The organism is Dysgonomonas sp. GY617, assembly GCF_015233815.1.
In the GTDB taxonomy this organism is placed as follows: Bacteria; Bacteroidota; Bacteroidia; order Bacteroidales; family Dysgonomonadaceae; genus Dysgonomonas_A.
Map to the genome: position 1 here is coordinate 1 of NZ_JADCLR010000026.1, position 115,343 is coordinate 115,343.

General features: G+C 35.8%; 93 protein-coding genes, 2 tRNA genes and 2 pseudogenes (1 of these 97 running past the window's edge). 54 read left to right on the plus strand and 43 right to left on the minus strand.

Annotated elements, in window-relative coordinates; genetic code table 11:
* The 7 genes from IR022_RS14740 to IR022_RS14770 form a co-directional block, all read left to right on the plus strand.
* Positions 1 to 225: T9SS type A sorting domain-containing protein (locus IR022_RS14740; RefSeq protein ID WP_194203402.1), on the plus strand; the 225-nt coding region annotated here is incomplete at its 5' end.
* Positions 226 to 233: 8 nt separating this feature from the next.
* Positions 234 to 3,659: a hypothetical protein gene (locus tag IR022_RS14745; RefSeq protein WP_194204305.1), complete on the plus strand. Its 3,426-nt coding sequence runs from the start codon at positions 234 to 236 to the stop codon at positions 3,657 to 3,659.
* Positions 3,660 to 3,670: 11 nt separating this feature from the next.
* On the plus strand, positions 3,671 to 4,561 hold the full coding sequence (locus IR022_RS14750; RefSeq protein WP_194204306.1) for a hypothetical protein: 891 nt from the start codon (positions 3,671 to 3,673) through the stop codon (positions 4,559 to 4,561).
* Between the two features lie 5 nt (positions 4,562 to 4,566).
* Complete coding sequence (locus IR022_RS14755; RefSeq protein ID WP_194204307.1) at positions 4,567 to 5,622, plus strand: DUF6443 domain-containing protein; 1,056 nt, start codon at positions 4,567 to 4,569, stop codon at positions 5,620 to 5,622.
* Positions 5,556 to 6,578, plus strand: a complete 1,023-nt coding sequence (locus tag IR022_RS14760) for an RHS repeat domain-containing protein (protein WP_194204308.1) — start codon at positions 5,556 to 5,558, stop codon at positions 6,576 to 6,578. The genes IR022_RS14755 and IR022_RS14760 overlap by 67 nt, the downstream gene beginning before the upstream one ends.
* A gap of 186 nt (positions 6,579 to 6,764) precedes the next feature.
* Positions 6,765 to 8,033 carry an RHS repeat domain-containing protein gene (locus IR022_RS14765; protein WP_194204309.1) on the plus strand — a complete coding sequence of 423 codons (1,269 nt, stop codon included), beginning with the start codon at positions 6,765 to 6,767 and terminating at the stop codon, positions 8,031 to 8,033.
* A 5-nt stretch (positions 8,034 to 8,038) separates the two neighbouring features.
* The gene (locus IR022_RS14770) at positions 8,039 to 8,389 is read left to right on the plus strand and encodes a hypothetical protein (RefSeq protein ID WP_194204310.1); all 351 of its coding nucleotides are present in this window, start codon (positions 8,039 to 8,041) and stop codon (positions 8,387 to 8,389) included.
* 251 nt (positions 8,390 to 8,640) lie between these two features.
* Here the strand turns inward: IR022_RS14770 and IR022_RS14775 are convergent, their stop codons facing one another.
* Entirely contained in the window at positions 8,641 to 9,036 is a 396-nt protein-coding gene (locus IR022_RS14775; protein WP_194204311.1) for a hypothetical protein, read from the minus strand.
* A gap of 53 nt (positions 9,037 to 9,089) precedes the next feature.
* Between IR022_RS14775 and IR022_RS14780 the strand changes: the two genes are divergently transcribed.
* Positions 9,090 to 9,983 carry an ATP-binding cassette domain-containing protein gene (locus tag IR022_RS14780; protein ID WP_317174087.1) on the plus strand — a complete coding sequence of 298 codons (894 nt, stop codon included), beginning with the start codon at positions 9,090 to 9,092 and terminating at the stop codon, positions 9,981 to 9,983.
* A gap of 284 nt (positions 9,984 to 10,267) precedes the next feature.
* Here the strand turns inward: IR022_RS14780 and IR022_RS20395 are convergent.
* Positions 10,268 to 10,770: pseudogene (locus tag IR022_RS20395) on the minus strand (phosphatase PAP2 family protein).
* 860 nt (positions 10,771 to 11,630) lie between these two features.
* Between IR022_RS20395 and IR022_RS14790 the strand changes: the two are divergent.
* From IR022_RS14790 to IR022_RS14820, 7 genes are all read left to right on the plus strand, one after another.
* Complete coding sequence (locus IR022_RS14790; protein ID WP_194204313.1) at positions 11,631 to 12,479, plus strand: helix-turn-helix domain-containing protein; 849 nt, start codon at positions 11,631 to 11,633, stop codon at positions 12,477 to 12,479.
* A gap of 361 nt (positions 12,480 to 12,840) precedes the next feature.
* Entirely contained in the window at positions 12,841 to 13,452 is a 612-nt protein-coding gene (locus tag IR022_RS14795) for a DUF3575 domain-containing protein (RefSeq protein WP_194204314.1), read from the plus strand.
* Between the two features lie 55 nt (positions 13,453 to 13,507).
* Positions 13,508 to 14,641, plus strand: a complete 1,134-nt coding sequence (locus IR022_RS14800; protein ID WP_194204315.1) for a hypothetical protein — start codon at positions 13,508 to 13,510, stop codon at positions 14,639 to 14,641.
* A gap of 118 nt (positions 14,642 to 14,759) precedes the next feature.
* Entirely contained in the window at positions 14,760 to 15,647 is an 888-nt protein-coding gene (locus IR022_RS14805) for a FimB/Mfa2 family fimbrial subunit (protein WP_194204316.1), read from the plus strand.
* 69 nt (positions 15,648 to 15,716) lie between these two features.
* A complete protein-coding gene (locus tag IR022_RS14810) occupies positions 15,717 to 18,104 on the plus strand; it encodes a BACON domain-containing protein (RefSeq protein ID WP_194204317.1) in 2,388 nt (795 codons plus the stop codon).
* Positions 18,105 to 18,109: 5 nt separating this feature from the next.
* Positions 18,110 to 19,234: a clostripain-related cysteine peptidase gene (locus IR022_RS14815; protein WP_194204318.1), complete on the plus strand. Its 1,125-nt coding sequence runs from the start codon at positions 18,110 to 18,112 to the stop codon at positions 19,232 to 19,234.
* Between the two features lie 111 nt (positions 19,235 to 19,345).
* The gene (locus tag IR022_RS14820; RefSeq protein ID WP_194204319.1) at positions 19,346 to 19,789 is read left to right on the plus strand and encodes a GNAT family N-acetyltransferase; all 444 of its coding nucleotides are present in this window, start codon (positions 19,346 to 19,348) and stop codon (positions 19,787 to 19,789) included.
* A 66-nt stretch (positions 19,790 to 19,855) separates the two neighbouring features.
* On the opposite strand, the gene IR022_RS14825 is transcribed toward IR022_RS14820, so the two are convergent.
* A complete protein-coding gene (locus IR022_RS14825) occupies positions 19,856 to 20,587 on the minus strand; it encodes a YggS family pyridoxal phosphate-dependent enzyme (RefSeq protein ID WP_194204320.1) in 732 nt (243 codons plus the stop codon).
* 78 nt (positions 20,588 to 20,665) lie between these two features.
* On the opposite strand from IR022_RS14825, the gene IR022_RS14830 reads away from it, so the two are divergent.
* Positions 20,666 to 22,084 (plus strand): PLP-dependent aminotransferase family protein, encoded by a 1,419-nt coding sequence (locus tag IR022_RS14830; protein WP_194204321.1) that lies wholly within the window; start codon positions 20,666 to 20,668, stop codon positions 22,082 to 22,084.
* 49 nt (positions 22,085 to 22,133) lie between these two features.
* On the opposite strand, the gene IR022_RS14835 is transcribed toward IR022_RS14830, so the two are convergent.
* Positions 22,134 to 23,144 carry a GlxA family transcriptional regulator gene (locus IR022_RS14835; protein ID WP_194204322.1) on the minus strand — a complete coding sequence of 337 codons (1,011 nt, stop codon included), beginning with the start codon at positions 23,142 to 23,144 and terminating at the stop codon, positions 22,134 to 22,136.
* A gap of 161 nt (positions 23,145 to 23,305) precedes the next feature.
* On the opposite strand from IR022_RS14835, the gene gap reads away from it, so the two are divergent.
* Positions 23,306 to 24,316, plus strand: coding sequence for a type I glyceraldehyde-3-phosphate dehydrogenase (gene gap / locus IR022_RS14840; RefSeq protein ID WP_194204323.1), 1,011 nt, complete (start codon positions 23,306 to 23,308; stop codon positions 24,314 to 24,316).
* Positions 24,317 to 24,443: 127 nt separating this feature from the next.
* Here gap and IR022_RS14845 read toward each other — a convergent pair whose 3' ends face one another.
* The 9 genes from IR022_RS14845 to IR022_RS14885 all read right to left on the minus strand — a co-directional run bounded on the left by IR022_RS14845 (position 24,444) and on the right by IR022_RS14885 (position 33,902).
* Complete coding sequence (locus IR022_RS14845; protein WP_194204324.1) at positions 24,444 to 25,160, minus strand: DKNYY domain-containing protein; 717 nt, start codon at positions 25,158 to 25,160, stop codon at positions 24,444 to 24,446.
* A 142-nt stretch (positions 25,161 to 25,302) separates the two neighbouring features.
* A tRNA-Ser gene (locus IR022_RS14850) sits at positions 25,303 to 25,390 on the minus strand.
* A 148-nt stretch (positions 25,391 to 25,538) separates the two neighbouring features.
* Positions 25,539 to 26,429, minus strand: a complete 891-nt coding sequence (locus IR022_RS14855) for an endonuclease/exonuclease/phosphatase family protein (RefSeq protein ID WP_194204325.1) — start codon at positions 26,427 to 26,429, stop codon at positions 25,539 to 25,541.
* 34 nt (positions 26,430 to 26,463) lie between these two features.
* Entirely contained in the window at positions 26,464 to 29,352 is a 2,889-nt protein-coding gene (locus IR022_RS14860; RefSeq protein WP_194204326.1) for a PD-(D/E)XK nuclease family protein, read from the minus strand.
* Positions 29,353 to 29,447: 95 nt separating this feature from the next.
* Positions 29,448 to 30,416, minus strand: a complete 969-nt coding sequence (locus tag IR022_RS14865; RefSeq protein WP_194204327.1) for a phospholipase A — start codon at positions 30,414 to 30,416, stop codon at positions 29,448 to 29,450.
* A gap of 83 nt (positions 30,417 to 30,499) precedes the next feature.
* A complete protein-coding gene (locus tag IR022_RS14870) occupies positions 30,500 to 30,991 on the minus strand; it encodes a YkgJ family cysteine cluster protein (protein ID WP_194204328.1) in 492 nt (163 codons plus the stop codon).
* Positions 30,975 to 32,030 (minus strand): asparaginase, encoded by a 1,056-nt coding sequence (locus IR022_RS14875; protein WP_050711229.1) that lies wholly within the window; start codon positions 32,028 to 32,030, stop codon positions 30,975 to 30,977. The genes IR022_RS14870 and IR022_RS14875 overlap by 17 nt, the downstream gene beginning before the upstream one ends.
* 364 nt (positions 32,031 to 32,394) lie before the next feature.
* Positions 32,395 to 33,429 carry a UDP-glucose 4-epimerase GalE gene (gene galE / locus IR022_RS14880; protein ID WP_194204329.1) on the minus strand — a complete coding sequence of 345 codons (1,035 nt, stop codon included), beginning with the start codon at positions 33,427 to 33,429 and terminating at the stop codon, positions 32,395 to 32,397.
* A 20-nt stretch (positions 33,430 to 33,449) separates the two neighbouring features.
* Positions 33,450 to 33,902, minus strand: coding sequence for a GNAT family N-acetyltransferase (locus tag IR022_RS14885; RefSeq protein WP_194204330.1), 453 nt, complete (start codon positions 33,900 to 33,902; stop codon positions 33,450 to 33,452).
* Positions 33,903 to 34,317: 415 nt separating this feature from the next.
* Between IR022_RS14885 and rnpA the strand changes: the two genes are divergently transcribed.
* Both rnpA and yidD read left to right on the plus strand, forming a co-directional pair.
* Complete coding sequence (rnpA, locus tag IR022_RS14890; protein WP_194204331.1) at positions 34,318 to 34,749, plus strand: ribonuclease P protein component; 432 nt, start codon at positions 34,318 to 34,320, stop codon at positions 34,747 to 34,749.
* Complete coding sequence (gene yidD / locus IR022_RS14895) at positions 34,742 to 34,963, plus strand: membrane protein insertion efficiency factor YidD (RefSeq protein WP_221406882.1); 222 nt, start codon at positions 34,742 to 34,744, stop codon at positions 34,961 to 34,963. Before rnpA ends, yidD begins: the two co-directional genes overlap by 8 nt.
* Positions 34,964 to 34,965: 2 nt before the next feature.
* Here yidD and IR022_RS14900 read toward each other — a convergent pair whose 3' ends face one another.
* Both IR022_RS14900 and IR022_RS14905 read right to left on the minus strand, forming a co-directional pair.
* On the minus strand, positions 34,966 to 36,021 hold the full coding sequence (locus tag IR022_RS14900; RefSeq protein ID WP_194204332.1) for a winged helix DNA-binding domain-containing protein: 1,056 nt from the start codon (positions 36,019 to 36,021) through the stop codon (positions 34,966 to 34,968).
* Positions 36,022 to 36,073: 52 nt separating this feature from the next.
* Positions 36,074 to 36,736: a B3/4 domain-containing protein gene (locus tag IR022_RS14905; protein ID WP_194204333.1), complete on the minus strand. Its 663-nt coding sequence runs from the start codon at positions 36,734 to 36,736 to the stop codon at positions 36,074 to 36,076.
* Between the two features lie 231 nt (positions 36,737 to 36,967).
* On the opposite strand from IR022_RS14905, the gene IR022_RS14910 reads away from it, so the two are divergent.
* The 9 genes from IR022_RS14910 (at position 36,968) to nifJ (ending at position 50,386) form a co-directional block, all read left to right on the plus strand.
* A complete protein-coding gene (locus IR022_RS14910) occupies positions 36,968 to 37,648 on the plus strand; it encodes a TatD family hydrolase (protein ID WP_082204222.1) in 681 nt (226 codons plus the stop codon).
* Between the two features lie 237 nt (positions 37,649 to 37,885).
* A complete protein-coding gene (locus IR022_RS14915; RefSeq protein ID WP_194204334.1) occupies positions 37,886 to 38,662 on the plus strand; it encodes a hypothetical protein in 777 nt (258 codons plus the stop codon).
* Positions 38,663 to 38,951: 289 nt separating this feature from the next.
* Positions 38,952 to 40,394 (plus strand): ATP-binding cassette domain-containing protein, encoded by a 1,443-nt coding sequence (locus IR022_RS14920; protein WP_194204335.1) that lies wholly within the window; start codon positions 38,952 to 38,954, stop codon positions 40,392 to 40,394.
* 82 nt (positions 40,395 to 40,476) lie between these two features.
* Positions 40,477 to 40,908, plus strand: coding sequence for a DUF2147 domain-containing protein (locus IR022_RS14925; protein WP_194204336.1), 432 nt, complete (start codon positions 40,477 to 40,479; stop codon positions 40,906 to 40,908).
* Positions 40,909 to 41,063: 155 nt separating this feature from the next.
* The gene (locus tag IR022_RS14930; protein WP_194204337.1) at positions 41,064 to 42,149 is read left to right on the plus strand and encodes a linear amide C-N hydrolase; all 1,086 of its coding nucleotides are present in this window, start codon (positions 41,064 to 41,066) and stop codon (positions 42,147 to 42,149) included.
* Between the two features lie 216 nt (positions 42,150 to 42,365).
* Complete coding sequence (locus IR022_RS14935; protein WP_194204338.1) at positions 42,366 to 44,381, plus strand: putative porin; 2,016 nt, start codon at positions 42,366 to 42,368, stop codon at positions 44,379 to 44,381.
* Positions 44,382 to 44,395: 14 nt separating this feature from the next.
* Positions 44,396 to 45,211 (plus strand): transporter substrate-binding domain-containing protein, encoded by an 816-nt coding sequence (locus IR022_RS14940; protein ID WP_194204339.1) that lies wholly within the window; start codon positions 44,396 to 44,398, stop codon positions 45,209 to 45,211.
* A gap of 264 nt (positions 45,212 to 45,475) precedes the next feature.
* Positions 45,476 to 46,666 (plus strand): AAA family ATPase, encoded by a 1,191-nt coding sequence (locus tag IR022_RS14945; RefSeq protein WP_185099984.1) that lies wholly within the window; start codon positions 45,476 to 45,478, stop codon positions 46,664 to 46,666.
* Between the two features lie 147 nt (positions 46,667 to 46,813).
* Positions 46,814 to 50,386 carry a pyruvate:ferredoxin (flavodoxin) oxidoreductase gene (gene nifJ / locus IR022_RS14950; RefSeq protein ID WP_194204340.1) on the plus strand — a complete coding sequence of 1,191 codons (3,573 nt, stop codon included), beginning with the start codon at positions 46,814 to 46,816 and terminating at the stop codon, positions 50,384 to 50,386.
* Positions 50,387 to 50,600: 214 nt separating this feature from the next.
* Here the strand turns inward: nifJ and IR022_RS14955 are convergent, their stop codons facing one another.
* Both IR022_RS14955 and IR022_RS14960 read right to left on the minus strand, forming a co-directional pair.
* Positions 50,601 to 50,909: a hypothetical protein gene (locus tag IR022_RS14955; RefSeq protein WP_194204341.1), complete on the minus strand. Its 309-nt coding sequence runs from the start codon at positions 50,907 to 50,909 to the stop codon at positions 50,601 to 50,603.
* A complete protein-coding gene (locus IR022_RS14960) occupies positions 50,906 to 53,428 on the minus strand; it encodes a T9SS type A sorting domain-containing protein (RefSeq protein ID WP_194204342.1) in 2,523 nt (840 codons plus the stop codon). Before IR022_RS14960 ends, IR022_RS14955 begins: the two co-directional genes overlap by 4 nt.
* Positions 53,429 to 54,645: 1,217 nt before the next feature.
* Between IR022_RS14960 and IR022_RS14965 the strand changes: the two genes are divergently transcribed.
* The 12 genes from IR022_RS14965 to IR022_RS15020 all read left to right on the plus strand — a co-directional run bounded on the left by IR022_RS14965 (position 54,646) and on the right by IR022_RS15020 (position 63,170).
* On the plus strand, positions 54,646 to 55,053 hold the full coding sequence (locus tag IR022_RS14965) for a DUF1493 family protein (RefSeq protein WP_050711245.1): 408 nt from the start codon (positions 54,646 to 54,648) through the stop codon (positions 55,051 to 55,053).
* An 80-nt stretch (positions 55,054 to 55,133) separates the two neighbouring features.
* Positions 55,134 to 56,102, plus strand: a complete 969-nt coding sequence (locus tag IR022_RS14970) for a polyprenyl synthetase family protein (protein WP_050711257.1) — start codon at positions 55,134 to 55,136, stop codon at positions 56,100 to 56,102.
* Between the two features lie 109 nt (positions 56,103 to 56,211).
* Positions 56,212 to 56,985, plus strand: a complete 774-nt coding sequence (locus IR022_RS14975) for a TatD family hydrolase (RefSeq protein ID WP_194204343.1) — start codon at positions 56,212 to 56,214, stop codon at positions 56,983 to 56,985.
* A gap of 49 nt (positions 56,986 to 57,034) precedes the next feature.
* Positions 57,035 to 57,121 (plus strand) — tRNA-Ser (locus tag IR022_RS14980).
* A gap of 273 nt (positions 57,122 to 57,394) precedes the next feature.
* Positions 57,395 to 58,426, plus strand: coding sequence for a 23S rRNA pseudouridine(2604) synthase RluF (gene rluF / locus IR022_RS14985; RefSeq protein WP_194204344.1), 1,032 nt, complete (start codon positions 57,395 to 57,397; stop codon positions 58,424 to 58,426).
* A gap of 217 nt (positions 58,427 to 58,643) precedes the next feature.
* Positions 58,644 to 59,669, plus strand: a complete 1,026-nt coding sequence (locus tag IR022_RS14990) for a LacI family DNA-binding transcriptional regulator (RefSeq protein WP_050711248.1) — start codon at positions 58,644 to 58,646, stop codon at positions 59,667 to 59,669.
* 134 nt (positions 59,670 to 59,803) lie between these two features.
* On the plus strand, positions 59,804 to 61,117 hold the full coding sequence (locus IR022_RS14995; protein WP_194204345.1) for an MFS transporter: 1,314 nt from the start codon (positions 59,804 to 59,806) through the stop codon (positions 61,115 to 61,117).
* Positions 61,118 to 61,312: 195 nt separating this feature from the next.
* The gene (gene tssD, locus IR022_RS15000; RefSeq protein WP_194204346.1) at positions 61,313 to 61,714 is read left to right on the plus strand and encodes a type VI secretion system tube protein TssD; all 402 of its coding nucleotides are present in this window, start codon (positions 61,313 to 61,315) and stop codon (positions 61,712 to 61,714) included.
* A gap of 4 nt (positions 61,715 to 61,718) precedes the next feature.
* Positions 61,719 to 62,129 (plus strand): type VI secretion system tube protein TssD, encoded by a 411-nt coding sequence (gene tssD / locus IR022_RS15005; protein WP_050711251.1) that lies wholly within the window; start codon positions 61,719 to 61,721, stop codon positions 62,127 to 62,129.
* A gap of 3 nt (positions 62,130 to 62,132) precedes the next feature.
* On the plus strand, positions 62,133 to 62,375 hold the full coding sequence (locus tag IR022_RS15010) for a hypothetical protein (RefSeq protein WP_194204347.1): 243 nt from the start codon (positions 62,133 to 62,135) through the stop codon (positions 62,373 to 62,375).
* A gap of 5 nt (positions 62,376 to 62,380) precedes the next feature.
* A complete protein-coding gene (locus IR022_RS15015) occupies positions 62,381 to 62,842 on the plus strand; it encodes a hypothetical protein (RefSeq protein ID WP_194204348.1) in 462 nt (153 codons plus the stop codon).
* Between the two features lie 10 nt (positions 62,843 to 62,852).
* Entirely contained in the window at positions 62,853 to 63,170 is a 318-nt protein-coding gene (locus tag IR022_RS15020; protein ID WP_194204349.1) for a hypothetical protein, read from the plus strand.
* A 267-nt stretch (positions 63,171 to 63,437) separates the two neighbouring features.
* Here the strand turns inward: IR022_RS15020 and IR022_RS15025 are convergent, their stop codons facing one another.
* On the minus strand, positions 63,438 to 63,962 hold the full coding sequence (locus tag IR022_RS15025; protein WP_050711254.1) for an NAD(P)H-dependent oxidoreductase: 525 nt from the start codon (positions 63,960 to 63,962) through the stop codon (positions 63,438 to 63,440).
* A 154-nt stretch (positions 63,963 to 64,116) separates the two neighbouring features.
* On the opposite strand from IR022_RS15025, the gene IR022_RS15030 reads away from it, so the two are divergent.
* Complete coding sequence (locus IR022_RS15030; protein WP_373419318.1) at positions 64,117 to 64,476, plus strand: winged helix-turn-helix transcriptional regulator; 360 nt, start codon at positions 64,117 to 64,119, stop codon at positions 64,474 to 64,476.
* A 63-nt stretch (positions 64,477 to 64,539) separates the two neighbouring features.
* On the opposite strand, the gene IR022_RS15035 is transcribed toward IR022_RS15030, so the two are convergent.
* From IR022_RS15035 to IR022_RS15070, 8 genes are all read right to left on the minus strand, one after another.
* Complete coding sequence (locus IR022_RS15035) at positions 64,540 to 66,729, minus strand: glycoside hydrolase family 97 protein (RefSeq protein WP_194204350.1); 2,190 nt, start codon at positions 66,727 to 66,729, stop codon at positions 64,540 to 64,542.
* A gap of 386 nt (positions 66,730 to 67,115) precedes the next feature.
* Positions 67,116 to 68,255, minus strand: coding sequence for an acyltransferase (locus tag IR022_RS15040; RefSeq protein ID WP_194204351.1), 1,140 nt, complete (start codon positions 68,253 to 68,255; stop codon positions 67,116 to 67,118).
* Positions 68,256 to 68,314: 59 nt separating this feature from the next.
* Positions 68,315 to 70,411, minus strand: coding sequence for a glycoside hydrolase family 97 protein (locus IR022_RS15045; protein ID WP_194204352.1), 2,097 nt, complete (start codon positions 70,409 to 70,411; stop codon positions 68,315 to 68,317).
* A 228-nt stretch (positions 70,412 to 70,639) separates the two neighbouring features.
* Positions 70,640 to 72,736, minus strand: coding sequence for a glycoside hydrolase family 97 protein (locus IR022_RS15050; protein ID WP_194204353.1), 2,097 nt, complete (start codon positions 72,734 to 72,736; stop codon positions 70,640 to 70,642).
* A 175-nt stretch (positions 72,737 to 72,911) separates the two neighbouring features.
* Positions 72,912 to 75,647 (minus strand): alpha-amylase family glycosyl hydrolase, encoded by a 2,736-nt coding sequence (locus IR022_RS15055; protein WP_194204354.1) that lies wholly within the window; start codon positions 75,645 to 75,647, stop codon positions 72,912 to 72,914.
* Between the two features lie 112 nt (positions 75,648 to 75,759).
* The gene (locus IR022_RS15060) at positions 75,760 to 76,908 is read right to left on the minus strand and encodes a SusF/SusE family outer membrane protein (RefSeq protein WP_194204355.1); all 1,149 of its coding nucleotides are present in this window, start codon (positions 76,906 to 76,908) and stop codon (positions 75,760 to 75,762) included.
* A 30-nt stretch (positions 76,909 to 76,938) separates the two neighbouring features.
* On the minus strand, positions 76,939 to 78,498 hold the full coding sequence (locus IR022_RS15065; RefSeq protein WP_050709473.1) for a RagB/SusD family nutrient uptake outer membrane protein: 1,560 nt from the start codon (positions 78,496 to 78,498) through the stop codon (positions 76,939 to 76,941).
* A 13-nt stretch (positions 78,499 to 78,511) separates the two neighbouring features.
* Positions 78,512 to 81,556 carry a SusC/RagA family TonB-linked outer membrane protein gene (locus IR022_RS15070; protein WP_194204356.1) on the minus strand — a complete coding sequence of 1,015 codons (3,045 nt, stop codon included), beginning with the start codon at positions 81,554 to 81,556 and terminating at the stop codon, positions 78,512 to 78,514.
* A 505-nt stretch (positions 81,557 to 82,061) separates the two neighbouring features.
* Between IR022_RS15070 and IR022_RS15075 the strand changes: the two genes are divergently transcribed.
* Complete coding sequence (locus tag IR022_RS15075; protein WP_242053279.1) at positions 82,062 to 84,317, plus strand: GH92 family glycosyl hydrolase; 2,256 nt, start codon at positions 82,062 to 82,064, stop codon at positions 84,315 to 84,317.
* Positions 84,318 to 84,492: 175 nt separating this feature from the next.
* Here IR022_RS15075 and IR022_RS15080 read toward each other — a convergent pair whose 3' ends face one another.
* Together IR022_RS15080 and IR022_RS15085 are read right to left on the minus strand one after the other, a co-directional pair.
* Positions 84,493 to 84,729 carry a YecH family metal-binding protein gene (locus IR022_RS15080; protein WP_050709476.1) on the minus strand — a complete coding sequence of 79 codons (237 nt, stop codon included), beginning with the start codon at positions 84,727 to 84,729 and terminating at the stop codon, positions 84,493 to 84,495.
* Between the two features lie 595 nt (positions 84,730 to 85,324).
* On the minus strand, positions 85,325 to 85,486 hold the full coding sequence (locus IR022_RS15085) for a hypothetical protein (RefSeq protein WP_194204358.1): 162 nt from the start codon (positions 85,484 to 85,486) through the stop codon (positions 85,325 to 85,327).
* A gap of 379 nt (positions 85,487 to 85,865) precedes the next feature.
* Between IR022_RS15085 and IR022_RS15090 the strand changes: the two genes are divergently transcribed.
* A complete protein-coding gene (locus tag IR022_RS15090) occupies positions 85,866 to 86,414 on the plus strand; it encodes a hypothetical protein (RefSeq protein ID WP_194204359.1) in 549 nt (182 codons plus the stop codon).
* A gap of 162 nt (positions 86,415 to 86,576) precedes the next feature.
* On the opposite strand, the gene IR022_RS15095 is transcribed toward IR022_RS15090, so the two are convergent.
* Positions 86,577 to 87,545, minus strand: coding sequence for a YihY/virulence factor BrkB family protein (locus IR022_RS15095; protein ID WP_194204360.1), 969 nt, complete (start codon positions 87,543 to 87,545; stop codon positions 86,577 to 86,579).
* A 206-nt stretch (positions 87,546 to 87,751) separates the two neighbouring features.
* Between IR022_RS15095 and IR022_RS15100 the strand changes: the two genes are divergently transcribed.
* Together IR022_RS15100 and IR022_RS15105 are read left to right on the plus strand one after the other, a co-directional pair.
* Positions 87,752 to 88,048, plus strand: a complete 297-nt coding sequence (locus tag IR022_RS15100; RefSeq protein ID WP_194204361.1) for a hypothetical protein — start codon at positions 87,752 to 87,754, stop codon at positions 88,046 to 88,048.
* 49 nt (positions 88,049 to 88,097) lie between these two features.
* Positions 88,098 to 88,394, plus strand: coding sequence for a hypothetical protein (locus IR022_RS15105; protein WP_194204362.1), 297 nt, complete (start codon positions 88,098 to 88,100; stop codon positions 88,392 to 88,394).
* 224 nt (positions 88,395 to 88,618) lie between these two features.
* Here the strand turns inward: IR022_RS15105 and IR022_RS15110 are convergent, their stop codons facing one another.
* Positions 88,619 to 89,398 carry a hypothetical protein gene (locus IR022_RS15110; RefSeq protein ID WP_194204363.1) on the minus strand — a complete coding sequence of 260 codons (780 nt, stop codon included), beginning with the start codon at positions 89,396 to 89,398 and terminating at the stop codon, positions 88,619 to 88,621.
* Positions 89,399 to 90,005: 607 nt separating this feature from the next.
* A complete protein-coding gene (locus IR022_RS15115) occupies positions 90,006 to 90,239 on the minus strand; it encodes a hypothetical protein (RefSeq protein WP_194204364.1) in 234 nt (77 codons plus the stop codon).
* A gap of 62 nt (positions 90,240 to 90,301) precedes the next feature.
* Here IR022_RS15115 and IR022_RS15120 point away from each other — a divergent pair, with 62 nt between their 5' ends.
* Positions 90,302 to 90,682 carry an ASCH domain-containing protein gene (locus tag IR022_RS15120; RefSeq protein WP_194204365.1) on the plus strand — a complete coding sequence of 127 codons (381 nt, stop codon included), beginning with the start codon at positions 90,302 to 90,304 and terminating at the stop codon, positions 90,680 to 90,682.
* Between the two features lie 298 nt (positions 90,683 to 90,980).
* On the opposite strand, the gene tyrS is transcribed toward IR022_RS15120, so the two are convergent.
* Complete coding sequence (gene tyrS, locus IR022_RS15125; protein WP_194204366.1) at positions 90,981 to 92,273, minus strand: tyrosine--tRNA ligase; 1,293 nt, start codon at positions 92,271 to 92,273, stop codon at positions 90,981 to 90,983.
* 682 nt (positions 92,274 to 92,955) lie between these two features.
* On the opposite strand from tyrS, the gene IR022_RS15130 reads away from it, so the two are divergent.
* Both IR022_RS15130 and IR022_RS15135 read left to right on the plus strand, forming a co-directional pair.
* A complete protein-coding gene (locus IR022_RS15130) occupies positions 92,956 to 93,699 on the plus strand; it encodes a hypothetical protein (RefSeq protein ID WP_194204367.1) in 744 nt (247 codons plus the stop codon).
* A 6-nt stretch (positions 93,700 to 93,705) separates the two neighbouring features.
* Entirely contained in the window at positions 93,706 to 94,482 is a 777-nt protein-coding gene (locus IR022_RS15135; protein WP_194204368.1) for a hypothetical protein, read from the plus strand.
* A 74-nt stretch (positions 94,483 to 94,556) separates the two neighbouring features.
* On the opposite strand, the gene rplI is transcribed toward IR022_RS15135, so the two are convergent.
* Genes rplI through rpsF form a run of 3 tightly spaced genes read right to left on the minus strand, consistent with a single transcriptional unit; the run spans position 94,557 to position 95,640 of the window.
* Complete coding sequence (gene rplI, locus IR022_RS15140) at positions 94,557 to 95,000, minus strand: 50S ribosomal protein L9 (RefSeq protein ID WP_050709486.1); 444 nt, start codon at positions 94,998 to 95,000, stop codon at positions 94,557 to 94,559.
* A 23-nt stretch (positions 95,001 to 95,023) separates the two neighbouring features.
* Positions 95,024 to 95,293: a 30S ribosomal protein S18 gene (gene rpsR / locus IR022_RS15145; RefSeq protein WP_194204381.1), complete on the minus strand. Its 270-nt coding sequence runs from the start codon at positions 95,291 to 95,293 to the stop codon at positions 95,024 to 95,026.
* Positions 95,293 to 95,640: a 30S ribosomal protein S6 gene (gene rpsF, locus IR022_RS15150; RefSeq protein WP_050709488.1), complete on the minus strand. Its 348-nt coding sequence runs from the start codon at positions 95,638 to 95,640 to the stop codon at positions 95,293 to 95,295. Before rpsF ends, rpsR begins: the two co-directional genes overlap by 1 nt.
* Before the next feature lie 164 nt (positions 95,641 to 95,804).
* On the opposite strand from rpsF, the gene IR022_RS15155 reads away from it, so the two are divergent.
* Entirely contained in the window at positions 95,805 to 96,269 is a 465-nt protein-coding gene (locus tag IR022_RS15155; RefSeq protein ID WP_050709489.1) for a MarR family winged helix-turn-helix transcriptional regulator, read from the plus strand.
* Between the two features lie 87 nt (positions 96,270 to 96,356).
* Here the strand turns inward: IR022_RS15155 and trxA are convergent, their stop codons facing one another.
* Complete coding sequence (gene trxA, locus IR022_RS15160; protein WP_082204110.1) at positions 96,357 to 96,743, minus strand: thioredoxin; 387 nt, start codon at positions 96,741 to 96,743, stop codon at positions 96,357 to 96,359.
* A 109-nt stretch (positions 96,744 to 96,852) separates the two neighbouring features.
* Positions 96,853 to 97,386, minus strand: a complete 534-nt coding sequence (locus tag IR022_RS15165) for an RNA polymerase sigma factor (RefSeq protein WP_050709490.1) — start codon at positions 97,384 to 97,386, stop codon at positions 96,853 to 96,855.
* Positions 97,387 to 97,747: 361 nt separating this feature from the next.
* Between IR022_RS15165 and htpG the strand changes: the two genes are divergently transcribed.
* The 5 genes from htpG to IR022_RS15190 all read left to right on the plus strand — a co-directional run bounded on the left by htpG (position 97,748) and on the right by IR022_RS15190 (position 105,533).
* Positions 97,748 to 99,649: a molecular chaperone HtpG gene (htpG, locus tag IR022_RS15170; protein ID WP_194204369.1), complete on the plus strand. Its 1,902-nt coding sequence runs from the start codon at positions 97,748 to 97,750 to the stop codon at positions 99,647 to 99,649.
* 546 nt (positions 99,650 to 100,195) lie between these two features.
* Positions 100,196 to 102,214, plus strand: a complete 2,019-nt coding sequence (locus IR022_RS15175; RefSeq protein ID WP_194204370.1) for a protein-disulfide reductase DsbD family protein — start codon at positions 100,196 to 100,198, stop codon at positions 102,212 to 102,214.
* Between the two features lie 71 nt (positions 102,215 to 102,285).
* Positions 102,286 to 103,071: a nucleoside triphosphate pyrophosphohydrolase gene (gene mazG, locus IR022_RS15180; RefSeq protein WP_050709493.1), complete on the plus strand. Its 786-nt coding sequence runs from the start codon at positions 102,286 to 102,288 to the stop codon at positions 103,069 to 103,071.
* 104 nt (positions 103,072 to 103,175) lie between these two features.
* Positions 103,176 to 103,670, plus strand: coding sequence for a dihydrofolate reductase (locus IR022_RS15185; protein ID WP_194204371.1), 495 nt, complete (start codon positions 103,176 to 103,178; stop codon positions 103,668 to 103,670).
* A 414-nt stretch (positions 103,671 to 104,084) separates the two neighbouring features.
* Positions 104,085 to 105,533: a hypothetical protein gene (locus tag IR022_RS15190; protein ID WP_194204372.1), complete on the plus strand. Its 1,449-nt coding sequence runs from the start codon at positions 104,085 to 104,087 to the stop codon at positions 105,531 to 105,533.
* A 46-nt stretch (positions 105,534 to 105,579) separates the two neighbouring features.
* On the opposite strand, the gene IR022_RS15195 is transcribed toward IR022_RS15190, so the two are convergent.
* The 6 genes and pseudogenes from IR022_RS15195 to IR022_RS15225 all read right to left on the minus strand — a co-directional run.
* Positions 105,580 to 106,815: a DUF5009 domain-containing protein gene (locus IR022_RS15195; RefSeq protein ID WP_199330320.1), complete on the minus strand. Its 1,236-nt coding sequence runs from the start codon at positions 106,813 to 106,815 to the stop codon at positions 105,580 to 105,582.
* Positions 106,816 to 106,857: 42 nt separating this feature from the next.
* On the minus strand, positions 106,858 to 107,670 hold the full coding sequence (locus IR022_RS15200; RefSeq protein WP_050709497.1) for a ThuA domain-containing protein: 813 nt from the start codon (positions 107,668 to 107,670) through the stop codon (positions 106,858 to 106,860).
* Between the two features lie 21 nt (positions 107,671 to 107,691).
* A pseudogene (locus IR022_RS20095) lies at positions 107,692 to 109,489 on the minus strand (glycosyl hydrolase family 18 protein).
* Between the two features lie 136 nt (positions 109,490 to 109,625).
* A complete protein-coding gene (locus IR022_RS15215) occupies positions 109,626 to 111,839 on the minus strand; it encodes a glycoside hydrolase family 3 C-terminal domain-containing protein (RefSeq protein ID WP_194204375.1) in 2,214 nt (737 codons plus the stop codon).
* Between the two features lie 59 nt (positions 111,840 to 111,898).
* A complete protein-coding gene (locus IR022_RS15220) occupies positions 111,899 to 113,155 on the minus strand; it encodes a glycoside hydrolase family 5 protein (RefSeq protein ID WP_194204376.1) in 1,257 nt (418 codons plus the stop codon).
* Positions 113,156 to 113,193: 38 nt separating this feature from the next.
* Positions 113,194 to 115,343 carry the 3' portion of an alginate lyase family protein gene (locus tag IR022_RS15225; RefSeq protein WP_194204377.1) on the minus strand. The gene runs 169 nt beyond the window's last position, so only the last 2,150 of its 2,319 coding nucleotides appear in the window; its start codon lies off the right edge, out of view; it ends in the stop codon at positions 113,194 to 113,196.

Genomic DNA, 115,343 nt, shown 5'->3' on the forward strand with positions numbered 1-115,343 from the left:
GTAGAATCTCAATTGACTCTAGAATATTATCTGGAAAATACAACAACGGTCAATATTAGCTTGTATTCAATGGATGGTAAGTTGGTAAAGAATCAGTCTATTGGCAAACTAGATAAAGGTATACATACGGAGTATATGGATTGTAGTAGCCTTGTTAAAGGGACGTATATTCTAAGAATTGAGGCTAATAACAAATCAACTTCTGATAAAATTATTAAAAAGTGAAAAATAATATGAAGAAAATAATAACTATAGTTGCACTCTTTTTTTTAATAACGAGTTATGTAAGAGCACAAATAACTGAAGTTGAAATTGCTAAAATTATCCCTCCTTCCCCCAATGCACAAACATTCCTGAAATATGGAGACTTTCCTATTTCTTATTTTACAGGTATCCCCAATATAAATATACCTATTTATCAGATTCAACTACAGGACTTCAATTTTCCTATCTCTCTTTCTTATAATGCTTCAGGCATACAAGTAAATGAAGATGCAAGCAGAACAGGTCTTGGTTGGGTTCTTAATACAGGAGGTCTTATAAGCCGAACTATTGTTGGAGGAGATGATTTTGGAGATCCTGATCGATACCCTTATTTAAACAGTGACCTCTGGGACTACAGAATGCACTCAAACCAAGTAACATACCCTGTAATACATGGTTGCTCATGGAACTTTACAGGACCTACAAGTTCATTGACACAATGGTTGTTCGGAAAAGATAACCATGATCTGGCTCCAGATATATTTAATTATAACTTTAATGGATATTCTGGTTCGTTTTCTTTTACACATAACGGATCAATCTACAAACAATCCTCTGATAATTTGGTGATAAAATCAAAAAAAGGAACAGAAAAAGATGGATTTAATTGGGAGATTATCACCCCTGATGGAGCTACTTATACTTTTAACCAGAGAGAATATCATCATACACAAAACCATTTTGCACCTATTAGTAATAAACAGATCTCGACTTGGTATTTATCAGAGATAAAAACAATTAACGGAAACAAGATCGAGTTTAAATATGATGTTCAAAAAACATATTCATTTTCAATATCAGGAATTAGTCAAGAATATGGCTATAAAGAAGGAGAGGGCTATGCTTTACGTACTTCACAACCATATAACGATGGAACTTTTTATGATATTGTGACATTATCAGATATTACATTTCCTAATGGATTAGTCTCTTTTTCCTATAGTAATGAAAGAAAAGATCAATCTTATGAACCTAAGTTGGATGCTCTAACCGTGAAATCTTCTTCAAATAATGAAACTGTAAAACATGTTGAATTCAAGTATGACTATTTTCAGTCAAATGCTTTAGGAAACGAAGTTGTTAGTATAGAAAGGATAAAATACATTATAGGAGATTTGACTGGGCATCCTTTTTATAAAGCAATTTCCGATGATTGGAATAAATTTAGGCTAAAATTGAAAGGTATTGAGATTGGAACGGACAAAAAAGAGAAATATGAGTTTAAATACAATGAAAAAGATTTACCAACAAAGTTATCAACTGCCAGAGACCATTGGGGATACTATAACGGAAAATCCAACATACATTTAATTCCCAATCAGAAATTTAATAACCCCTTGCGTTCAACTACAACTATTGAAGGTGGACTTTCAGATAGGCCTGCAAACCGTGAAGTAGATCCAAATTATAGCCAAGCCTTTGTTCTGACCGAGATAATGTACCCGACAGGAGGAAAAACGACCTTTGAATACGAATCCAACCGTTATAATACTGCTAAATTCGATGGGGATCCTCTTCGCCAAAACTATATGTATGAACAAAAAAAAGTAAGTATCATTGGTACTCCAGAATATCGTGCACCTATGTATGGGCCTTTTGCTAAAGAATTTTTTTCTATTTCTTCGGCAGACTGCACAGCAAATGGGGCAGTTACAGTAGGCTTTACTAAGCGAATTATCTTTGCAACGAATAGATCCGGCTTACCTTCATCAAAAAATATTATAATGAGGGTCAAAAATATTGATACAGGAAAAATTATTCATGAATCAAATGACGATCATAGCTTCTATTCTTTTTATGACAATGATTTAAATAAAAAAGAAATATCAATAACAATACGCAATCTTATATTAGTTCCTGGAAACTATGAATTAGAGGTTTCTGGAGATCTAAGGGAGTATTTGGATAGCTTCTATCTAGAGTTAACTTGGCTGACAGGACCTGAGACATATGTCAAAAATAATCCGATATCTTATGCAGGAGGTTTAAGAATACACAGAATGGCATCAAGTAGTAATGGTCAAATACTAGAAACTAAATCGTATGAATATGATTTTAATAATTCTATACTAACCACAAACTATCCAAGATATTGGAATATCAACTTCTCTGGAAAAGCAAGAACTCCATTTATATCATCTTCTGGGTTAAGGAGTCACAAAACACCTGTGGGCTATGGAATTGTTACTGTTCTCCAAGGAAATAACTACGGAGATAATGGTAGTAGTGTTTACAAGTACCAAATTAAACCAGATAAGCATTTGGACTATTCATATCGGGCTCCAGGCTATACAAACTTACCCACAAATTATACCGTACCCTTCGATCATGCACCTGTAGGTTCGGCTCCATTAACTTTTAGTTATATCCAAAACGGTGCATTATTAGAGGAAAAACACTCTAAGAAAGAAAACAACAGTTATTCAATAATCAAACAAGTCAATTATGACTACGAAACAGATGATGATGCTATCTTATGGGGGATTGTAATTCCCTCAGGAACAGGTCAGAATAATTCTGGTAATTTTGAGAATTTTGTATGTCAAGAAACTAATAAAACAAGTCCCCTATCAGCTTATTTATATCCAGCGATTAATCCTCAATGGATAAGACTGACGAAAAAGACAGAACAAGAAATAACAGGAAATAATATTGTTGAAATTGAAACAAGTTATGAGTATAACCAAACAAATAAACAAATAAGAAAACAAGAAATTTCGGATAGCAACAACAAGAATGTAATAATGAAATATTTGTACCCAGCAGATATACCTACTAATATATCTACTGAATTAAAAAACAACAATTTAGTAAATACGATCTTGGAATTAAAGAAGGAAACCAATGGAAAACTACAACAAATAACCTATGATTATAAGTTATTTGGAACAATACCTAGACTTTCTGAGACAAAAACTAACACGTCGAAAGAGCAATCTCTAGAAGTCCGCGTGAGTCATCAAAGTTACGACAGTTATGGTAATCCACTTTATCTAGTAAAAGACGATATTACAAGAACCGTTTACCTTTGGTCATATAATGGCCAACATCCTATTGCTGAAATCAAGAATATGAGTTATACTTATGAAGAAATAGAGGCCATCATTAAATCTGTGTTTTCAGTGGCAAGTATTGATGCATTGTCAAAATTGATATCACCTAATGAGACAAAACTTAAAGACGGAACTCTACAAAACTCCTTACCCAATGCTCTAGTAACCACCTATACTTACAAGCCTTTAGTTGGTATTTTAACAATGACTGATCCCAGAGAAGTCACTACTCTTTATGAGTACGACACTTTCGGAAGATTAAAAGCAACTTATATCCAAGAAAAAAGTAGCACCATTAAGAAACTTCTTCAATCTTACGATTACCATTATCAAAATCAATAAAAGAAGAAAAAATGAAAAGATATAGTATAATATTATTATTTAGTATAGTTTTAATACTAAATGTCTATTCTCAAACGCCTAATGCAGGAAGTTTCTATGTTGCCGGAGATGAGAACACCTATTATCCAGTTGCATTTGTCGATGCAGGCTGGAATAATAATGAAGCTACTCTGTTAAAACTCGGGAGATCTGATGTACATACAGATAAAAGTTGGAATGGGTCGCTGATTGCCACATTTGAATTTCATACAGCAAGATGGGGACATGGATCAAGTTTTGTAAATGCTGATATAGCACAACACCATCCTGCTTCGAAACACTTTATAGGTGGATGGAAAGATGCTACACTAACAACTAGCGCCTCTCATTTAATTATTTGGCTGAGAGGGGCAGCCACTTATCATTATCGATCAAACTACCCCCAAACCCCACAACTTACCAGTAGTAGCTTAACCCTAAGCGGAATAACCTATAATCCTAAAACCGGAATCGATAGTTATGTCAATCTTGGAGGTTTAAGCCTATCAGGTGGTATAAAAGTAAACTCTACCATAGTGCCCAGTAGCTTTGCAGGTGACGTTGGCATCGGCACCGAGAGTCCTCAAGCAAAACTTGATGTCAGAGGCGTGATTTCAGCCACGGAAGTTAAAGTACAGGTATTAACTGGTGCTGATCATGTTTTCCATGAGTCTTATGATTTAAAACCCTTATCGGAAGTAGAAGACTTTATTACAGAAAATAAACACCTACCGGAAATCCCCTCCGAAAAGCAAATGCAAGAAGAAGGACTCAGCATCAATGAATTTCAAATCAAACTACTTCAAAAGATCGAAGAGCTCACTCTCTATACCATAGAGCTTAGAAAAGAAGTAGATCAACTTAAGACAAAAAGTAAAAACTAATCACAATGAGGAAACCATTATTATATATACTGCTCCTTTGTAGCACCATTGGTCTGCAAGCACAAAAAGATGTTATTGAGTACAAAACGGCTCCCTCTACAGCAAAAAATGAAGCCTGTAAAGGTTTTATTCTACAGCCAGGCTTTACTTTTAAAGCTACAAGTACAAGTAGTATGACCTTTAGTATCAACACTGCCGCCTGTAGCGTGTCCGAAACTAAAACATCTATTTCATCCAATCAGAACTATATCGTCACCTTGACCCCTCTTGGACAAACTAAGGCTGTTTCTTATAATGATAAGACTATTACGGTGGACCGAACGATAGAAGGTGATGTAAATGTCTTAACCCAGATTCAGTACTTCGATGGACTTGGCCGCCCTGTCCAAACTGTCGATATGGGTGCGACTCCATCTAAAAAAGATATGCTCCATTTACTAGAATACGATACCTTCGGTAGAGAAAGTAAATCCTGGCTACCTTTAAACAGTAGTGTTGGTACTGGTGAGTATCGAAATCCGGCAGATATCATAAGTCGAGCTAACTCTGAGTACAAAGACAGCCGAGCCTTCAGTGAACCTGAATATGAAGCTTCCCCTTTAAACCGTGTAATAAAACAGTATGGACCCGGAGATGCTTGGAAAAGCAATCCTGTTACTACTGGCTATTTGACTAATAATAGTACCTATCCTTGTATTATGTATAGCGTAGGAGGTACCAAAGATGCTCCTACACTGATAAAAGGAAGTAATTATGCAGACGGGCAGCTCTATGTTACCGAGATGAAAGACGAAGAGGGTAATACCTCTTACACATTCAAAGACAAGCTGGAACAAGTAGTCCTTACTCGTCAGATGAATGGAACAGACAAACTGGATACTTACTATGTCTATGACGATTTTGGTAATCTTACTTTTGTTCTTCCTCCACTGGCATCCACTGCTGCTGAATTGAATCTGTATGGCTACCAATACATCTATGACAAGCGTAACCGTTGCCCAAGAAGAAACTACCAGGAGCTGATTGGATTTTGTATGTATATGATAAAGCAGACCGTTTGATATTTACCCAAGATGGAGAACAACGTGCCAAAAGCGAATGGATGTTTTCCATTCCCGATGCTTTTGGACGAATAGTGCTAACTGGGACCTGTAAAAACGCAATAACAAATCTTGCTTTTTTAGAGAATATAGTAGTTAATGCTAAGATGAATTTAGCTAACGTAACTAATAAATATTACGATATTACCGGAATAAGTCTTACTACTGCAACTATATTGTCTGCTAATTATTATGATAACTATGAGTTCAAAATAAAAGATGATTTTACGAAACTCAATTATGTTGCTCAAAGTGGATATGGAACACAATATGTTAATAGTAAAGGATTGTTAACCGGGAGCATGACAGCTATATTGGACGGCTCTGGTAAATATTTATATACCTCCTTGTATTATGATTATAAAGGAAATGTTATTCAGAGTAAATCAACTAACCACATAGATGGGGTGGAGAGTGAATATATAGCCTATACCTTTGCTGGAAGTCCTACAAAAAGACTGCATACTCATACTGCTAATGGAAAAACAACCCAAACAGAACTGTATACTTATGCTTATGATCACGCAGGGCGAATGACTTCTACCAAGCATAAACTCAACAATGGGTCAGAAATACTTCTGGCACAGAACTCATATGATGAGTTGGGGAGGTTAACTACCTCTACAGCTAATAATCAGGCTGGTCTCAAAACAACTTATGTCTATAATATTCGCTCTTGGGTTAATAGTATAACCAATACTCATTTTATAGAGAACCTCACCTATAAACTCAGTGGGAATATAGCTACTCAGGAATGGAAACAAGCTAATAAAACTAGAAAGTACACCTTTGACTATGATAACTTGTCAAGGATAAAATCGGTAACTTATACTAACCCTGACCCCAATTTCTCTAAGGAGAAGTTTGCGGAGAATATGACTTACGATAAACATGGGAATATCAAAACCATAAAATGAGAGGGACTTACAGGTGAAGCTGCTTACGGGACTATTGACGATCTGACATTTGATTACACTGGTACTGGTAATCAGTTAAGATATATTACTGATCTTGGACCAAATGTAAACCTGGCTACTTCCGCAGATTTTAAAGACTATAGTAAGGTGACTACAGCGGAGTATACTTTTAATAAAAATGGGGCGATGACTAAAGATCTAAATAAGGGTATTTCCTCTATTACTTACAATAGCCTGAATCTTCCAATACAAATGGATATCAAAAACCCTGTAGCTGAGGCTAGGAATGACTATACTTACACTGTCACGGGAACAAAACTGAAGGTGATCAAGAAATGGAATCCTAATTATTCGACTACGCCTCTGATTGGAACAACTATTAATCCTTCTTTATTGACTTTAAGTGAAACGACTGATTATGTTGGTAATAAAATTTATGAAAATGGGGTCTTAAAGAGAATATTAACTGATAATGGATATATTGAAGAAAATACTTACTATTTTTACATTAAGGATCATTTGGGTAATAATAGGATTGTGGCTAATGCTTCGGCTGGTCTTATACAGAGTACTCAGTATTATCCCTTCGGTATGGCATTTGCTGAAGGTACAACAACGGAGCAGGGGAAGCAGCCATACAAGTATAATGGAAAGGAACTGGATCAATCGCATGGGCTTAATCAGTATGATTATAGTGCCAGGTATTATGATCCCGCGTATGGCAGGTTTACGACTCAAGATCCACTCAGTGAGAAGTTCTACAACTGGTCGCCATACGTATACTGCATGAACAATCCGGTGAAATTAGTTGATAAAGACGGGAAGCGTCCGGATTTTCCTCCAGGAGCTTTTGGTCAGCCGGATAATATTAAAGCATCTGCTATTCAGCAGAAAGTGGAACCTATGATGGTCGAAGCAGCTAGGCCAGCTGCTATGAGTACAAATTATGGAGCATCAGGTAGTTATTTGTATGGTGGCGGAGTATCACAATCTCAGACTGTTCTATTAAAAGGACAAGATAATGGTACTGGCAATATTTATAATAAGACAAATTTAGGGTCAGGAACACCAGGAGCAGATTTTAGTGTTGGACTTGAGTTTACTTTTTTGCAAGGAGATTCCTTTTTGTTTAATGCACAGTCCTTAGAGGGAGCCTCTAAAGACCAAACAGTTACAGCTGGAGGTGGCGGAGTGGTCATTAGTCTCACCAAAAGTACCGCTACTACACCTGAAGGAGGGGAAGTAAAATCTTATGGAATCAAAATTGGTGTTGGCACTAGTGGAATAGGCTATAGTGTTACCGATGGAAATTCAACACAGATAGCAGGTGCACAGGGTTCTAAAGAAAAAGAAAAACAAAAAGATCAGTACAAGGAACAACAAGCGGAAAAACAAAAACAACAGAATAGCCAAACGATGGTTAGTAGTTTTTGGAATTGGATGACAAATAATTGACGTCAATGAAAATAAAATTTAAGTATATATCCTATATCGCAGGTATATTAGCATCTATTTTCTTTTACTTCTATTTGGACAGAGATCAAGAAAAAACGAAAGTTCAAGAAAATATCGAATATCCCTTTATAAACAAAAATAGTTATGATTATCAAGGGGTAATAACAAAACGCTCTATCAGTGGAGTTTATAAAGGTGCATATTTATTTGATCTATCCAATGGTCAGAAGTTCTCTACCTCAGGTTTTAGTTTTCTCAAAGTTGGAGATTCTATCCATAGACCAGCTAATGCAGATATAATATATTTATATATAGATAGAGAATTAGATTCTATACCATTACATAGAGATAGATAGCCCCGGATGCCTCCTCGGTTTCCACACGATTTTACTGTCTGGAAAATGATCTATAATATAAAAATCCAGTAGGTTAAATTGAATTGCCCCCTAAAAGTTATGCATAACTTTAGGGGGCATTTTTAGAAAATATCGTTTTAAAGAAAAATTATCATCTGTATTTGCTTCAAATAATAACTCCCGTAGGTTAATGACCTTGCGGGAGTTTTGTATTATAGGATAACAATAGTTTTACACGTTAAATAGCTCATTCAATCCTCTTCTAACATCGCTTTTATCTCCTCCTCTATCTTCGGATATTCATCGGTCTTGTCATATAATACTTGCCTTAATTCGTTGTATTTATCGCCATAAAATTGAATCTCCGCCTGATCTTTCCTATGTCTTCTCCAAACAAACAAGAAAAACACCAATAGAATACAAAACGCACTAGCACCGATTATAAAAACAAAAAGAACATCAGCTCTGAATGCACGGGCTTGGTTATCCATCTGTACCAGATAGAACTTCTTATCCGCCTCCAATAAAGCAGGAGCATCCCTTTGCTTGTCTATCTTTCCTTGGGTAGCTTTCTCCAGTTTACTATACTCCAGAGCCTTTTTGTAATCCCCCATTTGCTCAAAATAATCAATCAAGGCAGAATACATAACCTTAAGAGTATAAGTATATTTTAAAAGGAGTTTCTCTAGTCTTAACAGACATAACACTTCACAATCTCCAAAACGTATCAGTAGAAATCCCTCTGCAGATAATGACAGTGATAACAGGAGTTGCAGGATCAGGGAAAAGCTCCTTGATTCAAGCATTAATAAAAAAATATGCTGATATTATACTTATAGGTCAAAGTGGTTTGCGTGGATCAAAGAGATCAAATACGGCAACATATACAGGCATTATGGATATGATCAGAGATTTATTTGCAAAGGCAAACAATGTAAGAGCATCTTTATTCAGCACGAATTCCGATGGGGCTTGTACCGAATGCAAAGGTCTGGGTATTATCTCAACCGATCTCGCTTTTATGGATACTGTAGAAATAGAGTGCGAACTTTGCAGAGGTAGCGGTTATAAACAGAATGTATTGGAATATAAATTGCGAGAGAAAACTATTGTTGATATTATGTCCTTTACTCTAGCAGAGTCTAAAGATTTCTTTTCTGAAACCGAAATACACTCAGTCTTAGATCGGCTATGTAATGTCGGATTAGGCTATTTAACAATAGGTCAATCTTTAAATACACTATCGGGAGGCGAACGCCAACGCCTAAAGCTTGCAAATGAATTGGGTAAAAAAGGTCAAATTTATGTGTTTGATGAACCAACCACAGGTTTACACGGATCCGATACATCAAAACTGCTAAAGCTTTTTAATAAATTGGCAAAAGAAAGCAATACAGTGATCATTGTTGAGCATAATCTGGATGTTATCAGCCAAGCGGACTGGATTATTGATATGGGAGTGGGAGCAGGACGTAATGGTGGGAAAATTATATTTGAAGGTCATCCTAATAAGCTAATAGAAGATAAGGTTTCGCTAACCGGTAAATATTTAAAAAGATATATAGATGGCGGAATCACATCTATTGCAACTTAATGAATCCCCCTCTCATAAGAAAACAAAAGGTATTTGATCAGAGTAAGAATTATATAAATCGATAATTTATGTAGGATAAATCAACACTTTAACATCTACTTTTCGATAATATCAGAAAGATTATCATACTGGTTATTAAACTCTTTTTCTTTATTCTACGAAAGAATCTGATATAACAATTTTAGGCTGAGTTTGTCGTACAATTTTTATAGAATAGTCTTGTGCAAAGCTGAATGAGACACAAGAGAAAAACAATAAAAAAACAATGTAGCGTGTTTCATTTCTTATTTATTTAAAATATTATTTGTTAGAATTACAATCTTATCGCTGAAGAGAGTAAAAAGAAAAACATATGTGATAACTGTATCTGTGAGTATTTTCGTACGGTGTTGCGAATAGATACACACATTCTGCCCTTTGGCTATTCGTTTGATATATAGAATATAAAATTGATACACCAATATCCCGATGACTATTCCCGAAATAGCTCCTGCAACAACATCCGATATAAAATGGACTCCGAGATATACACGAGAATAAGACAAATAAATGCCCACAGAGAAATTACACATCTGTAAATTTTATTTCTAAACAGCAAGCTGGTCAGTGTGGCAAAACCAAAAGAATTAGTCGCATGTCCCGATATAAAACCATACTTACCCCCAACATAGCCATATAAAGTTCTTACATCATTCATAAAATCAGGATGATGCGTCGAGCGAAGTCTACTAAATAAAGGTTTGCAGATATAAGATGAAAATTGATCACAAAAAACAAATAGAAGCACTATTGTAATTAAAACAGGCAACCATTCTTGCCATCTTTTTTTTATAAACCAGTGAGAGTAAAAAGAAAAGAATTAAAGGAATCCATATAACCGAACCTGAAAAAAGCCACATCACATTATCCCAAAAGTTGGTATGGGAGCCGTTTATTAGGAAAAACAAATTACGTTCGCATGGTAATATTATTTCGAGCATCACTTTCTTATATGATAGCTTTGCTCAAAAGTAAAAGCCAATTTCGTAGACATTTTGAATTTTACAATATCTGCTGTATTATTTTACATCAAAATTTCAATAAAGTTCAACTGATACAATTGATAATAGTTAAGGTTTACATCGTTCGATAATAAGAAGCTCTCTGTTATTATCTTACTGTCATTATCAGTAGGTTCATAATTGCACCTACTTTTACTTTTATTTCTTATCCTCATATAATTATAGAGGCACTCCGATAATGAATATATAATATATCAAGCTTCACTTAAGACAATATCTAGCACCTAAAAACAAAGAATAAACACCTACTTTATTCTTTAATCTCTTATCCAATTTCTCGGCATAATGCTATGGTTGAACTCTATATAGTATCAGCGAATCTCTCCTTCTTCAATAATATCTATCTTACAAAAAAACATATCTACAAGAACAATAGGGTGTTACAGTCTGTTATAACAAAGCAGTGGTATTAGGGAGTTTGCAGAATAGGCATCGCCACTACCCTTATTGAGTAATACCTTCGCTTAAATCCTCATACAAAACACATAATAAATAAAGAAAATCAGTTCGATCAGAATTGACAGATCTGTTAGGTCTGAAATTTACATGTTTGCAAAAGTAGAAATACAGAATCAGTTAACACGGTATGAGAACTTTACATTTAGAAAAAGGATCTTTCCTCCTCAACAATGGAGCAGGTGATGATCTTATTATAGAATATATAGAGCTGATAGAGAATAGTACATGGACTCTTTCAGATAAATACAGTACAATGATTTTTGTAATGAATGGAGAGTTATTGTTCTCCTTCAATGAATATAAAAATCAATTAATTGGTGAAGGAAAAGCCCTAATGATTCCCACTAGTTATAAATTTTCGGCTGTAACAAAACAAAACTGCACACTAATTACTATAAAGATTCCTGAGAGTATTCATTTTGATAGAAGCTTTGCTCTGGAATCCCTTCTCTCTACAAAGAGCAGTGAGTATACATATAATCTTTCTTATTTAGATATTAATGAAATGCTGTGGATGTATTTAATAAACTTGCAGTCATATTTGACGAAAGGGATACAATGTGCCCATTTATTGGAACTTAAGATCAAAGAATTATTTTTCATCTTTCAAACTTTCTATTCTAAAGAGAAACTTCTCGACTTCTTCTATCTTCATTTATCAACAGATATATCTTTTAGAGACTTAGTTTATAAGAACTATTCAAAAGCCAAAACGGCTCAAGAGCTGGCTTTTCTCATGAATTATAGCTCATCAGGTTTCCACAAACACTTTAAAAAAGTCTTTGGTATGCCTGCTTATCAATGGATACTCGAAAAACGATCTAAAATTATTTTGTATGAAATAAGCAAAAGTAAAAAATCGTTTAAGGAAATAAGTGAAGAATATGGCTTTAATTCCCCTGCCCACTTTAATGATTTCTGCAAAAACAAATTAGGTTCTTCCCCAGGAACTATCAGAAAAGAATCTATAAAATGAATTAAGGTAAAAATATAGTAAGAAAATATAAAAATCTATAACATCAGAGGGATATTTTTAAAATATATTTGCCAATGTTCAAGAAGAAGGTAGTAAAATTAGTTTTATAAAAGGTTACAGAAACTAAAGTAGTTGAACAAATTAGATATAGCACAAAGTTCTGTCATATTCTAAAATATGTTATCTGATATAGAATAAAAAAGGGTTATCTATATCCTCACTCAAATCCAACAAATTTTCAAGATACACAAAAGTATAAATAGATCAGAATTAAATGGTCTGACAAGCACGTTATGGGTATATCTCTAAGAGAAAGGAACTCTTAATAGATTAATAAAGGTATTACAAAACTTAATGCATCATGGCTAAACGATTAGGTATAATCTGGGTTCTGTGCTTTTTAATGATAAATCAAACTTTACAAGCACAAGAAATTTCTATAAGCGATAAACAATACGCCACTCCTTCTTTTGCGATAAAATCAAATCTGCTCTATCTCGCAACTACCAGCATCAATTTGGGTGGCGAATTTAAAGTTTCCCCTCAATATACCCTAGACCTTTCGATCAATTATAACCCTTGGTCTTTCTCTAATAATAAAAAGTTTAAACATATATTGATTCAACCTGAATTGCGTTATTGGTTGAGCTCGCCTTACAGCGAACATTTTCTCGGATTTCACACTCTATATGCCCATTACAATTTGGGTGGTGTAAAATTGCCATTTGGCATTTTTCCCTCTTTACGAAACAATCGCTACCAAGGTAATCTATATGGTGCGGGGCTAGCTTACGGCTATCAATGGAACTTAGCAAAACAATGGAATCTCGAAACTTCTATTGGCTTAGGATATGTGTACATGAACTATAAACGCTATAATTGCCAAACGTGTGGCAACCTTATAGAAAGTAGTCACAGCCACTATTTTGGGGTTACAAAAGCAGGAATTTCTATTATCTATTTATTAAAATAAAGAGAGAATATTTTCTATAAGATCCATATTTATGAACATCTAATTTTAAATTACAATGAAAAAAAATTTCAACTTTTTAATGATTATCGTCATATTGATTACAGGCTTTGTTAGCTGTAATAATGACAATGAGGCCTCTCCCAATGAGTCGATCAATCCTAAAAGTGTAACTGTAAAAGTTAAGATAGGAGAAACAACAACTTACTCGGAAGGAGCAACTGCAGTAGGTGTTACTCCTGATCTAACTGATTTGAAGCTATTCTTTACTGATGGCACAAATATCTTAGACACAAGAGCAGCAACGGTGAGTTCTATTACTACGATTTCGGGCCAAACGTTTACTAATGTTCCCGGAGCTGCAACAAAAATTATAGTTGTAGGTAATGCCACAGTTCTAGCCTCTCCTACTCTACCCACAACTGGTACCGAAGCGGCACTAAAAGCGGCTATGATAGAAATTTCAAAACAAACTCATCCTAGAACTGCCGTAAATCTACAAGGAGAAGGTCTTATATCTGTTACAGCAGGAGTCTATACTGCTGCTTTGGATATATATCCAGCTGTATCGCATATTGAAATTGCTCAGGTTATAGCCAAAACAAGTGGAAATGGAGCACAATATCCCTTAACAGCATTTAAACTTACCGCAATTTATATTAATAACACTTATACAAAGCTAGGAATGGATAGGTCAACTCTTCCTACAGGTGTTGATATTTTAAATTATGGACAAAATGCTACACAATGGACTGCTTCGTATCCTGCCAGATTCTGTGACTTACCTGTAGGTCCAGCTACAGAATTAGGAGGTACTACAACAACAAAAGCTCCTACAACTGCCGGTCAGAAATGGGGATATTTTGTAGTATCGCCTCTTGCTAACAAGGGAACTACAATTGATGCAGCAGTACAGAGCTCCGTTCCTCATATTATATTGAAAATAGAAAATGCAGTAACTTCTGTATCGGGTGTTGTTCTACCTTCTCCTGCCTATATTACAGTACGAAGTTTGAAAAATGGAGCCACAGCTCTTACCGCATTAGATCCGGGTAAAGTATATAGCATTGCATCAATAGATATAGCAGGCGAAAACTTATCAGCGAAACCCGAGACTGCAGCAAAAGCAGATATAAATGTTACCGTAACTGTACACCCTTGGACTGATGTAACTGTTACACCTGATCTGTAATAGATAAAGATTCAAAAAAATCGGTTATTCAAAAATGCACATATCAAGCAGTATTTGAGGCTTAATAGTCTCAATACTGCGAAATATGCCAAAAGACAAATCTTTAAATATAGATACAATGAAACTGCTTAAAACTCTGTTTGTATTTCTGATAGCAGTATTATTTGGTGGATGTATTGACGAGGATACTAGTGATTGCCCACCAACTGAAAACTTCTCTTTAAGGTTTAATTATATAAATTTTGGGGAATATATAAACCGTGTCAATATAGGGATATTCGACCGTAGCGGTAGATGCATACAAGTAAGGCAGTTAGAAAAATCTGATTTGAATAATTCTCAAGGTATCACACTCTCACTAGATACAGGAAAATATACAGCTATATGCTGGGCCAATTCATTTGACAAAACCCGTATAAAAGGCTTAACCGTGGGATCTCTTATGTCAGATGGAGAAGTTTATCATACTAACTATGGAACTAATATTCCTATTAACAATAACGATTCCCTATATTATGGTTCACTCAATTTCTCTGTATTACCAGGAAATAATATTACCGACACACTTTACTTTAAACCTGCACATATAAGACTTAATGTGTATATAAAAGGATTAGAAATGCTTTCTCTGAAATCTTATGCAGCTAATGATCCCGCTATACGCATCAATAACCTATTGCCTCTCTATGATTTTAAGAGGCAACCAAAAGGAGCACCCGTAAGTTATTATCCATCGATAAGTGACTATACTGCAGAGATAATACATATTAAATGCGATGTATTGTACTTTAGTCTGAACGATAAAATAACAGTAGATATTCTGGAGAATACTATCTCGAATAAAGTATTATGGACTGTAGACCTTATTAAATTCACTCGTGACAATGGTATATCTATCGATGATAACCATCAGATCAATATTCCTCTGCAAGTTACTTTTTTAGACGGAAAGATTACCGTTTCATTGGCTCCATGGGGCAACAACCCTGTAGATCCTGACCTCTAACATTCTTGATTATATATAATCCGCAGAAAGACAAATAAATTTTGAAACAATCAATATATAAGTAGCAAAATGAAAATATATAGATTATACATTTACCCGATTTTTATTTTGAGCTTCATCCCGATGCTGTTTTTCAGTTCATGTGTAGTTGACGATCAAGATAATGAAATAATAGATACAACAGGTAATGCCAATGTCACCTTTACGCTTCAAATGCCAGGACAAGTTGAAGGAGGAAAAACCTATGCTTTGAATGAATCTAACGAAAATGAAGTAAAAACTATCGAAATATTGGCTTTTGACACCAATGGTGCTTATCAGTACATAGCTTATAGTGATGTGATTACAAACAATGGAGCATCAGATAAGAAAAAATTCACGGTTAAACTAGTAAAAGGCACATCCGATCTTGTAATATTGGCTAATGCCCGATCTATTGTTACCAGCAGCTATCCCACAGGTATTCCATTAAATACACCCAAAGCAACCGTATTGAGTAGTCTAAAGATGGATAACGCCAGTAAATGGATTACCAATACATCCTTACCAACCTACAAAGCTATTCCGATGTGGGGAAAGACCGGAAATCTCACTATTAATGAGAGTACTACAATTAACGATATTAAAATGATACGTATGCTAGCTAAAGTAGACGTAGCTCTATCAACTGGCGTTGCTAAAGCCAACTTTCAATTAAAAAGTGTTAGCCTTTATAACTATAACAACAAAGGATCCTTGATACCAACAGGAGTCGGAACCTGGGACGATACCAATAATAAAGCATTATTACCCAATGTGCCAATTGATGCTACTAAGACTTTAGGCCCATTAGTGTATGAAAATGCCGAAATTACGACTGTCAATGTCTCATCTATAAGTGAAATATATACTTTTGAAGCAATTAAAGGCACTTCTGCAAATTCGTCACAAAACACCTGCTTGGTAATAGGAGGTGTTTACATTCCAGATAACACAACATACTATTACCGTATTGATTTCTCAAATACTGTAAGCAATGTTACAACCTATCTCGATTTACTACGTAATTATAGTTACAAAGTTAATATAACTAACATAAGTGGCCCCGGCTTTACCAGTGCTACAAGTGCCTTCAATGCAGGACCTGTAAATATAACAGCCAATATATCTGCTTGGAACGATGGAGGGTTATCAGATATAAGCTTCAATGGGCAATATGCACTTGGTGTAAGCGAAAGCAACATTACATTATCTAAAGAGCAAACCTACTCAGGTATAACTGTGAGTACTAGCTACACAGGAGCAACTCCACGATGGACAGCAGTTAGCTCAGATAGTTGGTTGACCTTATCATCAGCATCCTCAGCAATCGAAAAATCAGTTCTTCTATATACAGCTTCAGAAAATACGACAGGATTAAGCCGTTCGGCAACCATAACTATCACAGCTGGCTTAATCGTGAAAACCATTTATGTAGTTCAAGGGACGGATAGTTATCCTCTTTCCGTTGCTAGTGAGTCTAATTCTTATATTGTCGCCCCACATAGTCTGGGAGTAATGCTACCGGTTAGTCGTGCCAATGCCGACCTAACAACACGCATAGGAGCAAGCGATGCCTTTACCGGTAACTTAATCTGGACCGACAATATAAACGGTCTTAGTCTAAACTCTCCAATCCATCGAATTCTTCGGGTAGGCACAGGTAATTCAGGCAAAATAATTGCGGTACCAGGAACTGTTGAAGGTAATGCTCTTATTAGCGCAGAAGTAGGAACAGATGCCACCAAGATAAAATGGACCTGGCATATCTGGGTTACCAATTACACAACACCTACAGGTATTGCAATAGGCACCTTTTTAAATCGAAATATGGGAGCTTTGAGCGGTACACAAACAACTCTTAGAAGTGAATGGGAAAAAACAGTAGGATTAGTATATCAGTTTGGACGTAGCAACCCTATGCCTTCAACCTTAGGAAATGTATATGGAGCAAGTGGAATAACCCCTCTTTCTGTTTCGACTACAACTACCAATACCCTAGCTTCTGCAATACAGAACCCATTAAATATGATGACATCGGGATGGACAGGATCAGCGGCTGGTAACTCATGGAACACTTTATTAGGGGCAAAAACAGTATATGATCCTTGTCCTGTAGGATGGCGAGTACCGAAAGTTTTAGCTTGGGCATCACTCCTACTTTCAAACTTCCCCGTAAGTGGTACATGGACCGATCCGAATGCCACAGGAGGAAGATCTAACGCTTCTATTGGAGGTTTCTACCCTGGAGCCGGATACCGCATAGATACCTCTATTAATTTAGTAGGAGCTGCCGGATTCTATTGGGGTGCTCTCGCTTCAGCTACTGTGGGTTATTCCTCTGGTCTCGTTTTTGGACCTGCAACTCTTGAAACCAATTATAATCTCAATTATAATGTTGCAATCTCAGTTCGATGTGTCTCTGAAACATCATTATAACAAATATGAGGATAAAGTTGAACATAAAAATAAGTTTTATCATACTTTTAGGCTTGGTAATGCTAAGCTGTGAAAAAGATGCAGCAACAGAGCCTATCAAGAATATTAATCATGTTCTTCTTGTATATATGGGAGGTGATAATAGTTTATCAGAAGAAACATATCAGAAGATTGAAGCATTGAAAAAAGCATACCAACCTAGTGAAACCAATAGGTTGGTTATCTATAGTGATCCTTCTGACGATACGCCCAGATTAATTGAGATAGTTAAAGAAAATACTCTGAATGTAGAGAAAAGCATAAGAGTATATCCCGAAGAGAATTCTGCCAGCGCAATTGTTTTTTCTAACATTCTGAAAGAGGTAAAAGAATTATATCCAACAACTTCATATGGTCTCATATTATTTTCTCATGCCTCGGGCTGGTTACCTTACAAGACATTATTACGACCCCGATCAATAGTATCTGATCAACAAGACGAAATGGATCTAATAGATTTTGCGACAGCGTTACCCGATCACTGTTTTGATTATATCATTTTCGAAGCATGCTTTATGTCAGGAATAGAAGTTGCCTACGAACTACGTGATAAAACAGATTATATACTTGCTTCTTCTGCTGAAATATTATCGCCCGGGTTTACAAACACTTATTCCGAAAATATTAATTATTTGTTCGAATCGCCAGCTAATCTGTCCAAATTTGCAGATAAAGCATTTACATACTTTAATAATCAATCGAACTCTGATAGATCGGCTACTTTCTCGATCATTAACACCAATAAATTGAATAGTTTAACTGAATGGATAAAACTCAATTGTGATTTTCAGAAAACAACAGTTCTTACCACAATTCAACATTTTGATCGCTATAAGTATCATCTTTTTTTCGACTTTGAAGATTATTACTCTCAATTATTAAATACTAAGGAACAAAAAGAAGAGCTCAAGCACCTTATAGAAGAATGTGTTATATGGAAACAGGCTACACCTAATTTTATGCTCGAATATCAGGGCTTTCCAATCAAGAAACATTCTGGTTTAACTACATATATACCTCAAGCAGATTTCCCATATCTAAATGAATCCTATAAAAAGACTAAATGGGGACATAAAATATTTAATAAATAAACTAATTCAACCTGCAACTGGACTAGCTATATATTTGTTTTTTGGCATACCAAACTCACAAGAGGTTACTCTAATTTTGTCATTCAATTCACTAAACCAGTTATATTACTTATGAAACAAATTGAAATCGCAACATTAGAACACTTAAATGAGTTTGCAGAATTATTCGATAGTTATCGTGTATTTTACGAACAACCATCCGATTTAGAAAGAGGTAAATCTTTTCTAAAAGAACGTATTACGAACAAAGAAACAGTTACCTTCTTGATAAAGAAGGATAATAAACATGTAGGCTTCGCTCAGTTATATTCCTTATATCACTACAAAACGTTGAAGCGTCAATGGCTTTTGAGTGATTTATTCGTTGACCCTGCTTATCGAGGATCGGGTCTCGCAATAAATCTCATCGACCAATGCAAACAGTATTGCATCGAAACTGATGCTTGTGGACTATTGCTGGAAACTCAAAAGACAAACAAAATAGGTAACAGCTTATATCCTAAATGCGGTTTTGAATTAGATAGCGAGCACAATTACTATAATTGGTGGAACTAATTATAAAAAACAGAAAGCAGTAAGAACATGTCTTATGGCTTTCTGTTAATAAAAATAGGTTCAATATTACTTACCTATCTGTTCATTCCAATAAAAGCTATCGGGGTATATACGCGATCCAAAAACGGATGTTCCTACACGAAGCATTGTAGAACCTTCTTCTATAGCAGCTTCAAAATCGCCACTCATACCCATTGATAATACATCCATAGCAACGTTATCGATGTTTTGAGAGATCGTTTGTTGCTGTATTGCTTTTAGTAAGCGAAAGCATTTTCTTACAGATTCATTATCAGAACTTAGAATGCCGATAGTCATCAAGCCTTTTATATTTAGTGTGTTATATTGAGCTATATTTTTAATTAAAGCTATTGCCTCATCAGGTGCAACACCAAATTTACTATCTTCAAAAGAAGTGTTTACTTGTATCAGAATATCCATCGATCGACCTTCATATTGTAGACGTTGATCAAGCTTTTGAGCTAAATCGAGTCTGTCAACAGATTGAATGCAGGAAGCATATTTCAGAACATCTTTTATTTTATTGGTTTGTAGATGACCTATAAAATGGCGTTCTACGGAACAGTCTCTTAGCTCAGGATCTTTATCTCGGAGCTCCTGAATTTTATTTTCGCCAATTAATGATTCTCCACAGTCCAAAGCAATCTTTATTTTATCAGGAGTAACGGTTTTAGTGGCTAGTAACAACCTTACATCACTTTCGTCTCTGCCTGAAGACTTACATACGGCTTTTATACGGCTATGGATATATGCTAGATTTTCTACTATAGTATTCATAATTATTCTTTTTCTATAAAAATACATACAAGATGGTCTATATTTGTATACCACTTGTAATTAAATAAGATATACCAGATGCTTCGACCTTGGACTTTTCAAATACAATTCGAAAGAGATTCGAAGAAAGCAATTTACCTGCAAATTACAGATTATATTATTGATCTGATAAAAAATGGAACACTTAAATCGGGAGATATCTTACCTAGCAGCAGGTTACTCGCATTAGATTTAGGAATAAACCGAAACACAGTAATCAAAGCTTTAGACATCTTGATTTCGGAAGGATGGCTATATAGCGAAGAACGCAAAGGCTTGTTTGTCTCTGCCAATCTCCCAGCGAAAGAGAGGTCTAGATACAAAAAAGATATACAAAAATCGATTTTACAAAATCAAGAGAAAGAATCGGTCATAATATTCGACAGTGGACTACCCGATACACAGATAGCTCCTATGCGCGAATTAGCTAGTGCTTATAGACAGATATTCAACCGCAAGGCTCGAATAAATCCAATGCTCAACAGAAGCGAGTTTGGAGCACTTCGTTTTAGAGAGTCTGTCTCTAGAATGCTGAATCAAACAAGAGGAATGCATACTGACTATTCGGAGATATGCATTACCCGAGGTAGTCAAATGGCGTTGTTCTTGATAGCACATGCTTTATTGAATAAAGGTGATTTAATTCTGGTCGAGAATCCGGGTTATGGACCTGCATGGGAAACTTTTCGACATGCAGGAGCAGAGCTTATTCCAATTTCGGTGGATGAGAAAGGGATTGATGTCGAAGAAATTGAGAGAACTGCATCTACTCAACAAATAAAAGCTGTATATATAACTCCTCATCATCAATATCCGACTACTGTTATTATGAGTCTAGATAGGCGTCTGCGATTGATAGAGCTATCTAACTTATACGGATTCACAATTATAGAAGATGATTACGACTGCGATTTTCATTTCGGTCTTCGTCCCATAGCACCCCTATCCTCTTTAGACGGTGCTAATGATACAATATATATAGGAACCTTTAGTAAAATGATATCTGAAAGCCTAAGGGTAGGATATCTTGTTGCGAATAATAATATTATACAAGAAGTAGGCAACCTCAGGCGCATAATCGATTTGCAAGGTGACAACATTATGGAACAGGCTATTTTAGAACTAATAGAGTCGGGTGTTATCAAAAAGCATATTCGAAAAGCATCTAAATATTACTTGAATAAACGTAACTACTTTATTTCTTTAATTAGCAAATACCTCTCCGATAAAGTTACCTATAAAGAACCAGAGGGAGGTTTAGCATTTTGGTTGAAACTGAGAAACAAGCAGGACATAAATAAACTTAATCAAGCCCTCAAGCTTAGAGGTGTCAGTATAATTCCTTGGACAAATTATTCTTTCGATAATAAAATAGATGGAATCCGCTTAGGTTATGCATCACTATCAGAGAGTCAGTTAGAAAAGGGTATTGAAATATTAAGTAAGGTGATTAGATAAACTGATCTATCGTAAATACTTTATCATAAAATAATAATACCCTCTCCTATCATGAGGCACTCATAAAAGAGGATTGAAAACTCTTCCGATATTGAGCTGGTGAAACCTCTAAGAGACTTATAAACTGGCGACGCAGATTTTCAGCCGTTTTTAATCCACAATAAAAAGCTATTTCATCTAACGAAAGTTCCGTCTCTATCAGATGCTGACAAGCATTATCAAGCCTCAACTTATTTATATACTTTGCAGGGGTAACCCTCAATTCGCGAACAAAAACCCGTGCAAAATTACGAGGACTCATCGCAACATGTTCAGCAAGCTTTTCTACAGTAAGATCTTCTTTGAGATGTCCGAGTATCCATTCACACACTTTTCTTATAGTTGGATTTCCTATACTTTTACAATCTAAATATGTACTAAACTGCGACTGATTTCCGGGACGACTCAAATAAAAAACCATCCATCGAGCAACATTCAAAGCAAAGGACTGTCCAAAATCTTCTTCTATCAAAGCCAAAGCTAAATCCATACCCGAAGTAATCCCCGCAGCTGTGTATATATTGCCATCTTTTATAAAGATGCGTGCTATCTGAACATCTACTGAAGGATACATTTGTGCAAATTCTTCGTTTTTAGACCAGTGAGCAGTAGCTTTTTTTCCATCAAGAAATCCTGCTTCTGCCAAGATAAAGGCACCTGAACATACCGAACATATCCGACGAATAACTTTTTCTTGTTCCTTCAACCATTCCACCATCTTATTTTTAAGATTCGGGTCAAGGTGTCGGGCTAATCCTGTAATTATTAAGGTATCTATAGGATAGTCTATTTCAGTATAGCAACCCTCGGTCAATATAGATAATCCGGAGGATGTAGTAATTAATTTTTCCGTCTCCATAGATACAACATGCGTCTTATAAATGAAATCCACTTTATTTCGGACGAGATCAAACTGTTCAATAGCTTTAGAGAATACATCCAAAGGACCTGCTGTAGTGAGCAATGTAGAATTGGGAGGAACGAGCAACACTACATGTCTTATTTTTAATTGCTTACTCATACTTTCTTTATTTTGATATTTAAAAGTAGATATTATTTATCAGAACAAACCCGAAATGGCAGGAATTGTGCATTTTTTGTCATTTCAGACAACAGTATTATAATGTACCTTTGTAATACAAAAGATATCAAAAATATTTTATCACTTAAAACCAATTCATTATGAAAGCAATTAAAGTAGGTATTAATGGTTTTGGACGTATTGGACGTTTAGTTTTTAGAGCCGCACAAAGCAGAAGCGATATACAAATAGTTGGAATAAATGACTTACTAGATGTTGAGTACATTGCTTATATGCTCAAATACGACACTATTCATGGACAATTTGACGGAACCATTGAAACAAAAGACGGAAAGCTTATTGTAAATGACAATACAATTCGCATTACAGCGGAGAAAGATCCAGCTAATTTGAAATGGAATGAGATAGAAGCCGAATATATAGTAGAATCAACAGGATTATTCTTAACAAAAGAGAAAGCACAAGCACATATTACCGCAGGAGCTAAATACGTGGTTCTATCCGGTCCCTCTAAAGACGATACCCCGATGTTTGTTCCAGGTGTGAATGATGATAAATATACAAAAGGAACACAAATTATATCGAATGCATCATGCACAACAAACTGCTTGGCATTGATTGCAAAGGTATTGAATGATAATTTTGGCATAGCTGAAGCATTAATGACCACTGTGCATTCTACAACAGCTACTCAAAAGACAGTAGATGGCCCATCGATGAAAGATTGGAGAGGTGGAAGAGCTGCTTCGGGCAATATTATTCCTTCTACAACGGGTGCTGCAAAGGCAGTAGGAAAAGTAATTCCCGAATTGAATGGAAAAGTAACAGGTATGTCTTTCCGAGTTCCTACTCTTGATGTCTCTGTTGTAGATTTAACTGCTCGATTAGCTAAAGAAACAACCTATGAAGAAATATGTAAGGTTATGAAAAAAGCTTCCGAAGGTTCATTAAAAGGTTATCTCGCGTATACTGATGAGGATGTAGTATCGTCAGATATGATAGGCAACTCTAACACTGCTATTTTTGACGAAAAAGCAGGAATACAGTTAAGCCCAACCTTTGTAAAAGTAGTTGCATGGTATGATAATGAGTGGGGATTTTCTTGTAAGGTACTCGATTCTATTGCTACAATGAAGAAAGTTAACGGATAAAGAATAATTTCTAAATTCAATAATTGAAACAGGCTGCTTTCCTAAATGAAAGCAGCCTGCTTTTTATATAAATATTTATACTTAATCTTTCTCTGAAACGCTTCAGTTGAGAATTATAGACTCTCTTTTAATCCCTGCTTATTCTCCCTCTATAATATACATTCCAATTATCTTTGGCATAGCCATCTTCCATGTATTTAAAAGATGACGCAGAAGCTCCTTTTATTGCTTCTCCTCTATAAAAAACAGTCCAATTATCTTTGGCATAACCACCTCCTAAATTATTAAAAGATGATGAAGAGGCATCTTTAATTACTCCCCCTTTATAAAAAACTGTCCAGTTATCCTTGCCATATCCATCCTCTAAGTATTTAAAAGATGATGAAGAAGCTCCTTTTATTTCCTTCCCTTTGTAAAATACTGTCCAACTATCTTTCGTATATCCGTCACCTAAAGGCTTGGATGAAGAGATAGAGTTTTTTTCAACAACTTTACCTCTGTAATAGGCTCTCCAATTGTCTTTCGCATGACCATCTTTTAAATATTCAAATGAAGAGGAAGAGGCATCCTTAACTATCTTGCCTTTATAAAAAACCCTCCAGTTATCTTTTCCATATCCGCCATCCAAGTACTTAAAAGAGGAAGAGGAGGCATCTTCAACAACTTCTCCATGATAGTATACGCGGAAATTATCTTTTGCATAGCCTCCACCTAAAGGTTTCAAGTTTTTAGGCTGTGTAATTTCTATCGAGGTAAGTTCTCCATTGTTATTCTCGAAAGCTGATAGGTTATCTGATTTAACAAATAGCAAACTAAATATAAATAGGACAACAAGCTTTTTCATAGTATTCAATAATTATTAGATCTGCTAATATACACATTTGATCAAAAATTATACTTCTCTATTATATGTTTTTCAACTATGGGTCAAAACAAAAAAATCGCTATAAGTATTCAACTTATAGCGATTTTTTTTCCAGATTTGGTGGCGGAGAGAGAGGGATTCGAACCCCCGGTACCTCACAGTACAACGGTTTTCAAGACCGCCGCGATCGACCACTCTGCCATCTCTCCAGTGCTTCATTTACGAGGACTTTTCCCCTAAAGCGTTGCAAAGATATGCACTTTTTTCTAATTCCAAAATAATATCTAAGCTTTTTTCTACTTTTTTCAGCAAAGGATTACAAGAAACAACTTAGACAATTAATAAACAGAAAGATAACTATCGACCTACCCTATTCTTTAATTCAAACAAGACTGGATAATGATCAGAAGAATAATCGGTAAAACTGTCTTTTAGTACCTCTGAAGTAATTGCATCAGCCTCCATATTCTTACTTATATAAATAAAGTCAATTCTACTCTTTGTATCCTCTGTCTCATTCGGATTAAATATTTTTGTATCACAAGTCGAAATAAAGTCTTTGAGAAACACTCGGAGAACGTCTACAAAGCCAAAATCAAGAATATTTTGATGCACACCATAGTCTAATGCCTTACCATTCACTAAATTTTTCACATACGAATATTCAATATCATTCCCTTCCATACTCTTTGCTAATTTTCCATTGTTATAATGTTCCTTATCAAGAGGTGTTACCGAATTAAAATCACCCATAATCATCCATTTTTCATTTGAGGGATAAGATGCTATTGTCTCCAATATAAGATCGATCTCTTCATTTCTCTTTTGATACTTATGGGGGCTTAAATGCAGAACGATAATATTAATATCTTTAATACGGGCTGTGATAAAGCCATGATGCATATTGTCGAGCACCTTAGATACATTTACAATAGGGTATTTTGAGGTTAATGCTACCGGATAGCCATCTTCTTTCAATAAGACAGCATAAGGATGTCCGTATTGGCGAGCAAATTCCTCCAAGCGTTTTTGGGTAAAATTATTCATTTCCTCCAATGCCAGTATATCTGGATTCTGAGATTTTATCCAATTAGTAAACAATTCTTTATTGGAAGTTTTATCTGTTTCCATACCAACGAGAACATTATAATTAATGATTCTCAGTTTTTCTTGGGCGATAGATAAACTAAAACTGATTGCAAGTAAAAAAAGAAGCATACTCCATGCTTTGAAATGTGTTTTTCTCATGTCAACAATAATTAAGGTTCGAAAGTATAAAATCTTACTTCTTACAAATATTGGTAAAATTGCACCATTCGCAAGGTTTACCCGTTGTAGTTTGAGTAAAAGAAGTATCAATAGAAAAGATTTCTTCCAGACAAGATTCAAAGTGTTCTTTAAATTCCTCTCTTAATCCAGAAAAATCTGAAATAATATCCTTATCTGTTCGGGTAGGTCTGTGCTCTACACTCGGACTAAAGCTAGAATCGAATAAATTACGCAAATAATATATACCGGGTTCTAATACTACTGTAGGATATTCGAGCATATACAGATGTGCATACATAAATACTTGCATAACTGCTTTGGGGCGGTCTTTAGCATCCTTATCAAACAAATGCTCCATGTTCTTAAAAGTAAGCACCCCCTTGCCCGTTTTGTAGTCGATAATGCGGGTATGACCGCGCACCTCATCTATACGATCTATAAAGCCTTTTAATGATACCGTTCTACCCGATGGTAATGTATAATTTACAGCAATCCGCTTTTCCGATTCCACGTAAATAAAAGGAGTCAGTTTAGCATCCGTAGCTAAAACCTTTTGTATATATCGCTTAAGAACCTCTCCCGTCAAGAAATTTTGACCGGTGAGCCTCTTTATCTTATTTGCTTTAAAATAATTTTCGGCAAAAGATCTTTCAGTCATTTCGGTAAGTAGCCTATCATCTTTAGCCATTTTATGCAGCAAATCAGCAGTCACCAGCTTACCCTGCAAAGGTTGGTACAGCCACTCCATCACCGAGTGAAATATACTTCCAAATGTGCTGGCTTCTATCGTTTCGGCAATCTCATCTTCCTCCTGCATACGTTCTACTACCGAAAAGTAAAACTGCAAAGGACAGTCGAGATACATGTTTATCGAACTTGCCGATAAACTACGCTCACCTGTAAGGAAAGCACTTAACTTACCTATTATCTGTGGTGTTTTAGGAATTGAAATAGATATACTTTCGTTTGACGAAACTTCATATACAGCCAAACGCTCGCGTATATCAAACATATTCGGATATAGATGCTTAAGCTGATAAAAGTAGCGGCTCACTTCCCCACCCTGCAACCCTTCGGTTCGCGTATCATAAAGAAGATAAATTCGCTTAGCACGATTTATAAGGCGGTAAAAGTGATATGCAAAGATACTATCCTGATGCTCGTAAGTTGGCAAACCAAAACCTTTACGAAGGTTATAAGGGATAAAAGAGTTCGCTCCCTTTTTCATTGGGAATATCCCTTCGTTCATAGAAAGCATAATCAGATTATCAAAATCAAGAGCACGAGTTTCGAGCACTCCCATAACCTGCAATCCCGACAGAGGCTCACCACTAAACGGAACAGTTATTCCGACAATCAGCTTTTTCAGAAGTTTGAAATAAGTATCAACAGACATTTCTGCATCCACATTTTTCAAAGCATCTTCCATCTTATTGATGGTTTTATAATATTCGATGATAAACTCACATTCCATATCTATGGAACGAGTACTCGTATCGTCGTCTGTCTTTTCTAATCGAGATAAAGATAGTGATCGCTCCAAAAGAGCTAATATATCTCTTAAATAAGAGGCTGTATCACTCCAATGCTCCAAAGGTTTGAAAATAAGACTAAGCAAAGGATGAATACTTAATTCTTCTACCGAAACCAATATCTTATTATACTTAATAATATCGGTACGTAAACGCACCACCTCATCGCCTGCAACCCTAGTTATATAACGATGATTGAGAATTGACAACACAAACCGATAATAATAACCGGGATTACCACTTACTATTCGGATATTACGCTGCAATTCGAAAACATGATCCATTAAGCCCGCTATGGATGAATTAACAAGACCATAACCCATAGTTACGTTAATCTTATCAATCTCTTCGGGAATAGAATATAAAGTAGGTAAAAGCAGATTTTCGTCAGGAAGCACCAATGCAGTTTTCAAAGCTTTATCAGGAGACATTATTTGCTCTTCTTCTATCAGTGTCTTAAGTATTGAGTGTACATATTTAGCCTGACCAACTACCGAAGGAATACCAATAACCTCTAAAACAGGTTTCTCCATTTCCAAAGCTTCGGGTTCTAATGATAATTGAGATGAGAAGAACAGTTTATTCTTGTCAATAAAAAATGAAGCTTTATTATCAGGGTCTTTTACTAACGAGGAAGAGTAATCCCAATAAAAATCGGCAACTCCCCTATTCTGTAAATACTTTAAGAGTTCTTCTTCGGATTTACTATGACCATTCAGACCAACAAAAACAATACGTTCGAAGGGTATTTTCAAGTCTAGTTTGGCTTTAGCCTGCTCGGCAACCTCCCTAAAAATCATTCCTTCGTAGGCTAGTCCATTTTCTCGTAACTCATTTCTTAACGAAGTATAGAGCTCAAATAAAACCTGCCACATTTCGAGAAACTCCTTTTTGCGATCGCTCTCTCCTACCGGAATAAAACTAGACCAAAAACGACGAATAGCTGTTATCTGTTCTTCTGTCAGATAGCTAAATCCGGCATCAATCTCTTTTAAATCCTGAATATTAGAAAAGAGTTGCTCTGCATCAACCATGTATTTATCTACATCATCGAAATCGTTGAGAAGCATTTCGCCCCAAAACAAAAACTCATCAAATGTTTCGAGAGAGCCGCTTGCCCGTTTATAGATATTATAAAGCATAAACAACTGCTCAATACGATCGGCAGTATTCAAACCACTCAACCGACTAAACAAGTCTGCAATAGTTAATATTTCGGGTGAAAATATTGGTTTTCGGGCAATTTCCGAAAGGTACTTCTGAAAGAATAATCCTGCACGACGGTTAGGAAACACAAAAGTAAAATTACTTACTTCCTGCCCAAATTGCTTATAGTAAGCCTGTGCAACATTATAAAGAAAAGGGATCATCTCTCTTTCAGTTTTAAAGTCTCCGATCTCCTTATTTAACCTATTCGGTTTTTAGAAAAAAGACAGTAAGACTCAATTATATAATATCTCAATCATTAGTATATAAACCTAAAGTTAGGTTTAATTACGAATCCCAGACGAAAACGTTGATGAAATTGATTATAATCTAGCAAACCCTCACCATATCCATTATAAAATTCGAAAAACAAATATTGGTTTTCATCATGAAATAATCGATATGCAAAGTTCATCGTAATATTGGCATTTAGGATATTTCCCCCACGCTTATTTATAACTAAACTAGTGTTGAATTTTTCTTTCTGATTATAACTTATTGCTGAAGTTGCCCAACCTCTATATCGTACAATATTTCTATTGTTCTCTCCATCAACAATAGGCACCCACAGTTTTGTAAAATATGACCAATGATGGTTAATCTTAAACTGTCCTCCAAAACTTACTTTGTTCCAACTTCGAGAATCTTCGCCATCTTTTCCATTCGATTCATGTTCCAACTGAAAAGCAATTTCTCCTAAATATCTATTTTTATAGACCAAAGGTTTAGCTAAACCAATAGATGGATTAAAATTGATATCTCGAAAAGGAAATGATTCTTTAAAAACATCCCAGAATGCCAATTGGGTATATGTTAGAAACAGATAGGTACGGAATGGTAATATACTATTAGTCAAACGTTGCGAAAAACTTATTTGGAATTTCGCATCCGAATTATCCCTATTTGGGTTACGTAATAGTTCTGTACCAACAACAACATAGTTATCTTTATATATACCAAACGAAGGAGAATCATCAAAAACTTTAATCAAACTATCTGCAATAAACTCTCTGTCCGGTTTAAATACCGAGTTTAAAACCTGATCGGCTTTTTGATTAAAACGTGACACGGTTGTAGAATCAGAAGAAAACAACCCTTTACATTTATATTCGCGAGGTTCCGTATGATCTCTAATTTCGGGCTCTTGTCCAAATAATAAGGCAATATTCCCTACAACAAAAAGAAATAAAAAGAAGGCTATTTTTTTGCCTTTATTCAATTTGTACATAATCTTAATTTCCAATAAATAAATGTGTAAAATAAAGCCGGTAAAGGTATGAATCTATTCCAAGCAAACAAAGTCGCTCTGATCTAATTTTTTACCAGTTCCTTTAAAACCTCATAAGCAATAGGACAAGTTTGCGTATTCTTGACAGTTAACTTATATATTTGACTGAATTTCTTCCGATCGGTATGAGGATATTCCCTGCAAGCTTTTGGACGAGACTCATAAATAGAGCAATAATTGTCAGGCATCAGAAAAGGACATGGCATGGTTCGGAATACATAATCGCCATCCTCATCTACCTTCAAATAAATCGTTACCACATCTGAGGGCTTCATTCGAAGTGCCTTAGCCATACGTTCAATATCCTTGTCATAAATAGCAGGACCTAGAGAACGGCAACAATTAGCACATTTCAAGCAATCTATTTCAGATGAGAATCTATCGTGCAGATCATGCACTATGCCATCCATCTTATCAAGCCTCTTCTTGTTTTTTTTGAAAAACGAGAGAAACTCAGGTGTATCTTTTTCTGCCATTATTGACAGATTGTTATATTTGTCAGATTTGTCGTTCATCGGGACGTGTTAATTCTCCTGCCAACGGCACACGCATTCTTACTATAATTTCTTCTCGCGAATACTTATGTCCCAATAAATGCATCAATTTTGTAACCGTTGCTTCTATTGTTGCATCATAGCCACTTACTACACCTGCTTTGAGCAATTCGTGACCAGTTTCATAACGTTGCATTTCCACACAACCCATTTCGCACTGAGTTATATTTACAATAATTATGCCTCTTTTTACAGCATCCTGCAAAGCCTCAATAAACCAATCGTATCGAGGTGCATTGCCCGACCCATAGGTTTCGAGCACAACAGCTCTTATCCCTTTTGTATTCAGGATAGCATCTACCACTTCTTTGGTTATTCCCGGAAACATTTTTAGGATAACAATATTCGTATCCATCAAATAATGAAAGATTACTTTTTTCTCGTAATCGGGATTCAAAATTTTGTCTCTGTCGTAACGAATATGTATTCCCGATTTTCCTAACCCCGGATAGTTATACGATTTGAATGCATTAAAATTGTCAGCATTTATCTTTGTTGAACGGTTTCCCCTTATCAAATTCGTCTGAAAGAAAATACATACTTCGGGCACTACCGGATAACCAATAGAATCTTTATCAGCGGCAATTTCCATTGCCGTAATCAGATTTTCCTTAGCATCGGTTCGCAACTTACCTATTGGTAGTTGAGCTCCGGTAAGAACAACGGGCTTCTGCAAATTCTGAATCATAAAACTAAGAGCCGATGCTGTGTAAGCCATAGTATCAGTACCATGTAATATTACAAAACCATCGTGCTCTGCATAATTATCTTCAATTATACGAACAAGTTTTTGCCAGTGAGACGGGCACACATCCGAAGAGTCAATAGCAGGTTCAAATACGATCGTATTGATATGATATTTGAATTTCTGCAACTCAGGCATATGGCTCGTAAGATGGGCAAAATCGAACACCTCGAGAACTCCGGTGACGTTGTTTTCGACCATACCGATAGTTCCTCCGGTATAAATCAATAATATATTGGCATTGGTATCTATCATTTTGCCTTTATGGGTTGGGATATACAAAAATACTACTTTTTGACAATAAAAAGAGAAAGGTTTCGTGCTAAAATACATTTTAACAAAACAAGACTGCAACTTATCTTCCGATTTTCAAGAATAAAGCAAGGTTATACTCCTGTATATGAGAGGATATTATACTATTTTTATTTTTCAAAAACAGGCATCACTTTTTGACAATTTGTAAAACAAAAGCACTTACAGACATTTGTTAATTCAACTACCTATAGTATCGTAAAACACTATTATTCAACAACAAGTGCAATTATACTTTATAAGCAAACAAAAAAGGATGATTTTAGAGAATCATCCTTTTTTATCTTTTGATATTATATGCATTTAATTACATAATACCTTTTTCTCTTAATTTTTGTTGCCATTTCCAAGCCGAAGCCATTGTATCTTCTATGGTTTCTTTAGCTGTCCAACCCAATACATTATTAGCTTTAGAGGGTTCTGCCCATATTTTAACAATGTCTCCTACACGACGATCAACTATCTTATAGTTTACTTTTGTACCCGATACTTTTTCGAAAATATTGATAAGCTCTAATACCGATACACCATTTCCTGTACCTAGATTAAAGATCTCAACTTTATCAGGAGATTTATCCTGCAACATTCTGTCTATTGCTACAACGTGAGCTTTAGCCAAATCGACTACATTGATAAAATCGCGAACGCACGAACCGTCAGGGGTATCATAATCGTCTCCAAACACGCTCAACTCTTTACGGATACCCATAGCAGTCTGAGTGATAAAAGGAACCAAGTTTTGAGGAACCCCATTAGGCAACTCACCTAGTTCTGCAGTAGGATGTGCTCCTACGGGATTGAAATAACGTAATATTATACTTTTGATATTAGCACCAGAAGTTACAAAATCTTGAATTATCTCTTCATTGATCTGTTTTGTATTTCCATAAGGCGAAGCAGCAGGCTTAATAGGTGCAGTTTCATCAATAGGATTTACATCAGGCTCACCATAAACGGTACATGAAGAAGAGAACACAATCCCTTTCACATTAAATTCGGGCATCAACTCTAATAGGTTGATAAGCGATACCAAATTGTTTTTATAATAAAGGAGAGGTTTTTGAACCGATTCGCCCACTGCTTTACTTGCAGCAAAATGGATTATCCCACTAATAGGAGAATATTTTGCGAACACTTTACGCAAGGCTTCCTCATCATTGCAATCTATTTTTTCGAATGCAGGACGGATTCCTGTTATGCGTTCAATGCCATCAATACTATCAGCAGTAGAGTTTGACAAATTATCTACAATAACAACTTCATAACCTGCATTTTGTAGTTCAACAGCAGTATGTGAACCAATGTAGCCGGTTCCGCCTGTAACTAAAATCTTTTTTTTCATAGCTATTTCAATATTGTAATTTAATTCCGTTTCATTTGTACATGAGGAATATCGTCTTCTAAATAAGGCTCTGAGGTTTGTATAAAACCATGATACTCATAAAATGATTTTAGATACAACTGACCCGATATAGTTATTTTTGTCTCATTAAGCAGAGATTCTTCCAACTCTATCGCTTTATCCATCAATTGATGTCCATAACCATATTTCCGAAAATCGCCTGCGACAATAACCCTGCCAATGGATGCTTCTTCAAAATAATCGCCTCGTTTAAACAATCGGCAATACGCCACTAACGTTTCGCCCACATACCCTTGCAAATGCAAAGCTTTGTAATCTTTATTGTCTACATCTAAATAAGGACAATTTTGCTCTACCACAAACACATCAGCCCTTAAGTGGAGTAATTTGTATAATTTATAAATGTCTAAATCTTCAAAACGGTCTACTTCCCATCTTATTGTATCTGTCATTCTCGTCGTCTTATCTATATTAAGATTTCCCCTTTTAAGGCTTTAGTAGAAGTAAGAGTCGTCTGATTAATAATAAACAACCGCAAAGAATTACCTCCTACTAAATATGTAATAAGTATTTAATTGTGCTTAAGGTCTCATACCTTTTTATTATCCAGCCAAGTATAACAATGACTGCCAGTCATGGCTTTTAAAATATAACATGAAATGCTTTCAGCTAGTTAAAACAAAAATACAGTTTTTTTTGCTGTCTCAGAAATATAAATGATGCGATATTCGGCTTCATAAAAAAAACGTATCTTTGCCTCGACTAAGCAGCTATAGATATTAGTTATGCAATACTATAAGTTATAGCAAAAGCTTGTCATTATACTTACAAAAGCAATAAAAAGGTCTGAGACTTTAGTACAACAAGATGCCCGAAAAAGAAACTCAATTTACATTCTCTAAAGATGAAAGGCTGTATGCCGAAAAAAGGATTGAAGCTCTTTTTGCAAGTGGTGCTTCTTTCATAGCTTACCCACTAAGGGTTGTATACATAACTCGTGAGATTGAATCTGAAAGCGAATTACCCACTGTCTCGATATTGACCAGTGTTTCTAAAAAACGATTCAAACGGGCGGTAAAACGCAACAGGGTAAAACGCTTGATAAGGGAAGCTTACAGGCTGAATAAAAAAGAACTGATTGATTTTGCTACACAATCGGGCAAATCATATGATATCGCATTTCTTTATTTAAAAAGTGAATTACCTACTTACGCCGAAATAGAGAAAGCAATACTTAAGACTATAAATACTTTAAACGGCAAATATCAACCGGAAGCAAAACGTGAAAACAATTCGTAAAATACTATCCTATATAGTGCTTATACCGATATACTTTTATCGATATTGTATTTCTCCGCTCAAACCGCCCACATGCCGCTATGCACCTACCTGCTCGGAATATGCAGTACAAGCCGTCAAAAAACATGGTCCCATAAAAGGTACATGGCTTGCCATGAAACGGATATCGCGTTGTCATCCGTGGGGAGGGCATGGATACGACCCTGTTCCCTGACTTTAAAAATGAAATAAATCGAACGAATCGGACGCTTTCTTTATTAACTCTCTCGTAGTACCGTCTACCTCTCCAAACAGTTCGGTCTCGGCAAATACCTTATCTTTCTTCTTCACCCTTTTCCACATACCGATAATCTGTCCGTCTTTAACTACAACAGGCTTAAATATTCCATTCTTGGAGATAACTTTACTATAATGTTCATCTAATATAATATGTTCTCTGTTCTTATAACTAACCACAAATTCATCCCAGGCAGGCAGTAAAAAAACAGATTCATTATTCGTTACCTGTTCCTTAAACGAATTATTGATCCAGTACTCTAAAGAATCTATTTTCTCGACAAGAAAATCTGACTTTATCATATCCATAGCATTCCTTGCATCGGATATAGTGAGCCCCGACCACCATACAAAATCTTGCAACGTAGCAGGAGCGTGACTCATAAAATACTTGCGTGCCAATCTTTCTAAAGCTCTATCTTTATTAAACACCTCAGTCTTAGGAATCCTCTCTTCCAACAAGCAGTAACTTTGTTTATTGCCTTTTATTTCTCCATTGCAAACAATGCCGTCTAGCTCTGCTCCAAACATTATATGATTTATATGATGAGAGTCTAGGTTGAGTCCTTTCTCGTTCAAAACATCACCTATCTGAGCTCGGGTTAAATGCTTTCCAAATTCCAACGTTTGTTTTATAATATCTTGAGCTTTCTCTCGTACCGAATCGGTAAGCCCCACCATGGTATTATATGATTTCCACACTGATTTTAGTCGAGGAGCCGACAACGCCAACATCCAATGAATATCTGTGGCAGCAACCAGATGCCATGTCGGTCTCAGAATATGCGTTCTTACAATTAACCCTTTATTTATAGCATCCTCTACCGATTTATTCGTCAGAGCAGGTAAGCGAACTCCAAGAGCCCATTTTGTCATATTGAAATCTTGTGCCTGAACAGCCCCCATCCATGACACTACCTCCTGAGGAGTTTTAAGATCTGACCCCATCAGTAATTGATTGCTAAGCCGAAGTTTGGCGATAAACGATGTATCCATTCCTTTATATCTGTTTTATATAAATTATTTAGCAAGTAAAAAGTCTGAGACTTTAGAAGTAAAAAACTTCACCTCCATCTGAATTGGTAAAGCGACGCAATAAAGATTGCATATAATCAACAGCCTCAGGCAAGTTTTCTTTACCATCATACGCGTTGATAATAGCTAGAAAACGAGTTGTACCTACATCCAATTTAGTACGCTCATTGTCACTCGTTGGCGTTCCTACTCCACCAAGGGAATCTCTGTAGACAGGTAAACCTTCGATGTTCAACATACCACGACCGATCCCCTCATAAGGCTCATCTGCAACACCAACACCCAAAGTCAATACATTACCCTCTATTTTATCAGCATCAAAACCACCAATGGAATATCCTGTACGTATAGATACTAGGTTAATAAGATCAACCAAAGTATCAATCCGGTAAAGAGGCAGATCTCGCAATATACGTCGTCCTAAAGCTTCCGACGAGGGACGATAACGATTCGGATCTTTCCCCAATCGCTTATAAGCATTGCGTGTAGCCTCTATTGCAGGTATTTTCTTTACATTATCAATTTGGTAAGTAGTTCTGTATTCTTCGATACAAGTATCAATCTCTTTCCAAAGTTCCGGATCATAGGCTTTATTTTGTACCGTTGCCAAAATAGCCACTCCCGCAAATTCGGGGCAGCGAGTCCTTATATCTTCCGATACTTTAATTGTAAACATAATCCGTTAAGTTTTAATTTAAAATAGCCTATAAAAGTTTTCTATCGTATTACGAACAGAGTTCTATAACACATCTCTGCTACTCCTACAATAGATTAGGAGCTTTACAAATTTAAGTTTTTAGAGAATATATAGAGTCCAAAAAGTTAGTTTATATAAAATTTCGATATTTTTTTGGTGCAATCTGAAAGTTTTGGCTAACTTGCAAAGCTCAGAATTCTTAATTATTTTATGGACTTATATGACATACACACCCACGACGCTCCTTCTCCGAACTCGGATGATGACGAGAGTCTGAGGCGAAACATTTCTTATATTGTAAATGTGTACCCTCTTGGTTTTGAATACGCCAAAGATAACGAAAACTATCCTTGGTTTTCCTGCGGAGTACATCCCTGGTATTCGGAAGATGCAGAACCCCAACTTAAATTTTTGAAAGAAATTGCAGGCGATCCCCGCATTGTAGCTATTGGAGAGGCTGGACTAGACAAACTCAAAGGTCCTGACTTGAAAATTCAACAACCCATATTTGAACAACAAGTTCAATTATCGGAACAGTTACAAAAACCTTTGATTATTCATTGCGTTAAAGCTTGGGAAGAGTTGCTACACATCAAAAAATTGTACAAGCCTCGCCAACCATGGATTATTCATGGATATAAGGGCAAGGTCGAGTTAGCAAAGCAACTTCTATCGCATGGCTTTCTGCTTTCGATCAATGAGCGTTTTAATGATGATGCCATTCGCGAAATACCATTAGACAGGTTATTTTGCGAAACAGACATTTCTGAAACATCTATCGAAGATATTTATAGCGAAGTTGCCAAAGCATTGAATATATCTGTAGAAGTACTGGCTTTGCAAATCGCAGAAAATGTAAAAAGAACATTTCCATTGCTAAGTATCTCCTAATATCTAACAATTTTAAATTATCGTATATTAAAAGGAGACTGAATTCTAAGATAATTTCAGTCTCCTTTTTTTACTATAAACCATACGAATTTACGATGAAATCTCATTTATAATTACTTTTCTGTTATTTTCATCTTGTAATAACACATTATAGACCACCAGAACCCAAAATAAAAATAAAAATCTTGATCTTTATATCAGAAAACATTGTGTCTATATATTTTACAGCATAAAACTATGATATTCAGCAAAAAACTCAGAACTATCGAAAAACAATCTCATGTTATTTATACCAATAAGATGCCATACTGGGTAGATAATAAGGAAGTAATGGAGAAAGACAAACTTATTACTATAGGACAAAACACTCTATTATTTGACATGGATGGTAAAGGCAAGAAAGGGACATGGATAATAAGAGTTATGCAGATCATTATCGGACTATCTATCTGTTTATCGACAATATACACAACAATATATATAATAACTAAGGAGGGCGTTTCTAAAGATTTGTTAGAATTTATTATATATAGTATTTTTTCCTTCTTTCTATTTATATTAGGAGTAATAGTTTTAATAAAAGGTATATATTATCCCGATAAAAAATTTCTTTTTAACCGTATAGATGGGACTATCACTATGCCTGACGGATATATGAATTTGAAAAATAAAACAGTTACAATATTGTTCGAAAACGCAAAATTTTATTACAACTTAATGCCTAAGTCCTATGGGATGTATCGCATCCAGGTATGGGGACCCTATACCTATGGAAATAAACTGATTGACAATGCTATATCTGCACGTTGGTTATGTTATTACGACAGTAATAAGACAGATCAACGAGAGTACGCTTCATTATTTACATGGTTTATGGATAAGAACCGCCCCTTACCACCGGGTGCTGTTTTCGATCCTTACAGGGAGGCTGACTATCTGAGACGTGAGTCTGAAGGATTCCTCCCTCCGATATATCTATCACATATACCTATATCCGAAACAAAAGTTCATTAATAAAAGCAATACAAAAATTAAAGTTATAAAAGGAATATGGAGAGGCAATCCATATAGTAAAACTAATATTTGATTAGAAATCGGGAAAATAAAATGGAATTACTCTTCCTGTGGACTACACCATTCCTATGACACTCAAGTTTCTTATAAAATAAAGAGTAATTGAAAAATCTTTTGTCTTAAACGAAAGAGATTTCTTATATCTAATCAACATAGGAACCTTACCCTCTTTTGGTTTATCATTCTCAACATAAATCATTACTTTTACCTGCCAAAATAAGAAAAACGAATGGAAACAGATAATCTTATAGAAATCAGAAATGCGGTTCCTCGCATCCACACATTAGCATTTGCCCAACCCATCAATTGGGCTGTAACCAATAGTCAACACTGGGCTATTGTAGGTCCTAACGGAGCGGGTAAAACATTACTTATTGATATTCTGTTAGGCAAGCACGCTCTGAAATCGGGAGAGATTATCAGTAAAAACAATATCAGTATAAATACAGTTGTAAAGTGTGTTGCTTTCCGCGACATTTATAGCCTCGTAGATATACAAAACAGCTACTATCAACAACGTTGGAATGCAGGAGACGAGCATGAAGTTCCTGTAGTAAGAGATCTTTTCTCAAAAGGTGAAAAAGAATGGGTAGAAATGCTTATTGCTGCATTTAAGATCGAAGATTTGGTAGAAAAACCTATCAATCTACTATCGAGTGGAGAGCTTCGCAAAACCCTTATTGTAAGATCACTTTTATCGAAACCACAGATTCTTATTCTAGATAATCCTTTTATTGGGTTGGATGCCAAATCGAGAACAGTACTCAACGATCTTTTGACCAGATTATCGCTTTTAGAGAATCTGCAAATAGTTCTGATTCTTTCGCATCCCAAAGATTTACCTTCTATTATCACACATATCTTACCGGTAAAAGATAAATCACTATTACCCGTTATCAGCAGAGACGAATTTGTGAATGATTTAGCGCTTCAACAAAGTTTGTTTAACCAAGAAAACAACGCCAATATATCTGAATTGCTAGATAATTCGGCTGATCAGCTCTCATTCGAAAATGCACTTCTATTCAAAAACATACATATAAGATATGGTACACGTACTATTCTGAAAGATTTAGATTGGCAAGTAAAACGCGGAGAAAAATGGGCTTTACTTGGAGAAAACGGTTCAGGAAAATCCACACTTCTAAGTTTGGTTTCGGGAGACAATCCGCAAGCCTATGCAAATGATATTACTCTGTTCGATCGCAAACGAGGATCTGGAGAAAGTATTTGGGATATAAAGAAACACATCGGATACGTTTCGCCCGAAATGCACCTTTACTACCAAAAGAATGTACGTTGCATAGATGTTGTGGGTTCAGGATTTTTCGACACCATAGGTCTTTATAAAAAATGCAGCGAAGCACAAGAAGTAATTGCTCTGGAATGGATGAAAATATTTGGAATCGACAATATTAAGGATGTATCGTTTCTTAATATTTCGACAGGTGAACAGCGTCTCGTGTTATTAGCACGTGTTTTCGTCAAAAACCCTGATTTATTGATTCTTGATGAACCTTTACACGGATTAGATGTTGCTAATAAGCATCGTATCAAGAAAATCATAGAAGATTTTTGTACTGATGACAAAGCATTAATATATGTTACTCATTATGAAGACGAAATACCCGATGTAGTAACTCAAAGAATGGTATTAACTAAACGTAATTAAACTCTTCCCAACAAATTAAGAATATAACAATAGATATTTAATAGTACTCAAGAAAACAAAAAGTAACAAATTCAACAATCAAATGAAAAGAATAAAAATCTCGATCCTATTTGCTCTTCTAGCAAGTATAATATCAGTAAACGCTCAAGGAGTTATCGGAAAATGGAAAACCTTCGATGATGAAACAGGCGATGCAAAATCTATTGTTGAGATTACCGAAAAAGACGGTAAAATTTATGGAAAAATAGTTGAGATACTCAATCCAGCTAAAAAGGATGCTAAATGTACCAACTGCCCCGATACAGATAAAGGAAAACCTGTTCTTGGACTATATATCATTAAAGGTTTATCGAAAGACGGTAAAGAATATTCTAATGGCAAAATTTTAGATCCAACCTCAGGAAAACTATACAAATGTACTGTTGCACTTGACGGAAACGACAAACTAAAGGTTAGAGGCTATATAGGTATTTCTGCTTTTGGAAGAAATCAAATTTGGACAAGGGTTAAATAAAAACTCCTATAATTGATATTAGGCTGAATTAAATGAGTGAATATTTAATTCAGCCTTTTTTTGTCTAATTAGATTAGCAAGAATAGCTTATTATTACCATCAGCGATAAACTATTTCACTAACAGATTGTTATTCATTAAAAACACAATCTTATTATGGTAAAAAACTTATTAACCTTGCTATTAGCAACTTCCGCCATTGCTTTTCAGCCTCAGACCCTAAGGGCCTGCACCGGTATTACATTGACAGCCAAAGACAATTCTCACATTCTTGCACGTACTATCGAATGGGGTGGTAGCGAATTAAACAGTCAATACGCCATAGTACCGCGTGGTTATAAGCAACGTTCTTATATACTGGGAGGTGAGTTATCCGGCATGGAATTTACGGCACGTTATGGTTATGTGGGTTTCGCAGTTGAGCAAAAAGAATTTGTAACTGAAGGACTTAACGAAGTCGGCCTATCTGCAGGATTGTTTTATTTCCCCGGATACGGAAAATACGAAGATTATGATGTAACTCAGAAAACGTCGAGTATTGCCGATTTGCAGCTAGTATCGTGGATCTTAGGTAGTTTTTCTACTGTTGACGAGGTAAAAGAGGCTATTAAAAATATACACGTTATAGGTATCGACCCACGAGCTTCAACTGTACACTGGCGTATAGCAGATAATACAGGTCGCCAACTAGTGCTAGAAATTATAGAAGGTAAGCCTCATTTTTACGAAAACAAGTTGGGTGTACTTACCAATTCTCCAGGTTTTGAATGGCATATAACAAATTTGAATAACTACGTCAATCTTTTTCCAGGCACAGCAGAATCTAAATCGCTAGGTAATATACAGCTTAATTCTTTTGGGTCAGGCAGTGGCTTCTTGGGAATTCCCGGAGATGTAACTCCCCCATCCCGATTTGTGCGTGCTGCTTTTTATCAAGCAACAGCCGTACAACAAAACACCGCTTTGGAAACTATCTTACAAAGCTTTCAGATACTAAATAACTTTGATATACCTGTGGGTATCGAATTCCCTTTAGGGAAAGTACCAGCATCTATACCAAGCGCTACACAATGGACATCGGCGACGGATGTAACAAACCGCATCATCTATTATCGTACAATGTATAACAGCGCCATCCGTAGTTTTAACCTGAAAGATATAGACTTTAGTAAAGTAAAATACCAAGTTTACCCTCTCGATCAAGTAAAGCAACAACCTATAACACCTGTAAAGATCAATTGATAGATGATTAGAGAAAGCCAACTAACAGTTGAGCATTGTATTACTCTTATTTAATTGAGTCAACGATTTTAAATATAGAAAAGAAAGGATTGGAAATAATATTCCAATCCTTTCTTTTTTAGAACAATCATTTTATAACTAAATGGTTAATCCTTTAACTACAATTTAGAAATAAACGTTTCGGCTATTTCTGTTTTTTTATGTAAGTTTGTGGCGATGAAAAGAATCGCTTTTATTATTCTATATATATGTGCGTCTGTGCTTGTTACTCAGGCACAACAACCCCGTTTTATTTTTGATAACGACAGTACTAAAACAGAAACTCCAGCTCCTCAGAGAGCATCAAATAGCAAAACACCATCGGTCAACCTCGATTCTTTAAATAAAGTTCCACCTGCTATATCTTCTTGGAATATCGATCCTCGCTTGGGTGAGCGTATTCCTATCCCAATGGACACCATGTTATATGGTTTCCACAGAGAAAGTTTAGTTGAAGGTCAAGGATTAGCAATCGGATATCTTGGTAACTGGGGATCACCAGCTTACTCTAAACTCTTTATTGAGCAGGACGATGCTTCTCTCTTTCAGTTTCTCGATCCTTATAAATTCTATTACAAAACACCCGGTAATCAACGCTTTCTGAGCACCAAGCAGCCCTACTCCAATATCATGTATCAATCGGGAGGAAGCCGTCAGAGCAAAGAAGAAAGATTCACCGGAGAAATATCTATCAGCTTCAATAAAAACCTCACTGTAGGTTTCGACATTGACTATGTATATTCCAGAGGTTTCTACCAATACAACCCCGATAAACAAATCAATTACGATTTCTATACGGCTTATATCAGCGATAAATATCAAATGCACGCATTTGTAGCTAATAATAACTTCACCCATTCTGAAAATGGTGGTATAACAGAGGATGGTTATTTAAATGGTACAGATAAAGAGAACGTAGGGAAAGACAACACAATGAGTTTTCAAACTCATCTTTCCGAAACTTGGAATTATCTGAGAGGAAAACATCTATACATGACCAATAAATACAATCTGGGATATGAAAAGGAAGGAACTGAGAAATTTATTCCCGTTGCCAGTGTTATTCTAACCAATAGCTATACCGATCAACGCCGTAGATTTTACAGCAGAAACGTTGAGGCTTTGGATAAATTTTATAATTATACCCCAAAAGCTGGTACTCAAAGCGCACCAGTTAACGACCAAATGGCATATTATTCATTAAAGAATACGCTTGCCGTTTCTCTAAACGAAGGTTTTAGAGATTGGGTTAAATTTGGCTTAACGGCTTTCATCGAAAATGACAGAAGAACTTTCCGAATGCCATCAGAAGAATTCGGATGGATTGCGACACGTGATACAACTCAGAACTCAACATTTATTGGGGGGATACTTTCTAAAGAGAAAGGTGAATTTCTAAAATATAACCTTTATGCAGACCTCGGAGTACTAGGTGATGACATAGGAGAGTTTAAGCTAAAAGCTGACATCAGCACAACCATTAATATAAAAGGTCAGAAAGCGATAGTAAAGGCAAACGGATATGTGAAAAATCTGGTTCCTCAATTATTTCAAAACAGTTTCAGATCTAAGTATTACACTTGGCAAAAAGAATTCAGTAATACCAAACGTATATTTGTAGGAGGTGAAATTTATATTCCTCATACTGAAACCCGGTTGAGTGGAGGAGTAGAAAACATAAGCAATTACATCTATTTCAACAATCTAGAAGGGATTCAAATGACAAGTCCAACACAAGATGGAGGTAGTGTACGAGTAGTTTCACTTCGTCTAGATCAGAATTTACATTATGGCATTTTACACTGGGACAACCAAGTTTCTTATCAGATGAGTGATAAGGAAGATGTTATTCCCGTTCCTACATTAAGTTTATATACCAATCTGTATATAAAAGCTAAATTAGCGAAAGTATTAACTATGCAATTAGGTATAGACGCTCATTATCACACTAAATACTATGCACTAGGTTACGATCCAGCTTTAGGGCAATTTGTCAATCAGGACGAAGTTCAAATAGGCAATTTTCCGTTTGCTACTGCCTATGCCAATTTTCACTTAAAAAAGACTCGCTTTTTTGTGATGATGTATAATGTGGCTAAAGATTTTGGGGACTCCAATTATTTCACAGTACCTCACTATCCGGTAAACCCTATGATCTTTAAATTCGGACTATCTTGGAACTTTACTAATTGATACACCTTAAAATAATGAAAAGTAAAAAGCAAATTTACATCGCTTTAGTATTACTAATAGCAATAGCTGCTATTGCTTACATTATTACACAAAACAAAAACACACCTGTACATCGCGACTATACCGAGATAGAAGAGAGTGGTATATTACGTATTGTAACGGATCTCAATCCCATAGGATATTTCGTGTCATCCGACACTGTTGCGGGCTTTAATTACGAACTTCTCCAAGCATTACAACAGTTTACAAAGATAAAATTCGAAGTATCCGTGCAGAATAGCTTAGATAAGAATTTTGAGGGTTTGAAAACTGGGAAATACGATCTTGTAGCCTGCAATATCCCCATTAATTCTAGCCTAAAAAACGAATACAATTTTACAGAAGCGATCATCAATAATAGACTAGTATTAGTTCAACGTAAAGCCGAATTCAACCATAATATTGAACCTATTCGGAATCATCTTGATTTAGGAAAAAAGACTTTATATGTATCAGCCGACTCTCCAAGTATATTCCGACTACAAAATCTATCGCATGAAATTGGCGATACAATATTTATCATAGAAGATGATACTTATCAAGCCAATCAACTAGCATTAATGGTAGCCGCAGGAGAAATAGATTATACGGTATGCGACATAAAAACTGCGGAAAGCTTATCAAAGAAAATACCCGAACTGGATATAAATACAGATATCGGCTTTACTCATTTCGAAGCTTGGGCAGTAAGAGCTAACTCTCCTGTTCTTCTTGATTCTCTAAATACATGGATCAATAAGTTTAAAGTAACCAAAGAATACACCAATATCCTCAAAAGGTATTATAAATAATATCTGTACAATCATTTTTATTAGTAACTTCGAAGGATAAATATAGAGTAATTGATAAATATCTACAATTTTCATCCATTGAGTAATTCGGTATAACCTCTCACTATTGTGAGCAACGATAGGAATAATAAGAGATTGGCCTTCAAATAAAACAGGCTTATTAACTATCTGAGTATAATATATGATGAAAATTGATTAAAAATGCAAAGTAGACTTTGCAATAAGACAAAAAAAAATTACCTTCGTAGACTTAATCGGTAGATTGTGGAATCCTTTTTCAGAACGCATAAATATTTAGTAGAGCACTTGGGCAGCAACGTCGAAAGACGGTTGATGGACGAGATTAATTGGAATGATCGTCTTATAGCAGTCAAAGGAACTAGAGGTGTCGGTAAAACCACGTTTTTATTGCAATATGCAAAAAAATTCAGTGATTTAGATGGACGAGATTGTTTGTATATCAATATGAATAATTTTTCGTTCACTTGTCGTACCATATACGACTTTGCCGAAGAATTTTGTTTCAAAGGTGGAAAAACTCTTCTAATAGATCAGGTATTTAAGTATCCCAATTGGGCTAGTGAACTGAGATTATGTTATGACAAGTTCCCTGAGCTTAATATAGTTTTTACCTGTTCGACAGTTATGCAATTGGATGAAAATCCAGAAATTGCATCTATTGTGCGTCATTATAATCTGAGAGGATTTTCGTTTCGCGAATTTTTGAATATTATCACAGATAGTAAACTTGAGCCGGTTTCTTTACCCGATATTATATCCAAGCATAAAGAAATAGCAGCAGAGATTTGCTCCAAAGTAAAACCCCTCGCCTATTTCAGAGATTATATTCATCATGGATATTATCCCTTCTTCTTGGAAAAACGTAATTTCTCAGAGAATCTACTTAAGACTATCAACATGATGCTTGAGATAGACGTTCTTTCTATAAAACAAATAGAACAATCGTATCTTCCTAAATTGAGGAAGTTGCTATATCTGTTGTCACTCACCTCACCCGGTAAGCCCAATATAAGCCAACTGAGTGTCGATTGCGAGATATCTAGAGCTACGGTTACCAATTATTTGGATTATCTAAAAAGTGGTCGCCTCATAAATTTACTATACAGAGAAGGTGAAGAGTTTCCTAAGAAACCCGATCTGGTTTATATGCACAACACCAATCTCATTTTTGCAATGAAACCGGGAGTTGCTAATGATCAGACACTGAGAGAAACATTCTTCTACAACCAGCTACATCACAATAATTCAAAATTAAAGAAAGGTAGCAAAGCAGGAATTTTCCTGGTAGAAGACGATAACGAAAAATATACATTTAAAGTAGATAATCTAAAAACAAAAGGGAACAAAAAAACCGACATCTATAATACAGCAGAAATGATGGAGATAGGCGACGGAAATACAATTCCTCTGTGGCTTTTTGGTTTTCTATACTAATTTATAAAGTAAATATTGTAATCAAATAAAGTTAAGGATTTAAGCACTAAGGCATTTTGATTAATAAACATAATCCATTCTCTTTTCAGCTTAGTCCTCTTATTTTAAAAGTTCGATAAACAACTAAATAATCAACTATTACAGAGTATGGCAAAAGAGAAAAAATTTTTAACCTGTGATGGTAATCAAGCTGCAGCTCACATATCATATATGTTTAGCGAAGTAGCTTCGATCTATCCAATCACACCATCATCAACAATGGCAGAGTATGTTGATGAATGGGCTGCTGCCGGACGTAAAAACATTTTCGGCGAAATAATAAAAGTGCAAGAAATGCAATCTGAAGCCGGTGCTGCCGGTGCTCTTCACGGATCGCTTCAGGCTGGTGCAATGACAACTACTTACACTGCATCACAAGGTCTTTTATTGATGATCCCTAACATGTATAAAATTGCAGGGGAACTTCTTCCTTGTGTATTCCATGTTTCGGCTCGTGCATTAGCTGCACAGGCATTATCTATCTTTGGAGACCACCAAGATGTTATGGCTGCTCGCCAAACTGGTTTTGCAATGTTCTTCTCGGGATCAGTACAAGAGGTTATGGATCTTTCTGCTGTACCTCACTTAGCTACAATAGAATCTCGCATCCCATTCATGAATATATTTGATGGATTCCGTACATCTCACGAAATTCAAAAAGTAGAATTGATGGATCAAGAGGCGCTTATTCCACTTATTGATCAAGACGGTCTTAAGGAATTCCGCAACAGAGCATTGAATCCAGAGAATCCAGTAACACGCGGTACTGCTCAGAATGATGATATTTACTTCCAATCTCGTGAAGCATCTAATCCATTCTACGACAAAGTACCAGGTATTGTTGAAAAATATCTAGAAGAAATCTATAAAATAACTGGCCGTAAATATGGTTTATTTGATTACTATGGAGCAGAAGATGCTGACAGAGTAATCATCGCTATGGGATCGGTTACTGAGGCTATCAAAGAAACTATCGATTTCTTGAATGCTAAAGGTGAAAAAACAGGTCTTGTTTCAGTTCACTTATATCGTCCGTTCAAGGCTGAGGCATTTATGGCTCTTATACCTAAGACTGCGAAAAGAATTGCTGTTCTTGACCGTACTAAAGAACCAGGAGCACCTGGACAACCTCTTTATTTGGATGTTAAAGACTGTTTCTACGGAACAGAAGATGCTCCAACTATTGTTGGTGGTATCTATGGTCTTTCATCTAAAGATACTACTCCTTCTCAAATTATGTCAGTATACGAAAACTTAGCAATGAAATTGCCTAAAAACGATTTCACTATCGGTATCGTAGATGACGTAACATTCAAATCTCTTCCAATGAAAGAAGAAGTTTCGGTTGATGATAACAACTACGAGGCTAAATTCTACGGATTAGGTTCTGATGGTACAGTAGGAGCAAATAAAAACTCAGTGAAAATTATCGGAGAAAACACTGATAAATATTGTCAAGCATATTTTGCTTATGACTCTAAAAAATCAGGAGGTTTCACTGCATCTCACCTTCGTTTTGGAGACAAACCTATTCGTTCAACTTATTTGGTGAATACACCAAACTTTGTAGCATGTCACGTACCTGCTTACCTTCATCTTTATGATGTAACTAAAGGGTTGAAAAAGAATGGTACTTTCCTTCTTAACTCTGTATGGGCTAAGGACGAAGTAGGTAATTATCTTCCTGATAACGTAAAAAAATATTTAGCTGTAAACAACATCAATTTCTATATCATCAACGCAACTAAAATTGCAACTGAAATAGGTCTTGGTGGACGTACAAATACAATTCTACAATCAGCATTCTTTAAGATATCGGGTGTAGTACCTTACGACTTAGCGGTAGAGCAAATGAAAAAATACATCGTTAAATCTTACGGACGTAAGGGAGAAGATGTAATTAATAAAAATTATGCTGCCGTTGATCGTGGTATCGAATTGGAAAAAGTAGAAATTCCTGCTGAATGGGCAAACCTAACTCTTGGTGCTCAAACAACAGAGGATGATGCTCCAGAGTTTATCAAAAACGTTGTTCGCCCAGTAAATGCTCAACGAGGATATGATCTACCCGTATCAGCATTTAAAGGTCGCGAAGACGGAACATGGGATAATGGTACTACCGAATACGAAAAACGTGGTGTAGCTGCATTTGTTCCAGTATGGCATATGGATAACTGTATCCAATGTAACCAATGTGCATATGTTTGTCCTCACGCAACAATACGTCCTTTCGTGTTAGATGCTAATGAGCAAGCTCATTCTCCTGAAAGTGCATCTTTACTTAAAGCTCAAGGAAAACAATTTGACGGTATGGGATTCCGTATCCAAGTAGACGTTTTAGACTGTCTTGGTTGTGGTAACTGTGTTGATGTTTGTCCTGGAAAGAAAGGTCAAAGTGCGCTTGAGATGGTAGAAATTGGTACTCAATACCCAGAGCAAAACAATTGGGACTTTATGGTGAAAAACGTAACCAGCAAAGCTCATTTAGTAGATATCAAACAAAACGTGAAAAACTCACAGTTTGCAACGCCATTGTTTGAGTTCTCAGGTGCATGTTCTGGTTGTGGAGAAACACCATACATCAAACTTGTAACTCAATTGTATGGTGACAGAATGTTGATTGCTAATGCAACAGGTTGTACATCTATCTATGGAGGATCAGCTCCTTCTACTCCATACAGAAAGAATGAAGAAGGTAAAGGTCCAGCTTGGGCAAACTCTTTATTCGAAGACAATGCAGAGTTTGGCCTTGGATATGCTTTAGCAAATATCACTATGCGTGATAGAATCGAAAGATTGATGAAGCAAGCAATAGCAATGCCTGAAACTTCTGAGAATACAAAAGCTACTTTCCAATCATGGATTGATAATAAATACGAAGCAGAGAAAACCAAAGAACTACATCCTCAGATATTAGCTATCATAGAAGCTGGTGCTGACAAATGTGAAATTTGCAAAGAATTGCTTTCATTGAAACAATATATCATCAAACGTTCTATCTGGATCTTTGGTGGTGACGGATGGGCTTATGATATAGGTTTTGGTGGTCTTGACCACGTAATCGCTTCTGGTGAAGACGTTAACATTCTAGTTTTGGATACTGAGGTTTACTCAAATACAGGAGGACAATCTTCTAAATCAACTCCGGTTGCAGCTGTTGCTAAATTTGCTGCCGCAGGTAAGAAGATTCGTAAGAAAGACCTTGGTATGATTGCAACTACTTATGGTTATGTATACGTTGCTCAGGTAGCAATGGGAGCTAACCAAATGCAGTGCTTAAAAGCATTCAGAGAAGCTGAAGAGTACAAAGGACCTTCACTTATCATTGCTTATTCTCCATGTATCAGCCACGGTCTACGTAAAGGTATGGGTCAGGCTCAAGACGAAGAGAAAGCAGCAGTAGAATGCGGATACTGGCACTTGTGGCGTTACAACCCAATGTTGGAAGAAGAAGGCAAGAACCCATTCACAATGGATAGTAAAGATCCAGACTGGAGCAAGTTCCAAGCATTCCTTGGAGATGAAGTTCGTTATACATCACTTCAAAAGTCTAATCCAACAGAAGCTACCAGTTTATATGAAGCTGCTCAAAGCAATGCTACATGGCGCTGGAAAAGCTATAAACGCTTAGCTGCCGGAACATTTGATACTTTTAATGAAGTTAATAATCTTCCTGAATAAGAGAGCTTAAATATTCTAATATAGAAAAAGGATATCCAATCAGGATATCCTTTTTTTGTTAGTTACTTTCTTCTTCTACATTAGCTCCCTCTTAGACTATCTAATAATGGCAGAGCCATAACATGCCACTTGTATTATCTATACAAACTAGATTAAAACACAAAAGAGCAGGTAAATATACCTGCTCTTTTAATATTTATTGATAGACTATTCTTTAAATAGTGCTTTTACGTCTTCTTAGCAATAGAAATGATGCATAAACTAATCCAGCTACAATAACTGGTAATACAGCATCTCCAACTGGTGAACCGACGAAGCCTCCACCTCCCCATTCGCCTCCTCCATCTCCAGGACCGCCGTCCTCTCCCGAAGGACCTTTTAGGCTAGGAGCTGAAGCATGCACTTCATTCACAGCGATATTATCCTTATAATAAGAATCTGAAGGTAGTAAATCCTGCGCACTCAATCCAGCACTTATGCAAAATAGAATACCTAATATTTTAAAACTTAAACATTTTCTCATTTTACCAAAAATTTAGCAGCATACGATTTTTTACCTACAACCTTTACAATATAAGCACCTGTGAAAAATGCTTGTCTAATTTCTACTGAAGTATCATCTACTTTAGCTTGAGCCACCTTTCTGCCTTGTATATCATATACAGAAATTACACTTCCAAAATCTGAATCTTCAAAACCTGAAACAGTCAATACTCCGTTAAAGTAGTAAGATGTTATATTTTTAGATTCCGAATTATTATCTCCATCTTCAATACCTGATGTATTGAAAGTAAATCTTACAGTGAAACGATCTATAGGATCCGTTGCTTTAGAACTTGTTGTATAAGATTTTCCTCCAAACAAGTCAAATTCTTTATTAGCAACTTTATCAATCAAAGTAATTCCCTGTACTCTCTCAGCAGAACCTAAGCGAGAAGCTTTCAGTGTTACATTTTGAGGTATTGCACTAGGTGTTACATATAATACAACCGATTCTGTTTGTGCTGATTGAGGTACACCTAAAATATTTGACTCCAAAGCATCACCTTGTTCGCTTCTTGTATACATTGTACTCATACCACTTTGCTTAACAACACCTTCTACTGTTTCAGAAGTAGTTTTTGTTTCGCTTGTAGATATCAAAGCAATCATTTTCTTTGTTGGGGCATACTCTGCATTAGTCATCACCTCTTGAGGTGTTCTAATGGCAATAGCAACTCTGTCAGACGCTTTCACTTCTTCATCTGTTATATGAAATAGAAAGTCATCTTTAATAGTCTTTTCTTCAGCAGGTGCTGATCTTAGAAATAATGCATTACGATTTATCCATCTTTCAGATGCAGGTATGCGAAATGATCTTGACTTCTCAGAATATAACACAAACATCTGAAGTGGAGCAATAACAGCCGAACCAGCTTGATCAAGATCAAGAATTTCTCCCGTTCCCGAATCCCACTCTCCCACTGTAGAACCTGCATCAAAGAAACCTGTAGCAGCAGTAGGTCTTAACACTCTATATTTGGCACTTACCGAAACCCATTTATTCCCGGGTTCCACACCTGTATATCCTACATCATAAGTACCAGACCCTTTTGAAGTTGGATCTAATATCCAAATACGATTAGCAACATCCCTACTAAGATTAGCTGCATTACCGACCATAAGTAAACCATCAGCCCCCCCCCAATCATGTGGGTCTGCTTCGTGATTAGTACTTTTTGAAGTAATAAAAGTAGTAACATCTAAAGGAACAGTATAAGGATTTGAGAAATAATTATAACCAGGTACCAATGATAAATCAATATCATTATTATTTAGCACCTCATTTGTATAAACATCACTAGTAGATACAGCGACCTTAGGCATTTTATTCGGCACATTAGTTGCTAGACCTGAAGATGGAAATATATTTACTGATCTTTTAAACATTGGACCAAATCGACTAAAGAAATATTTTCCTTTCTCTCGGTTCAGACTAGGGTTTGTAGCATCAACAACATTGTCATCTGAAACTCCGGCACCATTACGTTCTGCAAACAAGATACCTTTATCCTTATAAGTAGGATGAATATCGTATTCGTAATTAGCTGCATTAGTTCCTCTAAGATCAACTCCTAGCACGAAAGCTTTACCAGCTTGCAATTTATATGTTGGGTCGGTCATTGTATTACCTGGTGCACTTTGACCAATTATGCTTTCTCCCGTAGGAATCATAAGGAAATTCCAAAAGAAATAATCGGCTCTCATTTCTTTATACGGACTACCAAAAGCAATAAGGCTTCTTCCTTGTCTTTCATTTGTAGTTGCAATAGCAGGATCATCTACAGATAGATTTACCTGAATAGCTCCATATAGATTATTATCAGTTGTAGTATTAGGAATAGCACTATTCTTAGTTCTGATCTGTCCAACTGCCGTATTCCCTGTAATTGGAGCCTCCACCATAAAGTGGGCTAGCATCGAAGAATTATCAACTGTATGTATTGTTGTTATACCACTAACATCCGAGGCTTTAACTCTTCTGGAATCAATAATAAAACGACCACCATTTAAATCTACATTCTGAGCAGAAGCTGCTAATTCAGGGACTAAGACTACATGTTTTGTATTCTCAATAACTAAATCCGGAAAATTTATATAGTTACCACCTTTCAATGTGGGCGAATATGCCTGATCGGTTTTTATATACTGAGTGTCTGTTCCTCTGAAAACAAAACGAGAAGCTGTTGTTGCAGTATAAGGAGTTGGTAAAACAAAAACATGAGAATTACGACCAATCGTACCATTCAACTCATGAATAAAGTTACCGGTAAGAACAGTTTGCGATCCTTCTAAATGAATCTCACTCACCACACTCGAAGTAGTTGCATCACGACCTGCTATAAAATCGCCATTAATATACAAGGTCGTCTTAGTAGCATCTCCTGCAATACCCGTCGATTTAACGGACATCGCTCCTTTATTATAAAAGAAAGCAGCTTGAGCCATTAACGGCAATGGAGCAAACCCAATTCCTACAAGCAAAAGTAGTTTTATTTTCATACTTATTTTTGTTCTGTTTTAATCCTTTTTAGTGCTTAACTCATTGTTTACCAAGCAATGAAAATGTGTTATCAAATAACATATAGACGGCTGGAAATTATAACATTTAGAAATATATTGAACAATCTCCTGCATTTAGGGTTCAAAGATAAGCATTAAGTTCATATCTATCATCCTATCCTTACAATAGCTCACCATATTTAATATAATTTAACAATAATAAAACTCACCAAAACAAGCTAATTATAGGGAAGATAGCCTATTTAAATCATAAAAAAAAGCTTGCAAACAACCCGTACAAAGCACAAAACAAGCAAGATTGTTAAATAGCACATTCAATTAGAAAATAAAGATCTTTATGAGATAAATTTTAGCTAAAATAGACATTTTTTGATCTGAGACCTCCAAATTAACATTATATCTATTGTTAAAAGAAAAAAACTATTGCGCCTTAGTTAAAACAATATACAAACTTAACAAACCAAGGAATTTAAAACCATTCTAACACACTTCACAAATAAACAAGCCTACCAAATCACTATTTTAACAAAGCATATTTCTACAACCAAAACACAATAAAAAACAAATTATCAAAGTCATTTTCCTAATAAGACAAAGCATCACATCATAAATATTAACTACATCAACAAAATCAAACATACTAAAACATAAAAAATTCACTATAAAACAGTGATAAACAAACAAAAAAAACGAGACACACACGCAAATTCATTAACAATTATAAGTCTTGCAACCACCACAAATATTTCCCAGCACAACCAAAACTTCTAGCCAAAACTCAACTCAGTAGCACTGCTTCTCAAATGTCATCTACTAAATGTGATTTATTTAAGCAAGCAATCTACACTTTTATAAAAAACTCAACAATACAACAATATAACGCACCTATTTTAACAACACAAAAAAGCCTCCTTATATCTTTAAATTCTATTCTATTTAGACAAGCCTACCTATCTTTTAGAGATACCTCTACACCAAACATCTAGATTATGGCGCCCTCTTAATAATTTACATTAACACACCTAATATTATCTATATATTTTAATTCATGAACAGACAAATACATCCTCTCAAGCTCATCCATCACAATAGAACATTAAATCTCTCCTCAAAATTTAATAACAGATTAACAAAAAACTCATCTTTTTCTAAGTATATTTGTATATTGCAATATAAATCTGTTTGATAGAACAACAATGGGAAATAAGAATCTAGAACAACTCATTCTTAAATATTCATCGTATGATCAGAAAATATACGATAACACCTCTATTACAAGAGACTTGAATATACAGAACGAACAAGCTAAAGCTTTTATTGAAGCCTTCGCCAAAGAGTTTAATGTTGACATTTCAGCTTTTAACTTCCCTAAATATTTTCCATTACAGGACAAACTATCTAATAAAATCTGCAAACGTTCTGAGCTAACAATCGAAGATTTAGAACGAGCTATACTCGCAGGTGAACTTAATGACGATGTCATAAGCTTTGAGGAAGATGACCCCAACCTACCAATCAAGTTTACGACAAAAAATATAATATTAGGAATACTTCTTGTTCTTATAGTTTCGGCTCTGCTTGGGGTTATCGCCATTTTCATTTAGACTTCCAATACAAATAGAGCGCTGCAACTTTTAATTTCAGCATAAATTATGTACTTTTGAATATCAAATATATAATTATGCTGTATACATTCTCCGACGTACTCAACAAGATTAATAATGAAGTAAATACTCTCAAATTTGAGGGTAAACCTGAATCATTATTTGCTCCAATAGATTATATCCTCGAACTTGGAGGTAAACGAGTTAGACCCGTATTAGCTGTAATGGCTTACAACCTATATAAAGATGATATCGAAAAATCGATTCCTATAGCTTTAGGTATCGAAATTTTCCACAATTTCACTCTATTACATGATGACCTTATGGATAGAGCGGATAAACGTAGAGGTAAACCCACCGTACATATTAAATGGGATGACAACACAGCCGTTTTGTCGGGCGATGCCATGCTTATTGAATCTTACAAGGAAATAGCAAAGACTGATCCACAATATCTGCCTGAAGTTCTATCCCTGTTCTCTACAACTGCAACTGAAATATGCTGCGGTCAGCAACTTGATATGGAGTTTGAAAAACGCCTTGATGTATCTATTGCCGAATATCTCGAAATGATTCGATTAAAGACTGCTGTATTATTAGGTTGTGCACTCAAATGTGGAGCACTAGCAGCTGGATCGAGCCAAGAAGACGCTGAATCACTTTACAACTTCGGAATAAATATAGGATTAGCTTTTCAATTAATGGACGACCTGCTTGATGTATATGGAGATCCTGCAACATTCGGGAAAAGAATTGGAGGAGATATTCTTTGCAATAAAAAGACGTTCTTACAAATCACAGCACTTCAACACGAAGATAGTAAAGATCAATTACTTGATTGGATAAACAAAACGAACTTCGATGAAACTGAAAAAATCAAAGCTGTAACAACAATATATGATGAGCTGAATCTAAAGCAGACATCAGCAGATATCATTCACGCATATTACGAAAAAGGAATCGCATACCTAGATTTAGTAAGTGTAGATTACGCCAAGAAGAATGAACTAAGAGAGCTTGCTAAAAGCCTGCTAACTCGCGCGTCATAAACGTCTTTGTCTTTTTCTACGACTTCGGCAAGTATTTATATGTTAATCACAAAGAAACAACTGCGATTAATACCCAATAAATACTTGCTATAACCTAAACAAATTCAAAATGAATATAATAGATACGCATTCTCATACCTATGACGAAAGCTTCGACAACGATATAGAAGACGTTATAAGCAGAGCTAAGCAAGCTGGCATAACCAACATCTTATTACCTAATGTAGATGTAGAAAGCATAAATAGAGTTAATTCCCTTGTAGAAAAACATCCAGGGTATTGCATACCTATGATGGGGCTACATCCAACAAGCGTTACAGCAAATTGGGAATCTGATCTGGAAATAATTAAGCAACAGTTTGCTATTCACAAATACAATGCTGTTGGCGAAATAGGGATCGACCTCTATTGGGATAAGTCTCTAGAGAAAGAGCAAAGAGCCGCTTTTGAGGAACAACTTCGATGGAGCATAGAGTTTGATCTGCCTGTATCTATCCATTGCAGAAATGCTATTGGCGAATCTATAGAATGCATCAAGAATGTAGGTGCATCTAAACTTAGAGGGGCATTTCATAGTTTCAGCGGTTCAAGTGAAGAGCTGGAGGCTGTATTAGCTCTTGAGAATTTCTATCTAGGAATAAACGGAACAGTCACTTACAAAAACTCAACCTTGCCACAGGTTTTGAAAGGAACTGATCTTTCGCGTCTCCTTATCGAAACCGATGCACCCTATCTTCCACCTGTACCATACAGAGGCAAAAGAAACGAACCTTCATACACAATCCACATAGCAGCAAAACTAGCAGATATATACGGCGTAACTCCCGAAAAGCCAGGCGATATAACGAGCGAGAACGCTAAAAAACTGTTTTCGATAAACTAAACGAATTATTGTAATACAAGAAATATTTTTATCTTTGTGCCGTAATTAAGGAGAGGTGGCCGAGTGGACGATGGCGCTTGCTTGGAAAGCAAGTATACGGGCAACTGTATCGGGGGTTCGAATCCCTTCTTCTCCGCTAGATTAAGATAAACGAATAAACCAGAACATCCGTCTTTAATTATATTAAGAACGGGTGTTTTTCATCTTGATAAACTTCTATATTCTTTCATTTTCAAAAAAGATAAAGAATACTGAAATAAAGAATATTGAAGATTGATATCTGGCGAGGTCTCAAACCTTTTTATTGCTTGGATCAAAAACACTCCAAGCCTGTTATAATTAAAATAATATTATAACAGCACTTGTTTTAGTATACTTATTTTTATTCTTACTTTTAGATTTAGAGAAAATGGAATATCGTTTAAACAAATACATCAGTGCATCAGGCTATTGCTCTAGACGCGAAGCTGACAAATACATAGAGAGTGGCAATGTTACAGTAAATGGCAAGAAAGCTACTATCGGATCGCGTGTATTACCCGGACAAAAAGTTAAGGTAAACGGAGAACTCATTGAGAATAAAGTAGAGCCGGTATATATTGCATTCAACAAACCCGTTGGAGTTGTAAGCTCTACCAATCCGTTGGAGAGAGATAATATTATCGAATTCATAAGACACGAGCAACGTATATTTCCTATCGGTAGGTTGGATAAGGATTCGCAAGGATTAATCCTCCTAACAAACGATGGAGACATCGTTAATAAGATATTGCGTGCAGGAAACAATCATAAGAAAGATTATATTGTAACTGTAAATCGCCCCATCACGTCTGACTTCATCACTCGTATGTCGCAAGGTGTACCCATCTTAGATAGAGTGACACGCAGATGCGAGATAGAGAAAATCAACCCCTATACATTCAAAATTTCACTTATACAAGGTCTTAACAGACAAATCAGACGTATGTGTGAATATTTCAATTATGATGTACTCAAGCTAGAACGTATTCAGATAATGAATATCAAGCTTGATAAATTAGGGCAAGGAAACTGGCGTAATCTGACTGCTTCGGAAATGGAAGGGTTATTCGATATGCTTGAAGCTTCTGAAAAAACTCCTGCAGGAAAAACTCCATCAAACAGTAATAAGTCTTTTAACAGAGCCCTCGAAGAGCATGATATAAGAACCAATTATAGAAAAGGAAGTCTGGCTGCAAAAAAAGCTTCTGCCAACAAAACCGATAAAGATCAGCCAAAAAAATTCACTCCAACTTCTGAAAATGGAGAGGATAAACCAAAACCCAGAAGTAAAGGTAAACCTTCGAGTGGATTGAGAGTCGGAAAACAGAAAATGGCTGCTAATAAACCGAAGACTAAAACAAAAAGCAAATCTGAGCCTAAGGGTAAAGATAGAGAAGCTCGCAAAGGAACTAAGAAATAGGCTCCATATAAAGGAAATAGTATTAGAGTGATTCTAAGAACAGAATATCAGAAAAGAATAATTACTCTAAGCTGATTTTTAATTACCTTTATTCCTTGGATAATGACTCGTTAGAATCATCAATTGGTTTTATTGTTTTGTAAGTGTCATAAACAAAACAAATAAGGCTAAACAATATGGTAATAAAAACGTTACAATAGTTAATTATTTCTAAACAATGAAAAAAGGACGTATAACGATTAAAGATATTGCCAAGAATCTGAATATTTCTGCATCGACTGTATCCAGAGCTCTAAACAACAATCCCGATATCAGCCTCGAAACTCGGAGAGTGGTACAAGAATATGCCAACGAACATAAATATAAGCCCAACTCCTTGGCTTTGAGTCTTAGAAACAGTCATTCCAATATTATAGGAGTGATAGTTCCCGAACTAGCCAATCACTTCTTTTCATCTGTATTATCGGGAATGGAAACTATTGCCGAAGATCATGACTATCATGTAATTGTTTGTCAATCATCAGAAGAATATACAAAAGAGATACGCAATGTTCAGACACTGATAGAGGCTCGTGTATGCGGAATGCTTATATCTCAATCAAAAACGACAATTAAATACGATCACTTCCAAGAACTTATAGATAATAATATACCCGTAGTTTTCTTCGACCGCATTTGTACAGGAATAGACTCCGGCAAAGTTGTCGTTGATGATTATTCGGGAACGTTTCATGCCGTAGATTATATGGTTCAAACAGGCTGCAAACACATTGCATTCTTTGGAGCCGCTCCTCATCTCGAAATATCTAAGAATAGAAAAAACGGCTATCTTGATGCATTAAGAAAACATCATATGCCCATTGATGAAGACATTATAAGAATTGCCGATAATAAACAACTTGGCTTCGAAAGAGCTATGGAACTGTTGCAATCAGACAAACGACCAGATGCTTTCATGGCAATGAATGATTATACTGCTTCAGGAATTTTGTTAGCTGCAAAGACTTTAAAACTCAAAGTTCCAGAAGAAGTTTCGATATGCGGTTTCTCCAACTCCAATATTTCTCAGGATACCGACCCTATGCTTACAACCGTAGATCAGCACCCTCAGAAAGTAGGAGAAGAGGCTATGAATCTGATTTTAGAGAAGGTGCAAAATCCAGATAGTACGGATAAGAAAAACAAGATAGTGAAAACCAGTTTGGTTATAAGAGAAACCACACGACCTCTAATAGTAGAGTAGAAATCATATCTATAAGTAATTCTAAATAATTATTGATACTTTTGACCTCTATAACAATCTCGGGTTGTTATAGAGGTCAAAAGTAACAAAAGAAGGTCCGAGACCTTAATACCTGAACAGAAATATAAGACCTTATGCTAAATAAACCTACGCTCAGATATGGGCAAATCTGGAATATAAACTTCGGCTTTTTAGGTACACAAATTTGTTTTACGCTTGTAATGACAAACACAAGCCGTATATTATCAGCATTGGGTGCAGATACCAACGAATTGGCTTTCTTATGGCTTGCCGCCCCTTTAGCTGGATTATTTATGCAACCTCTCATTGGCTATTTCAGCGACAGAACATGGACTCGACTAGGGCGAAGAATACCTTATATACTTGCAGGTCTAGTAGTTTCGGCTATTATGATGTTTCTCATGCCCAATTCGCATATCATATCACGCGTTATGCCATCTGTATTGGCTGGAGTAAGCATCTTATTTCTTATGCAAAGCGCATTCAATGTAAGTATGCAGCCTTACCGATCGTTGGTTGGCGATATGGTCAACAGTAAACAAAGCAATCAGGGATACTCCGTACAGACTATAGTTTCTAATCTGGGTGCTATCGTAGGCTCATGCCTACCCTTTTTACTTGCCTACATAGGTTTTAGTAATCAAGCGGACGAAGGTCGAGTAGCCGCCTCCGTTTCAGTCTCTTTTTATATTGGCATAGGGTTTCTTGTACTTACCAATTTATGGACGTGTTTCAGCGTAAAAGAATATCCTCCCAAGTTATTTGAAGAATACAATAAAAGCGAATCTGCCAATAAAACAGATGACACAACATCTACCGACAACAAAAAAACAATAATTACCATACTTCAATTGTCCATAGTACAATTATTCTCTTGGTTTGCATTCTACTACATATGGGTATATGCTACTGATGGAATTGCTGTTACTGTATGGAACACAAGCGACCCTCATTCGGTAGAGTATAATCATGCAGGAAATTGGTTTGGAATATTAACAGGTGTATACAGTGTTATAGCTGCTATTTTTTCTGTTTTCTTACCTAGAATTACAGATAAATTCGGAAGAAAAAACTTCTATTCATTCTCTCTTGTATTAGGAGGTATAGGAATGCTCTCTATGTTCTTTATTCGCGATCAATATTTACTTTTATTGCCTATGCTAGTCATTGGTATTGCATGGGCAATGATATTGACTATGCCTTTTTCGATATTGGCTAATGTAGTACCTTCCAACAAAATGGGTTTGTACATGGGACTTCTCAATGTCACTATTGTAATCCCTCAAGTAGCAGGTGGATTGTTAGGACATTTCCTATTTGAGAATGTTGCGGGAAGCAGACCCTTTGCCATGTTCCTAGTTTCGGGAGTTTCACTTCTTATCGGTGCTGTATCGGTTATATTTATAAATGATCCCGTGAAGAAGTAACAATACATACATTACTAACACTACAAACTTACATATCTTTTTGATTTTTTCCTGAATTATTTGTACTGTTACATTCATTTTTAACTATATTGGGAACTTTAATTATTCCAAAGTGAATATTAATAAAAACACAAGTGAAACAAGATATTAAACTAACTTACACAACTTATGTTTACCCATCAATGTTTTTTAAAATTGGGAGAGATATCAGGGTTGGATTTTTCATCTCTGATTAAAGGTGGTTTTGAACTTTCCAATTGTAAATTCGCTTTTTCTCAAGATATTGACGATACAGGAAAAGCATGTACAGAGGTTGTAGGCGGAACTATATCTATGACTCTACCCCAATTACCCCCAGATGTGATTACCCAATGGGCTTTAAATCCAAGACAATATAAAGATGGCGTCATTATTACTTTGGGACACGATGAAACCCCACAAGAGAAAATCTTTTTTGAAAATGCCTCGTGTATTGATTTCTCACTTGAATATACCGAAGCGGGTGATGCTTATATGCAAACACAGATAACAATTCAAGCTGAGTTTTTAACTTTCGACACAGGAATAACATTTAGTAATAATTGGAAAAAACAATAGAAACATGAACATCCTTAATCTATTTCAACCTCAAGCTCACGTTACAGCTAAATTAATTATAGATGCGAAAGAATACCCTGTATCTTATTTCTATATTGGATTTAGTCAAGGTGTAGATCACAAAGGACAACCACAGCAGGATGTCAGGGGCGGACAACTAAAAATTGTAATAAAAGAATCAGTTGATAAAAGTATCTATGATTGGGCAAGGCAGTCAAGTGCTTTAAAAAGCGGAATAGTAAAGTTTGGTGATGATTTTGAGCAGACAAAACTTAGAGTAACCTTTGAAAAAGCATTTTGTATAAGCCTCGTCAGAGATATAGATGCTTACAAAGGGACTACAACAGTCTTAGTTATTGCTCCTGAAAAAATAAAACTAAATGAAAACGAACACAATAATTATTGGAGGAGTTAAGTTATGAATCATAACGATATCATTATTTATGGCTTTAATTTCGGAAATGCAGACCCAGCTTTTAAAGAGTTTGTATATAGCCTTACCAACTATGACATACACAATTTGCGCTTGATTATTTATAAACGATTATATAACCTTGAACAAAATAGTGTTTCGGCAGCTATTCATGGTAGGGATAGCTACGGAATAATTATCGTACCGGAGATTAGGAAAAATCAGATAAATTATTATTTGATTATATAAAAAATTTGTGGGTTGCCTCCGTCTTAGGTTATAGTGATTCCGGATTGAATCCATTTAAAATACATGAGTGGAAAATTACACGTATTCGAGCAGTTACATCCAGAAACGAAGGATGGGAAGCGATCACTTCTGCCTTAATTGAAATTGGCTTAGCTTATATAACCCAGATTCAGCTAATAAGAAGTACAGGAATGGTTGAAAAGGGATATACCTTAAAAGCATTAAGAGATGGCGGTGGAAAAGTAAATGGATTCAGCATTTCGGTTGGAAGTGGTTATGGGACTAAGCCCAGACTCGATTACCACACATTATACAATGCTAGTAGAACTAGAAACTCTATACCTGAATTTTTAAGAGGAAAAAAGGTTCTCCATTATCACAGAGGTACTACGAATAAAGAAATCAGAAGGCATTTACCTTGGGAATTTGACCCTACATACCAAAACTTCTGGGATAGATTCAGATAATTATATAATAATGGATGATAAAATATTTTTCGGTTATTATTTTTCAGCTTTAAAACAAGCTTTAGAAAAAGATAATGTAAATCATGGTTTTTTAGTAAAAGATCCTAGTTGGTATTACCCTGTAGATATGTCTGAAATCTTAGATAAATACGAAGATAAAATATATGAAAAATATCTTTTATTAGATAGGGTGTATGGTTACTTTGATGCAAAATCACACGGATTTACAAATATCAAAGGAGTAAGCTTGCCAACATACCGTGATCTGATTATATCAGATATGAATACTTTAGCCAAGCTCCTTAATATAGATCTGGATAATCTCTAAGATATAGAAAAAAAAGAACATTATCGCGAAAAGAAGCAAGACAGTAGAATAACAACTATTCTTCTAAAATTACACTGGGAATAGTTACAAATTCATCCCACCCATGACATTTAAATTCAAGTAAATTTAAGCCTTCTCAAAATAAAAAGGTTACAATTTTCCTTACGAACGTTGCGATCATCCTTTTTCTAGTAAAATAACATAAAAATCTCCAGAATAAGAATTGTACTTATTCCGGAGACATGCAATATAATAAAAAAAGAAAGCTTACTGAGTGACATATTTCAGATACTCTTGCGTATTTATCTTCAACCTGTTTTCTAAGTCATCAGAAAATACACCATAGAAAGCATGGAAAGAGTGATATTTAGCATTCACAAAATTAACAGTAGCCTCAATAGGGCTTAAGAGTTGAGAAAGGGGAAATAAATTCTTCCCTCCCACTTGATAAGCTTCTTCGGGACTTCCTGCCGAAACTGCTGCACCGATTTCTTTACCAACTAATTTGTCTCCGTCAGGACCATAAGCCCAACCATAAGATAATACTTCATCGAACCATTTTTTCATCAGAGGAGTCATGTTTAACCACTGCACAGGAAACTGGAATATAATACGATCATGTGCACCCACTAATTTTTGTTCTGCTGCTACATCAATATTCCAGTCGGGATAAGTTTCGTATATATTATGAATGGTAACATCTGCATGCTGTTCTTTCAGTGCATTTACCCAAGATTTGCTTACCAGAGATTGCTCAATATTTGGATGAGCAAGAATAACTATCGTTTTCATTTTTCAATATTTTAGTCTACATTTGTACTGTTAGTAACTTTTAGATACCAAAGAAAGTATATTTGTTTTGAACCCACAAGAAGGCTCACAAATGTTACATAGTTACCCCGATGTTACTAATGCTAAAAAAGAAGAGGTTATGAATGACGAAAAAATAAAAAAAATTGAAGATCACAGTCACTGCCCCGTAAGACTAGTGATGTCTCGCTTCGGAGATAAATGGTCGATACTAGTACTCACCCTCTTGGGAGACGAGGGTACACTACGTTTCAATGAGATGAGAAAGTACTTGAAAGATATTTCTCAAAAGATGCTTACTGTTACGTTACGCTCTCTTGAGGCTGACGGTTTGATCAAAAGAACAATCTACCCCGAAATTCCACCAAGGGTAGAATACCAATTAACTGATCTGGGTAGAAGTCTGCTTCCAAATGTCACACAAATGCTATCATGGGCTAGTGAGAATATGGATGCCATTATAGAAAATCGAAAAATATACGAGAAAACAATATAAAAGAATATCCCCGAATAAGACATTGCTTATTCGAGGATATTTATATTTAAATCTATCTGTTTCTTACAGTTTCTTCAAACCTTTGATTGCAGCTTTATCAGCTTCAATTACACTGATTGCTAAACCTCCTGCAGGAGCTAAACGTTGAGATAGTTTAGACTTGTTAGTCACAACTACTTTACGGATTTCGTAAGCTTGAGGATTTGTTTTGTAATGAGCATCTTTAGCATCTGCATAAATAGTAGCTATATATACTTTATCGGCATCCAAGAAATCGAATGAGATATTAGAAGTATATCCGTTCTCACCACATACACTACCTACGAACCAATTGTTTGTTCCTTTAGCTTTACGAGCTACTGTTACATGATCTCCTGGTTCTGCTTCAAGATATTTGCTGTCATCCCAATCCAAAGCTACATCTTTGATAAATTGGAAAGCATCCATAAATTTCTCATAAGTTTCAGGGAAATCAGCTGCCATTTGCAATGGGCTGTACATAGTTACATACAATGCCAATTGATTAGCAATAGTAGTATTTACGTGAGATTTATTGTCTGGATTAATTTTTTCAATATCCATTTCGAAGATACCTGGAGTGTAATCCATTGGACCACCAATCTGACGTGTAAATGGAAGTATTGTTGTGTGATTTGGTTTGTTACCACCAAATGCTTGATATTCTGTACCACGAGCTGATTCGTTTCCGATAAGGTTAGGCCATGTACGACATACTCCTGTTGGACGAACTGCTTCGTGAGCATTTACCATAATTTTATAATCTGCTGCTTTTTCAATTGCATACTGATAATGGTTTACAATCCATTGGTTGTAGTGATTCTCGCCACGAGGAAGAATATTACCTACATATCCGCTTTTTACAGCATCATAACCATTGTCTTTCATGAATTTGTAAGCCTGATCGATATGACGCTCGTAGTTACGAACCGATGCAGATGTTTCGTGGTGCATAATCATTTTTACACCTTTGCTTTTAGCATATTCGCGGATACCCACTACATCAAAATCAGGATATGGAGTTACAAAGTCAAATACATAGTCTTTAGAGTTACCAAACCAGTCTTCCCAGCCTTCGTTCCATCCCTCTACCAAAACACCGTCAAAACCATGCTTAGCAGCAAAATCAATATATCTCTTTACATTAGCAGTAGTAGCCCCGTGTTTACCATTAGGTTTTACTTTTGAATAGTCAGTTATACCCAATTGTACAGTTGGCAATTCGTCAGTATATGCCCAAGTACTTTTTCCTGTAATCATTTCCCACCAAACACCTACGTATTTTACTGGTTTGATCCATGAAGTATCTTCAATTTTACTAGGCTCATTCAAGTTTAGAGTAATATGTGAAGCTAAGATATCACGAGCATCATCACTTACGATAACTGTACGCCAAGGTGAATGGCTAGGAGCTTGAATATAACCTTTGTCGCCATTTGCATCTGGTGTTAACCACGATTCAAAAATCATGTTTTTGTCATCTAAATTAAGGTGCATACAAGAATAGTCTATCAATGCAGCTTCGTGAAGGTTGATATACAGACCATCAGCCGTTTTCATCATTAATGATGTTTGAACACCTGTATTTGAGAATGATGTTTGAGAAACGTTAGCCGTTACCGATTTTTCCATTAAACCTCTGATTTCAGAAAGTTTAGATGTTGTATAATCGTATTCTTGAGTATCGTAGTCTCCTGGAATCCAATAAGCAGTGTGATCGCCTGCCATTGCAAATTGAGTCTTTTCTTCTTTTATGATAAAGTAAGTCAAGTTTTTTTGCTCAGGGAACTCATATCTGAAACCTAATCCATCGTTAAATAGACGGAAACGTACTATGATAGTTCTATCTGTTGCTTTTTGATTTAGTGTTACAGCTAATTCGTTGTAGTTATTACGAATTTCTTTTACTTCGCCCCATACAGGTTTCCATGTTTCATCGAAAGTTGCAGTTTTAGTATCAGCAATCGAGAAACCATCGTATAGGTTTCCTTCTCCTGTTTTTTCTTTAACCGAAAAATCGTCAAAGTCGTTAAGTGTTTTTTGCTCTTTCAGTTCAAGCCCCAACTTACTCGGTTTAATAATATCCTTGCCCTTATAGGTTAAGCTATAAGTGGGAACACCATTACCTTGAAGCGAAAACTTCATCGTTAAATTTCCATTTGGAGATTTCAACTCTTGCGCTACTGCCCAATGACTGACAATACACAAACACATCAAAATAATTAATTTTCTCATGGTTTATATCTTTTCATTTTAAGATTAAGGCCCAAGACCTTTTTGTTTATTTTACTAGTTTTTTATTTGCAACGAGTAAGAAATGTAAGATTCTTCAATGTATATGGAATCTTCCCATTTCTTACATACAAAGAAAAGATATTACCTTTTCATAATTAAGCTAAACCAAAAACAAAAGACCAATACTTGGTTGCAAACGTTTGCAAATTGCTGTAAAATCGATCCAAAATTATAAAAAAACCGACTTATTTGTTATTATAGGAATAGATGTCTTCATTTTTAACAACTGAAAAGGCACTAAATAAATTAAATAGAAAAACCCAACGGAAACTTACTCCATTGGGTTCTTATTCTTTTTTCAAAAAATCGCAGTAATCCGATTAATATTATTGGATTACCTTCCTTGTAAATTTGTTTAAACTCATCAACCAAATAATAAATAAAGATATAGTGAATGCAATAATAGCAATCAATGGTATTTGAATATAAGCAGGTAAATTAAGATTTGAATAAACTAAATCGTATCCAAATTGCACAATAATAAAGTGACATAAATAAACTCCGAATGTTAAACCTGCAACCTTACTTAACATTGGTGATGGAGATATATTTATCTTCTCAACTGTAATAAAAACAGCCACAGTCATCATCAAAACATTGATGCCGTAGAAATACCATACTACTTCGAGATTTTCATAACTTCCCGGAAAATATTTTTGAGTGAGGATAAAACCCAAAGAGGTTATTGCATATCCAACTAAAAACAAGGGAATGGTAATTGAAATGGTGCGTTTCCAACTCCAATTAAGAGGGAAACGTTTCAGATAATATGCCAAGACGGCAAAGCCCAGAAACCCGGAGAAGTAATAGAATATTCCAAATCCATTCCAATAACATTCGCCGAATAACCCCATACTACCATAATTCCCTGTATATCCTAGTGATGGAGCAGCCATCTGAATATAAGGCACAATAGTACTTATTATCCAAATATATAAGAATCGTTTGATATCTTTTTGAGAGGCTTGTGTTAACCACGCACTTATAATTGGTAGAATAAGATAAAGCCCAATCAACATATACAGGTACCAAAGCGGTGTAGTATCATAATTGAAATTAAAAAGGAAAGTGTACATTTTAGTAACAGTTGCCTCTAATGTATAATTCTCTATTACAATGCCCGGATTGAGTGTTCCTTCAATACCAAAATTAATATACAGATAATAAAGAACGGGCAGTACCATAGACCAAAAAGCAAGAGGAATAAGTATTCTCTTTGCTCTTTTAGAATAGAAAGTACCCATATCAGCCTTGATTGGCAGTAATAACACTCCCGATATCATTACAAATAAAGGAACGCAAGCTCTTACCAAACTGCCAAAAAAGGCTCCCGAAAGAAACTCAGATGGATTATCATCAAATTTACCTACAAATGGATCGCAGGCGTGTGCTAAAACGACTAAAAAGCAAGCGATAATCCTCAATAGGTCTACCCAAGCAATAGTCTCTCTTTGTGTTTTTTCCATAGTATTTTTATAGTTTAAAGGTAATAGGTTATGCAAAACAAATAAAGGGTCTAAGACCCTTATTTTATAGAAATAGCTACACCACCACTAGGAGCCAAACGTTGTTTTAGCTTAGTTTTGTTTGTAACTGTCATGGTTTTGATTGTATAACTCTGTGGATTTTTTATCCAGTCAGCAGCTTTTCCGTCAGCATATATGGTTGCTGTATATTTAGTGGCTTCGGGCAAAAAACTGAAATCGATAATTGCTTCACGTGCATTCTCATCAGTAATGCCTCCTATATACCATTCGCTCTTTCCCTTAGCTTTACGTGCAATAGTAATATAATCACCCGGTTCTGCTTCGAGAATATAGGTATTATCCCAATCGACAGCTACGTCTTTGATGAATTGGAAAGCATCCGGAAAACGCTCGTAATTTTCGGGTAAATCGGCAGCCATTTGTAAGGGGCTATACATAGTTACATACAAAGCCAATTGCTTAACCAACGTAGTACTTAGTTTAGCTTTATTAGAACCATACACCGACAAATCGCCTTGAAATATACCTGGAGTATAATCCATTGGACCACCCATCAAACGTGTAAAAGGCAGAATAGTTGTATGTTCGGGTTTATTTCCATTGAAAGATTCAAATTCGGTTCCTCGTGCCGATTCCTGAGCTACCCAGTTAGGATAGGTGCGGCTCAACCCCGTAGGGCGAACTGCTTCATGCGAGTTGACCATAATTTTATGATCTGCGGCAGCTTTTACGACACGTATATAATGATTTACCATCCATTGCCCATCGTGATATTCGCTACGAGGAATAATAGGTCCTACATAGCCCGTCTTTACTGCATCATAGCCATTGTCAACCATAAACTTGAATGCATCTTCCAATTGGCGTTCGTAGCTAGCCACCGAAGAAGTGGTTTCGTGATGCATAATTATTTTCACACCTTTACTTGCTGCATAGCGGTGTAATTCTTTTACATCAAAATCGGGATATGCTTTTGTAAAGCTATAAATCTCTTCTTTTACAAATGCTGCATTATCTTCCCAACCTTCGTTCCAACCTTCAACCAAAACAGCATCGAAGCCATTCTTTGCTGCAAAGTCTATATAATACTTCACATGCTCGGTATTAGCTCCATGTGTGCCATTAGGCTTTAGTTTAGAAAAGTCGGTTTTACCAATAATCACATCACCGGTATTAGTATATGCCCATGTAGAGCCTCCACCCGTAAAATATTCCCACCAAACACCAATGTACTTAGTAGGCTTAATCCATGAAGTATCTTCAATTTTAGATGGTTCGTTCAAATTCAAAATTAGGTTAGACGCCAGAATATCACGAGCATCGTCACTCACTACAATTGTTCTCCAAGGAGAAGTATAACCTGTTTGTAAGTAAGCTTTATTACCTCTAACATCTGGCGTTAAATGAGAGCTTAACCTAGAGCTGCCCTCTACATTCAGAAACATTGCCGGATAATTTACCAAAGCTGCTTCATGAATATTAATATATAATCCATCACTCGATTTTAGCATCAACGGAGTTTGTACTGCCACATTAGGAGAAGGTGCTTTTGCAGCCAAAGGCTCTTTACGAACCTCATCTATAAGTCCTGCTATTTCTGATAGTTTAGATGTAGTAATCGGAAATTCGTTCGTATCATAATCGGCAGGAATCCAAAATGCTTTATGATCACCCGACAAATTAAATTCGGTAGTTTCGTCCTGCAATATGAAATGTCTCAATTGATCTTGTACGGGAAACTCATATCTGAACCCTACTCCATCGTCAAATACTCGAAACCGAATATTTATTTTGCGTTGCGAGTCTTTTTGAACAAGTGAAACAAACATTTCTTTATGATTGTCTCTTATCTCTTTATTCTCACCCCACACAGGAGTCCATGTATTATCATCGTTTTTGTACTGAGTATCAACAATCGTAAAATTTTCATTCATAGGTTTCACCCCTCTGAACAAGAATCCCATTTTACTATCCTTTATTACAGCTTTATTCTTAAAGTTAAGGTTATAAGTAGGCTTTCCTGCTTCATCTAATTTAAAAGATAGAGTCACATTTCCATTGGGAGATGTAATTTCCTGCGCCTTCGCTATCCCTATAACAAGACAAAGACTTAACACCAGTAGTATTTTCCGCATATTCGTATTATTAGAAAGAATTTTCATGATATTTGAAGTAAAGATAACTTTTTCCACTCAAAATAAATAGAGTAAAAGCATTATCAAGGCACTATTTCGCTCTATATAAATGTTAATTAATACATTCTCGATAATTATGATCAGACTTGGAACTGAAAAAAGAGGAAGCATACGTAAACATATACTCCCTCCTTTACCATGAAAAAAAAGAACTATTTCCTAGATTGATTATTTTACACTAATAGCAATACCTCCACCTGGTGCAAGTCTTTGCTTTAGTTTTGTTTTATGAGTTACCGGAACGCTCTTGATAGTATAGCTTTGTGGGTTCTTTTCCCAATCAGCTTCTTTTCCATCAGCGTAGATAGTAGCTGTATATTTAGCACCTGCAGGTAGGAAGCTAAAGTCGATAACTGCCTCACGAGCATTTTCGTCTGTTACTCCACCAATAAACCATTCGTTTTTACCTTTTGCTTTACGAGCAATAGTTACGTAATCGCCTGGCTCAGCTTCAAGAATATATGTATTATCCCAATCTACTGCTACGTCTTTGATGAATTGGAATGCATCGGGAAAACGTTCGTAGTTTTCGGGTAAATCGGCAGCCATTTGAAGTGGACTGTAAATAGTCACATAATAAGCCAATTGTTTTACCAATGTAGTACGTACTCTATTGTGATTATCGGCACTGTAATAAGTAAAATCGGTTTGGAATATACCAGGAGTATAATCCATAGGACCACCCATCATACGTGTAAATGGTAGAATAGTTGTATGCTCAGGAGGTAATCCACCCATAGATTCAAATTCTGTTCCACGAGCCGACTCTTGAGCCAACCAGTTAGGATATGTACGATACAATCCCGTAGGACGTACTGCTTCGTGAGAATTCACCATCACTTTATATTTAGCAGCAAGTTTAGCTGTGTTTATATAGTGGTTTACCATAGCTTGTCCATCATGATGCTCTCCTTTAGGTCTGATTCTGCTTACATAACCAGTTTTTACTGCATTGTAACCGTTGTCAGCCATAAATTGGAATGCATCTTGCTGATGACGTTCGTAGTTAGCTACCGAGCCTCCGGTTTCGTGGTGCATCATTACTTTCACTCCTTTAGATGCAGCATAACGTTGCAATTCTTTTACATCAAAATCAGGATATGGGGTTACAAAATCGAATAAGTATTCTCTTACCGGATTAATCCAGTCTTCCCAACCAATATTCCATCCTTCAACTAATACCTGATCGAATCCGTTTGCTGCTGCAAAGTCAATATATTTTTTCACGTTTGCAGTATTGGCTGCATGTCTGCCATTAGGAGTTAATTTAGCAAAATCGGTTACTCCCAATTTGATATTGGTTTCGTCAGAATATGCCCAAGAACCTCTTCCCGTAAACATTTGCCACCATACGCCGATATATTTTGTAGGTTTAATCCACGATACATCTTCGTAAGTACAAGGCTCATTTAAGTTTACAATCATTCTCGAAGAAAGAATATTACGTGCATCGTCACTCACTACAATTGTACGCCAAGGTGTTTGAGCAGGAGTATTCATATCTCCCTTGTTACCAAAAACATCGGGAACAAGATGTGCACTAAATGCTAGTTTCTTATCATCTACATTCAGTTGCATAGCTGGATAATCTACCAACGCAGCTTCATGAATATTGATATACAAACCATTATCAGATTTCATCATCAAAGGAGTTTGCACTGCTAATGTTTTGATTGGGAACTGATCTAACACATGATGAGTTGCCTCTTTCATAGCACCTGCTATACCTGTAATTTTTGTAGTAGTATAGGTATATTCATTGGTATCGTAGTCTCCTGGAATCCAAAAAGTTTTATTATCACCAGCCATATTGAACTCGGTCAACTCTTCTTTTATGACAAAAGTAAAGAGGTTCTCTTGCTTTGGAAATTCATATCTGAATCCTAAACCATCATTAAAGAGTCTGAATCTTAGATTAATCATTCGATTATCCTGAGTCAAATTCACAAACATTTCATTATAGTTGTTGCGGATTTCTTTTTGCTCGCCCCAAATAGGTTCCCAAGCGGTATCTTCCGAACTGTATTGAACATCTGCAACTTTAAAATTTTTATCGAGTTGCGCCGTACCCGATGCAATAGCAAATCCTAACTTACTTTCCTTGATAACATCTTTGTTTTTGTAAGTTAGTTTATAAGTTGGAACGCCTTGGTCTGTCAATTGAAAATTTAGAACCAGATTTCCATCCGGCGACTTTAGCTCCTGAGCTTGTATGATTCCACACAGGAAACATAAGCCAATAAGTAAAAGGGATTTTTTTAACATATCTATTATTTTTGATTTTGAGGTCTCAAGGTCTCAGACCTTTTTATTATTGTGAGTTAATCGTATTACAAAAAAAGCTTATTTAACTCTGATTTGCATTGAGCAATAGTGCCTAACTAACAATAAAAGGTTGCAAACGTTTGCAACCTTCTATTTATATGAAGCAACCCTCCGTTTATCTCTTGATAAACTTTTGAGAGACTATCTTATCTGCTAATTTTAGCTTTACAATATAAATACCTTTCGATAATGTCGATGTTCCGATAGATTCTGTATTTGTCTTCTTTAAAAGGGCAACGCCCGACAAATCATAAATAGTTATCGATTTTGCAGTACCATCTGTATATCCTATACGATCCTCAAGAATAGTGAGAAATTTATTATTCTCGTACATATTTTCTTCAATAGAAGCAACACTACCTTTATCCAGATAGAACTTATATTCTCCGGGATTTAGTGTTACAGAATAATTTGTTGACGGAATAGTTACCATTACACCCGTAAAGGCATCATACCAGTCTCCACTGCGAGGTAATGTTATATTGGCAGTAGCACTCACTACATCAAAATTACCAACAACAAAAGCATTCATATCTGTACCTTTCCAAACTACATATTTTTGACTTCCAGCCAAAGAATGCTCTATGTTTGCAGATTCAAATACTTTATTCTCGGTTTTTAGATTGATCAGTTTCGAGTAAGTAGTATAAAGAGCTTTACGTTCCTTATCGTCTGCATACTCCCATCTAATAGGTTTTTCCGATACACGACAGTCGTTCGAAATAGTTGTACCATCGCTGCATGTATTAATAGAATAGTCATAACCCAACTCTCCAAATTGCCAGATCATTTTAGGCCCGGGCAAAGTTAGATAAAATGCCGCAGCCAATCCTGCACGCTCCAAAGCGGTAGATTGGTTCTTGATATTATAAGTTCCCGACGAGTTTCCATATGCCTTTGCTTTAAACACCATACGCTCTTCATCGTGACTTTCCATATAAGCAACTAAGTTCGATTTTGCCCAACCTCGTTTCGAATATAAGGCCCACGACAAATCTGACTTATTGTTTTCAGTGTATCCCATAACGGCCTCACAGTAGTTATTATTGATATTTCCCCAAAGCATAATATCGGCATCCGAAAGTACTTTTTCTTCCGAATTATCTGCTAAGTGTTCCATTATTACAATTGCATCCGAGTTACGTTTATAAATTTCAGAAGTCATTCGTTTCAAAATATCAATACGTGCCTGATCGTACGCCCATCCGTCACCTTTGGTATTGGTGAATCCTTTTGTGAAATCGAATCGGAAACCATCTACCTGATATTCTTTCATCCAATAACTATTGATGCTATCAACTAAAGCCTTGGTTTGATCTGATTCGTGATTAAAGTCATACCCCCAACTGTAATCTGTATTTGGTGACTCTATATTATACCAAGGATTATCTGTCGAAGGACGGTTGTTTGCATTATCCCAATACATCTTCACGAATGGAGATTGACCATAAGAATGGTTCAATACCATATCTATAATTACAGCCATACCTCTACTGTGACATTCATCAACAAATGCTTTGAAGGCATCTTTTGTTCCATAATACTTATCTACTGCGAAATAAAACGATGGATTATATCCCCAACTGCTGTTTCCTTCGAATTCGTTGATCGGTAATAATTCAATTGCATTTATACCTAGTGATTGTAGATAGTCAAGCTTTTGCATAGTCGATTCAAAACTATGTTCTTTTGTAAAATCACGAATAAGAAGTTCATAAATTACCAGTTTCTCTTTTTCAGCCGGTGTGAAGTTTTTCGTTTTCCAAGTATATGGAGTTTGTCCTGTTTGCATTACAGAAACTATGCCTTCTGTTTTCCCCGTTGGATATGGTTTCAAATTAGGATATACAGTTGTCGGGATATATGAATCGTTCCAAGGATCGAGAACTTTATCAGTATACGGATCTGCAATTTTCACCGTTCCATCAATCAAATACTGAAATGCATATTCTTTATTCTTTTCTAGATTTGAGACTGTTATCCACCAATAATCACCTGCTTTATTAAGCATATAATTATTATCGATCTTCCAATCATTGAAATCTCCAATCAAGTATACACTTTGCTTGTTAGGCGCATACAATACAATAGTCGCAGTATTATTATCTACATAGTTAACACCTGCTCTTGTATTTGCCGGAAGAGGCAAATTAACCTGATCTTTCTTTACATTTATATAAATACTATCCCTAACTGTTGATGGACTAATGCCCGCCTCAGCTATTAACCAAAAGGTCCCTTCTTTATCAAATTTATGAGTATAAGATATAGAGGTTACATTATCGGATTTAACCAATTGTGTTTCATTCAAAAACAGTTTGAGTGTAGTTATCTCAGAACTTTTAGCTTTTATGGCTAACGAAGCATTCTTTTCTAATAATTGATCTCCAATAGGTGTTTCGAAACTTACTATTAAGCCTTTCTCATGTACATCAACTAATATGTCTTTGCCATTGTCTTTTCCTTCTTTTGATCCGTCAGCATTACGAAAAACAAAAGCGAGCTTAAGTATTTTCTCTCCTGCGGGAACTCCATAGTAAGAACGAATACCCGAAGGCATGCTCAATTTCCATTTATTACTTCCAAGTGCGCTTAATTTATATTTATCACTATTGTCGAGCCAATTAGGAGCATACTTCCAATCTGAACTGGATGCACTTTTATCGGTGATGACTCCTGTATGTGCATACACATCATTCCCCGTATAATTATTGAGAGCTGTTGTAGATGCATCGAAAATGATTTCTACGGCAACATCGTCCGTCAGAAAAGTAGGATTTGTAGTAATAATCTGCGCCTGTATCCATAACGGGATGAACAAGAACAGAATAAAGTAGATAGATTTTTTCATGGTAATAATTATTAATAAGTAGTTTGTGGTCTTTCGCTTTAAATAAGGAAAGGAGCAAATAAACTCACTCCTTTCCTATTATACTATCTAACAAATTAAATCGATTGGCTTTTTACGGTAATCTATCCTCATCGATAATTACATAATTCTTAGTCAAATCGTTAAATGAGATAAAGTATGTTGATCCCTTTGCAATTGCAATGTTGTCGCCACTATCACTTATCCCGAATGGTAAATTTGTAGAATTACCACCCCAACTTACATCCCAAGCGTCATTTGCTCTGAACTTCATTTCAGCAGCAGTTAAGCTGATTCCTTTAATCACCCATACGTGTGGTGTAACCTGAGTCATTTCAGCATCAGGAGAATCCCAACCGTTAGATGTTGCACTACCAACTACACCTATTCTATTATAAGTTGGAGCAGAAGCTCCTGCAGCATAAGGTTCAAAATTATAAGATAGAGCTTTTAAATCAACAGTGAATGTATAAAATCCATCAGCAGCCGGAGTTGGGATATTACCACCACCTTTAGCAACAAGAGTTCCTGCAGCATCAGCATATCCATAAGCCGAATCCCAGTCACCTGCATTAGTTACTAACTTCAAACCTCCACCTTTTTTGAAATAGCCGGTATATGTGTATTTACCTACTGATACATCCACATTAGATTCTCCAAAGAACACTTGTAAATCACGACCTATCGCAGCAGCGCTATTGTCCCAGCCAACTAATCCATCACCTATTATATATAACACAGGAGTATCTAGGGCTTTGTAAGGAATAACTCTCGCTTTAAACACGTTAGATGCAGATGATGGAACCACCACATTACCAACGCGAGTAATTACACGAAACTCTACATTTGCAATAGTATCTGCCGGCACACGGAAGCCATTCATCAGTACTTTATTCACGTCCTCCACCTTAAGTGAAGTAGTATAATCTGAAGATTCTGCATCAACAGTTACTCCGGGAACAGGAGTAAAAGTTCGCGCTTGCGAAAAATCATTTCCTGCCAAGTCCATCTGTACCACATAAGATACAGCTCCTACTAAAAGATCTGTTTGCTTATAAGCAGTCCAATCCAATGTTAATAAAACCTTCGATGCATTCACTTGCTCTAATACATAAAGCGTATCATTTGCAGGGTGTGTCAATACCGAAGCTTTGTATTGAGGAAGAACGGGATCTGTATCGTCGTTACATGCGACAAAAGCAAATATAACGGCCATTAAGAATAATATATTTTTTATTTTCATAATGCTTTTCTTTTTCTTTATTAGACAATCTTACTTATATAATTCATTTTGAACCAAAGCAGGGTTACCTGTAAGATGTTTTGTACTGATCGGAAGAAGATTATATTTATCATCTATATCTCCTCCATTTTGCGATCCACCTTTCCAAGCCCAATTGTAACCTTTGGTAAATTTACCAAAACGAATCAAGTCAGTTCTTCTTTGTCCTTCCCAATACAACTCACGTCCTCTTTCATTAAGTATATCTTGCAACGTAATAGATGTTGCAGCACTTAAACCTGTTCTTGGATGAGCATGAACTTTATTATATGTAGTTAACGCATTTGTTGCATCACCCAATCTTAATTCCGCTTCAGCTTGTATAAGTATAACATCAGCTAATCTGAATAAAGGAAAATCTGTATCCGCCCATTGGCCAGGACCATTTACATTTGTAGCTCCATCCCATCCTTTATTAGTAAATTTCATAACAGACCATCCTTTATTAAAGTTACCAAGATCGGTCATGTTCTGATCTCTGTCTGTTTTGAAGAATAGTGCTCGTTTATCATTATTAGCAAAAAGACTCGATAATTGTTGAGTTGCTCTGTTTCCACTCCATGAAGCAGTGAAATCTAACAAACTAAGCATATCACCACCTGTTGAAGATGCCATAACAAAAACAATTCCACCCCAGTCTGTAGCTAGTTTATTATCATAAGGCAGCGTAAATATAATTTCTTTTGATCTGTCATTATCTGCACAGAAAAGATTTTGATATGTACCTTCCAACTGTAAGTTTGAATATGAAGTTACTTTCTTAGCATATGTCAAAGCATCATTCCAACGAGCTTTTCCTGTATAAACTTCTGCATTAATATACAATTTAGCTAAAACAGTTTGTAAAACCTGATTGGTTATCAACCCGTATGTTGATGCAGACTGATCTAATAACAAGCCACTTTTTTCAATATCAAGAAGTTCGCTCTCTATCCATTCAAACATACCCTCTCTACCTAATTGTTGAGGTATATATGTTACAGGATGATCTTCTGTAACCCAACCCGGGTTTCCATAAACATCTAGCAGGAAGTAATAATTCATTGCTCTCAAAACACGAACTTCGGCTCTCGAACGATCCAAATGGTCCACTTCTACTCTTGGAACCTGAGTATTTTTCAAAAATTCGTTTGCAAATACAATATTTAGCATACAACGTTGATAAAGCATATATCCGATGTAGTTATCAGGAGTCAGAAATGTTTGAGAGTAATTTCTTTCATCGATATCACTCCATGCACATTTAGCTTCATCCGAAGTAAGTTCTTGTATGTTGAAATAAGTTCTTAGGAATGTTGTTTTCCCCTGATCGGAAGAAGAAGGTATATCTCCATCTCCATCTGGTCCTGTTATACCCAGTTTACTAAAACCTGCATATACTTTTGCTATTAACATCGGATAATTCGAAGCATCAGCATAAGGGTCTAGCTCAATATTGGGACCCTGTGGTACTGTATTCAAGTCATCTAAACACGAGGTAAATGATACTGCCAGAGCTATTGACAATATTGCATATAGTAGTTTTCTACTTTTTATTATTCTATCTTTCATAAGTCTTCAGTTATTAAAAATTCAGATTTAAACCCAGCATAAAGATCAATGGTCTTGGATAGAAATTATAATCTATACCATCATACACCTCAGGATCTAAACCTCTGTATTTAGTTATAACAATTGGGTTCTGAACGATTCCATACACTCTGGCTTTAGTTTGACCTCTAAACAAGTTATCAAATGTATATCCTAAAGTAATGTTATCGATTTTGAGGAATGACGCATTCTGCACATAATGGTCAGACAAAGCTTGTTTCGACATGAAATTAGTATTTAATGCTGATGTTGGTCTATTAGTAAGAAAAACACTATTCGCATAAATAGCTTCTAAGCTGATATCTGCACTATTGGCTTCGGTAGCATTATAAACATAATTACCAAAAGAAGCACGTCCGTTAAATGCGAAATCCCAGTTTTTATATAACCATTTCGAATTGAATCCCATAACTACGTCTGCAGCAGGTTTCTTATGGTAATATAAGTCAGACTCATCTATTACACCATCTCCATTTCTATCAACATATACACCTTCCAATGGTTTTCCATTGCTATCATATACTTGTTCGTATACATAATATGTTTTAGGAGCATATCCGGTTGCATAGATCTGAACTTCTTTTCCACCATCTCCACCTGAAGAACCTGTACTAATACCTACAAATCCAGGATCCTGAGTAGCTGTCAACTGTGTGATCTTACTTTTATTGTAAGCAACATTGAATCCTACTTGCCACTCAAAGTCTTTTGATACAATTGGACGACCATTGATAGCGAATTCAAAACCTTTATTTTCCATTGTTCCGATATTCTGAGGTAATCTCTCAGCTGGACTTGTTCCTGCAATTACCGGAGCCTCTCTATTCAATAGGTCTGTTGTTTCACGGAAGTATACATCTACAGCTCCACTGATTCGGTTATTTAAGAATCCATAATCAACCCCGAAGTTCCAAGTTGTAGTAGTTTCCCACTTAAGATCAGGATTATAACCATTTGGTCTCATTAGGTTAACCCAATTAGTTGATCCGTCAGGATTCAATCCCATTGGATAATAAGCTTGTCCTTTACCAATATTATAAGAAGGTGTTGAAGGATAGTAATAATCATCACCTAAATCTTGTTGGCCTGTTTTACCCCATCCCACACGTGCTTTAAGATCACTCAATACAGATACATCTCTTAAGAATGATTCTTCTTTCAGTTTCCAAGCTAATGCTACTGAAGGGAATACACTCCAACGATTGTCTTTGTTGAAACGAGATGATCCATCTCGACGAACTGTTGCTGTTAACAGATATTTATCATTGAATGTATAGTTTAAACGTCCGAAGAAAGATATCAGATAGTTTTCTTTGAAATCATAGTAGTTTACACCTGGATTCATCTCACCTAAACTAGAGTTATCTTCTTTTGAAACAAACCACAGTCCTTGATCGCTTGTTTTCTTATTATGTTGCCATGAGTAACCACCCATTACATCAATCTTACTCTTCAAAGAGGTCACATCTTTTATATATTGACCATAGAACTCCATCAGCTGATTGTTTCTGAAGTTTGTGAAATCTTTTCTCTGACCGCTTCTTTCATTGTTTTCACTATAAGAGGTAGGGTTGAATGGATCTTTAAAGTCTGTACCACCGGTGGTCGCAATATCCATACCTAAATTCAGGTTTAATCTTAAATCAGGGAAAAAGTGTAATTTATAATCAGCCTGAACATTACCTACGAAGTTACGAACATTAGCTCTGTTATTTTGCATTTCAAGCATAGCTACAGGATTCTTTCCTGCAATAGGAGCAAGAGCTCCTTTGCTGTCTGTCCAAGTGAAGAATCCACCCCATTGGCTACCATTCATAACTGGCTGTGTAGGATCGAAGCTTACTGCCGAACCAATAGCACCTGTATCTGCAAAACGAGTATGAGAATACATTCCCTTACCGTTAATATTTAATTTTAAATGATCGTCAAATAAAGAAGGAGTTAAAGACACATTGGCTGTAACCCTTTCCATACCGGAAGTTCTAAGGATACCTTCTTCGTTGGTGTAACCTACTGAAGTACGGAATGGAACCGCTTTACCGATAGAACCATATACACTTATGTTTTGGTCGGTATTGAAACCTGTTTGAAATATTTCATCTTGCCAGTTGGTATTTGCTTTTCCAAGCTTAGCCATAACAACATCATATCTGTCATCACCTCTAAAACGAGACTCAACAAAGTTTCGGTACTCATTTGCACCCAAAACATCAACACTGTTTCTTCTAGTACTTAACGAGAAGTTACCATCGTATGTAACTCTTAACTTACCACCACTAGTTCCTTTCTTTGTTGTAATTAAAATAACACCATTAGAAGCTCGCGAACCATAAATAGCTGTTGCCGAAGCATCTTTTAGTACTGTAAATGTTTCGATGTCATTTGGATTTAATAAACTAAGAGGGTTCGAAGATCCTGCAAGGTCATTACTCATAAATACTCCATCGATTATTATCAACGGATCATTAGTAGCTGTTAATGAAGAACCTCCACGAATACGGATAGTAGCTCCGTCACCTGGTCTACCTCCACCAGTTGTAACTGCTACCCCAGCAATTTTACCTTGTAACAGGTCTTGAGCTGTAGTTGCAAATCCGTGCTCTTTCTCGTCGATTTTAACAGCAACAACCGATCCTGTAGCATCATTCTTTTTCACGCTACCATAACCAATTACTACTACTTCACTCAACAATTCAGTATCATCTTCTAATACTATACTGATGTTTTTTTGATTTCCTACGGCAATCTCTTGTGGCTTGAACCCTATGTAAGAGATAACAAGAGTATTGCCTGCCGAGGCATTAATTTGAAAATTACCATCAAAATCTGTTACTGTACCGATTGTTGATCCTTTTACAACAACACTCGCTCCAATAATAGTTTCGCCCTGTGAATCTTTTACATTTCCGCGGATAGTTCCTGCGGAACCACTTTGGGCATACGTTGTTGATAACGACAATATTCCCATCAAGCAAAAGAGGAACATTGACACACAACTTTTTCTTACCTTTTCTTTCATGTGCAAATTATTAAGATTAACATTAATATGTTATTAATTTCATGGATAAAGCCTGTTTTACTTTTTTAACTAGCCTAAATCATATTACAAATATGAGATGTAGCAGTTGTATTTTATCATTCAATAACAATAAAACAAGCTTTTTGTTATGCAAACGTTTGCACAAATTAGATTCCAGAACCGATAACTCTCTTATTCTTAAATGTTCACACAAAAATTACAATTTAACATTTTTTAAACACGTGTCAAAATAACAAGAAAAGGAGAGATTACACTATTCAATGATATAGGATAATAAAGGGATATATAGTCAATGCTTTTTTAATTTTTGAGGAATTATACTTAGATTTGCTATCTAAATGACACGAAACCTTCTATCTAATTATATAGTATAGAAATTATTTATAACAAAAGTCGGAGATTTTACTTAATCCTGAATTAAATGAAACAAAATCAAACTAAATAATAAATCATGAAGAAAATAAGTATTTACTTGTTTATCAGTATGTTTTGTATTTTAAGCATAAAAGCAGCAGATACAAAAAGCCCGGTTGATTATGTCAATCCTCTTGTAGGAACTCAATCAAAACATTCACTATCAAACGGAAACACCTATCCTGCAATTGCTATGCCTTGGGGCATGAATTTCTGGATGCCACAAACCGGAAAAATGGGTGACGGATGGTCATATAGTTACGATGCTGACAAAATCAGAGGTTTCAAGCAAACTCACCAACCGAGTCCATGGATCAACGATTATGGACAATTCTCAATAATGCCAACAACAGGCAAAGCTATCTTTGATGAGAACGAAAGAGCAAGTTGGTTTTCTCACAAAGCAGAAGTTGCAAGTCCTTATTATTACAGAGTTTATCTAGCAGATTATGATGTAATAACAGAAATGGCTCCAACTGAAAGAGCAGTTATGTTCCGATTTACATTCCCAGAGAATAATAAATCGTTTGTAACCATAGATGCCTTTGATAATGGGTCTTACGTTAAAGTAATTCCAGAGGAAAATAAAATAATTGGATATACGACAAAGAATAGCGGAGGAGTTCCTGATAATTTCAAGAATTACTTTATTATTATTTTCGACAAGCCTTTTACATATGTATCAGCCGTAGCTGATCAAAAGATTCTTGAAAAACAAACTGAATCTAAAGCAAATCATGCAGGAGCTATTATTGGCTTCTCAACTAAAAAAGGAGAAAAAGTACACGCAAGAGTAGCGTCTTCATTCATTAGTCCCGAACAAGCTGACCTTAATTTAAGAGAATTAGGTAATAATGATTTTGAGACAGTGAAAGCTAATGGCAAGAATACATGGAACGAAGTATTAGGTAAAATAGAGGTAGAAGATGATGATATTGACAATCTTCGTACTTTTTACTCATGTCTGTATCGTTCGGTTCTATTCCCAAGAAAGTTTCATGAGGTAGATGCAGCAGGCAAAACTATGCATTATAGCCCATATAACGGAAAAGTATTACCCGGATATATGTTTACAGATACTGGGTTTTGGGATACTTTCCGATGCCTATTTCCATTCTTAAACCTTATGTATCCTTCTATTAATACACAAATGCAGGAAGGACTTGTAAACACTTACAAAGAAAGTGGTTTCTTACCCGAATGGGCAAGCCCTGGACATAGAGATTGCATGGTTGGAAACAACTCTGCGTCTGTTGTAGCCGATGCTTATCTGAAAGGTTTAAGAGGTTATGATATTGAGACTTTATACAAAGGTTTGTTGCATGGCACTGAGAATGTACATCCTGATGTAAGTTCTACCGGACGTTTAGGACACGAGTTTTACAACAAACTTGGTTATGTGCCTTACAATGTAGGTATCAGAGAAAGTGCTGCACGTACTTTAGAATATGCTTACAATGACTGGACTATCTACAAATTAGGAAAAGCGTTGAATCGTCCTGAAAAAGAACTTCAAGTTTTTGCAAAAAGAGCAATGAATTATAAAAACTTATTCGACCATTCATCTAAATTGATGAGAGGAAAGAACGAAGACGGAACTTTCCAATCACCATTCAATCCTTTGAAATGGGGAGATGCTTTCACCGAAGGAAATAGCTGGCATTACACATGGTCGGTATTCCACGATCCTCAAGGATTAATCGATTTGATGGGTGGTAAAAAGGAATTCAATATTATGATGGATTCTGTATTTATAATGCCTCCTTTATTTGATGATAGCTATTACGGAACAGTAATTCACGAAATACGCGAGATGCAGATTATGAACATGGGACAATATGCACATGGTAACCAACCGATACAGCATATGGTATACATGTACAACTATTCGGGTGAACCTTGGAAAGCTCAGTTCTGGACTCGTGAGATTATGGATAAGCTTTATTTTGCAACTCCTGACGGATATTGCGGAGACGAAGATAATGGACAGACCTCAGCATGGTATGTATTCTCAGCTCTAGGATTTTATACAGTATGCCCAGGAACAGATCAATATGTCATTGGCTCACCGTTATTTAAAAGTGTAAAACTCAATTTGGAAAACGGAAAACAAGTTGTAATAAAAGCCGATAATAACAACAGAGACAACAGATACATATCTACTATGACTGTAAACGGACAGCCTTATAGCAAGAACTACGTAACGCATGAGCAATTGCAAAATGGTGCTGTTATAGAATATAAGATGTCACCAACGCCTAATAAGCAAAGAGGAATTCAAGACAACGATTTCCCCTACTCTTTCTCTAAAGACGAAAAGTTCTAACAAATATATTCCATATACTGAAAGCCTCGAAATTTTAGATTTCGAGGCTTTTGTTTTTTGTTCCCAAATAGAAAATAATAAACACTCAAAAGGACAAACTATCCATATACAAAATACAGTTAAGTATAAGTTGAAAAACTTAAACCTAACTGTATTAATATAACAAGATGTATATTTAGTGATTACAAACTTTCGTTACATCTACCGTGAAGCCATCATTATCCACAGCCATAAATTTGCCCTTATTCTTTAGAAATTCAACAAGTTCATCTAAATCCATATTTTCTGCTGAACAAGCATAAAAGCGTTGCTCTTTCCCGAATTTCTGAATTATAGCTTCTTTCAACGAAGACTCTGTATAGCTGTTTCCTTCCATCATGTGAAGGACTTCATGTGCATGCAATTGTTCCATAAGAATATATCTTTAATTATTAGGTACAAATCTAAGAATTTAACAGGCAATAAACATGTAACAATTGTTACACTACAAGATCATAAATCAAGAAATGAAGAAGGCGGTTAACCCGCCCTTTATTATTTACTCTTTTTTTTAGCCTTATCTTCTTTTGACATCGGAGGATTAGCAGCAATTACTTTTTCTTTGACCTTCTTGGGCTTTTTAGCTTCTTTTCCTTCTTTTTTTGCCATAATACTATATTTTTTGGTGATAATGTAAATGTAAGGTATTATAAAGCTAGAAGAGCATTGATATAATTAATTAATTGAGTATTAAGTTAAAGATGTACAATAGAAGAGAAAGACCAGCCTAAATAGGCAAGAGGGAAACTATAACTTTTATAATTATAAATTCCCTCTCTACGTAACATTGAATTATCTCGTGTACGTATGATGAAAACGCCACAAAGCTATATAATGTTTTATGTATTATTTTTTATTAAGCATTAATAGAAAATTTTAATTAGAGAGACAAAAACAGATATTATACACCACTTTAATTACCTACAACAGAAAAAAGCCCGTAATTATACAAGCTCCCTTCAAGTTAGTTATTCATACTTTGCGATTACTGCTGATACACGTTCATATAAGTCATCAAAACTATACGTATAATCTTCAGAATCCATTAATCTTTTTACTCCTTTTAGAGTTTCCAATAATTCGATTTTGTCTTTTTCTAGTTTCATAATTATCTCGTTTTGATCTATCATGTAATTATAACGCATTGATGCTTCTAATTGTTTTTATAATAGATACTTAAAATATAAACGAAATGTTAAAATGGAGATAAATACAATAATATAACGACAAATGACCTCCGCTAACAAATCACATTATCGCACAAAACTCTTCGTTTAAGAAACAATTACGAAGGTATCTACAAAACTTACGCAGAGAATGGAACAAAATCACCTCAAGAATTGTTACAACCTAATCAATTTTACTTTTATTCTAAAATAAGATTTTTGTTATATCATTCTTTGAATCCCTATTTTATGGAGTTTAGTATAAATAGAAAAAATACAAAGTTCTTATTCGCTCTATCGATTAATATTCTTTTATAGTTTTATCAACATAAAAACTACAATTATGCAAAAGCTACTTACGTTTTTATTGCTGTCTGCCATATTTCTTTCTTGTGGTAAGACTAAAACCCATACCGAAGATATACAAGGCACAGCTATACCCAACGATACTATTGTGTATAAATACAAACTTGGAGACTCTTTTGAGAATGTAAACAAACATACTGAGTCATTGTTATCACATCAGGTATTAAAGCCTTTTACGGAGCTTACAATACGTCGTGCAGGAACTCAAGAAGATTTTAAAATAGAAGGATACCCATGTACCTTATTTGTAGGAAGCGACTCTATACCTTCAATTATGAGCTTAGTGTTTCATAATGACAGTTTATTGAGGCAAGAATTCTTTATGTATAACAGGTTCCCATACAAAGAGCTAATAAACTTATATGGATCGCCCAAAATTGTAAAAGGGTATCCAATTGAATCAAATAAAGATTTAACCACATTCTGGAGTATAGGAGACAAAGCAATATATGTAGCTGATAATGTTAAGAGTTACACTCTATATATAGAAAAGATAAGCAGTAAATTGCGTCTACTTCAAGAATAGGTCAATATACTAAATATAGAAAGACTGCTAATTCTTCAAAGCAAAAGATATTATTGGCTTTCAAAATTTACTCCTTATATTTTACCCACAAAAGAACAACCGTTACTCATTTCTACAAGTAGCGGTTGTTCTTTTATATGGCTGCATTATTAGTATCAGAATCTATGTTTTCTCTACTTCTATCTTATTTACAGACTCTAGAGCTTTATCCTCTTCATGAATCTCTATAATTTTAGTTGTTACAGCAAACTCATCAGGAAAAATCTTTCCTCCCATTTCATTAGCCCACGCTTCCGTAAATTCGGCACCAATATATATAATGATAGCAGAATAATAAATCCATGTAATAAGAATGGCTATAAACGCTGCTGCTCCATATACAGTTCCTACATGGGCAATCCCTATATAAAGAGATATACCCCACTGTCCAACTATAAATAGTATTGTGGTTACGAGTGCACCAACAAAAACATCTTTACTTTTTATTTTGGCATCAGGCAATATTTTGAAGATTAATACAAATATAAAAGTTGTTACACTGATGTTTATAATTACACCCACTATCCTCACTAATGATTCGGCTACATCCGGATAATTAGACATAAACCTTCCGCTTAAATTGCTAATAACATTAGTAATAGTAAATGTTATTAATAAAATAAAAGCAAACACAAGAATTATAGAAAAAGAGAGTAACCTGTTCTGAATATATTTAAGCCAGCTTTTTTTAGGAATAGGTTTTATGCCCCAAATAGTATTTAAGGAACCTTGCATTTCGGCAAAAATAGCTGTCGCCCCAAAAATAGTAACTCCTAGCGTAACAATTGTAGCAAATGTAGAGGAATCTGTTTTTTCCGCATTTTGTATGATCGATTTAAGCTGTTCAACAGCCTCCATGCCCACGATTGGTTGTAGCTGAACATACAACTGACTGGCTAAGTCCATATTAAAAAACGTACCAATCGTAATTAGAAATGACAGAAAAGGTATCATTGAAAACAATGTGGCATAAGCCAACGAAGCACTCAATCGTGTAACATTATCATCCCCAAATCCTTGAATTGTTTCCTTTAGAATCTTTATAAGTACGGAAAAACTAATTTTCTTTTTATTTTTTGACTCATCTTCCATAGATATAGCTTTAATTATAGAAACAATATATTATTTGGTTTTGTTCGAACTCCTTATTTAAAAGAGATAGCATCTTGATCAATAGATTCCCTTTATCAATCTTTAAGGATCATTAAAGACATCAATCCAATTAATAAACTTAACTTTAAGCTATAACATCGTTATTCTTACAAACCATCTTATAAAACAGTAATAAAAAAACAAATATGTCAATTAATATAATGCCATCGGATAGTAGAATTGAAGAAGTAATAACTTTGATTCAAAATTGCATGAATAATAAATCGATGAATAGATCCGTTAATATAGATGCTAAAGAAGGCTATGCTAAAGCATTAGAGATATTGATATCAAGAGAAAATAGTTTTATAAAATCAGGAGCCGGAAAACTTAAATCTCTAAAAGGGCAATCTATTGCATATCATGCCATCAATTATATAAAGGGTGAATGTGATGAAAAAGTTTTACTATCAAACTTGGTTGAAGATACTAATCTCAAATAACTGAGATACGACTACAATATTAAGGGACTCTTTAATTCATCGTTACACTATGGACAGCCGATTAGAAAATATAGTTAACAAATTATCAAGCCAGAGAAATACGAATGATCCACTTGACATTATATCTTATGCGGTTAATCTCGAAACGGTATTGCAAAGAATACTTTCTCTTCGCTATTTGGATAACGATTCTATGACTGAGTTAGAAACCTTAGGTGTATCAATGATTGCATACATTATTGAGTATAAAAATATAAAGAAAGAGGAAGCAAAAGATTTGATTGATTATAAATACATAACATCTGATGTAGTATTAGATGTGTTGGACTTTATTTTAGACAGATGAATTGACTGATCAGGAGTAAACTCTACCCATTAATATTCTAGGGGCTGAATATAATTAAAGCAATATATCTAAAATATGATACTAACCTTAATTCCTAAAGATAGTGTATTCTATATCCTATATATTTTGTGATATCAACTATTATTCTGAATAAACGTTCCTCTACAAGTTCAAAGCTAAATAAAATAGCACTTATGCATTATATAGCCAACAAGTGTAAATATTTAATCATTTACCTGATAAGGAACTCCGACAAAATCAATACTTATCATTCTTTCAGGAGACGATAAGAATCGATTTTCATTGTAATCGACAGAATCTAACAGTTTCTTTTGTAACTGTTTTAAATCGGCTGTTTGATAGTCAAAACCGGGTTCGAAATAAAACTCGCGAGGGATAAAAGGCTCTTTTATCAGCTGATAGGGATCGAAATCTTCATCTTCATTGAACTGGAAGACTCCCTTTTCATCTAAATCATCCTTTGGAACAGGAAATAACTCAGTAGATTGACTTATTATTGAATTGAACCAACTATCAAAGAAATCAGTATCATCTGAGACATAACGAGCCAATTCAATCATGTTTACTGCATTATAGTATATCGATGGATGATGAACATTATAGTTGAGTCTTATGTCATTATAGTAATAATTAATAAGCTCCATGGGTTCCTCTTCCTTAGATAGTTTTGATCCAACTGTCGAACCGACTTCTTCCTTTGTAGTATATTCTTTACTTATGAGGCTTACCCACAATGCTTGCAAGTATTGTTTTTGTAGGTTTGAATCTTTTTCCCGCCAACTTTCCAGCCGCCATAGAATCCATTCACAGGCAGCTATTGTCAGACCTGTTGCTGCTTTACAATTTAATTTTATCAGCTGATTATACAATTTAGGGTTACGTTGCTCCATAAATCGAATATCTATTCCCGGATACCATCTGTATTCGGGCTTTTTACTACCAAAGTTATGTTCAATAAATAATTGAGGTTTATCTAATTGCATAGTTATTTTTGCTTTTGGTTCGTATTTGTAGTGCATTTTCTAAACAAAAGTACGAATTTAACAAAAACAAAAGAGAAAAGAATATAGCAGACTTATATAACGAGCTAAAGAAAATCAAAATACAGACTATATTTTCACAGAAAAAAAAGGCTATACATTTAGTCGACCCAAAGGATTTGAGAATATTCTAATTAACACAAGTCTGAATATAGACGGACTTATTGTAAACGAAGGAGAATCTACAGACTTATACAGTTGGTTTCGTACTCCTGTTTTGTTTTGCGGATTCTTAGAAACAAACGAAGCAATATTCTACTTAGGTGAAGGAGATTCTAATTTATTCAATAAAGACGGCTTCTATTATTAATGTAACTTTCATTTTAACACCTAACAGAATAGAAAAACCTCAATAGCAAGCAAATAGCGATTGCTAAAATTACGAGTATTAATTGTTGTCGTGTTCAGTTAATCAGTTTATGGAAACCGAACAAAGATGAGATTTATTAGAATATAAACGGACGTGCTTTAGATTCCTTAAATGATTATTTAACCGAACTAAACAAAGAGAAGGAGGGAAGCGAATTAGTCGAAATTAGAAAGGAATACATTAATGCCTTCCTGCCCAGTCTAGATACATTGCACCTAGCGGAACTAAAGCTATAGAAATACAAACAAGTAATAGGCACCACCCTGCACGTTTTAAATGTATTTTAGTTTTAATATCATCTCCTTTGAAATAATAAGAACATGATATGGAAGCGAAAATTATAAATACGATAAAAAACACCCCAACCATAAAGCAGGCAATACCGAAAGGAAGTGCATCAAAGTTAACTAACATTTGTGTTACGATTTAATTTATTATAAGGAGCTAAAGGTACAAACTTTAATAGACTATCAACCATGAAACCAAGACACAATCTAAACACCCTCTCTAAAGATTTTGCAGATATGCCTATCCTTCATTTGAATCTCACTTCTAAATGGTATGATATGATAGAGGCGTTAATCAAGAAGGAAGAATACAGAGAACAAAAACTATTCTGGAATCGCATATTTACTCAAAGTGGATATATCAAGATCAAAGGAAAGTTATATCATCCTAGTGATGTTTTAGTATGTTTCTCGAATGGCTATTCTAAGACCCGTAGGCAAATGTATTGGACTCTCAAAGGTCTGCGTTCATCCTTCGGTCGTTCAGAATGGGGAGCTGTCGAAAATACCGAATATCACACACTGAGTCTTAAAAACAAAGTAGAGTATCAACCAAAGCCGACCCTATAAACATGGGAGGCTTGTTAAAAAATAAGATGAAAAAATATAAAGTTGGCGACAAAATCACATTTCAAGGAGAAACAAAATACCCCCCTCATAACTCCCCCAAAAGAAAATCGACTGTATATCTAATTGATAAACAGTCGATTATTTCCTAAAAAGTTGTCTCACCAGGATTCGAACCTAGACAGGCAGTACCAAAAACTGCAGTGCTACCATTACACCATGAGACAAACATTTGCTTTTCAAAAGCGATACAAAAGTATATAATCAATTTGATATATGCAATACCTCATCGACATTTTTTTCATTTTGCAATCAGTAAATAGTAGTTTTTCTTGCCTTTTTGAGCCAAAATATATTTACCATCAATTAGATACGAATGATCAATAATTTCATCAGAATTTTCTAATTTATTTTTATTTATCATCACACCACCCGCTTGTACCATTTTACGCATCTCACCTTTCGATGGAAACACAGTAGTAACCTGTGTCAACAAATCAATGGCAGCAATACCATCTTCTAATTCGACCTTGCTTACATCGAACTGAGGAACTCCTTCAAAAACCTGCAATAAAGTCTCCTCATCAAGAGTTTTAAGAGCGTCTGCAGTAGAACCACCAAACAAGATGCCTGATGCGCTTACAGCAGCCTCATAATCTTCAACCGAGTGAACCATTATAGTTAGCTCTTCTGCTAGTTTCTTCTGCAAAGGACGAAGATGTGGAGCTTCTTTTTGAGCATGAACCAAAGCGTCTATTTCCTCTTTAGATAAAGCTGTGAATATCTTTATATATTTAGCAGCATCGTCATCACTAACATTCAGCCAAAACTGATAGAATTTATAAGGTGAAGTATATCTACGATCTAACCAAACATTACCCGATTCGGTTTTACCAAATTTAGTACCATCTGCCTTAGTAATCAATGGACAAACAAGAGCAAAAGCCTCACCTCCCGTTTTACGACGAATAAGTTCTGTACCAGTAGTTATATTACCCCACTGATCGGATCCTCCCATCTGTATACGACATCCAAGTTCGCTATATAGGTGTAAGAAGTCATAACCTTGCAATAACTGATATGAAAATTCGGTAAATGACATTCCGTCAGCCGACTCTCCACTCAATCTTTTCTTTACTGAATCCTTCGCCATCATATAATTTACGGTAATGTGCTTACCTATATCGCGAATGAAATCCAGAAAAGTAAAGTCTTTCATCCAGTCATAATTATTAACAAGCAAAGCTTTGTTAGGCTTATCAGATTCGAAATCTAAAAATTTAGCCAACTGTTTTTTGATACTTTCTTGGTTGTGACGGAGAGTTTTCTCATCCAACAGATTTCTCTCTTGTGATTTCATAGACGGATCTCCAATCATACCAGTTGCACCACCAATCAGAGCAATAGGACGATGTCCTGCACGCTGAAAATGCTTTAATATCATCACCCCTACTAGGTGACCTATATGCAACGAATCGGCAGTAGGATCGATCCCTAAATAGCCTGAGGTCAATTCTTTTTGTAGCTGTTCTTCCGTACCCGGCATGATTTCCTGAATCATACCACGCCATCTTAATTCTTCAACAAAATTCATCTAATTAATTTATTGTTAAGGTCACAGACCCAATTATTATTCTCGCAAACTTTATTTTACACAGACATAAATATCTGCGTCAAAAATAAAGAAACAAATAGGGCTACAACCTTAAATGTTTTCGTTATCACAAAAGTACGACTTCTTTTTTGATTCTTTAGAAGCCTGAGCTAATAAAACAGTAACAGAACTACATAGAATACATTTTTAAGAGAAAAGGCTTGATTTCAAAAACATTTCCTATATTTGCCTCTGTAAAATAACTCTTTAAGTAAAAAAAGTGTATCATTTAACAAACATATCAGGCAATAACAATCTAAATTTTAACCATTTAGATTTGGCTATTCATGCTGAAATATTAGAGAGAGAGAGAGAGAGAGAGAGAGAGACTAACTAGCAGCCATGTTACTTATAGAAATATCTTAGGCGGAACTTTCCGTCTTTTCTTGTTCCTATTCTCCAAAAGACGAGAATTTCACAAGATACAACATTCCCCTAATAAATACAATTATAGTTTTGCCTATACACTTGTCCGTATAACTGATTTGTTTTTTTGTTGTCGTTCAAAATCAATTATAACTAGAGTTTATATACAGCACAACTATGTCCCGCAGTGGCGTGTAGAGATTACATGCCACTGCTTTTCATTTTTAAATCACACTAATTATTAATGATAACAACAATGAAGAAAAGCATTCTATTATTCATGGGACTATTTTCCATTGGGTTACTGCAAGCCCAAGTCGGAATAAACACCCGAACCCCACAAAACATATTCCATATCGATGCACAAAACAACACCAGTGGCAACCTCAACACGAGCGACGACATCTCAGTAGACAAGTCTGGAAATATGGGAGTAGGAACAACAACCCCACAAAGGAAGCTGGAAATAATAAGTTCCACAGCAGGGGCTATTCGAATAGCAGACACAAGTCAGGGCACCACAAAGGTGCTCACTAGCAGCTCAAACGGATCTGCCACTTGGGTAAATATCATTGGAAGCTGGAATGCCTCTCTCACTGGGGGAAACCTCGCTTACACTACTGCACTAGGCACCAGAAAAATCAACTTCACAGGTGGAACTATATCCAAGCCTGGCACCGGAAGTATAAACATTACTAACGGAAGCATAACAGTTCCCTATGCAGGCACTTATAGACTTACATTATTTGGGACATCCTTAATGAATCGCGGTAATGGATATTTTATTGCCGGATATTACAATGTTAGAAAAAATGGATCATCTCTATGGGGCCCACATTCATTGGGATCAACCCTAATATCCAGCTCCCCATACGTCAGCTACTACTCATTTACATACCTTAATCAAAATGATGTGTTGGACATTTATAGTATGGAAAACACTGTAGGCTTCGCGAATGGCGTATCTAATTTAACCCTCTTTATAGAATTTGTAAAATAAAAAGACATGACTAAACTAACATCTACATTTATTATATTGTTATTCTGCAATATATGCGCTGCCCAAATTGGGATAAACACAGAAAACCCCAAAGCTTTACTCCATATTGATGGAGCTTCAACCTCAGCTACAACAAACCCATCAACAGGCAGCATTACAGCTGCTCAAACTGTCGATGACATAGTTGTAACAAATCAAGGAAACATAGGTATAGGAACTCTCAGTCCTGTTACGAAAGTGGATATTATTAGCCAATCCGCAGGAGGAGCTATAAGAATAGTGGATACCACGGAAGGTGTAGGAAAAATGCTCGTTTCGGACGCAAACGGAGTAGGCACTTGGGCATCCGTTATTGGTTCTTGGCATGCTCTATTAACCGGCAATTGGACTGTAACATATCAAACGACAACCACAATCCGACAATTAACCGGCTTCAGCAGCAGCTCTATCTCCAGCGCTCTACAAGGAAGCGTTAATATGTCTACTGGAACTATACAAGTTCCATACACAGGCAAATACAGAGTCACCATCGCAGGACACTGGGGTACAAACAGAGTCGGAAACAACCCCTATTTAGTAGCACCACACATATATGCAAATGGAGTTTCAATATGGAATGGCACCATTGTTGGATACAGCAATGGTTGGGGAATAAGTCCTACTTTTGTATCGATACTTAACCTCACAGCGGGAAGCAACATTACAGTACGCACCAACGAAACTGCTGCAAACAATGCAAACATGGTAGATCAATGCTCTCTCATCATTGAGTTCATACAATAAACTCATAATCTCACAACACAAAAGAGGCTGACCCTTATAGGATCAGCCTCTTCTTATTTTGTATCTAGAATTTCTTATTCAGAAACTACTTCGAAAGGAATTTCTACAGACACTTCTTTGTGAAGTTTAAGTAGAGCTTTATAAGAACCAACTTCTTTTACAGCTTCTTTTATAACGATTACCTTACGGTCTACATTATAACCTTTCTTTTCCAAAGCCTCAGCTATTTGGATATTAGTAACAGATCCGAAGATTGTTCCTGTTGAACTTGTTTTTGCACCGATAGATAGAGTTACTCCTTCAAGTTTCGCAGCAATTTCTTGAGCGTCTTGTTTGATTTTCTCTAATTTATGAGCACGTTGCTTCAAGTTTTCAGCCAACATCTTCTTAGCAGATACTGTCGCCATTACCGCTTTTCCTTGTGGCAAAAGGTAGTTACGTCCATAACCATCTTTTACAGTTACTACGTCATCTTTGTAACCAAGATTGGCAACGTCTTCTTTTAATATAACTTGCATATCTTTTTTCCTCCTTTTTTTAATTATTTCATCATATCAGTTACGTAAGGAAGCAATGCCAAGTGACGAGATCTCTTAACAGCTTGTGCTATACGACGTTGAAACTTCAACGATGTTCCAGTAATACGACGAGGTAAAATTTCACCTTGCTCGTTTAAGAATTTTTTCAAGAATTCAGGATCTTTGTAATCGATATACTTGATACCATTCTTTTTGAAACGACAGTATTTCTTCTTTTTGACATCAACTGAAGGAGGAGTCAAATATCTGATTTCTGATTGTTGTGCCATGATTAATTTTCTTTTTTAGTTGATGATTTAAGATTTCTTCTTTTTTCAGCATACTGATGAGCGTACTTATCCTGACGGAAAGTTAAGAAACGAATAACTTTTTCGTCACGACGAAATTGTAGTTCTAACTTAGCAATAACCGAAGGGTCTGCATCAAACTCAACAAATGCGTAAAATCCTGTAGATTTCTTTTGAATAGGATAAGCTAATTTTTTTAGCCCCCAATTCTCCTCACTAACAATCGTAGCACCTTCCTCAGTCAGAATGCCTTTGAATTTTTCTACCGCTTCCTTCATCTGAACGTCAGACAAAACGGGAGTCAAAATGAAAACGGTTTCGTAATGATTCATAAATAATTTAATATAAACTTGTTAAACAATAAAGTTTTTCGAGCCGCAAAGGTAAGATAATATGCTCTAAAAACAAAATATGAAGTTAAATATTTTATCTAATCTAAAGATATTATACCTTTGCGAATACCTAGAAGTAATTTAATTGAGTAATAAGTTAAGATATGGATCACGAAAGCGAAAATAGCGAACTAATAGAACTAGAGTATATCTTTCCTATAATCAATGGAAAAGTTTCGATGGCTATTAATCGGAAAATGTATCGTAATTTCAGAAAGCACGGTTTAGATATTACTCCCGAGCAATGGACAGTACTTTCTTTCTTGTGGCGTCAGGATGGCGTTTCACAGCAAACCCTTTGTGATGCAACATTCAAAGACAAGCCGAGCATGACCCGATTAGTAGACAACCTCACTAAACTTGAATTAGTTGAACGCCGCTCAACCCCTACCGACCGTAGATCTAACCAAATCTATCTAACAGAAAAAGGAGCAAGTATAAAAGAGAAAGCCAACGAAGCAGTAAACGAAACCATGCAATACGCCTTTGCTGGAATAGATCAAGAGGGACTTAACCAAGCACGGTCCATTTTAAAAATAGTATTCAACAATATACAAGAATCTTTATAGGCCCTATGCAGCAATAACAGATACGACATAAAACAAAAAGAGAGGATAATGCAAATTACCTCTCTTTTTGTTTTCTTCACCTTACTTTCACTTATAACTATTTAAAACCTTAAGTAATTCATCCTTCGTATATACACCTACTAATCGTTGCATCTCCTTACCATCCTTATAAATAAACATAGTAGGGATAGTCGAAACTCCTTTAGCTCGCGCAACAGCTTTATAATCATCAACATTTAGCTTACCAACCTTCACATCTGTTTCTTCTGCAACTTGCTTTAAAACAGGTTCCATTTTACGACAAGGACCACACCAAACTGCCCAATAATCAACCAGCACAAGTCCTTTTGATACTTCCTCATCATACGACTTAGAAGTAAGAGTAACTATTTTGTTTTTTGTATCTTTTTTATCTTGAGCCACAATAACTAGAGAAAATACAAACAAGAGAGATAATACAATACTTTTTTTCATTTCATTCAACTGATTTATATTGAGTAAAAAGAGTCACATTGATTACTCAAATGCGACTCTCATGTTATGGTCTAAAGAAAATAATTATTCTTAGCTATAAGAATTTAACTTATTCTCTGTCTTGAAATTTATAATCTTTCAACATTTCCTGTAATCTCTTTCGAGCAAAGAAGATACGACTCTTAACAGTTCCGATGGGTAAAGTCAGAGTTTGAGCGATTTCTTCGTATTTGTAACCTGAAACGTGCATAGTAAATGGTACTTTATATTCGTCAGAGAAACTGTTAATTGATTTTGTTATCTCTGCAATAGTATATGCACCCTCCGGGGTATCAAATCCCGAATCTTGTGGCAAATTAAGATGATATAGATTTTCTGTTTGATCTACAACTGTTTGCGTACGAACGATTCTTCTGTAGTTATTTACAAATATGTTATGCATAATTGTAAACACCCATCCTTTGAAGTTTACGTTTTCATAATACTTTTCTTTATTATCTAAAGCACGAAGAGTTGTTTCTTGCAGCAAATCCTTAGCTTCTTCTCTGTTTGTTGTTAGAGTCAAAGCAAAATTCATCATATTGTTTTGAAGTGCGATTAGTTTGCCTTCGAAGCCATTTGCGTTGTTTTCATCATTTTTCATAACCTTATCTTTTCTAGTGTTAAAGAAAGAACAATCCTTTATATTATAATAAAATACTTGGATAATCCTACACCACAAATATACAATCTTTTTACACGTTTAAAAATAAAATAAAGTTTTTTTCATTCAACAAATGTTAACCCCACTCACACAAGCAACACAACTAACTGTATATCAACAACAATTACGGTGACACAATAAAGATAAAGTTAGTTAAATAAGGCATAAACTTAATCTATCAACAAATTTGGAAAATAGAAATTAATCATAAACATTTGACAAAATGACAGTCTTTTCGAGTATGGCATCCTTTTTGGTTTAACCTTCGAGAGAATCATAACAAAATATAAAATATAACATCATGGAAGAAAGAAAAGGTCATATTGGGGTTACCACAGACAACATATTCCCCATTATCAAGAAATTTTTGTACAGCGATCACGAAATCTTTTTAAGAGAGCTCGTTTCTAACGCAGTAGACGCCACACAAAAGCTTAAAACACTATCATCTTTAGGTGAATTTAAAGGTGAGTTGGGAGATACAGCAGTAAGAGTATTATTAGATAAAGAAAATGGTACAATTACCATCTCTGACCGAGGTATAGGTATGACAGAAGAGGAGATCAATAAATACATCAATCAGATTGCTCTATCTTCAGCCAACGAATTTTTAGATAAGTATAAAAATGATGCCAATGCAATCATAGGTCACTTCGGACTAGGTTTCTATTCAGCATTCATGGTTTCTAAACAAGTTGAAATTGTGACTCTTTCTCACAAAGAAGGTTCTGAAGCTGTAAAATGGAGCTGTGATGGTACTCCTGAGTTCACCATAAGCAAAGCTGACAAAACCGAAAGAGGTACAGATATTATATTATATATAGACGACGAAAATAAGAACTTCCTTGAACAAGGCGAAATAGATAAGTTACTTAAAAAGTATTGTCGTTTCTTACCTGTACCTATTGTATTTGGTAAGAAAACTGAATGGAAGGATGGAAAATCGGCAGAAACAGAGGAAGACAATGTTATTAATGACACAACTCCTTTGTGGACTCACAAGCCTGCTGACTTAAAAGACGAAGATTACAAGAAATTTTATCAGGACTTGTACCCTTTTACTGATGAACCCTTGTTCTGGATACATCTTAATGTAGATTACCCGTTCAAACTGACAGGAGTACTTTATTTCCCTAAATTGAAGAGTAATGTAGATCCTCACAAGAATAAGATACAGCTATATTCTAATCAGGTATTTATTACTGATTCGGTAGAAGGTATCGTTCCTGAATTCCTTACATTGATGCATGGAGTTATAGACTCTCCGGATATTCCTCTGAATGTTTCGAGATCTTACCTTCAAAGCGACCACAATGTGAAGAAAATTTCGTCACACATTACTAAAAAGGTAGCCGATCGCCTAGAAGATATATTCAAAAATGACCGCCCTCAGTTCGAAGAGAAATGGGATGATCTTAAAGTATTCATCGAATATGGTATGCTTACCGATGAGAAATTCTACGATCGTGCTCAGAAATTCTGCTTATTGAAGAATACTGATGGTAACATCTTCACATTCGAAGAATACAAAACTCTTATTTCAGGAAATCAAACAGACAAAGAAGGCACGCTGATCTATCTGTACACAAACAACAGAGAGGAGCAATACTCATATATTAATGCAGCAAAAGATCATGGTTACGATGTTCTTTTACTTGACGGACAACTAGACGTGCATTTAGCAGGAATGCTGGAAAGCAAATTTGAGAAGAGCCGCTTTGTACGTGTTGACAGTGATATAGTTGACAATCTGATTAAGAAAGAAGACATTGCTGATGCAGACTTGACTGATAAACAAAAAGAAGAATTGAATGAGACTTTCAAATCTCAATTACCTAAAATAGAAAAAGTAGAATTTACGTTCGATTATAAACCATTGAACGAAAACATTCAACCAATTCAGATTACACAAAACGAGTATACTCGTCGTATGAAAGAAATGGCTGCTATGCAAACAGGAATGTCGTTCTACGGAGAAATGCCCGACAATTTTACAATGGTTATAAACACCAATCACCCATTAGTAAAACAAATTATTACTGATGTAGATGGTAAAGATGCCGAAGCTGTTGGTAAATATGCCTCAGAAAATCCTATTATCAAGCAATTGGTCGACTTGGCACTACTTTCAAACAACATGTTGAAGGGTGAGAGCCTAAGCAATTTCATTAAACGCAGTACTGAACTGATTGCTGGTAAATAAGGTCACAGACCTTTTTTAATACTGAGTTACATATTATAAGAAATAGGATACTCTATAATAATGAAAGCTGGTCGAGTATATCGATCAGCTTTTTTTATATATCATCATTCAGACTAATAAGTAATTCAATAATACTCTTTTATCTATAAATCAAAATAAGGTATTATATGACAAACCATAATACAAATGAGAATAAAGGAGCAAAAACAAAAGTTCCTCTCTCACCACCAACAAGAAAATAAAACACTCACAAACAAACAATTAACAAAACAAACAGAGATACAAACAATGTGTACTTTAGAATTGGATAGTAGACATAAGCATCTCTTTTTTTGAATAACTATACCCAATACAATAAAAGAAAGAAACAATAAACACAAAGACATTGTTTGAAATACTTGTGCTATACATTTTCTCAAAAAAATACAAATAACAAGGAGGATATCTTAATCAATATAAAAATTGATAAACGGGGAATCATCCTATACACATTTTGTTAACTTTGTACCTCTTAATTTTAAACAAAAAAGTAGATAGATAAAACATATGAAAAAAGGAATATTAGTTCTAGTATTTATATTGTCTTTCTTTTCGGGAAAGCTATTAGCAGATGGACCTGTGTCCTGGAAAATGAGTATAGCAGATAAAGGCAATGGCGAAATAGAATTAGTAGCCAACGCAACTGTTGCCCCAGGATGGCACCTGTACGATACACAAATACCCGATGGAGGACCTTTCCCTACATCAATATCTATTGATGAAATAAAGGGAGCCGTAGCAGTGGGCACATTCCACGCTGTGAACTCTAGATTACATAAAGATTTTGATAAAGTCTTTGAAATGGAAATTGGCTACTATGAAAAGACAGCCACTTTCGTTCAGAAATTCAAAATAACTGACAAAAGTAAATTTGTACTAAAAGGAGATATCAGAGCACAAGCTTGTAACGATAGAGAGTGTACACCTCCTATCCCTATTGATTTTAGCTTTACTTCGGGAAATTTACCTGCAAGTGTAATAGTATCAACTGATGCTAAAGATGTTCAAGCAACTACATCTGAATCAACAGATACTATCACCACAGCAAACACCGACAGTATTTCGCAAGCTCAAACAACAGACTCTCAAAACAGCGATCTTTGGACACCTGTTATAGAAGAGGTTAAAGCTTTTGGTGCAGCAGGTGATACTTCTAACAGATCGCTTCTGTATATTTTCGGTGCTGGATTTATCGGAGGGCTTATTGCCTTAATGACTCCTTGCGTATGGCCTATGATACCTATGACTGTAAGTTTCTTCTTGAAAAGAAATAAGAAAAACAGAGGCAAGGCTATTAAAGATGCCATTATATATGGTCTGTCTATTATCGTAATATATGTATTGCTAGGATTATTAGTTACCGCAATATTTGGAGCTAGTGCCTTGAATGACTTGTCTACAAGTGCATTATTCAACCTCATATTCTTTGGATTACTTGTATTCTTTGCAATATCGTTTCTCGGTGCATTCGAGCTGGTGCTACCTGCCTCTTGGACTAACAAGATAGATAGCAAAGCCGATTCTACAACGGGAATCATTAGTATATTCTTCATGGCATTTACACTTGCCTTAGTATCATTCTCTTGTACCGGGCCTATCATCGGAACATTACTTGTTGATGCTGCCAGTTCGGGCGATGTTATAGCACCTGCAGTAGGTATGTTTGCATTTGCATTTGCATTATCCATACCATTTGCCTTGTTTGCTATTTTTCCTTCTTTACTAGAGAGCATGCCTAAATCGGGAGGATGGCTCAACTCGGTTAAAGTAGTTTTAGGATTCCTTGAACTTGCTTTAGCTCTTAAATTTCTATCGGTTGCAGATCTTGCCTACAAATGGGGGATTCTCGATCGTGAAGTATTCTTAGTATTATGGATCATCATTTTCGCATTGCTAGGTTTATACCTATTAGGCAAACTGAAATTTGCACACGATAGCGATCTCAAATATGTATCTGTACCCAGATTATTCATGGCAATTATATCGCTTTCTTTTGCCCTTTATCTTGTTCCGGGACTTTGGGGAGCACCACTAAAATCTGTAAGTGCATTTGCCCCACCATTGTTCACACAAGATTTCAATCTGTATGACGGAGCCGTTCATGCTAAGTTTGACGATTATGAGGCTGGAATGGAATACGCTAAGAAAAACAACAAACCTGTTATGATTGACTTCTCAGGATTCGGTTGTGTTAATTGCCGTAAAATGGAAGCATCGGTTTGGACAGATCCTCGTGTAAAACATTCTTTGGAAAACGACTATGTATTGATTACATTGATGGTGGATGACAAAGAAAAACTACCCGAAGTGATAGAGGTTCAGGAAAATGGTAAAACCACTAAACTGAAAACCATCGGCGACAAATGGAGTTATTTGCAAAGACATAAATTTGGAACTAATTCTCAACCTTACTATGTATTGCTTGACAATGCAGGTACGCCTATCGGTCCATCTTATGCATACGACGAAGATGTAGATAAATACTTAAACTTCTTGAAAATAGGAGTTGACAATTATAAAAAATAAGGTCATAAACCTTTTACAATAATTTAAAATAGCAGATCCAGAATCTGCTATTTTCTTTCATAAACATTACGATGAATACAAGAGAGCAAAAAATGGAAGCTTTTGGACGTTTACTAGACATTATGGATGAGTTGCGTGTAAAATGCCCTTGGGATGTGAAACAGACAAACGAAAGTCTCAGAACAAATACAATAGAAGAAACCTACGAATTGTGCGAGGCAATCATTAAAGATGATAATCAGGAGATTAAAAAAGAACTGGGCGATGTTCTGCTTCATATTGTCTTCTACTCTAAAATAGGTGAAGAGAAAGGCGAATTTGATGTTGCCGACGTATGTAATTCTCTTTGTGATAAACTTATTTACCGCCATCCACACGTATTTGGAGATGATGCTGCTAAAACAGCAGGCGAAGTTGAGCAATCGTGGGAGCAATTGAAGCTGAAAGAAAAAGGAGGTAACAAGACGGTACTCGAAGGAGTTCCTGCCTCACTACCTTCAATAGCTAAAGCACACCGCATACAAGATAAAGCTCGTAATGCAGGTTTCGATTGGGAACAAAAAGAAGATGTATGGACAAAGGTAAAAGAAGAGATTAACGAATTCGAAACCGAAATAAGCTCTATGGATGCCCATAAAATGGAAGCCGAATTTGGAGACTTATTCTTCAGCCTCATAAATGCAGCCCGTCTATATAAAGTAAATCCTGATAATGCATTGGAGCGTACCAATCAGAAATTTATTTACAGATTCAATCATATAGAGCAGGGAGCCAAAAGGCTAGGCAAGAATCTAAAAGATATGACTCTTGAAGAAATGGATATTCTTTGGAACGAAGCTAAAAACATAGTCCTATAAATAAGGTTGTAGACCTTTTTATTGCTTTAGCTGAGCTAACAACCAGAGACAGTTAGGGTGATAAAATATCGCATTAAATATTTAACATTACTAAATTCCAGATTATGGCTATCATATCTATCATAGTAGCAATAGACGAAAAAAACGCTATTGGGAAAGACAATCAACTACTGTGTCATTTACCTAATGATCTTAAATACTTCAAAAGTGTAACACAAGGTCATACAGTAATTATGGGGAGAAACACTTATGAATCTCTACCCAATGGGGCATTACCCAATCGCAGAAATATAGTATTAAGCCGAAACAAGGATCTACAACTTGATAGATGTGAGGTATCCTCTTCTTTAGAAGATGCGATAGCTTTATGCGATAGCGAAACTGAGGTCTTTATTATAGGAGGGGCAACTGTATATGCCAAAGCCATAGATGTAGCAGACAAGCTTTACATCACTTACATTCACCATCAATTTGAAGGTACTGATGCATTCTTTCCAGAAGTAGATAAGAATAAATGGATAGAAAGTTCACACATTAAAAATGGCGCTGATGAGAAGAACAAATATGCTCATACTTTTGTTGTATACAATAAGATTTAAGAATCAGCAGCATAGCTAAAAAATGAAGGAGGCTATATCAATAATTGATAATTACCTCCTTCTCATAGCATTAAATATATTTCATTAATACACACTAGGTGCATTATTTACACTAACCGACAAAGACACAAACCCGTACAAAAGACAGATTTACCACCTCAAATAAATCATTTTGAACTACAAATATAGAGTTATTAAATCACAAAGTCAAAATAAAATCAAATAAACTATAAAAAAGGAACATCCAGAACTCCTTTTTTATAAAACTATTGCTGTTTCTACATTGTTTTATATTTGTAACGAATAATATTACTCATTAAGGTCTCAGATCTTTTTATTTTTTGGCTAATAAATCCACTGTAAGAAATTATAGCATAAAATATTTAGTATTACTAAATTACTCAAATTCATCCCATGAAATATATAATATACTTATTAATAACACTTTGTGGCTCTACGCTAAACATTCATGCTCAGGGAAATCTAAACAAATCTTGGACAAAACAAAACAGACCACTGAGAAATAAAGTTCTCACATTCTCATTCACTGAGTCTAGAAATGAATTAAGGCATAGCTACCAGCCATGGGATCAAACAAATTACCAGATCAAAGGTGATGTATGGATTACTCCTCAGAGTTTATACAAAAAAGAAAACATGTTTATTAATGGTAAACCTGCTTCATCATTATTACAGTACGATCAAAACACGATGCTATTCTCCCATTATGGAAGCGATACCCTATCAACAGTTACTAAAGACGAGCATCGCAAACAACTATATCAATCAGCGAGATACACTCCTACCCTTTTACTCGAATATTTTTACAATAGAAAAACCAAACTAGAATCGAATACTGATTCTATTTACAACACGTATCTGGAGGTAATAAATGAAGCTCGAATAAGACTCTTTATAAACAAAACTACAGACTTGGTCGATAAAATAGATATACTAGAGAATGATGATTTCTTTGGCAATGTTAATTCGACTTTCGAATATCGTAATTACATAAACCACCAGGCACTATTTATACCGAAAGAGATTTTGATCTCTAAGATAAATGGAAAGTTAAGAGACTCTATTTCTATAAACTCATTCAAAATCGAAAATAAGCTACCTGTATTACTTACAGTTCCTCTCAAATACACTCTCAAAGAAAGTCTCCACGACAATACATCTATAAGCTTAGAGAAATATAACGACCACATCTACTTTTTATATTTAGAACATACCGATAGTAAAAATTTGGTAGTAGAATTTAAAGATTTCTTATTGGTTGCAGAAGCTCCCCTGAATAGTAAAAACGGAGAGATGATTATTAACGAGATAAAGAAAGCGTTCCCTGATAAACCAATTAAGTTTTTTGTTTTTGGACACCACCATCCTCATTATCTCGGAGGTGTAAGACCATTTATACATGAAGGAGCAAATATTCTATCATCAATGGGGGATTTCGATTATCTCACTTATTTGACTAGAAATCCGCGGACGCTTAAGCCTGACAGCTTAGAGTTAGACAGAAAAAGACTCAATGTAAATATTCTAGGAGAAAGCAGGACGATTACCGATGATAATTATTCGATGCAAGTTATCAATATAGGAGAAGACTCACATCACACTAAAGATTATATTATACTCTATTTCCCTAAAGAGAAGATTATTTTTGAAGGGGATTTAGTTTGGATACCTAGCGATGGCAGAGCACCAGGCAAAGTAAGCAACAGACAAAAAGGACTGTATGAAGCCATACGGAAGTTGAATCTCAACGTAGACACTATTTTTCAATCGTGGCCTATCAAAGAGTTCAACTATAAATCTAAAATATCTTTTAGAGAATTAGAAGAGTCAGTTAAGGAATGATTATATGATGGAAAGGAGTCATAAAAACAACTCCCTTCCCAAAGCATTATATCTTTAATTTGATATGTATCTTGCCTAATAAATAAGTACAGCCAATCACCAAGAAAGAAAATACAATAGAGTTGAGTACACCCATCGTACCCACTTTAGCCCATTGGGGTAAACTAATATTTACCAAAGCAAAAATACTATACAAAATATAGGGTATTAAGTAGCAAGTAAGGGTAGCGGTTCCGGCAGGCTCTATAAACTTGAACCAACCAGTAAGATCTTTTTTGTCGAGCCAATATAGAAAGAAATAAGCCCCGACACCAATAGCTAAACAATAAAATACCCAACTAGGTGTCTCGCTGAGTTTCGAGATAATCCAATATTGATGTGAGACAAATCCTGCAATACAAAATAGTAAACTCGCTGCAATCCCTCCAAGAATCCATTGAGAAGGCTTCTCTTTTATTTTTTCGGCATACTTCACTCCTATAACAGAAAGCAACATACCACCCATAGTAAATGCAGGCAGTGCGCCATTACCAACATGTAATATGCTTAATATTTGATTGAAGAAATTACCACTAGGCAAATTTAGAATAGCTATTCCCTCTCTCGTTGTAGAGAGCAATATACAAATGAGAACAAATAGCAACCAAGCACCGAACAGATATTTTAATCTGTCGCGACTAAATAAGTATATGAATGCACACAAAAAATATGTCCAACCAATAAGCCCTAAGATTCCCCACCAACGAGCAGAAAATACACCTTCGTCATTATCCCTAAATATAATTGCCAGAATTAGTAGAATGATCATTCCTAAGATTTTCAAACCTGCGTATAAGTTTCGAACAGACTCTTTCTCCGTCCTTCTATATATATTCCATATAAGGAAAAAGCCTGCAACCATAAGTAAACGGTAAACAGGAAGAGACAAACCTGTGGAAGAAGAAACACCACTTTCGGTATTAACAATAAACACGCCCATGATCAGAAGTGCAGCAGTACGACTAAGTATATGAGCAACTGTACTCACCCCTGTTTCGCCTTTCGAAAAACGTCTTTCGATGGCAAAAGGGATAGACATTCCTACTGAAAACAGAAAACAAGGGAAAACAGTATCTGCCAAGCCCAACATATCTTCGCCTAAAGCAGCATGTCCCAGCCATGCAGGAACATCGCTCACAGTCCATAAGTCGTTCACAAAAATCATCAATAGCATAGTTACTGCCCTAAGCATATCTATTGCATGATTTCGTTGAGAAAAATCATTCACTCCATTTTTTATCATAACCAATTGTTGCTATTATATATAAATAGATCTATGACCTCCTTACTTAAAAGGGTCACCTTTTTTATTCGAACTTAACACCCATTTGAAAGCATTGATGAATAATAGCTTCTGAGTAGCATCAGTAAATTCATCATCACCATGCCCCATATTGAGATATATCATTCTATATTTTTTATTAGTCCACACAATAGGCCAATCGCCATGAGTAACTACATCTTTTATACCTAATGGATAATTGTCTTCCGAAATACTTACTAATACTTCAACATCTTTATTCAACCTCGGACTTGGAAACCATTGATACCATTCGCTCTCAGGAGCAATAAACGAAACGGGTAAATTCTTAGTCACAGCATGAGAGGGATTGTCCATCTCCAATTTTACCGGTTGTGGAGGCCAGTTGTTACAATAGAAAACTCCACCACCCAGAAATTGAACAAACCACGGCCAATTAGTATTCTTGTCGTTATATGCCGACACATGAAATCCCATCCAGCCACCACCATTCTCCATATACTTTTCGAAAGCTGCTCGCTGTTCTTCAGATTCGGGATACCCATTGAGCATAATTACAATATCGTATTCTTTAAGTTTCTCATAAGTATATCCAGAAAAAGTATCGGTTACATCCAATATAAAGCCATCGCCATAGTTGAGTCGCTTAAAAAAACTGAGTCCTTCTTTGGCAAAATCAACATGTGCCTCTTCGGCATTAGTAGTCCAATACACCAAAGCCTTGAATCGTGGCTTAGATGCGTAATTACCGGGATAATTATCTGGAATCTGCGCATGTAAGCATAAGCTCAGAATAAAGAGAGATAAGGTAAGAATAATCACCTTTGTATTTTTCATAATCAATATTTATATCATTATTTATTCAGATGCCCATAACAAGGCATTGCGAAACATAGTCGTGAAGTCTTCGGATGCAAATAGCGAATTGCTATGTCCAATTAGAAAATAAACATTTCGGGCTTTTACTTTTTCGTTGATCCATATTACAGGATGATCGCCCATCTTAATATCCGATTTCGGCTGGTAAGTAGATTCATCCACATGTGCCAATACCTTTACATTACGGCGAGGATTGACTTCGAAAGTATACCACTCATCATTAGGTATCAGAAAAGAATCGTGTACCCCTTTCATAATTGGATGTTCTCTATCCTCCACTCTTACTGTTGCCGAAGCCAGAGGAGCAATGTAGTTTTTAAACTTAATACCTCCCAAGAAGTCAGAAAACCATTGCCATAAAGGATAGCCATCGAATTCGCCCAAAAGAGAAGCATGATGAAAGCCAACCCAGCCTCCTCGTCCATTTTCAATATAGTCAACAAAAGCTGTTTCAGCTTCCTTTGTCCATGTATAGGGTGGAAAATCGAGTTGCAAAAACACTTGGTATTCCGACAAATATTCTTTAGTAATATTCTGAGTATTATTAATCTCGGTAAATTCGAAATTGAGCTCCACACTCTTCTCACTCAACCAACTGAGTGCAGCATCAGTAAAACCTCCATGCTGTCCTCCCCTTTCGGTTAGCACCAATACTTTGAAGGTTTCCTTTTCAGCAGAGCTTCCTTCCGAGGCATTCATCTCAAAAACAGCAAGTAAGCAAATAGACAAAACAATAAAAACAATACGAATATTCATAACCATTTTATTATTTATCCACTACACCCCTATATACAGCCTTACGTAATGTACCATCAGCATCGTCTCCTGCATATTCCCAATACATAGCACCTCGTAACCCCATCTCTTTAATATAATTGCATTTGAGTTTTATCGACTGCTCATTTTCATATCCACAGATAAAAGCTCCCGCACTATCCGAAATATAAGGAGCTTGGGCTTGTACATCCCATTGCCTGATATAATTGTCGTCTAGTTTTATTATTTTCTTATAGTCTATAAAGTCTGCAAAATCTTTTGTGCCACGTCCATAAAAAGGAATACCTAACACCAATTGGTCGGGAGACATACCCGCAGCTATATGAGCTTGTACAGCCTCATCTGCCGATTGACGTACATTTTCTGATTTATAGAGGGCTGAATGATGCCAAGGAGCACTACCCATATCATATGACATGATATTAACAAAATCGAGAGACTTACTTACCGATCTGAAATCAATATATTTACCATTAGCAGCAGTGGCTATTGTTAACAATTTGTTATCACCTATGGCAGCCCGAATATCTCTCATCAATAAAGTGAAGTTTTCAGTATCATCGGGAGAGGACGATATACCACCCACACTCGATGTAGGATATTCCCAATCGATATCTATTCCATCGAGTTGGAACTGAGAGACTACACGTTGACAATCTTTAGCAAAAGATTTGCGTTTAGCTTCATCTGCTGCCATTTCGCTAAACCGTCCACTACCCCATCCTCCTATTGAAAGCAGGATATTCAACGACTTATTTTCCTTTTTCATAGCTACTATCTCTTTCAATCGATTTTCATTATCAATTCTGACCCCATCAAAAGTATCGGAGACGTGCCCAAAAGCGTAATTGATATGTGTGATATAGTGAGGATCGGGCATATCTTCTGTCCACGAAGTGACATAAGCAATAACCACTTTAGGTGGATTGGCTTGAAGATACGGACTACTCGAAATATAACATAACAAGCATAAAATAAATAATGTAAAGTGTCTTTTCATGTTCTTTGTGCTTTTGGTTTCAATATAAAGATATATAAAATATAAGTTCGAAGTCTAAAAATTGATAAATGACAACAGGATTCAAGCATAATTTCCTGAATCCTGTCATACTAGTAAATTAAATAAAAAGCGGAAATTATTTCAAACTAAATGAAATCTTACTTTTAATATCGGTTGACGATGCTCCAATCAGAGCCTCAAAATCGCCATTCTCGGCAACCCAATCGTGCTTATCAGCATCAAAAAAGCTCAATGCTTCTTTATCGATGGTAAAGGATACTGTTTTCTCTTCACCCGCTTTTAAGAATACTTTCTCAAATCCCTTCAATTCCTTTACCGGACGTGGTAAAGACGATTTAAGATCGCTAATATACAATTGCACTATTTCGGCACCATCGCGACTACCCGTATTCTTCACGTTTATACTCAGTGTTACTTGGTCGTTTATGCCCATTTCTTTCTTATCACCAGAAACTTTCCCGTAAGCAAAGGTGCTATAACTAAGTCCATGACCAAACGAAAATAAAGGTTTTATCTTTTCTTTATCAGCCCAACGGTATCCCACAAAAATGCCTTCTCGGTAAGTAACCTCATTGTCTACTCCTGGATATTCTTTCAGCGCATGAGCTCCATTATCCTCCAGTTTCACCGGAAAAGTAAAAGGTAATTTACCCGATGGATTAACGTCTCCCACAAGTACCGAAGCAATAGCATTGCCTGCTTCTGTACCCAAATACCATACCTGAACAATAGATGCCACTTCATTCACCCAAGGCATGGCAACCGCATTGCCCGAAACATTTACGACTACTATATTTTTGTTCACTTTAGCCAGTTCTGAGATTATTTTGTCTTGTTCGTAAGGCAAGCCTAACCCCAGACGATCATCTCCTTCGCTATCTTGGTGTTTATTTTTGTTTAACCCACCAACAAACAAAACAATATCTGCTTCTTTAGCCGCACTTAAAGCCTCATCCAATAGTTCTTGAAAACTACGATTATCGAAAGTATCTCCAGCACTTAATCCATCTTGCTTCTGTCCTTTTTCGCCTACATAACCTCTGGCATAGATAACTTCGGCTTGAGAACCTACTCTGGCTTTGATACCATCTAAAGGAGATATTTCATATTTCGCTTTTAACGAAGAACTTCCACCTCCTACAGTCATCGCTTTTATAGCATTTTCGCCTATTATGGCTATCTTTTTTGTTTTACTCAAATCGATAGGAAGTACATTATTTTTGTTTTGCAACAACACAATACCCTCTTCAGCAATTTTCTTTCCAGCCAAAGCATGCTCCTGAGTTCCGAAAGAACCCGAAGGGCGATTTGCACTCATATTGGTACGAAAAACCATACGCAGAATATTGCGAACCTTTTTGTCGACTTCTTCTTCCTTCACCTCTCCCGATTTTAATAGCTTGAGAAAGGGTTGAGCCAAATAATAATTATCATAAGCATTACTAGCTCCTTCACTAAGTCCATTAGTCCATGTTCCAAACTCCATATCAAGCCCATGATAGATAGCTTCTTTGGTATTTGACACACCACCCCAGTCTGAAACTACAACTCCATCGAATTTCCATTCATCTCTCAGAATATCATTCAAAAGATACTGATTATGACATGCCCATTGTCCTTTGTATTTGTTATATGCTCCCATTATCGCCCATGCTTTACCCTCTTGCACAGCGGCTTTGAAAGCAGGCAGATAAATTTCGTACAATGTACGATCATCTACATTAACATTCACAGTATGACGATCTACCTCCTGATTATTCAGAGCAAAGTGTTTTACACAAGCCGCAACACCATTCGATTGAACTCCCTGTATATAAGGCACAACCATTTTAGATGCCAAAAACGGGTCTTCACCCATATATTCGAAGTTACGACCATTGAGTGGCGTACGATAGATATTAACACCGGGAGCTAATAGTATATTCTTGTTACGATAGCGAGCTTCTTCACCTATTACCTTTCCATAAAGTGCTGACATCTCAGGACTCCATGTTGCAGCTAAACAAGTGAGTGCCGGAAAGGCGATACAAGAATCGTTAGTCCATCCTGCTTGATTCCACTGATCCCAAAACACTTCGGCTCTTATTCCGTGTGGTCCATCGGATGTCCAATTCTCAGGAATACCCAATCGGGGAACTCCTGCCGAACTAAACTTAGATTGTGCATGACACATCGCAACCTTTTCTTCTAAAGTCATGCGAGACAGTGCATCTTCTACTCTTTTCTCTATATCGGCATTCGGGTCAAGATATACAGGCCTCTGCTGTGCTAGCAATGAACAGCAGAGCAGTAGTGCACCTGCCAATATTGTGCTTTTGATTATCTTCATCGTCTATATATATTTAAGGTTATTAACTGTTTAACTGCATAATATCCGATTTACAAATATTATTCAGGCTTCAAACCCAATGCTTTGATGTAATCTTTTTGAATTACGTTATTTTTGAATTTACTGTTTTCAACAAACCCTTGCATTGCTTTCCACGACTCATTCTGATCAGGACGAGCATCACGAATCTCTTTGTATGTGCCACGCACTGCTTCCGAAAAAGCCACAACCTTATCCCATCCGGCAGGAGGAGTAATACCCACAAACGACGATCCATCGATTTTCTTGTAAGGCCAGAATGTCCAACCAATATTGTTTTCTTCCATTACCTTGCAGAATGATGCCATCCACTCGTTGGTATTATGACCTATCTCGCCCATATACATAGGTAGATTAACACTGTCTCTGAATTGAATTATAGATTGGATAGCTTCTTTGGTAGGCTCTCCACCATAACGATGGCAGGTATACATAATCTTATCATCGAATTTAGAATCTGTAAAAGGCTTGAAGTTCCCATTCCATTGCGAACCGCCCAACAAAATAATGTGATTGGTGTCTACTGTACGAATTGCAGCAACCGCTTTTTTGTATAGAGGCTCCAATTTTGCATTCAACTCTTCCATATTAGGAAAGTAAGGAGCAATAGGCTCATTAACCAATTCGTATCCTAAAATGATTGGCTCGTTTTTGTAATAATCGGCAATACGAGTCCATATTTCAAAAAACTGTTTTTGTGATGCTTCACTCTCTAACAGCCAAGGATAACCGAAACTATCGTCAATATTATCACCGGTTTGTCCTCCGGGAGCATCGTGCATATCAAGAATCAAATACAAATTGGTTTTCTTACACCAGCTAATTAGCGTATCTATACGGGCAAACCCATCTTGCTGACCTGTGATACCCATATAATCTTCATCGGTAAATAACTTGTAATGAAACGGTAAACGGATAGTATTTGCTCCGGTAGATGCTATAAACTCAATATCATCTAATGTGATATAATTATTCTTGAATTCTGTCCAAAACTCTTTAGCCAAATCAGGTCCAACAAGTTCACTAAACATCTGATTCATTCGTCCTGGAGAATTGGTCTTGTTAAAACCAAACATATATCCCTCAGGATTCATCCAATTACCCAGATTGGTTCCTTTTATAAACAATTTCTCACCATTAGGCATTATCAGATCCTGTCCGCTCACCCTTACAAAAGCTTCGGCAGGTAAGTCTTGCTTTGTGGCTTCAGTTTTACAACTCACAAAGAGTATTGCAAACAACACGCAACAACAAAAATTAAGGCTAATTCTCTTCATTTAATTTTAGGTATTATGGTTTTACTTAAAAGATTTCATTACAAAGCGAGATTATTTCTTCTCAATAATGCCTCCAGAAAATAATAGTCAGCATAATTAATCGGCACATCTATTTCGCTGTTTCCAGGAAGATGCCCTGTTGAGTGTAATAATAAGAAGCCTTGGGTTGAGTTCTCCTCAGCTCGGTATTTCTCAATTAAACTCGCCAGCATTTGATCAGCCCAAGCTATATATTGTTCTTTATTTTGGGGACTATATCCTGCTAATTCATACAATGCAGATGCAATTATACATGCTGCCGAAGCATCTTTAGGAGCATTAGGTATTGAAGGATCATTAAAATCCCAAAAGGGAACCATATCAGCAGGTAAAGTAGGATTAGTGAAAACGAAGTGAGTGACACCTTTAGCTTGATCCAAAAATTCGGAATCTTGCGTATAACGATACGACATTACATAACCATACAAAGCCCATGCCTGGCCTCTTGCCCATGCTGAAGGATCGGAATACCCCTGAAAAGTTTGTTTCTTAATAGCCTCACCACTAATGGTATCGTAGTCAATAACGTGATAAGAAGAGAAGTCGTCTCTGAAATGATTCTTCAATGTGGTTTTTGCATGAGCAATTGCTATGTTGCTATATGTAGGATCATTAGTCAATTTAGATGCTTCGAATAATAATTCCAAGTTCATCATATTATCTATAATCACCGGATATTGCCATACCTGACGATTCCAATCCCATGAACGAATAGCGCCCACCTTACTATTGAAGCGTTTCGATAATGTTTTTGCCGATTGAATCACCACCTCTCTGTAATCATTATTATTAGTCAGTTTGTATCCATTACCAAAAGAGTTATACATTTTAAAGCCAACATCGTGCGATGTATTGTCGTATTTCTCTTCTTCTATCAACATACTGAATTTATCAGCCTCATTTTTCCATTTCGGGTCATTTGTATATTGATATACAAACCACAACGAACCGGGAAAGAACCCCGAACACCAATCACGAGGGTTTACCATGTGCAAACTTCCATCTTTATTGATAGAACGAGGTATTATCTGATTGCCTTTAACCGAAAGCATAGCTTCATCTACACACTTAAGAGCATAATCGAACTGTGTTGTTGTAAAATCAAACATCGCTTTAATTGGATCTTCTCCTCCATAGAGCAATAGATTTCTGTCCGATAGATTCAATTGCTTATATTTATTATATAATTGCAAATAATCTTTTCGAGAAGGATCGCTCGACGCAATACGATAAAGATCGTTGCACAAATTAGCCTTTGAATCTTCCCATCCACTTATCTGCTGATAAGGCCACACAGATACTTCTTTACCTAAAAATGAAGCTAAATAATCTACTGCACCATAAATACTTCTTCCGTCAGCAGATACTGCACTATATAAATCTCTATTTACTTTTTTAGCAGTGGCTGCCAAATCTATCATATGACTTAGGTTATACTGCGAATAATGAAATGCTAAGGTTCTCCACAACTCATTCGGCTGTTTTCCATCAGGTTCTATCTGAGTGAAAATTCTTTTGGCAGGAAATGCATCTATAACCTTTTCTGCTTCTTTGTTCTTTCCTGCAAAAAGCAAATAAGTAGCCAATTGAGCATCGTATGCTGTACTATGATTATTTTTCGCTGAATCTTCTTTTTTACCCTGTGGACTTGTTTGCAACCATTTAGCAAAAGTGGCAAACCACAACTTCAACCCTTCCTCATCTTGAGAGGTATAAGCTGATGATCCCTTAAGCAATTCTACACTGCTCAACATCGACACAAAAGAATAAGAATCTATTAACCCTTCGGGACGCCCTTTGGAGCCATCTCTTCCGGGTATAAACTGAGAATAATTAAGATTAGGATTCATTTTTGTGTCCTTATTCAAGAACCAAGTACGAAGCAATTTTACTGCTTTATCGGCATAACGCTGGTCGTCGCTATAAAAATAAGCCAGAGATAGTGTATTGACTGCCGAACACATTTCACCTAAACGATTACGGTCATACTTATCCAAATCGGGGTTCGATTGTCCATCTTTAAACACATACGGCAAATTGTCTTGCGCATCAGGATTAGGCCACCAATAGCGGCTCAAGCTTACATAATCGTGTTTATTACCACTTGGAGGTAATATCTCCTTGAATGTTACAGAATATACGCCGCCTT

Bases quoted from the DNA above. Each gene is read 5' to 3' on its own strand.
- IR022_RS14745 (WP_194204305.1), top strand. From the start codon at position 234: ATGAAGAAAATAATAACTATAGTTGCACTCTTTTTTTTAATAACGAGT.
- IR022_RS14750 (WP_194204306.1), top strand. From the start codon at position 3,671: ATGAAAAGATATAGTATAATATTATTATTTAGTATAGTTTTAATACTA.
- IR022_RS14755 (WP_194204307.1), top strand. From the start codon at position 4,567: ATGAGGAAACCATTATTATATATACTGCTCCTTTGTAGCACCATTGGT.
- IR022_RS14765 (WP_194204309.1), top strand. From the start codon at position 6,765: ATGACTAAAGATCTAAATAAGGGTATTTCCTCTATTACTTACAATAGC.
- IR022_RS14770 (WP_194204310.1), top strand. From the start codon at position 8,039: ATGAAAATAAAATTTAAGTATATATCCTATATCGCAGGTATATTAGCA.
- IR022_RS14775 (WP_194204311.1), bottom strand. From the start codon at position 9,036: ATGTATTCTGCCTTGATTGATTATTTTGAGCAAATGGGGGATTACAAA.
- IR022_RS14790 (WP_194204313.1), top strand. From the start codon at position 11,631: ATGAGAACTTTACATTTAGAAAAAGGATCTTTCCTCCTCAACAATGGA.
- IR022_RS14795 (WP_194204314.1), top strand. From the start codon at position 12,841: ATGGCTAAACGATTAGGTATAATCTGGGTTCTGTGCTTTTTAATGATA.
- IR022_RS14800 (WP_194204315.1), top strand. From the start codon at position 13,508: ATGAAAAAAAATTTCAACTTTTTAATGATTATCGTCATATTGATTACA.
- IR022_RS14805 (WP_194204316.1), top strand. From the start codon at position 14,760: ATGAAACTGCTTAAAACTCTGTTTGTATTTCTGATAGCAGTATTATTT.
- IR022_RS14810 (WP_194204317.1), top strand. From the start codon at position 15,717: ATGAAAATATATAGATTATACATTTACCCGATTTTTATTTTGAGCTTC.
- IR022_RS14815 (WP_194204318.1), top strand. From the start codon at position 18,110: ATGAGGATAAAGTTGAACATAAAAATAAGTTTTATCATACTTTTAGGC.
- IR022_RS14820 (WP_194204319.1), top strand. From the start codon at position 19,346: ATGAAACAAATTGAAATCGCAACATTAGAACACTTAAATGAGTTTGCA.
- IR022_RS14825 (WP_194204320.1), bottom strand. From the start codon at position 20,587: ATGAATACTATAGTAGAAAATCTAGCATATATCCATAGCCGTATAAAA.
- IR022_RS14830 (WP_194204321.1), top strand. From the start codon at position 20,666: ATGCTTCGACCTTGGACTTTTCAAATACAATTCGAAAGAGATTCGAAG.
- IR022_RS14835 (WP_194204322.1), bottom strand. From the start codon at position 23,144: ATGAGTAAGCAATTAAAAATAAGACATGTAGTGTTGCTCGTTCCTCCC.
- gap (WP_194204323.1), top strand. From the start codon at position 23,306: ATGAAAGCAATTAAAGTAGGTATTAATGGTTTTGGACGTATTGGACGT.
- IR022_RS14845 (WP_194204324.1), bottom strand. From the start codon at position 25,160: ATGAAAAAGCTTGTTGTCCTATTTATATTTAGTTTGCTATTTGTTAAA.
- IR022_RS14855 (WP_194204325.1), bottom strand. From the start codon at position 26,429: ATGAGAAAAACACATTTCAAAGCATGGAGTATGCTTCTTTTTTTACTT.
- IR022_RS14860 (WP_194204326.1), bottom strand. From the start codon at position 29,352: ATGATCCCTTTTCTTTATAATGTTGCACAGGCTTACTATAAGCAATTT.
- IR022_RS14865 (WP_194204327.1), bottom strand. From the start codon at position 30,416: ATGTACAAATTGAATAAAGGCAAAAAAATAGCCTTCTTTTTATTTCTT.
- IR022_RS14870 (WP_194204328.1), bottom strand. From the start codon at position 30,991: ATGAACGACAAATCTGACAAATATAACAATCTGTCAATAATGGCAGAA.
- IR022_RS14875 (WP_050711229.1), bottom strand. From the start codon at position 32,030: ATGATAGATACCAATGCCAATATATTATTGATTTATACCGGAGGAACT.
- galE (WP_194204329.1), bottom strand. From the start codon at position 33,429: ATGAAAAAAAAGATTTTAGTTACAGGCGGAACCGGCTACATTGGTTCA.
- IR022_RS14885 (WP_194204330.1), bottom strand. From the start codon at position 33,902: ATGACAGATACAATAAGATGGGAAGTAGACCGTTTTGAAGATTTAGAC.
- rnpA (WP_194204331.1), top strand. From the start codon at position 34,318: ATGCCCGAAAAAGAAACTCAATTTACATTCTCTAAAGATGAAAGGCTG.
- IR022_RS14900 (WP_194204332.1), bottom strand. From the start codon at position 36,021: ATGGATACATCGTTTATCGCCAAACTTCGGCTTAGCAATCAATTACTG.
- IR022_RS14905 (WP_194204333.1), bottom strand. From the start codon at position 36,736: ATGTTTACAATTAAAGTATCGGAAGATATAAGGACTCGCTGCCCCGAA.
- IR022_RS14910 (WP_082204222.1), top strand. From the start codon at position 36,968: ATGGACTTATATGACATACACACCCACGACGCTCCTTCTCCGAACTCG.
- IR022_RS14915 (WP_194204334.1), top strand. From the start codon at position 37,886: ATGATATTCAGCAAAAAACTCAGAACTATCGAAAAACAATCTCATGTT.
- IR022_RS14920 (WP_194204335.1), top strand. From the start codon at position 38,952: ATGGAAACAGATAATCTTATAGAAATCAGAAATGCGGTTCCTCGCATC.
- IR022_RS14925 (WP_194204336.1), top strand. From the start codon at position 40,477: ATGAAAAGAATAAAAATCTCGATCCTATTTGCTCTTCTAGCAAGTATA.
- IR022_RS14930 (WP_194204337.1), top strand. From the start codon at position 41,064: ATGGTAAAAAACTTATTAACCTTGCTATTAGCAACTTCCGCCATTGCT.
- IR022_RS14935 (WP_194204338.1), top strand. From the start codon at position 42,366: ATGAAAAGAATCGCTTTTATTATTCTATATATATGTGCGTCTGTGCTT.
- IR022_RS14940 (WP_194204339.1), top strand. From the start codon at position 44,396: ATGAAAAGTAAAAAGCAAATTTACATCGCTTTAGTATTACTAATAGCA.
- nifJ (WP_194204340.1), top strand. From the start codon at position 46,814: ATGGCAAAAGAGAAAAAATTTTTAACCTGTGATGGTAATCAAGCTGCA.
- IR022_RS14955 (WP_194204341.1), bottom strand. From the start codon at position 50,909: ATGAGAAAATGTTTAAGTTTTAAAATATTAGGTATTCTATTTTGCATA.
- IR022_RS14960 (WP_194204342.1), bottom strand. From the start codon at position 53,428: ATGAAAATAAAACTACTTTTGCTTGTAGGAATTGGGTTTGCTCCATTG.
- IR022_RS14965 (WP_050711245.1), top strand. From the start codon at position 54,646: ATGGGAAATAAGAATCTAGAACAACTCATTCTTAAATATTCATCGTAT.
- IR022_RS14975 (WP_194204343.1), top strand. From the start codon at position 56,212: ATGAATATAATAGATACGCATTCTCATACCTATGACGAAAGCTTCGAC.
- rluF (WP_194204344.1), top strand. From the start codon at position 57,395: ATGGAATATCGTTTAAACAAATACATCAGTGCATCAGGCTATTGCTCT.
- IR022_RS14990 (WP_050711248.1), top strand. From the start codon at position 58,644: ATGAAAAAAGGACGTATAACGATTAAAGATATTGCCAAGAATCTGAAT.
- IR022_RS14995 (WP_194204345.1), top strand. From the start codon at position 59,804: ATGCTAAATAAACCTACGCTCAGATATGGGCAAATCTGGAATATAAAC.
- tssD (WP_050711251.1), top strand. From the start codon at position 61,719: ATGAACATCCTTAATCTATTTCAACCTCAAGCTCACGTTACAGCTAAA.
- IR022_RS15010 (WP_194204347.1), top strand. From the start codon at position 62,133: ATGAATCATAACGATATCATTATTTATGGCTTTAATTTCGGAAATGCA.
- IR022_RS15020 (WP_194204349.1), top strand. From the start codon at position 62,853: ATGGATGATAAAATATTTTTCGGTTATTATTTTTCAGCTTTAAAACAA.
- IR022_RS15025 (WP_050711254.1), bottom strand. From the start codon at position 63,962: ATGAAAACGATAGTTATTCTTGCTCATCCAAATATTGAGCAATCTCTG.
- IR022_RS15035 (WP_194204350.1), bottom strand. From the start codon at position 66,729: ATGAGAAAATTAATTATTTTGATGTGTTTGTGTATTGTCAGTCATTGG.
- IR022_RS15040 (WP_194204351.1), bottom strand. From the start codon at position 68,255: ATGGAAAAAACACAAAGAGAGACTATTGCTTGGGTAGACCTATTGAGG.
- IR022_RS15045 (WP_194204352.1), bottom strand. From the start codon at position 70,411: ATGCGGAAAATACTACTGGTGTTAAGTCTTTGTCTTGTTATAGGGATA.
- IR022_RS15050 (WP_194204353.1), bottom strand. From the start codon at position 72,736: ATGTTAAAAAAATCCCTTTTACTTATTGGCTTATGTTTCCTGTGTGGA.
- IR022_RS15055 (WP_194204354.1), bottom strand. From the start codon at position 75,647: ATGAAAAAATCTATCTACTTTATTCTGTTCTTGTTCATCCCGTTATGG.
- IR022_RS15060 (WP_194204355.1), bottom strand. From the start codon at position 76,908: ATGAAAATAAAAAATATATTATTCTTAATGGCCGTTATATTTGCTTTT.
- IR022_RS15065 (WP_050709473.1), bottom strand. From the start codon at position 78,498: ATGAAAGATAGAATAATAAAAAGTAGAAAACTACTATATGCAATATTG.
- IR022_RS15070 (WP_194204356.1), bottom strand. From the start codon at position 81,556: ATGAAAGAAAAGGTAAGAAAAAGTTGTGTGTCAATGTTCCTCTTTTGC.
- IR022_RS15075 (WP_242053279.1), top strand. From the start codon at position 82,062: ATGTTTTGTATTTTAAGCATAAAAGCAGCAGATACAAAAAGCCCGGTT.
- IR022_RS15080 (WP_050709476.1), bottom strand. From the start codon at position 84,729: ATGGAACAATTGCATGCACATGAAGTCCTTCACATGATGGAAGGAAAC.
- IR022_RS15085 (WP_194204358.1), bottom strand. From the start codon at position 85,486: ATGATAGATCAAAACGAGATAATTATGAAACTAGAAAAAGACAAAATC.
- IR022_RS15090 (WP_194204359.1), top strand. From the start codon at position 85,866: ATGCAAAAGCTACTTACGTTTTTATTGCTGTCTGCCATATTTCTTTCT.
- IR022_RS15095 (WP_194204360.1), bottom strand. From the start codon at position 87,545: ATGGAAGATGAGTCAAAAAATAAAAAGAAAATTAGTTTTTCCGTACTT.
- IR022_RS15100 (WP_194204361.1), top strand. From the start codon at position 87,752: ATGTCAATTAATATAATGCCATCGGATAGTAGAATTGAAGAAGTAATA.
- IR022_RS15105 (WP_194204362.1), top strand. From the start codon at position 88,098: ATGGACAGCCGATTAGAAAATATAGTTAACAAATTATCAAGCCAGAGA.
- IR022_RS15110 (WP_194204363.1), bottom strand. From the start codon at position 89,398: ATGCAATTAGATAAACCTCAATTATTTATTGAACATAACTTTGGTAGT.
- IR022_RS15115 (WP_194204364.1), bottom strand. From the start codon at position 90,239: ATGTTAGTTAACTTTGATGCACTTCCTTTCGGTATTGCCTGCTTTATG.
- IR022_RS15120 (WP_194204365.1), top strand. From the start codon at position 90,302: ATGAAACCAAGACACAATCTAAACACCCTCTCTAAAGATTTTGCAGAT.
- tyrS (WP_194204366.1), bottom strand. From the start codon at position 92,273: ATGAATTTTGTTGAAGAATTAAGATGGCGTGGTATGATTCAGGAAATC.
- IR022_RS15130 (WP_194204367.1), top strand. From the start codon at position 92,956: ATGAAGAAAAGCATTCTATTATTCATGGGACTATTTTCCATTGGGTTA.
- IR022_RS15135 (WP_194204368.1), top strand. From the start codon at position 93,706: ATGACTAAACTAACATCTACATTTATTATATTGTTATTCTGCAATATA.
- rplI (WP_050709486.1), bottom strand. From the start codon at position 95,000: ATGCAAGTTATATTAAAAGAAGACGTTGCCAATCTTGGTTACAAAGAT.
- rpsF (WP_050709488.1), bottom strand. From the start codon at position 95,640: ATGAATCATTACGAAACCGTTTTCATTTTGACTCCCGTTTTGTCTGAC.
- IR022_RS15155 (WP_050709489.1), top strand. From the start codon at position 95,805: ATGGATCACGAAAGCGAAAATAGCGAACTAATAGAACTAGAGTATATC.
- trxA (WP_082204110.1), bottom strand. From the start codon at position 96,743: ATGAAAAAAAGTATTGTATTATCTCTCTTGTTTGTATTTTCTCTAGTT.
- IR022_RS15165 (WP_050709490.1), bottom strand. From the start codon at position 97,386: ATGAAAAATGATGAAAACAACGCAAATGGCTTCGAAGGCAAACTAATC.
- htpG (WP_194204369.1), top strand. From the start codon at position 97,748: ATGGAAGAAAGAAAAGGTCATATTGGGGTTACCACAGACAACATATTC.
- IR022_RS15175 (WP_194204370.1), top strand. From the start codon at position 100,196: ATGAAAAAAGGAATATTAGTTCTAGTATTTATATTGTCTTTCTTTTCG.
- mazG (WP_050709493.1), top strand. From the start codon at position 102,286: ATGAATACAAGAGAGCAAAAAATGGAAGCTTTTGGACGTTTACTAGAC.
- IR022_RS15185 (WP_194204371.1), top strand. From the start codon at position 103,176: ATGGCTATCATATCTATCATAGTAGCAATAGACGAAAAAAACGCTATT.
- IR022_RS15190 (WP_194204372.1), top strand. From the start codon at position 104,085: ATGAAATATATAATATACTTATTAATAACACTTTGTGGCTCTACGCTA.
- IR022_RS15195 (WP_199330320.1), bottom strand. From the start codon at position 106,815: ATGATAAAAAATGGAGTGAATGATTTTTCTCAACGAAATCATGCAATA.
- IR022_RS15200 (WP_050709497.1), bottom strand. From the start codon at position 107,670: ATGAAAAATACAAAGGTGATTATTCTTACCTTATCTCTCTTTATTCTG.
- IR022_RS15215 (WP_194204375.1), bottom strand. From the start codon at position 111,839: ATGAAGATAATCAAAAGCACAATATTGGCAGGTGCACTACTGCTCTGC.
- IR022_RS15220 (WP_194204376.1), bottom strand. From the start codon at position 113,155: ATGAAGAGAATTAGCCTTAATTTTTGTTGTTGCGTGTTGTTTGCAATA.